Raw genomic sequence first — 115343 nt, 5'->3', positions numbered from 1 at the left:
GCGCGCGCGTGCGTGAGTTGTCGCCGGCCGCCGATCCGCAAAGCCGCACATGGCGCGCGCGTCTGACGCTCGTCGATGCCGGCGCCGACGTGCGCCTCGGCATGACCGCCGACGTCACGCCGGCCGTGCCGCTCACCGCGGCGGCCGCGCAGCACGGCGTGTTCACGCTGCCGGTCACCGCGCTGTTTCACGAGGGGCGTGAACCGGCCGTGTGGGTCGTGCGCGCCGCGGACAACACGCTCGAGCTGCGTCGCGTGACCGTCACGCGCTACTACGAGCGCACGTTTGTCGTCAGCGAGGGCCTGAAAGATGGCGAAAGCGTCGTACTGCAAGGGGTGCACACCGTGAGCGCCGGCGAGAAAGTCCGCGCGATCGCGCCGCTGCATCCCGAGGACTTCGCTTCATGAGCACGGCGCAAGAAGAAGGCCGCTTCAATCTTTCCGCGTGGGCGCTGCGTCATCAGGCGCTGGTCGTGTTCCTGATCGCGCTCGCCACCGCGTTCGGCATCCTCGCCTACACGCGGCTCGCGCAATCGGAAGACCCGCCCTTCACGTTCCGCGTGATGGTGATCCGCACGTTCTGGCCCGGCGCCACCGCGCGCCAGGTGCAGGAGCAGCTGACCGATCGCATCGGCCGCAAGCTGCAGGAAACGCCGTACATCGATTTCGTGCGCAGCTACTCGCGCCCCGGCGAATCGCTGATCTTCTTCACGATGAAAGACTCGGCGCCGGTGAGCCAGGTGCCCGAGACGTGGTACCAGGTGCGCAAGAAAGTCGGCGACATCTCGGCGACCTTGCCGCCGGGCATCCAGGGCCCGTTCTTTAACGATGAATTCGGCGACGTCTACACCAACATCTACACGCTCGAAGGCGACGGCTTTTCCGCCGCGCAACTGCATGATTACGCGGACCAGTTGCGCTCGGTGCTGCTGCGCGTGCCGGGCGTCGGCAAGGTCGACTATTTCGGCGACCCCGATCAGCACATCTACATCGAGATCGCGAACACGCAGTTGACGCGTCTGGGCATCTCGCCGCAACAGCTCGGCCAGGCGATCAACGCGCAGAACGCGATCGCGCCCGCGGGCACGCTCACCACCACCGACGACCGCGTGTTCGTGCGCCCGAGCGGCCAGTTCAACGACGTCAACGCGCTGGCCGACACGCTGATCCGCATCAACAACCGCACGTTCCGTCTCGGCGACATCGCGACGATCAGGCGCGGCTACGACGACCCGATCGTCACGCAGATGCGCTTCGGCGGCAAACCCGTGCTGGGTATCGGCGTGACGATGCAGCCTGGCGGCGACGTGATTCGCCTCGGCCGCGCGCTCGATCAGCAGATGAACCAACTGCGCGCCGCGCTGCCCGCCGGATTGAACCTGGTCGAAGTATCGAGCATGCCGCACGCGGTCGCGCGCTCTGTGAACGACTTCCTCGAAGCGGTCGCCGAAGCGGTCGCGATCGTGCTGATCGTGAGTCTGGTGTCACTTGGCGTGCGCACCGGCATGGTCGTCGTGATCTCGATTCCGGTGGTGCTCGCGGTCACCGCGCTGTGCATGTACCTGTTCGATATCGGCCTGCACAAGGTATCGCTCGGCACCCTTGTGCTCGCGCTCGGCCTGCTCGTCGACGATGCGATCATCGCGGTCGAAATGATGTCGGTGAAGCTCGAGCAAGGCTGGAACCGCACGCGCGCCGCGGCCTTCGCGTACACCAGCACCGCGTTTCCGATGCTGACCGGCACGCTCGTGACCGTGTCCGGCTTCCTGCCGATCGCGCTCGCGAAATCGAGCACCGGCGAGTACACGCGTTCGATCTTCGAGGTGTCGGCGATCGCGCTGATCGCGTCTTGGCTCGCGGCGGTCGTGCTGATTCCGCTGCTCGGCTATCACATGCTGCCCGAGCGTAAGCGCCATGCGCACGAGCCCGACGATCACGAACACGACATCTACGACACACGCTTCTACACGCGTTTGCGCGGCTGGATCGGCTGGTGCATCGAACGGCGCTTCGTGGTGCTCGCGATCACCGTGCTGCTGTTCGTGCTCGCGATGGCCGGCTTCTCGCTGGTGCCGCAGCAGTTCTTCCCGAGCTCGGACCGGCCGGAGCTGCTGGTCGATGTGCGGCTGCCCGAAGGCGCGTCGTTCGATGCCACGCTGCGTCAGGCGCAGCGGCTCGAACAGGTTCTCAAGGGGCGGCCGGAAATCGATCACTCGGTCAGCTTCGTCGGCACCGGCGCGCCGCGCTTCTATCTGCCGCTCGATCAGCAATTGCAGCAGCCGAATTTCGCGCAATTCGTGATCACCGCGAAGTCGGTCAAGGATCGCGAGAATCTCGCGCAGTGGCTCGAACCGGAGCTGCGCAACAACTTCCCGGCGATCCGCACGCGCCTGTCGCGCCTCGAGAACGGCCCGCCGGTCGGCTATCCGGTGCAGTTCCGCGTGAGCGGGGACGACATCGCGACTGTGCGCTCGATCGCCGAACGCGTCGCCGCGACGATGCGCGCCAATCGCGGCACGCGCAACGTGCAGTTCGACTGGGACGAACCCGCCGAGCGCTCGGTGCGCTTCGAGATCGACCAGAAACGAGCGCGCGAGCTCGGCGTGACATCCGAAGACATCTCCAGCTTCCTCGCGCTGACGATGTCCGGCTACACGGTCACGCAGTATCGCGAGCGCGACAAGCTGATCAGCGTCGATCTGCGCGCGCCGCGCGCCGAACGCGTCGACCCGTCGCAGCTGACCGCGCTTGCGATGCCGACGCCGAACGGCCCGGTGCCGCTCGGCACCCTCGGACATCTGCGCAACGACCTCGAATACGGTGTGATCTGGGAACGCGACCGCCAGCCGACCATCACCGTGCAGTCCGACGTGTCGGCCGGCGCGCAAGGCATCGACGTGACCCACGCGGTGGACCGCGCGCTCGCGCCGATCCGCGCGACGCTGCCGGTCGGCTACCGGATCGAGATCGGCGGCTCCGTCGAGGAAAGCGCCAAGGGTCAAACCTCGATCAACGCGCAGATTCCGATCATGGTGATCGCGGTGCTGACGCTGCTGATGATCCAGCTGCAAAGCTTCGCGCGCGTGCTGATGGTCGTGCTGACCGCGCCGCTCGGCCTGATCGGCGTCGTGCTGACGTTGCTGCTGTTCGGCCAGCCGTTCGGCTTCGTCGCGATGCTCGGCGTGATCGCGATGTTCGGCATCATCATGCGCAACTCGGTGATTCTCGTCGATCAGATCGAGCAGGACATCGCGTCGGGGCACAAGCGTTTCGATGCGATCGTCGGCGCGACCGTGCGGCGGTTCCGGCCGATCACGCTGACCGCCGCCGCCGCCGTGCTCGCGCTGATCCCGCTCTTGCGCTCGAACTTCTTCGGGCCGATGGCGACCGCGCTGATGGGCGGCATCACGAGCGCGACGATCCTGACGCTGTTCTATCTGCCCGCGTTGTACGCCGCGTCGTTCCGCGTGCGTACCGACGAGCGCGAGGCGCAGACGCCGTCCGGTTCCGGCGCCACGCATACGGGTAACTGAGGGCAACTGAGCATGAGCACGAGCATGACTATTCCCGCCCTATCCCGCCGCCGCACGCGCTTCGACGCGCTGGCCCGCACCACGCTGGCCACCGGCATCGCGAGCATCACCTGCATGCTCGGCGCCTGCTCGTTCGGACCGAACGGCGACGCGCCCGCGATGCCGCAGCCCGCGCACTACGGTGCCGAGCCGCTGCCGACGCAAACCGTGCCCGCGCAGGGCATCACGCAGCAGTTCGTGACCGGCGCGCAGCCGGTGCCCGAATGGTGGAAGCTGTATCGCTCGGAGGCGCTGAACGCGCTCGTCGACGAAGGCTTGCACAATAGTCCGACGCTCGACGCGACCGACCGCAGTCTCGCCGCCGCGCGCGAGCAGTTGCGCGCGCAGGTCGGCAGTTCGCTGCTGCCGACCATCGACGCCGGCGGCCAGGCCACCCGCAATCGCGCGCTCGCGATCCCCGAGATCGGACCGAACACGTTTCTGTACAACGTGTTCGTCGGCCAGCTGCAGGCGCACTACACGTTCGACCTGTTCGGCTCCGCGCGGCTCGCGAACGCGGCGCTCGCCGCGCGCGTGAACGTGCAGGTCTACCAGCTCGAGGCGGCGCGGCGTGCGCTCGCGGCGAACATCGTGACCGCGACGATCACGAGCGCCGCGCTGCATGCACAGATCGATACGACCGAGCGGCTCGTGGTCCTCGCCAACGATCAGGCGCGCGATACCGAACGGCGCTTCGCGCTCGGCGCGGTCTCGCATGCCGATCTGCTGAACGCGCAGCAGAGCGCGGCGAGCGTGTCGGCGAATCTGCCGGCGCTGAAGCAACAGTGGCTCACCACGCGTCACGCGCTCGCGGTGCTGCTCGGCCGCACGCCCGATGCCGCGCCGGACGACATCGATCTCGCGCAATTGCATCTGCCCGAGCAGGTGCCGGTCGTGGTGCCGTCGGAGCTGCTGCGCACGCGGCCTGACATCGAGGCCGCCGACGCCGCGCTGAAGGCCGCTGCGACCGATGTCGGCGTCGCCACCGCGCAGATGTTCCCGAGTCTGTCGCTGTCGGCATCGATGGGACAAGGCGGGTTTAGCTGGCCGGTCGCGATGTCCGGTGCGGGGGCGATCTGGAGCATCGGCGCGTCGCTATCGCAACCGCTGTTTCATGGCGGCGCGCTGCTCGCGCAGCGCCGCGCGGCGCAGCACACTTACGAAGCGAGCGTGTCGCAGTACAAACAGACCGTGCTGGCCGCGTTCCAGAACGTCGCCGATACGCTCGCCTCGCTCGAGCACGACGCGCAGTCGCTCGATGCCGCGAACATCGCCGCGCGTTCGGCACAGGGCGTGTTCAACGAGACGTCGGCGCGCTATCGGCTCGGCTCGCTGCCCGTCGCGGCGACCCGTTCGAGCGAGCAGCAATGGCGCAACGCGCAGCTCGACGAGATCCGCTATACGAGTGCGCGGCTGACTGACACGGCTGCGCTGTTGCAAGCGATGGGGAATCCGCCGCTCGATCAGGGCCGGACGTCGTCCGCACCGGCGGCGGCCGCTTCTACTGCTGCGTCTGCGTCGGCGCCCGTCGGTACACCGAACACAACCGCATCCAACTAAACCTGGGATTCCCTACCGAACGCCGAGCACTTGTCCCCAGTTCGTGTTATCCCCAGTTTGTGTTGACAGACTTGTTGATAAGCCAGGGGCGAAGCGTCTAATTGCTTGAGGCGAATCGCTTTGTCCCGCGTGTTATCGGGCGCGGCAATTTCGAAGCAACGACGCGATCACGCGGAGTCACGACGGGAAGGAAACAGCCTGCGCCGTTATCCACAGAATGTGTTGAAAGACCTGTTGATAAGGCCTGGAGATCGCGTCCAAGTGCTTGAGCGCGCGATGGATTCAGCCGTCGATGCATTCGCGCACGCATCGCGCAAAGAAGGAAGGATAGGTCAGGAATCCGACCCGAAGGGGTGAACGCGTGCGCGTGCGCGACCCGCCGAAGCCGACCGCGTACGCGCTGTCAAAAACATCAAGGCTTGTTCGACTCGAACAGATCCATGATCTGCTTCTTCTCGGTCGTCGACACGCTCGGCGGCGGCACCACCGGCGGCGTCATGCCCGCCGGCCCCACACCGCCCACCGCATCGGTCGCGCCGGCCATCGGATTGCTCGAATCGAGACCGATGCTCGCGACGAAACCTTGCCCCGGCAACTTGTCGCTGAAGAACAACTCACCGTCCATCGCCGTCACGCCGTCGGGTTGCGGCGGCTCGGCCTGTGGCACACCGCGCAGCGCGCGCTGCATGTACTCGACCCAGATCGGCAGCGCGAGTTGCGCGCCGAATTCACGGCTGCCGAGACTCTTCGGCTGGTCATAGCCCATCCAGGCGACCGCCACCAGCGACTGCTGATAGCCGGCGAACCAGCCGTCCTTAGCATCGTTGGTCGTACCGGTTTTGCCCTGCAGGTCCGAGCGCTTCAGCACGTTGGTGCCCGCGCCCGTACCCGCGGTCGCGACCGAGTGCAACAGGCTATTCATGATGTACGCGTTGCGCGGCTCGAGCGTGCGCGGCGCATCGTGCCCAGCGACGAGCGGCTGCGCCCGCGAGATCGCCACGCCACGCGCGTCGGTCACTTCGTTGATCAGATACGGATTGATCCGGTAGCCGCCGTTCGCGAACACCGAGTACGCGCCCGCCGACTGCAGCGGCGTGACGAGGCCCGCGCCGAGCGCCATCGGCAGATACGGCGGAGTCTTGTCGGCGTCGAAACCGAAGCGCTGCGTGACGAAATCCTGCGCATACCTGGTGCCGATGAACGACAGGATGCGGATCGACACGAGGTTCTTCGACTTCTGCAGCGCGAGGCGCATCGACATCGGACCATCAGGCTGGTCGTCGTCCTTCGGCTCCCACGCATCGCCGCCCGGTGTGCTCGGCGGGAAGTACAGCGGCGCGTCGTTGATGATCGTCGCCGGGGCGAGACCCTTGTCGAGCGCGGCCGAATAGATGAACGGCTTGAAGCTCGAACCCGGCTGGCGCCACGCTTGCGTCACATGGTTGAACTTGTTCTTGTTGAAGTCGAAACCGCCGATCAGCGCGCGGATCGCACCGTCCTGCGGCGTCAGCGACACCAGCGCGCCCTCGACCTGCGGCAGCTGCGTGATCTGCCAGTTGCCCTTGTCGTCGGCGATGAGGCGCACGATCGAACCCGGCCTGATGTGCAGCGTCTGGTTCGCGCGTGGGCTCAGCGCGGCGGCGACGAAGCGCAGGCCGTCGCCCGACACCGTCACCTGCGTACCGTCGACCAGTTGCGCGACGACCTGCTTCGCGTTCGCGGCCGTCACCACGCCGGCGATGATCTCGCCGTTGTCCGGATGATCGGTCAGCGCGTCGTCGATGGTCTGGTCGCGGTCGTCGCCGGCCTCCGGCAACTGCACGAAGCCCTCGGGTCCGCGATAGCCGTGGCGCCGCTCGTAGTCCATCACGCCCTTGCGTACCGCGCGGTACGCGGCGTCCTGATCGGCGGAATCGATCGTCGTCGTGACGTTCAGGCCGCGCGTGTAGGTTTCATCCTTGTACTGCGCGTACATCATCTGCCGCACCATTTCGGCGACGTACTCGGCATGCACGCTGTACTCGTTGCCCGGATTCTTCGTGTGAATCTCTTCCTTCACGGCCTGGTCATACTGCTGCTGCGTGATGTAGCGCAGTTCGAGCATGCGTCGCAGGATGTACTCCTGACGGATCTTCGCGCGCTTCGGATTGACGACAGGGTTATACGCGGACGGCGCCTTCGGCAGGCCCGCGAGCATCGCGGCCTGGGCCAGCGAGATGTCCTTCAGATCCTTGCCGAAGTACACGCGCGCGGCCGCGGCGAAGCCGTATGCGCGCTCGCCCAGGTAGATCTGGTTCATGTACAGCTCGAGGATCTGGTCTTTCGTCAGCGCTCGCTCGATCTTGTACGCGAGCAGCATTTCGTAGACCTTGCGGGTGTAGGTCTTCTCGCTGGAGAGGAAGAAGTTGCGCGCGACCTGCATCGTGATCGTGCTCGCGCCCTGCGATGCGCCGCCATGCGCAAGGTCGGCGAAACCGGCGCGCAGAATGCCGACGAAGTCGACGCCGCCGTGTTCGTAGAAGCGGTAGTCCTCAATCGCGAGCACCGCTTTCTTCATCTGGTCGGGGATGTCCTGGAAGCGCACGAGGCTGCGGCGCTCCTCGCCGAATTCGCCGATCAGCACGTGATCTGCGGTGTAGACGCGCAGCGGCACCTTCGGGCGATAGTCGGTGAGCGCGTCGAGCGACGGCAACTGCGGCCCCATCACGACGAGCGCATAGCCGACGATCAGCGCGCCGATCACGGCGACGGTCGCGATCAGGCCGATGAACCACAGCACGAGCGACGCACCGATCGAACGACGGCCGTACTCGGCGTCGCGCGAAGCAGCATTGCGTCCTGGGGTGCGTTGCTGGGAGTCCCGGTCTTCACCGGCCGGAGAATTCGAGGAATGCGGTCGTTTGATGATTGGCATGACTGGAGTAATGGGCCCGCAACTGCGCGCCTGTCTGCACGCGCACACGGCGCGCGCATGGGTCGTGATCGACATCCTGGCCGGGGACGTACGCCGCCCTGCGGACCTTGCCCCCGGCCGGCCGCACGGCACGCCTCGGACCATGTCCGGCGCAACGTAACAGCGCATTTTAAAGAAATCAGCAGCGTTCCAACGCGGTTTTTTTGTAAGAATTCCCTTCGACGGCCGCCTTTTCCTGGTAAGGGGCTGTAATTTCGCGCAGTGCGGATCGCAGCGGGCGTGCGAAGCGCGGCTTATGCGGGGTTATCAACATTTTCTGTTGAAAGGGCTGTGGACAAACCGGCCGCAATCACTACAACTCGTTGATGTCACGGGATTTTCGCATCGCGCTTATTCCGTGGCGGCGCAACTCGTCATATGATGAACCCCGCGCACGTCGTTCGATGCGCGCGACGGGGACCCAGCGGCGGGTTTCACCGGCAGCTCCGTTGACGGGTTCCGACACCGTATCCGGGGGCACGCGCCGACCCGCCCATGCCAACAAGACTGCGAGTCGATCATGTCCAAGCCCAGCGAGCGCATCGTCGTATTCGTCACGACTGCGCAGAAACGTGCGATTACCGCGACCGCGGAGGAACTGGGCATCAGCGTAAGCGAACTGATGCGGCGCGCGGTGCTGAGCTTCGGTGCGACCAGCGAGCAGGTCAAGGCCGCGAGCATCGTCGACCGGCTGCGCGCGCCGCGCGCGCCCGATGCGCTGAACGCGGCGCTGCAACGCGTCGCGCGCGGTACGCGCTATGCGCGCGCCGCCCTGCCGGCGTCGCTGCAAGCGCCTGACAAAGACGCGGCAAGCGCGGCTGCCGGCGCAGCCGATGCCGCGGACCCGCCCGCAATGCCGCAAGCCGGTCGCCCCGCCGTCGCCACGGACGCTGCCGGTTCGCCCGCCCCGCTGCTTCCCGCGGGTGTCGCCGCCGCGCTCGCCGCCGAGCAGGACGAACAGGCGGCGGCCACCGCCGAAGCCGTCGCACGTCTGACCGCGGCACGAGCCGCCGACAACGCCGAAAACACGGAGACGGACGCAATCGAACATGCCGCGTCGCAACGGCTGTCCGGCACCTCGGCGCGTCTGCGCAACTCTCTGAAGCGCCGCCCCAACGAGCCGGCCCCCGACGACGACGAACCGCACAGCGACCCGAGCGCCGAAGGCGGCCGCTTCGCGTGACCGAAAGCGTGACGGAAAATTACCGCGCATCGAGCCGCGATCACTGCATCCGAACGAACAGGCGGAGGTGTGCAACGAGTCCGCGTTGCATATCGTTACATCAGTGACACCTGTATGAACCGCTGCTCGATAATGCCCGCACACGCTTGCAAATAGTGGCTTTCCAGCATCGCTTCAGCCTCCGGAAGGCCGCATCGTTCAAGCCATCTTTAAGACAGCCGATGGTGTAATATCCGCCGTCAAGTCCATGCCCGTCGCGGCTTTCCATCATCCAGGCAAGCCTCGAGCCGGCATTGCGCCCCAACAAAAACGGACCGCGCTATTGCAATTGGCAAGTACGCCCCGAACTCCGGTCCGAACGTTGCGCAGCATCGCGCGCGGCGGCGTAAAGTAGCAGTAGTTCAAAGCGGTCAGGCGCGCACGCATCGTCGGCGCCGCTCACATTCTCTGGAGGTTTTCATGTCGCTTTTTGACAGCATTTCGCGCACGCTCAAGGGTCTTCTGAACGATGCGGCCGACTCGGTGCAGGATCCGTCGCGTGACTCGCGCCAGATCGTGCGCGAACTCGACGACAGCATCGGCAAGGCCGAGAACTCGCTGATCGAGATTCAGGCGCAGGTCGCCACCCAGCAAAGCAAGCGCGATGTTGCCGCGGACAAGGCGAAGAAGTATGAAGACGGTGCTCGTCGTGCGCTGCAGTCCGGCGACGAAGCGCTCGCGCGTGAAGCGCTCGGCGCGCAGGCCACCGCCGAAGCCGAACGCGATGCACTGACGAAAGAGCTGACCTCGCTGGAGCCGTCGGTCGCGCAACTGAAGAGCCAGATCGAGGACATGCGCACGCGCCGCAACGACCTGAACGCACGCTCGAACATCCTGCAAGCCAAGCAGCAGATCGCGCAGGCGAAAGATACGGCGGCCACGGCACTCGGCGGCATCGGCGGCAAGAACCTGTCCGAAGATTTCCAGAAGCTCGAAGACAAAGTCGCGCTGTCGAACGCGCGTTCCGACGCGCGTCTGAACTCCGCCGACGAGAAAAGCGGCAAGGCGCTCGACGACAAGCTCGCGGACCTGAACCGCGGCCCGTCCGTCGACGACCGGCTCGAAGCGCTGAAGAAGCAGCTCAATACGCCGGCGCAGTAAATGCTGGATGCGTGTGTACCACCTCATGGCAAGTACGCGAAGCAGGTACACGCGGCAGTGACAACAGCAGTAGCAGTACATGCCGGTGCGCTCGCCCCTGAACGCACCGGCATATCGGCAGCCACAGGCAGCCACCGCAATCGACTCATGGAGACGGGCGCGCCCCGCCCGGTCCGCAAATGAAAAAACTTTTCGCAACCGCCTTCGCTTCGCTGCTGCTCGTGTCGGCCGCGGCGTTCGCGGTGCCGACCGCTCAGCAAATCGAATCGGCGATGGCGCAGGGCAACTGGCAGCAGGCCGACGCCGGCCTCACCGAAGTGTTGCAAGCGCATCCGAACAACGCACACGCGCATTATCTGTACGCCCAGGTGCTCGATCGCGAAGGCCGTTCCGCCGAGGCGCTCGCGCAACTCCAACAGGCGAAGACGCTCGATCCGCAGATCCGCTTCACCGACCCGAGCCGCTTCGCGCAAACCGAAGCGCGCCTGCGCCGCGACGCGGAGCGCGCGGGCAACAACGTCACCCGTCATGCCGCGAATCCGTTCGCACAGCAGAATGCGCCTGCTGTGCAGCAACAGTCGGCAATGGCGTCGCAAGCGCAATTACGGCATGGTCCGGGGGTAGGTATGTGGATCGGTATCGTTGTTCTGATCGTGGCGATCGCGTTTGTGCTGCGCTGGACCTTGCGCCGCGCGCGCGGCCAGGAAGACACTCGCGCTGACGAGGACCGTCGCGCGCAATTGAAGCGTGCAACCGACATGCTCAACACGGTGCGTTCGATCAAGCTCGACGTGAAGCTGTCCACCGCGCCGGGTCACGAGTTGCTCGAGAAAGACGTCGAAGCGACCGAAGAGCAGTTGCGCAGCACTGTCGAAACGCTGTCGAACGGCAAGAATCCGCTGCCGCCTTATGCACTCGACGAGTTCGAGCAACGCATCGCGAGCCTGCGTGCGCGCGCCGACGGCCGGCCCGATCCGACCGCCGCGTCGGTGGGCACCGGCCAGCAATCGGCGTATGCGCAGGAGGCCGAGCGCTTCGGCAATCCGCAGCCGCCCTATCCGCAACAGGGTCCGGTTCAGCAGCAGCCGCAGGTCATCGTCCAGCAAGGCGGTGGCATGGGTGGCGGCATGGGCGGTCTGCTGACCGGCGTGCTGCTTGGCGAGGCGCTCAGTCATGGACGTGACCGCGTGATCGAGCGCGACGTGATCGTCGACCCCGACGAACTGCGCCGGCGCGGCAACGACGGCGGAAACGGCAGCGGCCTCGACTTCGGTCAGGGTTCGAACGACTGGAACGATGACGGCAGCGGCGGCGGCATCGACATGGGGAGCAACGACGATTCCGGCGGTTGGACCGATACCTGATCTCACCCGATCGATCCGCGTCGAATGAAACACAGGCTCCTTCGCGGAGCCTGTTTTTTGCCTGCCGGTTTTGTGTAGCGCTTTCGCTTATTTCAGGCCCGCGCCGATTCCACCTGGCTACCCTCGTGCTGCGCGAGCACGACCGCCCCTGCGAACAGCCGCACGATGAAACGCTCGGCGTAATCGATCAATGCGTCGCGGCGCGCGTCGTTCGCGTCGATGTATTCAGCGGATAGATGAAACAGTTGCAGCACGATCTGCGTGCAGACTTCGTCGACGGTTTCGCGCGCAAGTCGCGGCATCAGTTCGAGTTGCACGACGTCGTCCGCCATTTCCGCCGACACCTCGTGCAGGTTCGCGCGCACCGCTTCGCGCAAGGCCGGCGACGGGCCGTGGTACTCCGCCAGCGCGCTCATGAACGCCTCGCGGTTCGCGAGCGCAAACGCGAAAAAAGCGACGCACGCGCGCCGCGGCACGCTGTGCGGCTCGTCATGCGCGGCGAGCCAGCGCTCGCGCCGCAGCATCGGCCGAAGCCGGCGGCTCACGGCGGCGACGGCTTCGCGCGCCAGTTCGTCGAGCGCGCTGAAATGACGGTAGAACGTGTTCGGATTGAGGCCTGCCTCGCGCGCGAGCTCGCGCAAGCCGAGGCTCGCGAAACTGCGGCCGCCGGCGGTCAACCGCAGCGCGGCTTCGATCAGCTTGCGCTTGCCGGGCGGCAACTCCGGGCCGGCGACGGACGATGCTTCGGGGACAGTGGTCATCGTGCGTTCAATCATCGCGCGGTATACGCGTTCAATAGCTGCACTCTAAACGATCTTGACGCGATGTGTACGGTTGTCTACCCTGCGCGGTAAGCCATGTATAGACAGGTGTTGACGCGCGATTTCGGCTTCGGCCGTACGCGCCGCGCGAGCCCGCCGCTCGGTAGCCGCTGTCGTTTCACCCCCGCTTTCGCCCGTGCCGGAGACCGCCGTGACGCCTGCCCCCTCCCCCTCATCCACCGCGCCGCGCATTGCGATCGTCGGCAGTGGCTTTGCCGGCATCGGCATGGCGATCCGTCTGCAGCAGATGGGCATCACATCGTTTACCGTCTACGAGGCCGCGAGCGGCATCGGCGGCACGTGGCGCGACAATACCTACCCCGGCGCGGCCTGCGACGTCCCCTCGCATCTGTATTCGTTTTCGTTCGAGGCGAATCCGGCGTGGTCGCGCTCGTTCAGCAGCCAGGCCGAAATTCTCGCGTATCTGCAGCACTGCGCGCGCAAGTACGGCGTCGATCGCTATGTGCGCTGCAATGCGAGAGTGAGCGCCGCGCGCTTCGACGAAGCGCGGCAGATCTGGCTCGTCGAGCTCGACACGAACGGTGTGCGCGAAATTATCGAGGCCGACGTGCTGATCGCCGCGAACGGTCCGCTGTCGCGTCCCGCGCTGCCGCGCATCGCCGGCATCGAACGTTTCGAGGGCAAGCTGTTTCACTCGGCGCGCTGGGATCACGCGTATCCGCTCGACGGCAAACGCGTCGCGGTGATCGGCACCGGCGCGAGCGCGATCCAGTTCGTGCCGAAAATCCAGCCGCGCGTCGCGCATCTGGACCTGTTCCAGCGCACCGCGCCGTGGGTGATGCCGAAGCGCGACAAGCCGATCGGCCCGCGCGCGCAATGGCTGTTCCGTACGCTGCCGTTCACGCAACGCTTCGTTCGCAGCGCGATCTATTGGCAGCTCGAATCGCGTGGGATCGCGTTCGTCGTCAATCCGAAGCTGATGGAGATGCCGATGAAGTTCGGCCTCAGCTATCTGGAGCGACGCGTCAAGGACCCGGCGCTGCGCGCGAAGCTCACGCCGAACTATCGGCTCGGCTGCAAGCGCGTGCTGCTGTCGAGCGACTATTACCCGGCCGTGTGCCAGCCGAACGTCGATGTCGTGACGAGCGGCATTCGCGAGATCGTCGCGGATGGCATCGTCACCGACGACGGCGTGCATCACCACGCGGACGCGATCATCTGCGGCACCGGCTTCCAGGTCAACGACGTGCCCGCGCCGTTCGAAGTGACCGGCCTCGACGGCACCGACCTCAGCACGCTGTGGCTGCGCGATGGCCCGGAGGCCTATCTCGGCACGAGCATCGCGAACTTCCCGAACTTCTTCATGATCGTCGGCCCGAACACGGGGCTCGGCCATAACTCGATGATCTACATGATCGAGTCGCAACTGCGCTATATCGGCGATTGCCTGCGCGTGCTGCGCAAACGCAATGCGCGCACGATGACCCTACGCGCCGACGTGCAGCGCGATTTCAATGCGCGTTTGCAGCAGGAGATGCGGCACGCGGTATGGACGAGCGGCTGCCATAGCTGGTATCAGACCCAGAGCGGCAAGGTCACCGCGATCTGGCCCGGCTTCACGTTCAGCTTTCGCAAGCGTACGCGGCGCGTGCGGCCGCAGGATTACCGCTTCGCGCGTTGAATCGGCCTCGCGCGGCGGCAGGCGCAATCACTGCCCTCCGCCACCGCTCAGCAATCGCAACAGCTCCCATAGAAACTTCACGATGATCACGATCAGTTCCCACAGCCGATAAAGCGGCTGCCAGTCCAGCGCGCGCAGAAGGGACTCGAACATCGCTATCGCCAGAAGAAATGAAGGCGCCCAACGCGTCGCGCGACCTCAAACCGCCATCACGGCCCGCTTGCGCTCCGCGCGCTGCATGAAGAAGTTCGCCGCGACCACGCCGACCGTGACGACCGCGATGAACAGCGTCGCGAGCGCATTCATCTCCGGATTCAGGCCGAGACGCACGCGCGAGAACACAACGAGCGGCAAGGTCGTCGAGCCGGGACCCGACAGGAACGCGGACAGCACGAGGTCGTCGATCGACAGCGTGAACGACAGCAGCCAACCCGACACCAGCGCCTGTGAAATCAGCGGCAGCGTCACGGAGAAGAACACCCGCAACGGAGTCGCGCCGAGGTCGAGCGCGGCTTCCTCGAGCGACGGATGCAGCTCCCGCACGCGCGACTGCACGATGATCGCGACGTACGAAATACACAGCATCACGTGGCCGATCCAGATCGTGAAGATGCCGCGTTCGGCCGGCCAGCCGATCCAGCGCGCCATTTCGATGAACAGCAGCAGCAGCGAAATGCCCTGAATCACTTCGGGGATCACCAGCGGCGCGTTGATCATGCCCGTGTACAGCGTGAAGCCGCGAAAGCGGCCCATCCGCGCGAGAACGAAGCCGGCCCACGTACCGATGATCACCGACGCGAACGCCGTCAGCAAGCCGATCCGCAGCGACAGCCACGCCGACGTGATGAGCTCGTCGTCCCGCAACAGCGCCGCGTACCAGCGTGTCGAAAAGCGTGTCCACACCGTGACCAGTTGCGATTCGTTGAACGAATACACGACGAGGCTAACGATCGGGATATACAGAAACAGAAAGCCGATGCCGAGAGCAATCAGCTGCAGCATGCGATTCGGTTTCATTGGCGGCCCTCCTCCAATGCCTTCGCCTGCGCATGCTGGAACAGCGCCATCGGCACCAGCAGCAGCAACACCATCGCGCAGGTGACGGCGGACGCCATCGGCCAGTCCGCATTGTCGAAAAACTCGTTCCACATCACGCGGCCGATCATCAGCGTGTTCGCGCCGCCGAGAAGTTCCGGAATCACGTACTCGCCGACCGCCGGAATGAACACCAGCAGGCAGCCCGCGACGATGCCGTTCTTCGACAGCGGCAGCGTGATCTGCCAGAACGCCTTCCACGGCTTCGCGCCGAGGTCGTAGGCGGCTTCGAGCAAGGTCAGGTCCATTTTCACGAGGTGAGCGTAAAGCGGCATCACGAGAAACGGCAGGTACGAATAGACCATGCCGATGTAGACCGCCGTGTTCGTGTGATACAGCTCGATCGGCGAATGGATCAGGCCGACCGACATCAGGAAGTTATTCAGCAGCCCGTTGTTCTTCAGAATGCCGATCCATGCGTACACGCGGATCAGGAACGAAGTCCAGAACGGCAGCATCACGGCCATCATCAGCAGATTGCGGGTGGCTGCATTGGAGCTCGCGATGTAGTACGCCATCGGATAGCCGATCAGCAGACACAGCAGGGTCGAAATCGCCGCGACCACGACCGAATTCACATAGGTCGCGAAGTACAGGCTGTCGGTCAGCAGAAACGCGTAGTGCGACAGATCGAGCGTGATGTGCAGCGCGCCTTCCGCGAAGGTGACGAGCTGCGTGTACGGCGGAATGCCGAGCTGCGAATCGGCGAAGCTGATCTTCACGACCAGCAGGAACGGCACGAGGAAAAACAGCAGCAGCCAGATGAACGGTCCCGCTACCACCGCGGTGCGTCCCGTGAGCTTCAGACGACGCACGGGCCACGTGAAAAACGAGCGAAGCGCTTCTTTCATGACGTCAGCACCACGCCGGCCGATGCGCTCCAGCGCACGTAGACTTCGTCGCCCCAGGACGGCGGATCGATTTCGGTGAGCGCGAGGCTCGTCACGTTCGCGATGACGGTCTTGCCGCCCTCGAGCTTCACGTGATACAGCGAATAGCCGCCCATGTACGCGATATTCGTGACGACGCCCTTGCCCCAGTTGTAGGCGCCCTCGGGTGGCTTGCGCGTGAGCGCGATGCGTTCGGGCCGCACCGAAATCGTCACCGGCATGCCGAGCGGACCCGTGATGCCGTGATTGACGTGCAAACGGCAGGTCAGATCCGGCGTTTCGATAAACACGTGATCGGGTTCGTCCTCGACCGTGCGGCCTTCGAACAGATTGGTCGAGCCGATGAATTCCGCCGAGAAACGGCTGTTCGGATACTCGTAGACTTCATGCGGCGTGCCGAGCTGCACGATCTGGCCTTCGCTCATCACGGCGAGGCGGTTGGCCATCGTCATCGCTTCTTCCTGATCGTGCGTGACCATCATGCAGGTGACACCGACCTGGTCGAGAATGTTGACGAGCTCGATCTGCGTGCGCTGGCGGATCTGCTTGTCGAGCGCCGACATCGGCTCGTCGAGCAGCAGCAGCTTCGGCCGCTTGACGAGCGAGCGCGCGAGCGCGACGCGCTGCTGCTGGCCGCCCGACAGCTGATGCGGCTTGCGCTTCGCGAAGCGGCCCATCTGCACGAGTTCGAGCGCGTTGTGCACGCGGTCTTTCAGCTCGCCCTTCGGCACGCCTTCCTGCTTCAGGCCGAACGCGACGTTCGCCTCGACCGTCATGTGCGGGAACAGCGCGTACGACTGGAACATCATGTTGACCGGCCGGCGATACGGCGGCAGTTGCGCGAGGTCTTCGCCATCGATCAGGATCTTGCCCGACGTCACGGTTTCGAGCCCGGCCATCATGCGCAGCAGGGTCGACTTGCCGCAGCCCGAACTGCCGAGCAGCGCGAACAGCTCGCCCTTCTTTACCGTCAGGTTGACCCCTTTGACCGCGACGGTCTCGCCGAACTTCTTCACGACGTCGACGATCTGGATGAACTGCTCCGCTGCGTCTCCCGTAACGGCGCTCGGGCCCGTCGACGGCACGGCCGTCCCGGCCAGCGCGCCCGGCTGGTCACTACTCATCATAATGCTGCTTCACTCCGGCGTTTGACGAACAAAGCCCCCGGTGAACACCGAGGGCTTCATAGGCTTCTTATCTGTTTGTTGCCGCGCTTAGCGGCCGGACTTGAACTCGGTCCACAGTCGCGTTTGCAGCCGCTGGATTTCCTGCGGCAGCGGTTTCAACAGGAACAGCGTCTTGATGGTTTCCGGCGACGGGTACACGGCCGGATCGTTCGCGACGTCCTTGTCCACGTACTTGCGCGCTTCCATATTGACGCTCGGGTAGTACACGGCGTTGGTGATCGCGGCGTGCACCTGCGGCGTCTCGATGTAGTTGATCCACTCGAGTGCGGCTTCCTTGTGCTTCGCGTCCTTCGGAATCGCCATCACGTCGAACCACACCGGCGCGCCGCCCTTCGGCACCAAGTACTCGATCTTGTACGGCTTCTTCGCTTCGAGCGCGCGATGCTTGGCGATCACGACGTCGCCCGACCAGCCGTACGCGAAGCACACGTCGCCGCCGACGAGGTCGTTGATGTAGCCCGACGAGTTGAACTGCGTGATGTACGGACGGATTTTCTTCAGCATTTCGAGCGCGGCGCGGTAGTCGGCCGGGTTCGTGCTCATCGGGTCCTTGCCCATGTAGTGCAGCGCGGCCGCGAACATCTGGTCCGGCGCGTCGAGCACCGACACGCCGCAGGCCTTCAGCTTCGAGATATTTTCCGGCTTGAACAGAATGTCCCAGTTATCGAGCGGCACGTCCTTGCCGAGGATCTGCTGGACCTTCGTCACGTTGTAGCCGAGGCCGGTCGTGCCGTACGCCCAGGGCACCACGTACTTGTTGCCCGGATCGGCGCCGGCGACGAGCGCCATCAGCGACGGGTCGAGGTACTTCAGGTTCGGCAGCTTCGATTTGTCGAGCGGCTCGAAGATGCCCGCGGCGATCTGCTTGCCCGCATAGTTGCTGGTCGGCACGACGATGTCGTAACCCGAGTTGCCGGTGAGCAGCTTCGCCTGCAGCGTGTCGTCGCTGTCGTAGTTGTCGTACTTGACCTGAACGCCGGTCTGTTTCGTGAAGTTCGGGATCGTATCCTTCGCGATATAGTCGGACCAGTTATACACGTTCAGCTGCGTATCTTTCGCAGCGGCCGTCAACCACGGCGCCGCGCACAAGATCAGCGCCGCCACCTGCCCCACTATCCGTTTGTTCATCCCGTTCTCCGCTCCCGTCGTCACTCAAGCCGCGCCCTCGCGCGCACGGCCCCCTGAAAACCCCGAAAACTACCACCAATTATTGCCCACTCCAAAAAAAACCCGGAGCTGTCGCGCAAACGGTACAGGCTCTGGCCGCACCCTTGCAAAATGGCCGCAATTTTAACGGGTTATCGGCGCGTGTCTACCGGAAAATACGCGCGCCGGGGTCGCGCTTTCCCCACGCTGGCGCAGGTTGCGGGGGTTTCGTCGCGTCGCTGTTATCTGCTTGTCAGGTCGGCGTCGGCTCGCACCTGGCCGGGGCGCCGCTCGCGCCCGCGCGGGTGCCGGACGCTGCATGCCGGTGCAGAGCCGCGTCGGCGCGGCAGCGCACCTTTCATGCGCACCGGCTTCGCCACGACGGCTCGAATGCTCCTATCATGATCCATTGATGCGGATTGCGCGACGTCGCCGCGCGACGGCCGGCCAGCCGCTGCGCGCCTGCGGTGGGCACATGACTTGCAACAGGCTGCGTTTCCGGGAAGCTCTGGCACGATGAACACCAATCCTTTCGCGATGCGTCCCAACCGCCGCCGGCGTCTGCCGGGCGAGCCGACGCGTCCGGCGCACTGGTTCTCGTTCCTCGGCGCCGGCGCGCTGATTGCGGTCGGCTATATCGACCCCGGCAACTGGGCGACCGCGCTCGGCGCCGGCGCGGGCTACGGCTACCGCCTGCTCGGCATCGTCCTGCTGGCGAGTCTGATGGGGATGCTGATGCAGTGGCTGTCGTCGCGCCTCGGCGTCGTGACCGGGCGCGATCTCGCGCAACTGTGCCGCGAGCGCAATGGCCGGCGCGCGACGCTGTTCTTATGGCTGACTAGCGAAGTCGCGATCATCGCCGTCGACGTCGCCGAGGTGGTCGGCAGCGCGGTCGCGCTGCAACTGCTGCTCGGCGTGTCGCTGACGGTCGGCGTGCTGATGTCGGCGGTCTGCACGTTCGCGCTGCTCGCGCTCCGGCAGAAAGGCGGCCGCAGGCTGGAAGCGGTGATCGCCGCGCTGATCGGCTTCGTCGGCCTGTGCTTCGTCGTGCAGCTCGCGCTCGCGCGGCCCGACTGGCACGCGGCGCTGGCCGGCACCGCGCCGAGCGTCGAGCTGATCAGAAGCGCGGGCATGCTGTGGCTCGCGGCGGGCATCGTCGGCGCGACGGTGATGCCGCACAACCTGTATCTGCATTCGGCGCTCGTCAAGCACCACGCGCCCGAGAGCAGCGACGTGCAGATCAAGGCCGCGCTGCACGCCGTCAATATCGACACTTTCGGCTCGCTTGCGTTCGCGTTCGTGATCAACGCCGCGCTGCTGATCGTCGCGGCCGCCGTGTTCTACACCAGCGGCCATCGCGACGTCACCGATCTGGCCGATGCGCATCGGCTGATCGCGCCGCTCGTCGGCAACCGCTGGGCCGGCATCCTGTTCGCGGCGGCGCTGCTCGCGTGCGGACTCAGCGCGACCGTCACTGGCACGCTGGCCGGTCAGGCTGTGATGGAGGGCTTCCTGCGGCTGCGCTTGCCGCGCTGGAAACGCGCACTGCTCACGCGTGCGCTAGCGATCGGGCCGGCCCTGCTCGCGGTGGGCATGTTCGGCCAGCATGGCTCGAATCAGTTGCTGGTCGCGAGCCAGGTCGTGCTGAGCCTGCAATTGCCGCTCGCGGTCGTGCCGCTGATCCGCTGTGCGTCCGATCCGACGCTGATGCGCGGCTGGCGCGTGCACGGCCTGCCGCTCGTGCTGGCTTGGCTGTCGGCGTGGTTCATCATTGCGCTCAACGGCGCGTTGTTGTGGCAGCTGGCGGTCGGGGCATGACGGCGGCCGCGGACGTCGGCGCGCGGTCGTCGTGAACTTCGCATCGCGCTGACGCCGCTTGCAAGGCACGCTCCGCGCATCGGTTAACATAGCGGAACTTTGCCTCCCCGCCCCAAGGTTTTCGATGACTTCGAATCTCCACGATCTTCCCGACAGCCCGTGCATCGGCGTCTGCTCCACGCTCTTCGACGAGGTCTGCAAAGGCTGCGGCCGCACCGCGACCGAAGTGTCGAACTGGGTGTTCCTCAGCGACGAGGAAAAGCGCGCGATCTGGACCCGGATCGAACGGGAAGGCACGGCGATGCGCTTTCAGAACGACAAGGTGTGAGCCGGTCGTCTGCACGCAGTTCGAGGTTGCTTGCGCCCCTGAAGAATGCCGGGATGTCCCGGCATTTTTTTTGGTTTGTGTTTTCCTCTATGCGCGTTGGAAGCGCATGCATCCAAACCCGAGAACGCTTCGGAAAACTTCGGCTCCATGACCACCACCAGGGACTTCGTTCAGTGCCTCGCGCAATGGCGCCGAATGGCCCACGTGTTCAATCCGTGGTCCGAGACCGATGAACGCGATCAGCCCGGCATCAACGCGCCCCTGATTCGCCAGCAACAGCTCGCCGCCTACCTGCAAGCCCGCCGGACGAGCGCCAAGGTGATCCTGATTGCGGAAGCGCTGAGCTGCCGCGGCGGACGTTTCACCGGCATCGCGATGACCTCCGAGCGGATTCTGCTTGGCAACGATGCGAAGCTCAACGGCTTAGCCAGGAGAACGGAGCGCGGCCCGCTACCGGCCTATCTGCCGGGTTCGGCAACCCGCACCAGTTGCCGCGATGCGCTGCCTCGAATGACGGACCGCGAATATGGTGTCTATGAGAGAACGGCCTCGGTCGTCTGGCAGACGATGCTTTGCAATGGCTTCGATCCAACCGAGTTTGCGCTATGGAATGCATTCCCGTTTCATCCGTTCGCGGACGAAGACACCGAAAGCAACCGCCGCCCAACGAATCCAGAGCTACATGCGACAGTCCAGATTCTGACTGATTTCATCGGCCTGTTCCCTCCAAACGTGCGGTTCGTTGCGCTTGGACGGGAAGCGGAAAGCGCGCTGCTCAGTCACCCGATGCGGCCGCTGCACGAACTCGTGAGGCACCCTACAGCTAGAGCGGCGAAACCTGCAAATAGCGCGGTTCAAGCGAAGAATCGCCCCATGGGTACGCTGGATGAAGTCATTCGACGGCTCGCGCTGAGCCGGCATTAGTCCAGCGCCTGGGGCACCGGCTAGCCACCAATACAAAAGGCCCACGCCGGCAAACTGCCAGCATGGGCCTCTGGGGATCGCTGAAAACCAGCGACCCAGCGCTTATTGAACGCCCTGACTCGTCAGGAAGTCCTCGTAGTTGCCGCCGAAGTCGTTCAGCGTGCCGTCCGTGCGCACTTCGATGATCCGGTTCGCGAGGCCGCTGACGAACTCACGGTCGTGCGAAACAAAAATCAGCGTGCCTTCGAACTTGTCCAGCGCGATCTGCAGCGACTCGATCGACTCCATGTCCATGTGGTTGGTCGGCTCGTCCATCAGCAGCACGTTGTGGCGGCCGAGCATCAGCTTGCCCCAGATCATGCGGCCTTTCTCGCCGCCCGACAGCACCTTGACCGACTTGCGGATGTCGTCGGCATTGAACAGGAGGCGGCCTAGCGTGCCGCGCACCATCTGCTCGTCGTCGCCTTCCTTGCGGTACTGGTCGATCCAGTCCATCAGCGTGACGTCGTTCGGAAACTCTTCGTAGGTGTCCTGCGGCATGTAGCCGACGTTCGCGTTTTCCGCCCACTTCACCGTGCCGTGATCGAGTTGCAGATTGCCGAGCAGCGAGCGCAGCAGCGTGGTCTTGCCCGCGCCGTTCTCGCCGATGATCGCGATACGCTCGCCCGGCTGCACGCTGATGCTGAAGTTATTGAAGATCGAGCGCTCGTACTTCTTCGAAATGCTCTCGGCGACCACCGCGATGTTGTGCAGCTTCTTCTCGAACTCGAAGCGGATGAACGGATTCTGCCGCGACGACGGCTTGAATTCCTCGATCTTGATCTTGTCGATCATCTTCAGACGGCTGGTCGCCTGGCGTGCCTTCGACTTGTTCGCCGAGAAGCGGCGCACGAAGTCCTGCAGATCGGCCACACGCTCCTTCGCCTTCGCGTTGGCGGCCTGCTGACGCTCGCGCGCCTGGGTGCTCGCGAGCATGTAGTCGTCGTAGTTGCCCGGATAGACCTTCAGCGTGCCGTAGTCCATGTCGGCCATGTGCGTGCAGACCTGGTTCAGGAAGTGCCGGTCATGCGAGATGATGATCATCGTCGAGTTGTACTGGTTCAGAATATCTTCCAGCCAACGGATCGAATTGATGTCCAGGTTGTTGGTCGGCTCGTCCAGCAGCAGCACGTCCGGCTTCGAGAACAGCGCCTGCGCGAGCAGCACGCGCAGCTTCCAGCCCGGTGCGACGTTGCTCATCGGGCCGTTGTGGTCTTCGATCGCGATGCCGATGCCGAGCAGCAGTTCGCCCGCGCGCGCTTCGGCCGTGTAGCCGTCGTACTCGGCGAACTTCGCTTCGAGTTCGGCCGCGTGCATGTAGTCGTCGTCGGTCGCGTCGGGGTTCGCGTAGATCGCGTCGCGCTCGGTCATCGCGGCCCACATTTCGGTGTGGCCCATCATCACGACGTCGAGCACGCGCACGTCTTCGTATGCGAACTGGTCCTGACGCAGCTTGCCCAGACGCACGTTCGGCTCGAGCATCACGTTGCCCGAGCTCGGCTCCAGATCCGAACCGAGAATCTTCATGAAGGTGGATTTACCGCAGCCGTTCGCACCGATCAGGCCATAGCGGTTACCTTCCCCGAATTTGACCGAAATGTTCTCGAAGAGGGGCTTCGGCCCGAATTGCATGGTGATATTGGCAGTAGACAGCACGGCGCGTCCCTTTGAATGTGATATCGGCGAAAAACCCAATATTTTAGCAGGTTTAGAGATTTCAACCCGACAGTTCGCCCGCCCCGGCGCGCGTCACCCGTTCGAGCCGTCGCGCGGCGTCTGCAGAATGTCGATGAAGGCCGAAAAATCCGCGCCGGCGAGCCCCATCGCGGCACCGAGTCGCAGCAATTGCTGGACCGTCGACGCGACCGGCATCGGCGTGCCGGTCTCGTAGGCGGTCGCCGCAACCGTATCGACGTCCTTCTGAAACGTGCGCAACGCGCCGATCGGCGCGAGATCGCTTTGCGTCATCCGCGGCACGAAGGTCCGCAGCAGCACCGAATCGGCCCAGCCGCCGGCGAGCGCCTCGGGCAGTTTCGCGGCGTCGATGCCGCTGCGCTGCGCGAGGCTCACCGCCTCGGCGATCGCGGCGACGGTCGCGGTGACGATCGCCTGATTGCACAGCTTCGCGGTTTGCCCGGCGCCGACCTCGCCCATGTGCGTGACGCGGGCGGCATAGGCATCTAGCAAGGGGCGCACCGCGGCGAGATCGCTGGCCTCACCGCCTGCCATGATCGCCAGCGTGCCCGCCGTGGCGCCGGCGACGCCGCCCGACACCGGCGCGTCGATCCAGCCGATCGAAGCGCCATCCGGGGAAGCTGCGGTGCCCGCAGCCCCGCCCTGCCCGGCGAAATCCGCCACCCGTCGCGCCAGCGCGCGCGTCGCGGCAGGCGCAATGCTCGAATGATCGACGATCCAGTGCACACGGCGCGGAGTCGAAGGATCGCCATCGAGCAGCCCCGCCGGGCCGAACACGGTCTGTTCGACCGCCGCCGCGTCCGCGACGCACAGCAGCACCGCGTCGCAGCGCGCGGCCAGCTCCCGCGGCGCATCGACGACATGCGCGCCCTCGGCCCGCAACGCCTCGGCCTTCGCTCGCGTGCGGTTCCAGACATGCACGGTATGGCCCGCGCGCAGCAGGTGCCGGACCATCGGCGCGCCCATCAGACCGGGGCCGCAAAAACCAATTTCCACGTTCGAACCTCGTTGCTATCAGATTGAATGGGTTATGTTGCGTAAACATGATAACGACCATGCGATACCGGGCACGCGACGTGCGGCATCGATGGCCCGGGCAAAGACGTTTGATCCGCCGCGCAGGCGATGACGCACGCGAGCGCGCATATGTCTGTCGGACTGCGCGAACCGTTGCCTATACTTTCTCCATGCGCGTTTCCGAGCAGCGTTTTACCGACCAGCGGCGCACACCAAGGAGGAATTCATGTCAGAACACGTTTACAAGAAGATCGAACTGACCGGTTCGTCGAAGACATCGATCGACGACGCGATCACCACCGCGATTGCCAAAGCGTCGGAAACGCTGCGCAATCTGCACTGGTTCGAGGTCACGGAAACGCGCGGCCAGATCGAGAACGGCAAGGTCGCGTACTGGCAGGTGACGCTGAAGGTCGGCCTGCGCATCGAGGACTGAGCGGCGACCGCACGACACGCTTGCGCGCTGCCACGCGCAGGCCGCAAACAGAAAAGCTGCATCCAGCCCAGGCTGGACGCAGCTTTTTTTCAACAGCGGACCGCCCGCTTTACTTCGGCAGCGACCCGTCGACACCCTCGACGTACCAGTTCAGGCGCTGCAATTCCGCATCGGTCAGGGTCTTGCCTTCCGGCACCTTCACCGTGCCCGACTGATCCTTGATCGGGCCAGTGAACACGTCGCGCTTGCCGCTCGCGAGTTCTTCGCGCCTGGAGGCGACCTGCTTCTGCCCATCGGCCGGAATCGCCGACGTGTTCAGGTTTTCGAGGTTGACGGCCTTCTGCGGAATGCCCCACCACACCGGATCGTTCTTCCACTTGCCGTCGAGCACCTGCTGGATCACCGCGCTGTAGTACACGCCCCAGTGCGCGACCACCGAGCCGAGATGCGCATCAGGACCGAACTTCTTCATGTCCGAATCCCAGCCGAACGCGTGCACGTGCTTCTCCGAAGCTGTGGCGAGCGTCGCGCTCGAATCGGTGTTTTGCAGCAGCACGTCGGCGCCCTGGCCGATCAGCGTTTCGGCGGCCTGCTTTTCCTTGCCCGGATCGAACCAGCTGTTGATCCAGATCACCTTCGTATGCACCTTCGGGTTCACCGAGCGAGCACCCAGCGTGAACGCGTTGATGTTACGCACCACTTCCGGAATCGGCACCGACGCGACGAAGCCGAGCGTGTTGCTCTTCGTCACGTAGCCCGCGGCGACGCCGGCCAGATATGCGCCCTGGTACATGCGCACGTCGTAGGTGCCGAAGTTCGGCGCCTTCTTGTAGCCGGTCGCGTGCAGGAAGACGGTGTCCGGGAAGTCCTTCGCGACCTTCAGCTGGAAGTCCTGGAAGCCGAAGCTCGTGCCGAAGATGATCTTGTTGCCCTTGTTGGCGAGATCGCGGAACACGCGCTCGGAGTCGGCCGATTCCGGCACGTTCTCGACGCGCGTAACCTTGATCCGGTTACCGAACTTCGCTTCGGCTTCGCGTGAGCCTTGATCGTGCGCGAAGGTCCAGCCGGCATCGCCCGGATTGCCGAGATAGACGAACGCGACGCCCGGCACATCGGCGGCCTGCGCGGTTTGCGCGAGCGGCGCGGCGAGTGCCAGTGACGCCGCACCCCATGCGAAAGCGGTCAGCAGATTTCTTCTCTTCATGTTTTTCCCCTGTCGTGATGAGCGAATAGTAGTGGGCGAATCAACAAAAAACTGTGTCGCCGTCAGCCCGCCGAAAAAAACGGCTTGCCGAGCGACGCGGGCGCATTCAGGCGAATCGTGTTCGGATTGCGTGAGATCAGCGCCAGCACGACGATCGTCGCGACGTAGGGCAGCATCGCGAGGAACTGCGTCGGCACCGGCACGCCGATCGCCTGCGCGTAGAACTGCAGCCCCGTCACCGCGCCGAACAGCAGCGAGCCGATCAGCAGACGGCCCGGGCGCCACGTCGCGAACACGACGAGTGCGAGCGCGATCCAGCCGCGGCCCGAGGTCAGGTTCTCCTGCCACAGGTGCAGATTGACGATCGAATAGTAGCCGCCCGCGAGCCCCGCCATGCCGCCGCCGAACGCGACCGCGCCATAGCGCACGCCGACCACCGGAAAGCCGACCGAGTGCGCGACCTGCGGCGATTCGCCGACCGAGCGCAGCACGAGCCCCGCGCGCGTGCGATACAGAAACCAGCCGATCGCCACGAACATCAGGAACGCGAGGTAATCGAGCGGCGTGAGCGTAAACAGCGCGGGGCCTAGCACCGGGATTTTCGACAGGCCGGGGATCGTCCACGTATCGATCGTCGCGCGCACCGCGGCCGACGTGTACGGCTTGCCGACGTACGCGGACAATCCGATGCCGAAAATCGTCAGCGACAGGCCGGTCGCGACCTGGTTGGCGAGCATCGTCAGCGTCAGGAACGCGAACAGCAGCGACATCGCGAGACCGGCGCCGATCGCGGCGAGCACGCCGAGCCACGGGCTGCCCGTAATCGACGTGACCGCGTAGCCGCTGACGGCGCCCATCAGCATCATCCCTTCCACGCCGAGGTTGAGCACGCCCGATTTTTCGGCGACGAGTTCGCCGGCGCCCGCGAACATCAGCGGGATCGACGCGGTGATCGCGCTCGACGTGAGCGCGCTGGCTTGCTGGATATCCATATCGAGTTCTGAAAGCGGTTTAGCGAGCTGATTGGCAAGCTCAATGACCCACTGCCACGGCCGAGCGGCGCCGCACGCGGTAGTTCACGAACAGGTCGGCGCCGAGCAGGCAGAACAGCAGCAACCCCTGAAATACGCCCGACAGCGCCTGCGGCAATTGCATCGAGGTCTGCACCGCTTCGCCGCCGAGATACAGCAGCGCCATCAGCAGACTGGCGAGCACGATGCCGAGCGGATGCAACCGGCCGACGAACACGACGATGATCGCGGTGAAGCCGTAGCCCGGCGACCACGTCGCCTGCAACTGGCCGATCGGACCGGCGATCTCGCCCATGCCGGCGAGGCCCGCGAGGCCGCCGCTAATCAGCAGCGAGGTCCAGATCGTCTTCTTGTCGGAGAAGCCGGCGTAGCGCGCGGCGAGCGGCGCGAGTCCGCCGACGTTCATCCGGTAGCCCGCGAAGCTTTTGCGCATGAACAGCCAGACGAGCGGAATCGCGATCAGCGTGAGGAACACGGACGCGTTCAGGCGCGTGCCGCGCAGCAATTTCCAGTGCCAGTCGCCATACAGCGTCGGAAACAGCGCGTCGCCGCTGAACATCTCCGACAGCGGAAAGTTCATGCCTTGGGGATCGCGCCACGGGCCGCTCACCAGGTAGATCAGCAGTTGCGTCGCGACATACGTGAGCATCAGGCTCACGAGAATCTCGTTGGTATTGAAACGGCTCTTCAGGAACGCGGGAATCGCAGCCCACGCCATGCCGCCGAGGATGCCCGCTAGCATCATCGTCGGCAGGATCCACCAGCCGCTCGCCTGATCGAAATAGATCGCGACGCCGCTCGCCGCGATGCCGCCGAGCAGCATCTGCCCTTCGGCGCCGATGTTCCACACGTTCGCGCGATAACCGATCGCGAGACCGAGGCCGATCAGGCACAACGGCGACGCCTTCAGCAATAGCTCCGACCAGCCGTTGATGCTCGACAGCGGTTCGATGAAGAACGCGTGCATCGCCTGCAACGGGTCGCGGCCGACGAGGCCGAAAATCAGAAAGCCGATCGCGAGCGTCAGCACTGCGGCGATCAGTGGCACGGCGAGCTGCATCGTGCGCGAGGGCGTGGTGCGGGCTTCGAGTCGATAAGGAAGCATCATGGGTGGCGTGGGTTTGTTCGGGTTCTGTTCTTCGGGGTCCGCATTCGAGTGCGTGCTTAGCGTTTTGGCGTGGCCGGCGGGCAACGCCTCGCCTCACGCATGCGCCGGTTGGTCTGCCGCAGGCGCCGCGCCCTCGCGGTCGCCGAATAGCCCCGCCATCCAGCGGCCGATTTCCTCGGCGTTGGTCGCACCGGTCGCGCGCACCGGCGAGAGCCGCCCGCCCGCGAGCACCGCGATGCGATCGCAGATATCGAACAGCTCCTCCAGTTCCTCCGAGATCACCAGAATCGCGACACCGCGCGCCGACAGATCGAGCAGTTGCTGACGGATGAATGCGGACGCGCCGACATCGACGCCCCACGTCGGCTGCGCGACCACGAGCACCTTCGGCGCCTGCAAAATCTCGCGGCCCATGATGTATTTCTGCAGATTGCCGCCCGACAGACTTTGCGCGAGCGCGTCGGGGCCGCCGCAGCGCACGTCGAACGCGTCGATGCAGCGCTTCGCGAACGCGCGCATCGCGCCCGCCCTGATCCAGCCCGATTTGACCATGCTCTGCCGATGCGCGGTCAGCAACGCGTTGTCGGCAAGGCTCATCGCCGGCACCGCGCCGCGGCCGAGCCGCTCCTCGGGCACGAAGCCAAAGCCGAGCGCGCGCCGGCGGCCCGCGCCGAGGCGCGCGGCCGGTCTGCCGCAGATCGTGATCGCGTCGGCCGGCAGGCTACGTTTTTCAGCACGCTTTTCTCCGGACAACGCCGCGAGCAGTTCCGCCTGGCCGTTGCCCGACACACCGGCAATGCCGAAGATCTCGCCCGCATGCACGCTGAACGACACGTCGCGCAACGACGTGCCGAACGGATCGTCGCTCGCGACCGACAACTGCCTGACGTCGAGCAGCACCGCGCCCGGCTTGTGCTCGCGCCGCGTGTAGTCGGGCAGCGAGTGGCCGACCATCAACTGCGCGAGCGACGCATGCGTCTCGTTCTTCGGCGTCACATTGCCGGTCACGCGGCCGCCTCGCATCACGGTCGCGGTGTCGCACAACTCCTGGATTTCGTCGAGCTTGTGGCTGATGTAGAGAATGCTGCAGCCTTCGGCCGCGAGCCGACGCAGCGTCGTGAACAGCTTGCGGACCGCCTGCGGCGTCAGCACCGAGGTCGGTTCGTCCATGATCAGCAGACGCGGATTCTGCAGCAGGCAGCGCACGATTTCGACGCGCTGGCGCTCGCCGACGGTGAGGCTGTGCACGTGCCGTTGCGGATCGATGTCGAGCCCGTAGTCGGCCGACACCTCGCGAATGCGTTTCGCAAGGGCCTTCAGATCGAACGGTTCGTCGAGCGCGAGTGCGATGTTTTCGCCGACCGTCAGCGTTTCGAACAGCGAGAAGTGCTGGAACACCATGCCGACGCCGAGCTTGCGCGCGGCCGCCGGGCTCGCGATGTCGACCGTCTCGCCTTCCCAGCGGATCTCGCCGGCGTCGGGCCGCACCGCGCCGTAGATGATCTTCATCAGCGTGCTCTTGCCCGCGCCGTTCTCGCCGAGCACCGCGTGGATTTCGCCGGGCGCGACGACGAGCGTGACGTCGTCGTTGGCGCGCACGGCCGGGTACTGCTTCGTGATGCCCGTCAGCGCGAGCCGGGGCACCGCCTGGCCGGTGAGTCGTGCGCCGTCGCTAAGTGGAGTGTCGCTCATGAGATTCCGTAGTGCGTTGAGACGCCGCTTGCTGCCTGAATACCGCCGGGTCGACGTCGATGACGTCCACCGTGCCGACGGGCGATCCGTCACCACAACCGAATGACGATACCTAATTCGACCCACTCAGTCGAGTTGACAAAATTCCCGCAAACCCGCGCCGCTACAAGCTCTGCGGGTATGTCACCCTTGACGTCGTTTTTCGTCCATATTAAAACGCATATACCCCTACGTCCGTTCGATCAGCCAGCACATATATTTCGGAGAATCCATGAGCCAGCAACGCGAGGCGATCGACACGTACCTGCTGCGCGTGTTGCACACGCTACTGATGGAGCGCAGCGTCACGCGCGCCGCCGTCAAACTGAATCAGTCCCAACCCGCGATCAGCGCGGCGCTGCGCCGTCTGCGCGACATCACTGGCGACCCGCTGCTGGTGCGCGGCAAGTCCGGCATGGTGCCGACCGAATACGGTTTGCGCCTGCTCGAACCGGTGCAGAACGCGCTGCGCGAAATCGAGCGCATCAAGTTCCAGCAGCACAACTTCGATCCGGCCACATCCATCCGCTGCTACCGGATCGGCTGTCCCGACTACCTGAACGTGCTGTTCGTGCCGACGGTCGTCGAACGTTTTCGCCAGGCCGCGCCGAACGCGACGCTCGAATTCCATTCGCTCGGCCCCGCGTTCGACTACGAACTCGCGCTTGAGGACGGCAAGCTCGACATCGTGGTCGGCAACTGGCCGGAGCCGCCCGAGCAATTGCATCTGTCGAACCTGTTCGTCGATCAGATCGTCTGCCTGATGAGCAACTCGCATCCGTTTGCCAAACGTGGCGGGCTCACGCTCGACCAGTACCTGAACGCACCGCATCTCGCGCCGACGCCGTACTCGGTCGGCCAGCGCGGCGCGATCGACGTGCATCTCGCGCGCGAGCGGCTCAAGCGCCATGTGGTCGTCACGCTGCCCTACTTCAATCTCGCGCCGTACGTGCTGATCAAATCCGATCTGATCTTCACGACGACGCGCCTCTTTGCCGACTACTACGCGAAGTTCCTGCCGCTGACCGTGGTGCCCGCGCCGCTCGACTTCCCGCCGATGCAGTACTACCAGCTGTGGCACGAGCGCGTGCACTACTCCGACGAAGTGCGCTGGCTGCGCGGGCTGGTTGGCGAGGCGACCCGGACGTTGATCGACAAGCCCTGAGCCCGCATGCGGCGCCGCTCAGATATCAACGACTCGCGGCATCCGCGCATCAGAGCGTGAGTGCCGCCCCTTCCACTCGAGCTCAAGCCGCCGCCTCGTAAAGCTGCCGCGCGAGCGCGTTATGCCGCTCGATCACCGGCCCGAGTTCGAGCGTCGCCAAGCGCCCCTCCTTCACCACCATCTTGCCGTTGATCACGCTATAGCTGACCTGCGACGGCGCGCAGAATACCAGCGCCGCCACCGGATCGTGCAGTGCGCCGGCAAAGTGCGGCGCACGCAAATCGAACGCGACGAAATCCGCGGCCATGCCAGGCGCGAGCGCGCCGATGTCGTCGCGATTGAGCACGCGCGCGCCGCTCAGGGTCGCGATTTCGAGCGCCTCGCGGGCGGTCATCGCATCGGGCCCGAAACCGACGCGCTGCAGCAGCAGCGCCTGGCGCACTTCGGCGATCATCTGCGCAGCGTCGTTCGACGCCGAGCCGTCGACGCCGAGTCCAACCGGCACGCCCGCGAGCCGCATGCGCTTGACCGGCGCGATGCCCGACGCGAGCCGCATATTCGAGCACGGACAGTGCGCGACGCCGGTGCCGGTGTGAGCGAACAGCGCGATGCCCGAGTCGTCGAGTTGCACGCAGTGCGCATGCCATACGTCGCGGCCGACCCAGCCGAGATCGTGCGCATACTCGGCCGGCGTCATGCCGAACTTCTCGCGGCTGTACTCGACGTCGTTGACGTTCTCCGCCAGATGCGTGTGCAGCGACACGCCGTAGTGGCGCGCGAGCAGCGCCGATTCGCGCATCAGGTCGCGGCTCACCGAAAACGGCGAGCACGGCGCCACGACGACGCGCAGCATCGCGTAGCGGCCGTCGTCGTGATACGTCTCGATCAGACGCTGCGTGTCCTTCAGGATGTCCGCTTCGCGCTCGACCACCGAATCGGGCGGCAAGCCGCCGTCTTTCCGTCCCACGCTCATGCTGCCGCGCGCCGCATGAAAGCGCATGCCGATGCGGCGCGCCGCGGCGATGCTGTCGTCGAGACGGCTGCCGTTCGGATAGATATACAGATGGTCGCTCGACGTCGTGCAGCCCGACAGCAGCAGCTCGGCCATCGCGGTCAGCGTCGATACTTCGATCATGTCGGGCGTGAGGTTCGCCCACACCTTGTACAGATTCGTCAGCCAGCCGAACAACTCGGCGTTCTGCGCGGCGGGAATCGCGCGCGTGAGGCTCTGGTACATGTGGTGATGCGTATTGACGAGGCCGGGAATCACCAGGTGGCCGCGCAGGTCGAGTACCTGATCGGCCGTTTGAGGCAGTTGCGCGGTCGGCCCGACCGCGACGATCCGGTTGTCCTCGATAAAGAGCCCGGCGTCGCGCAATTCGCGCCGCTCGCCATCCATCGTGACGAGCACGTCCGCGTGCTTCACGAGCATCGTTTTGCCGGCTTGTTTCAGTGCTTCATTCATCGTCATTCGTCTGTCCGCCTGATTGCCTGCATGCAAAGCCCTTCGAACGCGATGCGGCGGCACGCCACCGTGCCGCCGCGTTCGGTTGAACGCCGTAGGCCCGGTTACCCAGCGTGAATCGCCGTCTTCGGGGTTTGCCGTGCAAAGGCCTGCCTTTGCACGGGTGTGTCGCACAGCGCTTACCTTCGGTAGCCAAAATCCCGCTGGCAACTCGCGCGGTTGCGATACCCACCTTCACACCGCCAATATAGTGGTGCATTTTTGGCGCCGGTACGATCGGCCGATGAGCCGGCGCGGCTTTCGACTGGCTGTCCATCATGCGCGAACTATTATCTTTCCTATCGCTCGCGCGCTGAACGGGGCATCCTTTTTACAATGGCTGCCACGGCGCTCGCTTCAATTCGCCGACGGGTATGTAGCCACTGACGTGGAGCCTCGATCCGCCGCAAAACGTAATGGATCGGGCCGCCGCCGACACCTCGCATTCACACAAGGACAATTGCGAATGGGCAAGCTCACTACCCACGTGCTCGACACCGCGAACGGCCGTCCCGGCGCAGGCATCAAGGTCGAACTCTTCGCGCTCGCCGGAGACACGCGCCGCGCGCTCAAAACCACTGTCACCAATCACGACGGCCGCTGCGACGAGCCGCTGCTCGAGGGCGACGCGCTCGTCGCTGGCGAGTACGAACTCGTGTTCGGCGCGGGCGACTACTTCGCGTCGCTCGGCACCAGCTTGCCGGAACCGCGCTTCGTCGATCGCGTCGTGTTGCGCTTCGGCGTCGCCGATGCCAGCGCGCACTATCACGTGCCGCTGCTGGTGTCGCCGTTTTCGTACAGCACGTATCGGGGCAGCTAGCCCTGCCGGATGCAAGCCGCGTCCGCTTCGGCACGAACAGACACAAATACGCACGAGCGCCCCGCGATACCCGTAACAAGCCGCGCTGCGTCTTCTATCCGCAGTCGGCGCGATGACCGGCGACGTCGAACGTCATCGCGCGCACAACGAATCAGAAGTGGAGGAGTTTCATGGAAGGCTTTATCACCGACTGGTTGAACCTCGCGATTCGCTGGTTCCACGTCATCGCCGCCATCGCGTGGATCGGCGAATCGTTCTATTTCGTCGCGCTCGACAACAGCCTGAAACCGCCGACCGATCCGAACCAGCGCCGTCGCGGCGTGTTCGGCGAGCTGTGGCACGTGCACGGCGGGGGCTTCTACAACATGCAGAAGTACACGGTCGCGCCGCCGGAAATGCCCGAAGACCTGCACTGGTCGAAATGGCCGTCGTACACGACGTGGCTGTCGGGCTTCGGCCTCTTTACCGTGCTGTATCTGTTCTCGCCGAGCACCTACCTGATCGATAAGAACGTGCTCGACATGGGACCGGTGGTCGCGGTCTCCTCGGCGATCGGTTTCCTCGCGGCCGGCTGGATCGTCTATGACTCGCTGTGCCGCATTCTCGGCACGCGCGACAAACTGCTCGGCATCTGTGTCGGCGTATATGTGCTGATCGCGGCGTATCTCGCCTGTCATATCTTCGCGGGCCGCGCGGCGTATCTGATCATGGGCGCAATGCTCGCGACGATCATGTCGGCCAACGTGTTCTTCGTGATCATTCCGGGCCAGCGCAAGATGGTCGACGCGATGCTCAAGGGCGACACGCCGAACCCGATCTATGGCAAGCGCGGCAAGCAGCGCTCGGTGCACAACACCTACTTCACGCTGCCGGTCGTGTTCGCGATGCTGTCGAACCACTACGCGATGACCTATACGCATCCGTACAACTGGGCGGTGCTCGTCGTCATCATGCTGGCCGGCGCGCTGATCCGTCAGTTCTTCGTGATGCGCCATCGCGGCCAGGTGTTGTGGTATCTGCCGCTCGTCGGCGTCGCGCTGATGTGCACGGCGCTCGTGTGGACCATGCCGCGTCCGGTGGTGCCGCAGGCGCAGGCCGCCAACGCGCCGACGCTGAAGGTCGCCGACATCGCACCGGTGCTGCAGCAGCGCTGTGTGGCTTGCCACTCCGCGCATCCGACGATGATGGGCAGCGCGCCCGCCGGCGTGCTGATGGATACCCCCGAGGAAATCTCGCAGAACGCACAGCGCATTTACCAGCAGGCGGTCAGGTTGAAAGCGATGCCGCTCGGCAACGTCACTCACATGACCGACGACGAGCGGATGAAGATCGCCGCGTGGTTCGAAGGCGGCGCGGCGAAGTAAAGACGTCTGTCCGGATCACGGATCCGGTTCCGAGGTAGAGGCTGGTGTGTGTACGGGCTTGTCGCGAGAGCGGCAAGCCCGTTGTCGTTTGGGGAGGATGGCGGGTGCAAGCAGTGGCATCGATACACTAAATTTGTAGCCCCTGGGCTACAAAACGGGTCCTAAGATATATAAAACGTAGCCCTAAAGGCACAAAAACAAACAACCTTATTGTGCCTCGTGGGCTACAATAAATAGCAAATACGCTTGATTTGACGCCCTGAGGCCACAAATGACCAACCTCGCCGATGTCTCGGACATGCTGAGAGCCGTACGCCGCGACAGCAAGCTATCGCAGGAAGAGCTTGCGCGCCGCGCGGGCGTGGCCCGCACGACCGTCGCGCGGATGGAGACGCTCGCCAAAAACGATATGAGCGTGTCCGTGCTCGTGCGCCTGCTCGAAGCCGCCGGTTACGACCTCAAGTTCGTCGCGCATGGACATGGCCGCACGCTCGAAGACATCCTCGCTGAACAGCGCGGTCCGGACGCGCAGCCATGAAGCTCGACGTTCAGGTACTAGGCAAGAACGTTGCCACGCTGTTTCGCGAGCGCGACGACTATGTCCTCAAATACAACCGCGATGCGAGCGCGGCCGACTTCGTCAGTCTGACGATGCCGGTGCGCGAAGAGGCCTGGCGCTGGCCGCGCGACCTGCATCCGTTTTTCCGGCAGAATCTGCCCGAGGGCTATCTGCTGAATCTGATCCGCGAGCAATTCGGGCCCTTGCTCGACGGAACCGATCTGTCGCTGCTCGCCGTCGTGGGCTCGATGGGGATCGGCCGGGTCACCGTCACGCCAGAAGGCGTGGCGCCGGGCACCGAACTGGAGGCGCTCGACGTCCAGCACATTCTGCACGGCGACAACACCGCCGAACATTTCGCGCAACTGGTGCGTGAATACGCGCGAGCGGCCATTTCAGGTGTCGTGCCGAAGTTCATCGCGCCGGAAGCGCAGCCTGCCGCATCGACACCGTTGCAGCTCGGAAAGCCGACGATTCGAACGAGCCGTCACATCGTCAAAGGTTCGGACGACAACACGCCCTTTCTCGGTTTCAACGAGTTCCATTCGATGCGGGTGCTGGAGCGGCTGGGGGTGGCGCCCGTTGCGCGCACGCAGATGTCGGACGATGGCCGGGCACTCGTCGTCGAGCGCTTCGATGTCGACGCACAAGGACTGCCGGCGTACGGCGTCGAAGACCTGTGCGGCCTGCTCGGTTTGCCGCCGCACGAAAAATACAATTCGACCAGCGAGAAAATGCTCAACGCGGCAAGAGCGTATCTGCTCGATCGCGACACCATGCGGGTGCAGCTCCAGCAGCTCGGCTGGCATCTGCTGACCAACTATGTCGTGCGCAATGCGGACTGCCACACCAAGAACGTCGCGCTGTTCTATACGTCGGTCGACGATGTCGCGTTCACGCCCGTCTACGATGTCGTGACGACCCAGGCTTATCCGCGCTTCGCCGCCAATCCGCCGGGCCTCGCCATCGACGGCCGCAAGACCTGGGCAGCCGGTAAAACGCTGGAACGCTTTTTCAACACGCGCATGGGCATCGCTCCGCGGCAATATGCGCAAATGGTCGAGGCGCTGTGCGACTCGGCTGTCGACGTCGGTCACGAGTTGATCGAGGCAGCGCGCAACGAACCGCAGTGGCGCACGGTCGCCAAGCAGATGCTGCATGCGTGGGACGACGGCATGACATCGCTGCGTTCGCCAAAGAAGAGCCTGCAATTCAGCGGGCTCAAGCCGGCCATCGAAGCAGCGGGATTTTCGGCGCCGGAGCCGCCCGAGCGGTCAAGAGAAGTCATCGGGCATTCGCCGCTGCTCGGCAGGCGCAAGTCATCGTGATCCATGCAAGAAAGCCCGCGACGTAACGCACGTCGCGGGCTTTTCTTTTCAACCGCAACGCTACCGGCTACCCGGCAGCTGCATTGCCATCAAACCGCCACCGCGCTCAACGCATCTTCCGTGAGCCAGAGCGACTCCGTCAGATCCTGCTCGTTCAGATTGAGCCCCTCGCCGCCACGATCGACGACGATAAAGTCGCTCACCTCGCCCAACGCGATCAGCGGATGGTGCCATACGCCCTTCGCGTAGTTGACGCCCTGCCAACCACTCGTGACGAACGCGCGAATCTTCGCCGCGTCCAGTTCGCCCGCGGGCGCTACGACGACCAGATACGGCTTGTCGTTCAGCGGCACGAATGCCTGGCTGCCGAGCGGATGACGCTCGAGCATCTTCACTTCGAACGGCAGCGCGCGCGGCTGGCCACGAAACAGATTGACGAGCGTGCGGCCGTGCTCGTCTGTCACGTCGACTTTCGCGAGGTCGTGATAGCGGATCGTCGTGCCGCGGTTGATCGGAATCTGCTTCGCGCCTTCGAGTTCGATCACGTCGCCGAATGCGGCGAACGCCTTTTTCGTCAGCGGTTCGATGGCGAGCGTTTTCATTCGAGCGTACCCCACAGCCGCAGACGCGACACACCGCCGTCCGGATAGATGTTGAAGCGCACATGCGTGACCGGTCCGAGCGCCGCGATCTCGCTTTCGAAGAAATGCTGCTTGTCCATCTGCAGTTTCTGCTCGCCGAGCAGCACCGGCCAGAACATCGCCTGCGTGACGAGCGAACTATCGGTGCCTCCCTTCACGTACGCGGCCTGGATCGAGCAGCGATCCGGATAGTTGCCCTTGAAGTGCGCGGTGTCGACTTCGATCTTGCGGATCACGCCCCGCTGCGCGAGCGCGATGATCGCCCAGTCGTTGCCCGGCTCGCGACGACGACGCGTTTCCCAGCCATCCCCCATATTCACGCCGCGGCCCGGCATCAGCAGCGTCGAGGCCGCGCCGAAATGCTGGTTGTTCGCGCCGACCAGATACGCGCCGTTTTCCATCGCGGCGAGATCGAACTGCTCGGTGCGGCTCGCGCCCGCCCAGTCCACCTGCGGCTGACCGTACACACGCAGACGCGCGATGCCGCCGTCCGGATAGATGTTCACGCGCAGATGCGTGTACGCGTTTGCGTCGGCGACTTCGAGATAGTGGTGGCTATTGCCCTGCAACGTGGTGGACGGCACGATCTCGGTCCATTGCGTCGACTGGTTCGGCTCGCCATCGACGACCCGCGCCGCTTCCACCGACGCCGCCGGCGGGTAGTTGCCGGTGAAGTGGCTGGTGTCGAGGTCGAGTCCCTTGATCACGCCAGGCCGAGCGAGTTTGACGACGCACCAGTCGTAGCCGGTCGTGCGCTTGCGACGCGTTTCCCAGCCGTCCATCCACTTGCCGTTGTCGTCGTACTTGGCCGGAATGAAGACGGCCGGTTCCGGATTCAGCATGCGGTCCTTCGGCGCGAAGAATTCGTCGCTAGCCTCGAGCGCCTGCGCGCCCAGACGCGGGTCCGCCAGATTCACGTAACGGCGCGTGAATTCCGGTGCGTTGGGGTCGAGAATCGGAAGTGCCATCTTTGTCGTCCTTGATATCGATTGGTGCGGGAAAAACGTTGCGGCTCGCTGCGCGACGCGGTGCGCGTCACACGCCGATCAGGTCGTCGAGCCGCAAACGTGCAATGCGATAGATCTGATCGAGGCTCGCGCGCATCTCGTCGGCGCGGCTATTGTTCATGCGCGATTCGAAGTTCGCGATGATGCCGTGGCGGTCGTAGCCGCGCACCGCGAGAATGAACGGAAAGCCGAACTTCTCGCGATACAGGTGATTGAGCGCATGCAGCTTGTCGAACTCTTCCTGCGTGCATTGCGCGAGCCCGGCGCCGCTTTGCTCGCGAGTCGATTCGGCGGTCAGCTCGCCACGCACCGCGGCCTTGCCGGCCAGCTCCGGGTGCGCGTTGATCAGCGCGAGCTGCTTGTCCTCGCCCGAGGTTTCGACGATCTGCGACATGCTCTGATGCAGCTCGTCGATGCTCGCGAACGGCCGCTGCCGCGCCGCAATCTCCGCGACCCACGGCGAGTGCTCGAAGATGCCCGACAGCGTCGCAACGAACGCGTCGGTCGAGAGGCTGTTGAGTTGGTCCAGGGTGTATTGCATCGCCTTCATGCCGCAGCCTCGCGGTTGTCCTGTTCGTAAGGATGAGTCTCGTGCCAGTGCCGCGCGATATCGACGCGCCGCGATACCCATACGCGATCGTGCTGTTCGATGTGATCGAGAAAGCGCTGCAGCGCGCGGAAACGCCCCGGCCGTCCGAGCAGCCGGCAGTGCATACCGATCGACAGCATCTTCGGCACTTCGTCGCCCTCTTCGTACAGCACGTCGAACGCGTCGCGCAGGTAGGTGAAGAAGTGGTCCGCGGTGTTGAAGCCTTGCGGCGTCGCGAAGCGCATGTCGTTGGTGTCGAGCGTGTACGGCACGATCAGTTGCGGCACGCTCTTGCCACCCGCCACCTCGACGTCCATCCAGAACGGCAGGTCGTCGCCGTAGTAATCGGAGTCGTACAGGAAGCCGCCGTATTCGGCGACCAGCCGATGGGTGTTCGGACTGTCGCGGCCGGTGTACCAGCCGAGCGGCCGCACGCCGGTCACGCGCGCGATCGCCTCCATGCCGAGGCGCATGTGCTCTGCTTCCTTCTCCGGCGACATGTCCTGATAGTGAATCCAGCGATAGCCGTGGCACGCGATCTCATGCCCGAGTTCGACGAACGCCCGCGCGACTTCCGGATTCCGCTCGATCGCCATGCCGACGCCGAACACCGTCAGCGCGAGGTCACGTCTTTCGAATTCGCGCAGGATGCGCCACACGCCCGCGCGCGAGCCGTATTCGTAGATCGACTCCATGCTCATGTGCCGCGCCGGATACGCCGCCGCGCCAACGATCTCCGACAGGAACTGCTCGGAACCGGGGTCGCCGTGCAGCACGCAGTTTTCGCCGCCCTCTTCGTAGTTGAGGACGAATTGCACCGCGACGCGCGCTCGACCCGGCCAGTTCGCGTGCACCGGGTGGCGGCCGTAGCCGATCAGATCGCGTGGGTAGTTCGGGTCGAGTGGCATGTTTGACGGATGCGTAGTGGCGGGACCAGGAATTCGCGTGAAGCTCGCGCGTGGAGCTCGAGCTCGAAACCGCTCGGCAACGGCGCCGGAACTGACCTTTGCAAGCGCTCGTTCGGCGGCTTCAGCGGCGGCCGAAGCCGCCGCACCGAGTTGACCCAGTGTAGCGAAAACGCCCCAGTGAGCCCATACGGCCGGGCAGATAGTGCGTGTTACAGCGAGTGTATGTGCGCGTCCGCCTGGGTCTCCGCCGAGTCGGCGTTTACCCGCAGCGGGCCGGGGCTGAACGAGGCGAGCGCGCCGTCGTAGCGCTTCGTGAGCGGCCGTGCATAGTCGCCGCGCTTGGCCGTCGCGAGACGCAGCGCCACCAGTGCCTCGGTCCATTTGACGGCCGCCGTCACGCCTTCGATCACCGGCGCGCCGAGCGCGTCCTCGATCTCCGCGCATAGCTCGGCCATGCCCGCGCAACCCAGCACGATCGCGTCCGACCCATCCTCGTCGAGCGCGCGCCGGCATTCGTCGAGGATGATGCGGCGCGCCGCCGAGCCGGGCTTGTCGAGATCGAGCACGGCGACGTCGGTCGCACGCACGTTGCGGCAGAAGCGCTTCATGCCGTAGCGCTCGGCCAGATGCCAGGCCATGCCGCAGGTGCGAGCGAGCGTCGTCACGACCGAAAAGCCCGGCGCGAGCACGCTCGCCGCGTGCATCGCCGCCTCGGCGATGCCGATCACCGGCCCGCGCGCCAACTCGCGGGCTGCGTAGAGACCCGGGTCGCCGAAGCACGCGATCACGTAGCCGTCGCAGCCTTCCCGCTCGCCGGCCGCGACTTCGGCGAGCAGACCGGGCGTGGCGAGCGCTTCGTCGTAATAGCCTTCGATCGACGGCGGGCCCATCGTCGGATTGACGGCGATCACTTCGGTGCCGGGCGCGGCGACCTCGCGCGCGCAGCGCCCCATCGCCTCGGTCATGCGGCGTGTCGTGTTCGGATTGATCAGTTTGATACGCATGGCGACTCCTGTTCGACTCATATTGCAGCGGCGAAAACGTGGCGCTCCATGAAGCTCAGCGGGCGAGCATCCGGTAAAACAGCGCGCCGAGTCCCGCGCCGATGAACCACGAGAAATTCGCGAGGCCGTCGAGGCCCGGCACCATCACGCAGATCACCGCGATCACCGCGGCCGGCAGCAACGCGGCCACCGCACGATAGTTGACGCCGTTGCGATACCAATACGAGCCGTTCGGCGCAACCGTGTACAGATCGTCGAGCACGATCTTCTGACGCTTGACCAGATAGAAATCGACGATCAGGACGCCGTACAAAGGTCCGATGAAGCTGCCGAGCACGTCGAGCGTGTAGTGAATCACGGCCGGATTGTTGAACAGGTTCCACGGCGTGATGAACACCGACGCGACCGCCGCGAGCATGCCGCCCGCACGCCAGCTGATGAGGCGCGGTGCGACGTTCGAGAAGTCGAAGGCCGGCGATACGAAGTTCGCGACGATGTTGATGCCGATCGTCGCGATCGTGAAGGTCAGCGCGCCGAGAATCACCGCCATCGGATAGTCGATGCGGCCCACCGTTTCGACCGGGTCCGTGATCAGCTCGCCGAACACCGGCAGCGTGGCCGCGGTCGTGATCACCGTCACCAGCGAGAACGCGAGGAAGTTGACCGGCAGGCCCCAGAAGTTGCCGTGCTTGACGCTGCGAAAGCTCTTGCCGTAGCGCGAGAAGTCGCCGAAATTCAGCATCGGTCCGGAGAAGTACGACACCACCAGCGAGATCGCCGTGATCATCACCGGCAGCACTTCCATGCCGTGATATTTGACGCCGCCGAGGTTGATGCCGATGTTGCGCCAGCCCGCGCGATACACCATGTAGCCGGCGAGAATGAACATCACGACGTAGACGGCCGGTCCGGCGAAATCGATGAACTTCTTGATGGTCTCCATGCCATGCCAGAACACCAGCGCCTGCAGTACCCACAGCAGCATGAAGCCGGCCCAGCCGAGCGTCGACAGACCGAACAGGCCATGCCGATGCACGTCCGCGTATGGCAGCAGTTGCGGCACGAACTTCAGCACGACGATCACGAGCGCGCTCGACGCGAGATACGTCTGGATGCCGTACCACGCGACCGCAATCAGGCCGCGGATGACCGCGGGAACGTTCGCGCCGAGCACGCCGAAGGTCGCGCGGCACGCGACCGGATACGGCACGCCGTTCAGCTGGCTCGGCTTCGCGATCAGGTTGCACAGCACGTTCACGAGCGTGATGCCGACGAGCAACGCAACCAGCACCTGCCAGCTCGTCAGGCCGAGCGCGAAGAGACTCCCCGCGAAGACATAGCCACCCACGCTGTGCACGTCCGACATCCAGAACGCGAAGATGTTGTACGCGGTCCAGTTCTGCGCGCGCAGCGGCGCGAGGTCCGCGTTGTAGAGTCGCTCGCTGTAGCCGGCCGGCATCGACGGATCGGTAGGGGCCGTGCCGTCCGGGTAGTTGGAGATGGGGTGACTGCCTGGCGCTGCACTGAACTGAGCCATGATTCCTCCTTTGGATAGGGACCGTCGAAAACGCATCGACGGACATTGCATCGGCCATGCCAGTTGCTCGCTTCTTGCCCTGTATGGGTCGCAGAAGTCGGCGTCGTGGTCCCGGACCGTGCCGCGCGTGTCTCCGTACTGACGTACTTGTGGTTGTCGCATCGCCGGCCGCCGCGGATTTCCGGCGATGCGTCGCTACCCTGAGGTCCGTCGTCTCGCGACGGACGTGCGTGTTCAGGCCGGCGGCGCTCACGCGAGGCCGCCCTGCCGTGCATCTATCGGTTCAGTTCAATTCAGTGCGGCGCGCACCAGCAACGGGCGCTCGCCTGCTACTTGCCTCAGCCTGGGGTGGAGTCGGCTTCGGCTCTTTACGTTGATGTTTCTTTCGGCGCGAGCGCACCGAATACTTCGTGCAGATCCGCTGCACCGCGCGCGGGGCGCTCCAGCATCTTCAACTCGACGCTTTGCAGATGGCGCGACATAAGCACGGCCGCCTGCTTCGCATCGCCGGCGTCGAGCGCGGCGAGAATCGCTTCGTGGTCCTCGAACGAGCATGGGCTGCGTCCGAGCGACTCGTACAGCGCGGAAATCAGCGTGGAACGCGCGACCAGCCCGTTCAGGCAATCGCACAGCACTGAGTTGCCGGTCAGGTTCGCGAGCTCCGTATGAAACTCGCCCGACAAGCGGATCCATGCCGGAAAATCCCGCGTTTCGAATGCCTTGCGTTCCCGGCCGATCATGCCGCCGATGTTCTTCAGACGCCGCATGCCGTGTCCGCTACAGATCTTTTCGACGACGGCCAGCTCGATGATGCGGCGCATTTCGAACACCTCGTGCACCTCCTGCAACGACGGACTCGCGACGAACGCGCCACGGTTCGGCTCGAGATCGACGAGCCGCTCACCCGCCAGCTGCGACAGCGCCTGACGGATCGGACCGCGCTTCACGCCGAATACTTCGCATAGCTGAGCTTCGGTGAGCTTCGCGCCGGGTGCCAGCCGATGCTCGAGGATCGCCGCGCGGATGCGCTCGGCGATTGCTTCGGGCTTCGAACTGTTCGCGACTGATTCGGTTTCGGACATGATTGGCGTCTCGGTATGTTGGTCATCATAGGACGGACACAAATATTGTCAACAATTTTTGCGTCCATTTTCGACAGTTCTCGTGCTGCGTTGCGTCAGGAAAGGCCTGAAAGTCAAAGCTGCGCGGCTGTCTGGCGGAAATATTACCCGTTTTCACCGCGCGAAGACGACTGTTGGCGGCCGGGTTTTGTCAACAAAAACTCAAAACATTGGTGACGGGCTTGAGTGGTGGTGAGCTGCATAATGCAGACAGTTAGTTGCGTTAATAACGCGAAAAAACGGGCGATCCGCCCACCTCTGCCCCACGCACGCGGGCTTCAGCCAAGGCTCGGATAGCCCGATGCCGTCAGCCTGAAGCCATGCGCATTCGCGACCAGATGCGCATTGGCGCCGACCGGCAGCGTCACCATGTTGTGGACATGCCCGAACTGCAGGCCCGTCACGACTGGAATGCCGATCAGCGAGCGCACTTGCTCGACCATCGCCTGCAGGTCGTAGCCATTGTCGTAGTCGTAGGGCTTGCCGCCCGTGAAGTCGCCGAGCACGAGCGCCTGCTGCTGCGCGAGGATGCCGGCCAGATGCAGCTGATAGATCATCCGCTCGATGCGGAACGGCTGCTCGTTGACGTCTTCGACGAACAGGATGCCGCCCTGCACCGGCGGCATGTACGGCGTGCCGACCAGCGACGCCACCACCGCCAGATTGCCGCCCCACAGCGTGCCCGTCACATCGACGTTCTGCGCTTGCGGCGTGTTGCTCGCGATCGTGAGGGTCGGCTGCGTCAATGCCGACCAGAAATGCCGCATCGTGAATTCGCTGAGCTCCTCGGCGCCGAAATCGCTCATCAGCATCGGGCCGCCAAAGGTCTTTAAGCCGGCGCGCGCGAGCAGCGCCAGTTGGATCGCGGTGAAGTCGCTGTGACCGACGAGCGCGATCGGCTGATCGGTGAGCCGCCGCTGCAGGCCTTCGTAGTCGAGACCGTGCAGAATCCGCACCGCGCCGTAGCCGCCGCGCACGGCCAGCACAACATCGGGCAAGTCGCGCGATGGATCGGCGAGCCGGTTCAGATCGGCCGCGCGCTCACCGTCGGTGCCGGCGAAGCGCTGGTACCGCCGCTTTGCGGCCGCCTCGCCGTCGACACGATGCCCCTGCGCCCGCAGCCGATGTAACGCGCGATGCAACACCTCCGGATCATGCGGATAGCCGGATGGCGCAATCAATTCGATGGTGCGATGAGCGGTCATGGCGAGACCCGTTGGGCGTTGTTGTTTTAGAGCGGCGTGGTCGGGAGCGGTTCGTTGCTCGGGGGTGTTGCGGGGTCAGTGGCGGTGCCAACGGACCCTTCAGCCACTTCACCACGAGCCGCCGCCGCGCGCGCTGCGCGGCTCGCGCGACGCCGCTCGGCAAAAAACGACTTGAGCGCGGCACCGCATTCGGCTTCGAGGACACCGCCGCTGACCGTCGTGTGATGGTTCAGCTGGGGATTCGCGAACGCATCGACCACGCTGCCGCACGCGCCGGTTTTCGGATCGCGCGCACCGAACACGACACGCGCGATGCGCGCGTGCATGATCGCGCCGGCGCACATCAGGCAAGGCTCGAGCGTCACATAGAGCTCGCAACCCGGCAGACGATAGTTTTCGAGCGACTGCGCGGCGGCGCGCAGCGCAACCATTTCGGCGTGCGCGGACGGATCGTGCGCGCCGATCGGATGATTGAAGCCCGTGGCGATGACTTCGTCACCGCGCACCAGCACCGCGCCGACCGGTACTTCGCCGGCCGCGCGCGCTTCTTCGGCGGCGGCCTGAGCGAGCGCCATGAAGCGCAAGTCGCGTTCCGAGACGATGGGAGCTTCGGAATTTCCGGGAGGGATGGCAGGACCGGCCACAGGGTGATCAGCCGCCGGCGCGGACACTGCGCCGATGCTAGCGTCAACGGATTTCTCGCCGTCCTCGGTTTGCGCCGAAGAGCCGATCGAGGCGGGACACGCGAGCGGCTCGTTCACTGTGAACCTGCTCCCGCCACATCGACATTGCCCACGCGTTCCGACAGCCGTTCGGCGATGCGGCGGCAATATTCGCGCGGCAGGACCATCGGGCCGCCGCGCAGCGATTCGAGCGCCATATCGAGCGCGAGCATGTGGGCCTGGAGACGGCAACGGGTCGCCTGATCGCTCACGGCATTCAGCTCCGTTTGCAGGTCGCGCAACGCGCGAAGCTGCTCGACGGCGGGCGGCACGAAGCCCGCGTTTTTCAGAATCCGGTTGGCGACGCGCACCTCTTCCGGCACCAACGCATCATCATCGAGGGCCAGCGGCGCGCCCGCGCCCGGCAAGTCGTCGAACTCTCCGCGCGCGGCGGCGGCGGCAATACGCTGTTCGACAAGCGCATCAAGCAATTTCATCTGCAATCCACTACGTTGCGGCCCGAGCATTCTATCAGGGAGTGCACGCGCGTTCAGTGCTCCCCCGACGGCATAAAAGCGCCGATTTGCCGGCTATTCGGCGTTTGACGGTGCTTCAGCGTCGACTTAGAGTAGGTCATCGAGCCGTACGACGCGCGCAGCGCTTGACTGGCGCGGCAAACCTTGATTTTTCCTCTCGTCGAAGCCGATGCCGCGATGTCATTCAAACCGATCAGCCGTCCCAGTACTTTTCCCGTTGCGCATCCGCGTCCTGTCGGCGCCGTGCAGCCGGTGCGAGGGAGCCCGCACACGTGTCGGCGCATCGGCGTGGGTCCCGCGCTGACGGCGATTGCCGCGGCCTTGCTGCTTTCCGGCTGCGGCGTCTTTTGCGCCGGCGCCGCGGCAAGCGGTGGCGCCTATGCCGGAGGCTGCGGAACAAGCGTGCGGTTCTAACGGATGACAGGCGATACACCCGCGCATTCGACGCCGCGGTGTCCGGCGCGCCCCCCGCTCCTCAGCTTCGCCCCACCAACGGCCAGCGCGCGAGAACGATATGTTTGGATCGTCCCAGCAGGCTGTGCATCAGCACAAACTCGCGCACGTTCCAGCATGCCGGCTCGGCCGGACGGCGCTCGATCCACGGCATCCCGTACGCCAGCGTCACGTGCGGCGTAAAACGTGCATCGGGCTCGATGCCGTCGTCCCGCAAGCTCGCTTCGAGCGCATCGTGAAGCGCCTGCAGTCCACGCACACCGTGCTCGCCGACGAGCACCGCCGGCCCGAGCCGCGGCTTTTTCGCGAAGCTGGCGATCGCGTCGAATTCGACCGTAAACGGCGCCATGCTGACCGCGGCGGCCGCCCGTTTCGCCGCCTCGACCACATCCGCCGGCAAGCCGCCCGCGAAATTGCCGAGATGCCTCAGCGTCACGTGCAAACGGTTCGGCGCGAGCGCTTTGCCGCGCACGCCACTGCGCCCGCGTACCTCCGCGCAAAGCTGTTGCGCGAACTTCGCCATGCCGGCCGCGGTATTGGCATCAGGATAAACCGCGAAAAAGAGCCCGTCGGTGGGCGGGGGCGGCGCCTCTAGCCCGGGCAACCACAGTTGTTCAGGCATCGCGCCTCGTTCCCTAGCTGAATTTTTCTGCCGATTCGCATAGCGCCGCACAAGCGGCCCATTGCAGCCATGTTACTGTATATTCATACAGTATGACAGGCCATGCGCAATCACAGCGCGCCACTGGCCGGCCGGCTTGCCGATGCGCTCGTACCAAAGCTCGATGAAGGACTCAGCAGCCGGCGACAACGAATGCTCGGCGCGTCTTGATCAGATTCACGTCGCGCGTAACGAGCGGCGCTTCGAGCCGGTGCGCGACCACATCGCGGTGGGGAAACGACGCCAGCGGAATACCCGGAAAAATCGCGATGCCAAGACCGCCCTCCTGGGGTTACTGCCGAATCGTGTCGTCGAGATGGGGGCGCGGCTCGACCTGGTCTCACATGCCGGCGTCAATCGCGGCGCCGTTCAAAACTTGCGAATCCAGCGGCCCAAAACAAAAAAACCCGCGAAAACGCGGGCTTTGATGTGTTGTGTTGCCAAGTCGTGCCGGTACGGTCGGGACGGCTGATCACTCCCACTCAATTGACAACAACCCGCCGCAAACCCAATGCTGGGCCTAATTCGGGTCCCGCCGGTCGAGCGACAGCATTAAGCGTAAAACGGTATGTGGAGTCGGACGCCGTCGCGCTGCTTCTCTTGGCGAAGCCGGAGAGCGCCTCGGCAGCATGAAGACGAAGAACCGTTCAGAGGGATGCAGGCTAACCGAAACTTCGAATGCGATGCCGGACGAGTCGATATATCTCCGCACAATCTCCTAGGAGCGCTGCCTGTCACCCTCCGAAAAAGATCGGCATGTCCGCCACGCCCCGGCCATAACGTGCTTCGACGAGTCTCGCGTGCTGCCTCGGGCACATCAACCTCCGCGATACATGGGATCGATGGAGTCGCCCCCCGGGGCGCGCTTGGCGGACTGCGACGGGACCGACACGCTGACGCTGACGCCGCCATGGTTCTTGTGAACCATGCTGCCGTGGGGCCGCGGCATCGTTTGACCGCCGTGCGTTGCTGTCGCTCCGCTGTCGGAGCGACAGTCGGATGCAGGTACGTAGGCGCCTGCGAAAGCAGGCGCAGCCAGCGATGCTGAGCATGCAACCAAAAGGGCGGCGATAGTTTTCGCGTTCATGGGGACTCCAATGATTGAGTTGAGCATTCAAATGCACCCGAATCGGGTCTATTGCGGCGCGCCATGTTCAACTTGATCGGACGACATCAAGGCAGTGCTGCGCGCTAACTGATGCCCGCAAGTCGCGACCGCACTATCCCGCGGCGGTGGTCGCATAGCGACGGCGCGACATGCGAACGTCTTGGTGCGAGAACTGTGCCAAAGCCCCGACGGAGGCCCCACTGGATGCCAAGTGCCTGAAAATTCGACGCTTTTGCGCTGGCGACGTGTGAGCCAGGGCGCTGCGTACGCGACACCCATGCGTATGCGCTCACGATCTGTCGGGAGTGTCCCGACAGATCGTGAGATCGAGTCGAACCTGAGCAAATCTTGAAGCCTTACGGGCAGGGCTGTGCGGGCTAAACCGTGTTGAAAACACCTCAAGAAGACGTGCTGCATGCGACCGGCCGTCGAACGGCTAGCTCGTGACGCGTAGCAATCACCCAAATGTCCGACTTGTCGTACGAGCAAAAGGCTCTTCGTGGCCGATCCCGGTCGCACGTGTTCGGCTCAGTTCGACCCGGAGCGGTCTCCGCATTTAGCGTCGAGTGACTGGCCTGCATCGATGGTGAAACGGTCTCCCTTGCGCACTCGCCCATAGCTTTCGAGCGATACCAGTCGCGACATGAGCAGCAGCACGACTTACCAAGAGACGGTGTTAATCGCGCCCCGATTCGAGGATGTCTCCTTCGCCACAAGCGCGCATCGCACTCAGTATTGCATCATGCGTTTAAAGAAACGCTTCGCTACTGCGCCGTTTGCCGTTTCGTGGCCAACTTGCTTGACGGTGGCACGGTGGGCTGGACCATCGTCCTGTCCAGGACAACACGGACGGTGTACAGTAAAACAATTGAAAGTCCGCGAAAGCCGCTTTGACGGACCGGCAACACACAAATGAACGAATAGCCCCCGTTTCGAACCGGCCTCTGTGAAGCCTTTCTGCAGAGTCTGAGGAGTAGCCAAAGTGACGACGTCGGAGCGACCATTCGCACCGCCGGGCCGACGCGAACGATTACTCGAGCAGCAAACGGCGCTGGCGGCACTGACCCGGATGGATGGGCATCAGGGCGGCAGTCTCAAGGAGAGGCTGCAGTTCGTCACGGAGACCGCAGCCCGGTTGATGGGTGTCGAACGTGTAGGCCTGTGGCGCTATACGGAGACACGTTCGGCCATTCGTTGTCTTGATCTCTACGAGAGCCGTCACAACCGCCACACCGACGGCGTCGAGATCCGGGTTGAAGACTATCCAGCCTATTTTCAGGCACTTGTGACGAGTGAAGTTATCGTCGTGGATGACTCTCATGCGGATCCTCGGATTCAGGAATTTTTCAAGACCTACCTGATGCCGCTTGGCGTCACGGCGATGCTGGACGTTCCGATTCACCTGCACGGCCGTGTGGACGGTGTGCTGCGTCTCGCACAGCTCGGGCCCCGGACGCCGTGGACGCCCGAAGATCGCCTGTTTGGCATCGCGCTCGCGAATCTGATCGCGCTCGCCGTCGAGCGCGATGAACGCATACGTGCTGAAGAAGCGCTGCGTGAGAGCGAGCAGCGTCTCGCCACACTGGTCGCGTACGCGCCTGACGCCATTCTCGTGTTTGACGTGGACGCCGACCGCTACATTCAGGTGAACAAGCAGGCCGCGTTGCTGTTCGGCTACGACTGTGAATCGCTGCTGCAGATCGATCCGACCAGACTCAGTCCCGAACGGCAGCCGGACGGCCGTCTATCGAGCGTGGCCCGGCGCGAATACCTTGACGTAGCGCTCCAGGGGGGCACGCCGGTGTTCGAGTGGACGCATCAGAATGTAAGGGGCGAACTGATTCCCTGCGAAATCCGGCTGGTTCGCCTGCCGCACACCAGTTGCAGGCTCGTCCGCGGCAGCATCATCGACATTGGGGAGCGCAAGCGCACGGAGCAGGCGTTGCGGTCGAGTGAGCAACGCTTGTCCACGATGCTGGCCTATTCGCCCGATGCGATCACGCTACTGGACGTCGATACACTGCGCTTCGTCCAGGCGAACGAGCAGGCGGCGCGTCTTTACGGATACGATCGCACGACGCTGCTTCGCCTGGGACCCGTCGAGCTGAGCCCCAAGTGTCAGCCCGATGGCCGGCCCTCGGCCGTCGCGGCGCGGGAGAAGGTTCTGGAAGCGCTCGACGGCGGTGTGCCTGTATTCGAGTGGACGCATTTGAACGCCGCGGGCGCGCTCTTTCCTTGCGAGGTCCGCCTGGTGCGATTACCTGATGCGTCACGCAGGCTGGTGCGCGGCAGCATCATCGATATCAGCGAACGCAAACGTGCCGAGGCAGCTCTGCGAGAGAGCGAGGCACGCATGCGCGGCATTCTGGATGCGTCGATGGACTGCATCATCAGCATCGACCACGCCGGACGGATCATCGAGTTCAATCCCGCATCCGAGCGAACGTTCGGCTACCAGCGCGAGGGTGTAATCGGACGCGAACTGGCTGAACTGATCATCCCGCCATCCCTTCGCGACGCGCACCGTCGGGGGCTGGCGAAATATCTCGCGACAGGAGAGGGTCCGTTATTGGGCAGACGAATCGAGGTTCAGGCGCTGCGTTCCGACGGCACGGAGTTTCCGGTCGAAATTTCCTTGACACCGATCCTCGGCGACCCGAAGCTCGTCACCGCCACGGTCCGCGACATCACGGCGCGCGAGCGCACGCAAGCAGAGTTGCACGAGGCGAAGGAGGCGGCGGAAAAGGCCAGCCGCGCCAAGTCCGAATTTCTCGCGAGCATGAGCCACGAATTGCGCACGCCGCTGAACAGCGTTCTCGGCTACGCGCAACTATTGCGGTGCGAGGAAGAACTCTCGCAGCGACAACGCAAGGCACTCAATGTCATCCAGCAAGCCGGGGAACATCTGCAGCGCCTGATCGAAGAGATCCTCGACATGGCCAAGATCGAAGCCGGCACGCTGGACATCGTTACCGAAAACGTCGATCTGCACCGGATGCTTGACGGCATCGTCGAGATCACGCGCAGCCGCGCCCAGTCGAAGGGCCTTGCATTCACGTTCGCGCCGGGCGCCGACGTTCCGGCAGTGGTTTGCGCCGATGAGCGCCGCCTGTGTCAGGTGCTGACGAATCTTCTCGATAACGCGATCAAATACACGCGGCACGGCGAGGTCGTCTTACGTACGAGCATGCATGAGCGCTCCGTGTGTTTTGCCGTCGAGGATACGGGCCTTGGGATCCGGGCGGAACACCTGTCCGAAATCTTCGATGTGTTTCATCAGGTTCGCGATCCGTCGATGATCGTGGAGGGTACGGGACTTGGACTCGCGATCAGCAAACGGCTCGTGCACTTGATGGGGGGCGAACTGCAGGTCGCCAGCAAGCCGCACGAAGGCAGCCGCTTCTGGTTCGAGCTGGAACTGCGCCCGGTTTCCGCGCCGGCGCCGGTAGCCACGAACTGGCCCGCAACGGGGGTGGCGGGCGCGAGGCGCCGCGTATTGGTGGTCGACGATGACAAAGACGGACGCGGCCTGCTGAGCGACTTGCTGGTTCCGCTCGGCTTCGAAGTGCATGAGGCCGCCGACGGCCTCGCGGCGGTCCACGAAGCCGCGCGCCTGAAGCCCGACGCCATCCTGATGGATATGCGGATGCCGCGCCTCGATGGTCTTGCCGCAACGGCACAGATTCGCACGATGCCGGATCTCGCCGGCACGGTCATCTTTGCGATCTCCGCAAGCGCCTTCGAACACAACCGTGCACGCTGCATCGAATCGGGGGCAAACGAGTTCATCCCCAAGCCATTCCGGCAACAAAAGCTGCTTGAACTGCTATGTGTGCATCTCGGACTCACGCTGCTTCGCGCGCCGCCCAAAGACCCGAACAGCGAACGTGAACGGCTGGCACCGTTGATCGCACCGCCTCGCGGACGACTGCTGACGTTCATTGACTTCGCCTCGCGGGGTGACGTGAGGCAACTCTTGATCGAGGCGAACGCACTGGCGAACGAAGACCCCATCTACGCACCCTTCACCGAGCGCATCATAGCGATGGGCGACGCGTATCAGATGAAGGAACTGCGTCGATGGCTCAAGAGTTTCGCAGGCACCCCATGAGCTCGGCCGATGTACAGAGCGCGCCGATTCTCGTCGTGGAGGACGTCCCGGCCAATCTCTCCGTCTTGCTCGATTTGCTGAGCGGCGCGGGCTTCAACGTTTCGGTCGCCGAGGACGGTGAGAGCGCGCTCGAGCAGATCGCCTATGCCCAACCGGCACTTATTCTTCTTGATGTGATGATGCCGGGGCTCGACGGATTTGCGACCTGCCGGCAGCTGAAGGCGAATCCCGCGACCCGCGAAATTCCCGTGATCTTCATGACGGGCCTCACCGACACGATAGACAAGGTCAAGGGCCTTGAGCTCGGCGCTGTCGACTACATCACCAAACCGTTCCAGCACGAGGAAGTGCTCGCGCGTGTCAATACGCATCTGGAATTGCAGCAGCTCAAACTGCGCCTCCAGGAAAGCGAGGAGCGGCTGTCGCGGATCATCGAATCGGCGATGGACGCAATCGTCGCGTTTGACAGCGACGGCCGCATTACGCTTTTCAATCGTGCTGCCGAGCGGATGTTCCGCTGTCCCGCGAACTCCGCCGTCGGGCGGGCTTGCAAGTCGTTCTTCTCGCCCTCGGCGTATGAGCTGGTTGGCGACTTCATGGGAGGCAATCAACGGCGCGCACCGATCTGGCTGCCGGATGGGCATAGCGCCGTGCGTGCCGACGGCGAGTCCTTTCGGATCGAAGCGAGCCTGTCATCTGCGGAGGCGTGCGATCAGCCGATCTACATCCTGTTCGTACGCGATATCGAGGAGCGCAGGAAGGCGGAGGTGGAGGTCGGACAGTTGCGCGGCCTGAACCGCTACCTTCAGGACGAATTGCTCGAAGCCGAGGCGGGCGCAAATCTCGTCGGCACGGCCGGGCTGCAAGGCGTCCTGCAGCATGTGCGTCAGGTAGCCCGGACCGACGCCTCGGTGCTCGTGACCGGCGAGACTGGCACAGGCAAGGAACTGATCGCCCAGGCTGTCCATCGTATGAGCGCGCGTGGCGGCAAACCGCTCGTCAAGCTCAACTGCGCGGTGCTTCCTGCCAACCTTGTCGAAAGCGAATTGTTCGGGCATGAGAAGGGCGCGTTCACCGGCGCGCTGGCGCGCAAGGCTGGCCGCTTCGAACTGGCTGACGAAGGCACGCTGTTCCTCGACGAGGTGGGCGAGCTGGCGTTGGACCTGCAGGCTAAGCTGCTGCGCGTGCTTCAGAATGGCGAGTTCGAACGGCTCGGTAGCAACCGTACGCAAAGGACGGATGTGCGAATCATTGCCGCCACGAACCGGAATCTTGCCGAAGAGGCGGCGACGGGCCGGTTTCGCGCAGACCTGTACTACCGCCTCAACGTTTTTCCGATTGAACTGCCTCCGCTTCGCGCGCGGCCCGAGGACATCGAGCAGCTCGTAGAGCATTTCGTGCGTCACTATGCGTCGAAGTATGGGAGACACATCGACCCTGTCGGCGACGCGCAGTTAAACGTGCTTCGAGCCTATCGATGGCCGGGCAATGTGCGGGAGCTGCAGCACGTCATCGAACGCGCGGTCATCCTGACGCAGGGCAGCCAGCTTGCGCTCGGCGACTGGTTCAGGGACGCCACGCCCGCGGCCTGCGAGACGCTTACCCTCGAGCAGGCCGAGCGCGCTCATATCCTGAAGGTCCTCGAGCAGAGCGACTGGCGCGTCAGCGGCAAGGCTGGTGCGGCTGAACGCCTCGGGCTGCCGCCCACGACGCTGGAGTCGCGCATGAAGCGGCTCGCGATCATCCGGAAGGTCTGAGAGTCACGATATATCGAGAAGGTCACGAAATATCGTGACGGCATGCGCTTGCGCACGCTGGATGCGTGCGCCTCCACTGACATTGTTCCGCCCGAAAAAATTCGAATTATCAAACACTTGGCACCGGATTTCACCCACGGGGCGGCGACTGGCACGGCTTTCGCCTAAAGACGGCCGCAAGACGCGCCGCGGCGTTCGGGCAGCAGCCGCTGCAGGATTCGGGTGCGGTCGCGACTTGTGTTTCCTCACGGACCGTTAAAGGAAATCTGTAATGAGCACAACCTTACGCGTTTGCATTGCGATCGCCGGCGTTGCATTTCTGCTCGCCGTCGCTATCCGGACCGATTCCGCCGTCATTTCGCTAGAGCCAACGGCCACCGAGGCCATCATTGCCGCCGCCACCGACACGACGACGCCCACAGACGCGAGGAGCACGTGCGGCGGCTCGGGCGCGATGGCGTCTGCCGCCTCGCCGGCGGTTCCGAGCGCGCGCGAGCGCACGACGCTGACGGGTTCCGGCGCATTGTGCCCACCCGCCGGGATCGACGAAGTTCAAGGTGCCGACTAGGACGAGGGATGGCCATGCAAACGAAGGAAAGCTATGTGGTGGGCGCGACGGACGTACCACTGACGGACGACACGCTGGGCGCATATATCGACAGGGTCGCCGCACGGCATGCCGACAACGAAGCTCTGGTGGTCGTTCACCAGAATGTGCGCTGGACGTGGCGCGAATTCTCGCGCCGGGTCGATAACCTCGCCGTCGGGCTGATGCATCTCGGTCTCGCACCGGGAGATCGCATCGGTATCTGGTCGCAGAATTGCTCGGAGTGGGTGTTGACACAGTTTGCTGCGGCAAAGGCGGGGCTGATTCTCGTCAATATCAACCCGGCCTATCGTCAAGAAGAACTTGAGCACGCACTCAACAAGGTGGGCTGCAAGGCGCTGATCATGTCGGCTCGCTTCCGAGGTACCGACTATGTCGAGATGCTGCGCGACGTGGCAAGCGAAGTTGCGCACTGCGCACACGGTCAATTGAAATCCGCTCGCTTGCCAGACCTCAGGCTCGTGATCATTCTGGGTGGGCAGGCGAGCGCGGGCATGCTGAACTTCGAGGCGCTCCTCGCGCCTGCGAACGAGTGTGATCTGTGCGAGCTTGCGGCTCTCGGCGCGACGCTGCGCTGCGACGATCCGGTGAACATCCAGTTCACGTCGGGCACGACAGGTTCGCCGAAGGGCGCAACGCTGACTCACCGCAATCTCCTGAACAACAGCTTCTTTGTCGGCGAGGCAATGAAGCTGACCAGTCAGGACCGGCTGTGCATTCCAGTGCCGCTGTATCACTGCTTCGGCATGGTGCTTGGCAATCTGGTCTGTGCGACGCACGGCGCGACGATGGTCCTTCCCGGCGAGGCGTTTGACGCGAAGGCAGTTCTTGAGACAGTTGAGGCAGAAAAGTGCACGGCTCTGCATGGTGTGCCGACGATGTTCATTGCGCTCCTCGCACACCCGGAATTCGGACGCTACGGTTTCGACACGTTGCGAACCGGGATCATGGCCGGATCGCCATGCCCGGAAGAAGTCATGAAGCGCGTGATGGAGCGCATGAACATGCAGCAGGTGACCATCGCCTATGGAATGACTGAAACGTCGCCGATTTCCTTTCAGAGCGCCCTCGACGATCCGCCGGGGAACCGCGTATCAACGGTGGGGCGGGTGCAGCCTCACCTCGAAGTGAAGATCGTCGACGAGCGGGGACGCACCGTGTTACGCGGCGCAATGGGCGAACTGCTCACTCGCGGCTACTCGGTTATGCGCGGCTACTGGAACGATCCCGAGAAAACGTCGGAGGCCATTGACGAGGAAGGGTGGATGCATACCGGCGATCTGGCGACCATCGACAATGAAGGATATTGCAGGATCGTCGGCCGGTCGAAAGACCTCATCATTCGCGGTGGCGAAAACATTTGCCCGCGCGACGTCGAGGAATTCCTCTATCGCTATTCGAAGGTCCAGGACGTGCAGTGCGTTGGCGTGCCGGATCCCAAATACGGAGAAGAGCTGTGTGCGTGCATCATCCTGCGTCCAGGTGCCGCGGCGGATGCCGAAGAGATCCGCTCGTTCTGTCGCGGGCGGATTGCCCACTACAAGATCCCCCGGTACGTGGCGTTCCTGGACCGGTTTCCGATGACCGTGACCGGCAAGATCCAGAAGTTTGTTCTGCGAAAGCAGATGGCCGAAGCTTTCAAGCTCAACGAGGAAGAGGCAGCATCGTGAAGTGGCTCGATATCGATGAAATGGCGGCCGGAGTTTCGCTGCCAAAAGGGTACCGCTTTGAACTACTGAAGCGAGGTGACATTTCCGAGGTCGTTGACTCGATCAGGGAATGGTTTCCGGACATTAGCGTTGGCAGCGCGAGCGTTTATTTGCGAGGCGATTTTTTCGGTGAAAAGGTCAGTCTTGTCGATGAAGCCGACAAAGATGTGCTCGTCGTGCTGCTCAGGGCAGGCCACGACCTGGCAGGGCTTTTCTCCTGCGAACGTGATCTGGACACGTTGAGTCTTTACGGCCGCCTGGTAGTGGTCGCCCCGCAGCATCGGGGCGTAGGACTATGCCGCAAATGCATCATGCTCGCCGAGTTCATCGGGCAACGGATCGGGATGGGAATGATCTACGGAATGGCTACGTTGAAGGTCCCGAATGTGCAACTGGCGTTTGAAGCGTTGGGATGGCGGCTTATCGGCATCGCTCCGGGCTACGACCGGGAGATGGTTGCGCCCGGTGTGGTGAAGCGCGTCTACGAAGCGGTGTATGCGAAGGTCCTGGTGTCCGAGTGCGAAATGTTGCGCCCGCAGATACGGAATCTCACGCGAGGCACCCGCAGGATTTTTTGCCAGATGTTTCCAGACCAGCTGCTTGCACAAGGGGGTGACTGAGAGACCAGACACCCAATTCGCAAGAGTTCAGGTCCGTCGGAACTGCACAATTCCGCACCTTTTCCTTGATGTATACCGGTGCCAAGCGTCATGGCAATCATATTGCATTCGTCCGTATGAAGATCGTTTTTGCATTGTGCCGCCGTTGATGAGCTAGAAGCGATTGAACTGGAGACGGTGCTCTTTCACGTAGATACCTGATTGATGAGTTATTGAATGTCGCCGATCAACGTTCCAGCACGTGCATACTGAATCGAGATGAGCTCCCTTTCCCTGTCGTCGTATGGAGAAGCGACTATCGCATTTCTTCTATCCATACTTGGTATTTCGGCTGTCACGAGCGGACTATCGGGTTTCGGTTTCTCAGCGATTGGCGCGGCCAGCCTGTGGATTCTGCCACCTCAGGTTGGCGTTCCTCTGCTGATGGCCTTGTCCACAGCAAACCAGACAATGTCGCTCAGACAGCTTCGCACGGAACTCAAGCCAATACGCGAATGGTGGCCCGACGGTCCCGCGCCTTTTATATTGGGCGGCATCGTTGGCATCCCGATCGGACTGCATATCCTGCGTGCGTTGCCAACATCGGGTTTGATGGTTGCCTTTGGGACTTTCCTTGTGGTGTATGCGCTGTATTCCACTTTTGCCTCGCCTACTCATCGTCAGCCTATTGCTGGATGGTGGTTGCCTGTTTTCATCGGTGTGCTGGGCGGGATCGTCGGCGGATTCACCGCTTTTCCCGGCGCAGTCGTTGTTTTGTGGATCGGTCGTCAGCGCCTGCCCAAACAGGAATCGCGTGCAATCGTGCAACCCTATATTTTTGCGATGCAGTTGCTCGCGTTAGCCATGCTAGCGATCCATCGCCCGTCAACGTTCGATGCGCAATTCTGGAGTTTGTTCGCCGCGGCGGTCGTAGTCGTTTTGCCGGGTACCTTCCTCGGTGTACGTATCTATCGATCGCTCTCCGACATTAACTTTCGTCGCGTGTGCTTTGCTCTTCTCGGGATATCGGGTCTTGCAATCCTGTGCAAGGGCGTGGTCTCGTCAGGCATCGGCGCGGTCCTGTCTCGCCTGTTGATTGACCGCGGTCTGTAGCCTTTCTCTCATCTACGAGTTCCAGTCACGCGCCCGTAATGACAGCGGGTCGCCACACGGTGACTGCTCACAAAGATGGGGTGCGCCGGTAACTGAGGTTTGCCAGTGCGCCTTGCGCGCATGCTGCATGAGGTGCTTGCCGTTTCGCGTGCTGCACGGATAGGGGCGCCGCCCGAATGCTCGTCGCACTCGACCAGGATGAGGATCAAACGGCCATGCGCATCGGACAAAATCAGATCCGGGTTAATAGGGAGTTGTCCACGGTCATTCGGAGTAACCGGTGGTCTGACGACCGCAGAGCAACCCATAGCGGCCCTCGGCCGGCGATCGGCCCAATGACCGCAATGGCCGAAGACCTGCCTCCCGTCGCGATGTCGGCAAGCTCCCGATCCCTTCTCTAAGAGAGGCTGGCGGCCGCGCGGCCGTGGAAGCGGAAGGCTACATGACTGCCGTCAGTTCGAGGACTACGGGGGCATCTTGGCCTGCACTCGCGCACGATTGTTAATCGCCTGACGGCGCCGCTTGTCGCCCATCAACTCCTGGCACAACAGTCAACCGCGTCGCTTCCTATCAAGGGGTGGCCTATACCCCGATGCCCTTAGGACCGCACCTTCATGCCCGGTCAACCCGGGGCATGGCATGCGCCGGCTCCCAGCTTCCCGCCCTTGACCCTCGACCGTAGCCGATAGCGGGCGCGCATCAAGGGGCGAGAGACCGTGTTGCCCGCCCCCCTCCCTCGCCTTTTTCCTTGACGCCCGCCCGCTATCGGCTCCTCAAGTCGCACGGGCGGGAATCCGGGAGCCTGGCGGCCGCAACGCCAACCCCGAGTTCCACCGGGAAGTGTCCGGTCGCACTGGCAAGGCACCTCTCCTCGCCCGGTTCAGGTCATCAAACTTGACTGTGGAGATTGCCATGCAACTCGCTTCCTCTTTTCATTACGGCTCCCCGATGCGGCGCGCTGACTCGCCCCTCTCAGACGACCAGATCCGCAGCGTTGCCCCTTCCATCTTCGCGGACGGCAAGCACGAAAGCCGTTCCGAACGCTACACCTACATTCCCACCGTCGACGTCCTGCGCGGTCTGCGCAACGAAGGGTTTCAGCCGTTCATGATCTGCCAGGCCCGCGTACGCGATCAGGGCAAGCGCGAATTCACCAAACACATGCTCCGGCTTCGCCATGCCGACCAGATTACCGGCGAGGAAGCCAACGAAATCATGTTGCTGAACTCGCACGACGGCACCAGCAGTTACCAGATGCTGGCGGGCACATTCCGGTTTGTCTGCCAGAACGGCATGGTCGCGGGCGAGAACATCGCCGATATCCGCGTGCCACACAAAGGCATCGTCATCCAGAACGTCATCAATGGCGCTTTCGACGTGCTCGAGGGCTTCGACTTGATCCGCGAGCAGAAGGACGGCATGCGCGCCGTCGAGCTGAACCGCAACGAGCAGCATGCATTCGCCCGCTCCGCCCTTGCGCTGCGTTACGACCCGACCGACGCCGAGGCACCGGCCCCCGTCACTGAAAGCGAGCTACTGGTGCCGCGCCGTTTCGAGGATCACCGCGACGACCTCTGGACCGTATTCAACCGCGTGCAGGAAAACCTCATGAATGGCGGGCTGCATGGACGCTCGCGCAGTGGACGCGCCATCTCGACTCGCCCCATCACCGGCATCGACCAGAACGTGAAGCTCAACCGCGCGCTGTGGATGCTCGCTGACGCCATGCGCCAGATGAAAGCATAAGCGCCGCAGGGGCGGCAACGTCCCTCCGCCCGCCCTACCTCGTTCCATCAGGACTCCCATCTGGGTCATGTCCTGATGGAATCCGGTAGCACCCAACCCGGACCCTTCTTTTTAGTTTTCTGGAGTCAGTCACGCAATCTCAACCCGAAACCCCTGCGGCAACCACAGACGAAACCGTTTCGCCGCTCGAAACCAATTTTGGCAACGAACAGCCGGTCGCTACCGTGCCATATTCCAGCCTGGGGCCCTCGCCGCTGAAGGTCAGCACTACGACATAGCCCTTGCCCGCGCCGAAGATAAAGGCTGCCGGCCACCGGTGATTGCCTTCGACCAGAACGACGCGGCAGCAGACGTGCTAGCCGCCGAATTCATGAAAGGCGATACCGATGAGGTGTAACTCATGCGGGTAGACGGCAAGCCGTCTGCCCGCCCCCAATGGACGCCTGCCCACCATCCCACCAGCGCGCCCGCACCCGCCGCCGCCAGCATCACAACCAGCCCGCCGACGACCAGCCCATAGCATGCCCGCACGAGTCGCCGCATGGCGACGTGCCCGAATAGCGTGAGCGCCGCATCGATCCGTTTCTGCTGGTCACGTACGGCGACAGCTGTCGCCCCCACGAGCCGGTTACCAGCAACGCGGGCAATGCGGTTCGCTGCCCGCTGCGTGAGTGTAGCCAGCGCCTCGTCGTTCAGCGCCGCAAGCGCGGCCCGGTAGCGCGCTTCGTGCTCGGCGGTCATTTGCTCAGCCAGTTCGATCGTGGCCTTGCAGCGCGCGAGCGCGTCTCGATGCTGCATCATCAACGCATCCGTCGCTGCGCGCGCCTCCGTCCGCACGGCATCCATACTGCCCGCGCCCACCTGCCGGATACGCTCCGGCATGGCTTCGTAGAGTTGCCCGTAATATTCGAACATGACCAGCACAGACCACAACGCATCGTTGTCGCGGAGGTTGAGCGCACTCGATACCCGCCGCATTCGCAGCACACTGGCGTTGTCAGGCAATTCACCCGTGACGTCGAGAAACAGACAGGCAAGCGCATCCACCGGTCCGCCCTGCCTGTTATCCATCGACCGTTACCTTCGCGAACATGGCATCGCACAACGAACGCCAACGCAATAGCTCGACGCGTTCACCGATATGCATCGTCGCCGCCGCCTTGCGGATCGACATGCGCTGACTGCGAAGCTCGTCCGCAACCCGATCCGCAAGGTCGGGAAAGTCCAGTGAGTGACCGCGCGATTCGACGGAACGGCGAAGCTGCGATCCCTGATACAGTGCGAACTTGTGCGCCGGACCGAAGTAGCCATTACGCACGACATTCGTTACCGCGTCCGGGAACGTCTCGCTGAAAGCGCTCAGCAGTTCGAGGCTGTCGCGTTGCCGGTTAATCACCCACAGGACAACAAGCCGGCGCCGAAGCTCGCCAAGCGCTCCGGCCAGTGTCGCGCCGAACTGCTCAACACCGGTCTGGCTCCGCGCCGCCGTGTTGACAACGATCGCCGCGTCTCGTTGCTCGTCGCAGAAATTGACGAGGCCGATCCAGCCGTCTGCATCGTCCAGGTTATAGGCGATGCAACGCATCTCATCCTGAACCGCTTTCATTACGTCCGGATTGCCGGTATCGGTCTCCACCAGCGCCGCATGAATATCGCGCCGTAGCAGATAATCGGCCAGCGCGAGCGCAACGAAGCTCTTGCCCACGCCGCCCTTGCTGCCACCAACGAGATAAATGGGGTAAGTCGTCATGTCCATTTGAATCCTCTAAAGGCTCTCGGTATCTGGCCGGATCTCGAATGAGAACGCGTCACGCATAACCATGGTTCCCGGCCTGCTACCCATCTTTCCCCCATCCTGCTTTTGATTCTCTCTGGAAGCCTCCGCGCGCGGTACATCGTCCTTGCTTGCCCTCTTCGCACGGGGCGATGGCGCGGCATTGCCTCGTCCCGATTCCTTTGCAGCCTGTCGAACTGGCCTGTCTTTCTTCAACGGGTATAGCGCGTACTTGACGGAGCCAACACTAAAATCGACGCCCTTCTTCCTTGCATGTTCAACGATTTCTTCCAGCGTATATCCCTTCTTCCTCACCGCACCGATCACGAGACGCATCTCTTTCATCGCATCGGTAATAGAGAGGCGCTGCTCGGCCTCTGGCTTGACCGGCAGTGATTCCAGAGAGCGGACAAGCTCATCCCATTGCGCCCGGGTATAGATTTTCGCAACTGGCATGGCTCGCTCCTTCGTGCTCTCTTCATCCCATCTTGTTCACTCACGAAGACGCCGTCAACACCTGTTTTTAGCCGGACTTTCGCTATCGGGACGTCGTGGAATCAGCCGGATCGCGCTGGAATATAAGAAATATTTTGGACGCGTCTGCCACAAGCAACGGACCGCGCCGATGTTCAGAAAACGTAGCGAAGGGATTCTGGGCAGACCTTACGACGGCGGAGGAGCAGAACGATTACAGGCAAGGGGCTGAATCGCTCTGGCCATCAGGATTCACACATTGGAACTGCGAGCCGACAGAGACACGATAGTTTCGCGGACCATATCTCTTGCTTTGCAAACTGCCGATAGCCGTGACTGCATGCCTCCGGGAAAGACTCAGCAGATTTTGGAAAGCAACAGCCGCCCGAAGCGGATTGACGTTGCCGATTCAGCGCATGCGATTACCGACTCCAGCCGTCACCCGCGCAGACATCTGTCTTTCAGGTAGCCGCAGTGGACCGGATCACTAAAGAGAAATCACCCTGCCAAGTATGCCGCCCCGATCGATCGACATCCCGCAACACGAGATACGGTTCGCGGTCGAGCAAAAGAAGACGTGCGGACTTGATAGGTGCATCCCGCAGACGCATCTAGCCACCTTACAGATAGTTCCCGGCCGACCTCGCTGAAAGCGCTTAGCCGTCAGACAAAAAAACGATATTAAAACGAAGGATGGCAGGATAGGCTATCGCCGGTTTTAGGCGCCCAAGCGGCCAATGCTCACTGAAGAACTCGAATAGCTGCTAATGCATACCTTCTTTCGAATGCAACTTTGCCAGACACGTCATGGCCGTATAGTGAAGTGAGCGCTTGGCGATGAAACGCAGACAGTATTCGATCGGGCAGATCATGGCAGCGCTCAAGCCGGCCGACCTGATCGCGCCAGACCTGCTGCCGGGTGCGGTCGTTTATATCGACATAACAGTTTTAATCATTTTTTAGCTATTTTATTAACTCGTGTTGGCAATTTCTTTTATGTAAATCCGCCGGTCATCTTGCGGCCTGGCATGGATGCTGACTGGATGAAACCGGAGCCACGAATGTATGCACTGACGTCGACCCCGGTAATCGCCGCACCTTCATTTCCGCGTCCGTCGAGAAGAAGAGCAGTGCGAATGCATAAGCAGAGTCATCCACGAAGTGCGTTGACCTCTTACGTGCGCATTTATCGGTCCATCGATGCCTTCAAAGGCCACAGTGACTTCTACCCGCACATCGGTTCGTAACCCAATCTAATCTTCCGGCTCACGATCGCCAGCCCACGACGTGACGACAGTGGCCTGCAAGCTGAGGACTCACGTCGGCACCCGACGCAGCTTCAGAGCGATATCGAGCTTCTCAATCCAGCCGACGTCGTCCAGCCTCGCACCAAGCAGCGCTTCAATGCGCTCAATCCTGTAGTTCAACGTATTTGGATGAATGCCAAGTTCGGCCGCGGATTGTCCGCGCCGCTGTCCCTGTTCAAAATAGGTCTGCAGCGTCGCAACCAGTTCAGGCTCGTTGGCTAGCTGTTCGAGCAGAGAAACGAGATAGCGCCGCGCATTCGCTGCATGACGCGCGCTTTCTTCAATGAGGATGCTCGAATACATTGCGACCTGCGGCCGGCCCTGGATTTTCGGCGCGAAGTCCAATGCCCTGATCGCTTCGTCGACCGTTGCCGCCCAGCCCGACGCGCCTTCGTTCATCAGGCCAACGCCGATACGACGAAGCTCCGGGACTGCACCCGCCAGAGCACTGGCCCGTTCTGCCGTCAAACGATCGATACGATTGATCGAATCGCCTCGCAGGCACGGAGCCCACAGAATCAGCCGGCCACGATGCCACGCCCGTACCAGATCGCTCGGCGCGGCAGCAAGATGACGCGCTGACGCAAGCGCGATGCGGTCCAGTTCCCGTTCACGCTCGTAGGACGTGTGATCGGGCAGTTCGAGATCGATGGCGAGCGCCACCCGTGGCGCGGTGGAATCGAGACCCAGCGCTTCCACGGTTTCCCGAAAACCGTCGTGATCTTCCGGTGTGTAAAAGACGATGTTGTAAAGCTGATGACGCAGCGCCTCGCGCCAGCGCGCTTGCTGATACTGCTCCTCGAGATAGCTTTGCGCGATGCTCTGCGCCATGACGTCAAAAAAGTCGAAAAGGTACGGCGAGATGGCGAACAGCAATTCGTCGACGAGAGTTCCGTCGTCCTCTGCCTGTGCAATGTATGTGCGCCAGATTTCGCGCGATCCGAGCCGGAAGGCACGCAGCACGGATTGCAGCGGTACGCGCTGGTGAACGCGTCGGCGGCCGAATTCCCCGAAGCGATCCATGTCGTCCGCCGATGGTGGGCGACCCGTCAGAAGCGACTGGAACCACAAACCGGCCGTCAAGTCGATCGACGCTGCAATGTCCTGTCTGACTGATGGCATCAGGTTCTCGTAACCTTCGACGCTCATCAGCGTCTCATACATGCGCTCATTCACGGCCGTCGGGTTCGCTGCAAGCAAAGCCGTGCGTTCACGCAAGCTCGCGCTGATCGTCGGGATGCTGACTATCATGAGTAGACTCTTCCCTGTAGAAGGACCTGCAACTGGCAACAGCACGGATTTCGGCTATTGTGCGATATTCGCCTCAATCGGCAGTGTGAACCGGAACACCGTGCCATTCGGCTCACGAGGCGTGACCCACAGTCGCCCACCATGGGCTTCGACAATCGATCGGCTAATGGAGAGTCCCATGCCCATTCCACTGGGTTTGGTGGTGTAGAACGAGCGGAATAATTGTTCTGTACTCCCAGGTGGAAGTCCTGAACCGGTGTCCCACACCTCGACTATCACAGCGTTCGAGTCACTCCGCTCAGAGACGATCGTCAACTCGCGCTGTCCGTCACTCACTGCGCTCATCGCCTCCGAAGCATTCATGACAAGATTGACGATCACCTGCTGCATCTTGACCCGGTCCCCGAGCACAGGCGGCAGGTTTGCGGAAAGGCATGTCTGCAACCGCACGCTGTTTCTCTGCAACTCGGCGTTGATCAGGGCCAGCACTTCGACAATGGCCTCGTTGATATCGACCGGGTCCTCGCGCGGCGGCACTTGCTTGACGAGCGATCGCACGTGGCCGACGACCTCCACCACCCGGTTGCCTTGCTTGAGAATGTGATTCAGCGATTGCCGTGCCTCCTCCAGTTCCGGAGGTTGTGCATCCAGCCAGCGCAATCCCGCCGTAGCATGCATGACAACGGCAGACACAGGTTGCTTGACCTCGTGCGCAATCGAGGCCGCCATTTCGCCGAGCATCAAGACGCGGTTCAGGCGCGCCATATCGGCCTGGGTTTGCTGCAATGCCTCCGCCGCCCGTTCACGTGAATCGCGCTGTGCCTCTTCGGCGAGTTTTCGCTCCGTCACGTCGATGATCCAGCCAACCATCCGATAGGGCTGACCAGAGATGTTCCACAGTGCCTGTCCGCGAGACTGAACCCATCGGTATTCTCCCGACATTGTGCGGATGCGATATTCGACGTCGTAGGCGTTCTTGTGCTCTAGATGCGCCGTGAGGCACGCGGTCACCCTATCGATGTCCTCTGGATGAATGGCCTCCTGATGCACGCTCGCTTCATTGGGCAGATTGTTTTGCGCATTGCCCATGATTGCCTTGAAATGCGGCGAAAAGTACATTGCTCCCGTCTGTGGATTCCAATCCCACAAGCCCGCCGTCGCGCCCCTCACCGCGAGCTGAAAGCGTTCCTCGCTCGCCCTTAGCTCGACCGCAACGCGGTGACGTTCGATCGCATAACGGATCGCGCGGCTCAGCTCCGAAGCACGGATATCCTTCTTGAGGAGATAGTCCTGTGCACCGTGCTGGATGGACTGCAGTCCGACCGAATTATCGTCCAGTCCGGTGAGAACCAGCACCGGCATGTCGGGGACCATCTGCTGGAATTTCCTGAAGGTGTCGAGCCCCCCTTTTGCGTCCGGCAGCCCGAGGTCGAGGATCACCAAGTCGAAATGCGCGGTCCGCGCGCGCGCGACGCCCTCCGCCATGGATTCGGTGCGCGCCACGTGGTATTTGAACTCCACCACGTCCTCGAGCACCCTGTCGATCAACAGTGCGTCAGTCGCGCTGTCCTCGATCAGCAGGATATGTATTTCATGATCGATGTTCACGATTTAACCGGGGGTAGCGTCACGACGCCAAGCCAGAAGTCGTTGATGCTGCGCACGACGTGAACGAACTTCTCGAAGTCCACGGGCTTGGTGATGTAGCAGTTGGCGTGCAGGCCATATGACTTCGCCACGTCCTCCTCGGCTTTGGAGGTGGTCAGCACGACGACCGGAATGTTCATCAATGCCGGATCGCTTTTCAGCTCTTGAAGGACTTCCTGGCCGCTCTTTCGTGGCAAGTTGAGATCCAGGATGATCAGGCCGGGACGGGGTGCGTTTGCATGTTTCCCTTCGCGCTTGAGGAACTCGATTGCCTCCACGCCGTCCTCCGCAATGTGTAGCGGATTGAGCACCTTGTAGTATTCCAGCGCCTCGCGCGTCATCATCACGTCCGTGGGGCTATCTTCCACCATCAGGATATGAAACATCTGCTCGCTATTTTCGGAAAGCATCGTAGTTGTCTCCTCTCTTTCGTGTTCGGCTTCAGATTGTGTTCTTGACGCCCAGCGTGAAAAAGAACGTCGCGCCCTCTTCCGGAACAGACTCGACCCAGATCTGGCCGCCGTGCTGTTCGACTATCCGCTTGCAAAGCGCCAGGCCAATCCCGGTGCCTGGATACTCTGAGCGCGTGTGCAGGCGTTGAAAGACCAGAAAAATGCGTTCGAAGTATTGCGGATCGATGCCGATCCCGTTGTCCTTGACCCAGAATAGCCACCCCTCGCCCTGGCGCTTCGCACCCACGTCGATCCGTACAGGGCGTGACTTGTCGCGGAACTTGACGGCGTTGCCGATGAGATTCTGGAACAGGAGCGTAAGGTGCGTCGGAATCGCCACCAAGGCAGGCAAAGTTTCCTTCCTCACCTCGGCGCCGCTCTCCTCCATCATGACGCTCAGGCTCTTGAGCGCCTGAGCGAGTATCTGCGCGCAGTCAGTCAACTGGCGCGCGTCGTCGGAGCGGCCAACCCGAGAATAGGCGAGCAGATCGTTAATGAGCGCCTGCATCCGCGTGGCGCCGTCGACCGCGTGTGTAATGAATTCATCGGCACGGTTGTCCAGTTGCCCCTTGTATCGCATCTGCAGCATCTGCAAGGGGCCGGCGACTGCTCGAAGCGGTTCCTGCAAGTCGTGGGAAGCAAGGTAGGCAAATTGTTCGAGGTCCTTGTTAGAGCGGGCTAATTCATCTGTTTTCCTAAGCAACTCCTCTTCCGCTTGCTTGCGCGCGGTGATGTCGACCACTGCTGCGAGGACAAATTTCCCTTCGTCGGTCGAGAGCGGATTCAGGCCGATCTCGACTGGAAATTCCGAACCGTCCTTGCGCAGCCCGTAGAGGTCACGGCCAGCTCCCATCGGGCGGCTCGTCAGATTGCTGTAGAACGACGCACGATACGCCGGGTGATGCACACGGAAACGCTCCGGGACGAGCGCTTCGATGCTTTGACCGATCAATTCGTTGCGCGGATAGCCAAAGAGCTTCTCCGTTTGTGCGTTAACGAGAACGATCCGGCCACCGTGGTCCACCATCACCATTGCGTTAGGCGCCGCTTCCACAACCTGCCGGAAGCGCTCCTCCAGACGCCTGCGCTCAGTAATGTCGACGACGGCGGCCAGCACGAACATGCCTTCGTCGGTCGAGACCGGATTGAGGCCGATTTCGACAGGAAACTCCGAACCGTCCTTGCGCCGCGCGTAAAGATCCCTGCCCGCACCCATCGGACGTGTCTTCAGGTCGCTATAGAACGCGTCACGGTAGTCCGGGTGGCGCGAGCGGAAACGTTCGGGAACGAGTACCTCGATGCTCTGGCCAACCAGTTCATTGCGCGGATAGCCGAATAGTTTTTCAGTCTGCGCATTCACGAGGACGATCCGGCCGTCGCGATCGAGCATCACCATTGCATTAGGCGCCGCTTCCACGACCTGCCGGAAACGTTCCTCCTGCCTCCTGCGCTCGGTGATGTCGACGACGGCCGCGAGGACGAACGTACCTTCGTCGGTTGAGACCGGGTTGAGTCCTATTTCAACGGGAAATTCGGAGCCGTCTTTACGCATTGCGTAGAGGTCGCGGCCCGTCCCCATCGGCCGGCTCCTCATGTCGGTGTAGTATGCGCTCCGGAAATCCGGATGACCTACCCGGAAACGCTCGGGCACGAGCGCTTCGATTCCTCTCGTCATCAATTCTTCACGCGCATAACCGAACAGCTTCTCCGCCTGCGCATTCACGAGAACGATCTTGCCAGCACGGTCCACCATCACCATGGCGTTGGGAGCCGCCTCCACGACTTGCCGAAAGAGCTCGTTAGTCAGGCCGCTCAGTTCTTTGCGTTGCTCCATCTGACCTCCTAACAAAAATTCTCGTTTTCAAGTTTGGAGCGTAAAGCCGGCGGTCCACTGCCTGGACCGTTCCACCAGATCGTCAGTCCGATTTCGCGAGTCGAGGCGTTGCGGGTTCCGTGTAGTTCTAGCTGCGCGACTGGGTATGGTTTTTATACTAGCAAACGCGTCGCGCGCAGCAAGGATGCTACCTTCCCGATGTGCCTTACGGCTCACTTCCGCTACGCGTCACCGCCGTTACAAGCGGCAAGGCTCGCAGCACGAACATCCTAATAAGAGAAGTATTCGGCAAATTCCTGGCACTCCATCACGTGCGCTACATACATCCGTATTATTTCTGTTCCGGTATCAACGTACTATTCTTCGCAATGCACTGCCGATATCATCCGCACATCTTCCTTTTTCTCGACGATCGGGGTCCTTCTTGTGGATACGTCTGAGGTAGTTACGATCGTTGACGACGATGAGGCAGTCCGTATCGCGACTGCGAACCTTGTTCGTTCGTTGGGCTGGAACGTCCGCACCTTTGCCTCTGCCGAGGAGTTCCTCGAATCTGGACAAGTGGAAGACACCTCCTGCCTGATTTCCGACGTACGAATGCCTGGCATGTCCGGTGTCGCGCTGCACGCCCGGCTTCGCAGCCAGGGTAATGCACCACCCACCATTTTTATCACCGCGTTTCCAACTCCCGACCTGCACGCCGAAGTCATTGAAAATGGCGCACTGGTCTTGCTCGAGAAACCCGTTGCCGCCGACGACGTGGTGCGCTGGCTCAGCCTCGCGTTGCGGGAGCCGCCTCCGCAAGGCAATCTGTAAGCGCTCTGGTGCACCCGGCCCCACACGGTGGCGCCGGGACGTCCCCAACACGGCGACGCTATCAAGAAGGTCCGTTCACTTGCGGCTTAAGGCCAAGTGCTTCCGCCTTTCTGACAAGATCCGGAACCGAGTGCGCAGCCAGTTTTCTCATTGCGTGTCCTCGATGAATTTTGACGGTGACTTCGCTCAGTTTCATCTGCGCCGCGATCTGCTTGTTCATCAGGCCCGAGATGACATAACGGACGACCTCCTGTTCGCGAATGGTCAACGAAGCATAGGCAGCGCGCAGCGCGACAAGCGCCTGTTCGGCCTGGACACGTTCGCCGTCGCGCGCCAATGCGTCGGTAACGGCGTCGAGAATCTCCTGGTCCCGAAACGGCTTGGCGAGAAAATCGAAGGCACCGGCTTTCATGGCTCTGACCGACATCGCAACGTCGGCGTATCCGGTCATGAAAACAATGGGCATCCGGATTTCGCTTTTTGCAAACTCCTTCTGAAATGCCAGCCCGGTTTCACCTTGCAGCCTCACATCGAGAATCAGGCAGCTCGGCACAGCCTTCTTCGGGAACGCCAGAAACTCGCGGCAGGCTGAGAAAGTCTCCACATGCAATCCGGCCGAGCGCAGGAGAGCGTTAAGTGCGATTCGCACAGCTTCATCATCGTCGATTACGTACACCATCGACGGCGGACCATCAGACGCGCCCTTCGTCGAAGTCAAGCCAGATCCTGAACTCAACGGCTTCTCCCAATTCCAGGTCTTTCGTTCGGCCCTCTCGGCCGATTGTTGCCGCCCTATTCTGATTGCGGCCAAATGGGGCATCGGAGATTTAGAAGCATTTTGAAAGCTTGCGCGGGCGAGTCGAACGACGCCCGACAAATAGCGACGAGTGAAAAATACCGCAGCGGCTGCGTATCGGCAAACGTGCATGTGGTTGCCCGATTAAGGCGTTGGTCCAGGACGACTATATCTTCGTATAGCCAACGCGAGTGGCGCGTATTTACTCGCCCTCAGCGAACGACTTCGCGCTTCCTGACGACCTCCTTCGCACCGCTCCCGCCGTTTCCCTTGCGGTGCCAGCATCCAGATAACCCGAGCATACCCCTGTATGAACCGCTCACGCGAATGAAGAACCACGCCACCCGTTCGTACGATGGTTTTTCTCGCCTTGCACGCGTACCTTTGGTGTCATCGACGGAAAGAACTTGAGCTTCCACCACCGCACAGTCGATGACCTCATGATATCCAGTAACTGTTAGGAGTCCACCATGTTCACTACGCTACATACATGGATTTTTGTGGGCAGTAACGCGTATGTCGAGTACACGTTCGTCCCGTGGCTCAACAAGAGCGTCTATCGCAGAACCATCGATCTCAACGTGATCTGTGTTCAGTAGGTCAGCCATGCGCACCATCCACTTTTTGAGCGATCAGGAAATCTTTGACCGCTCCGTCAATCACCTCCTTTCGCAACGCCGCACGGGCATTCTCGCAAACGGAGGCGCTGCGTACCGCGGCCCATGCGGCGGGTGTCCGGTTGGCAGCTTCATACGGCCGTCCGATTACCGATCCACGATGGAGGGCGTTCCGGTACGCTACCTTCCCGGGTCCGGGACCGGCTGGCCCCGTTACATGGACGCCGGCGTTGCCGCATTGTCCAAAGCCTTGTTGAACGCCGGGATCGATATTTACGATAAACGCACTGTCGCACTGCTGGTCTGTCTGCAAAACGTTCACGATATATACGGCGTCTGGGATTGGGCGGACAGGCTGCTATCGATCGCGCGTGAATACGGCCTGAGCAGTGGATGCATCCTTTCGGTGCCGGAGGACTGTCCGACTCCTGATTACAACGCGCGCAATCCGGCAAAGCATCCACCTCGTACGCAGACAACGCACGCTCGCGATTCCCGACGAAAGCGCTCGACCTCCCCGCCACCTCCCGCTGTGCAAATGTTGCCGCGAGGCGCCCACGATCCGCACGTGGCATCTGACGCCGGGCAGCGGCTTGTATGGCCCCTTGGCATGTGACGCAGAAGTCGGCGGAGAACGTGATCACCGCCGCCGCAATCGAAGTGAGGCACAAATGTTTTCGATATTTTACTTAGGAATGCAACATTGCTTTCTTTTCATTGACTTCTTGAAGCACATGCTACGGAGGATCACAAAATGAACTGGCTGGTATTAACGCTGCGCAGCCATCCTGAGATAGCGATCTTTATGTCGCTAGGGATCGGATATTGGGTGGGGGGAAAGAGTTATCGGGGCTTCAGTCTCGGCGCCGTCACCTCGACGTTGCTTGCGGCGATTGCCATCGGACAACTGGGCATTCCCATCTCCGCTAATGTCAAGTCGATATTCTTTTTGATGTTCCTCTTTGCCGTAGGCTACGGAGTGGGACCGCAGTTCGTCAGAGGCATCGCCAAGGATGGCATTCCTCAGGCGCTTTTCTCGGTTGTCCAGTGCGTCCTGTGTCTTGCCGCCCCCCTTGCCGCCGCCAAAATCGCCGGTTACGGCGTCGGTTCAGCCGCCGGCCTTCGAGCTGGCTCACAGACCATTTCGGCGTCGATGGGGCTGGCGACGGACGCCATCGGCCGACTCGGACTGCCCGCCTCGCAAACGAAGGCGTTGCTCGATGCCATGCCGACCGCCTATGCCGTGAGCTACATATTCGGCACGGTCGGCTCCGCGATCATCCTGGCCCAACTCGGCCCGAAGCTCCTGCGAATCGATCTCGTCAAGGCGTGCAAAGAATACGAAGCCAGCCTCGGCGGCACACAGCAGATCATCAGCGCGGGTAGCGCGTGGCACCAGTATGAACTGCGCGCGTTTCGCATTGCGAGCGAGAGCCCTTTCGTCGGTCTGACCGTTCGCCAGGTCGAAGCCCTGGAGGCCGAGGGCATGCGTCTGTTTATCGAACGTATCCGACGCGGTACCGCAATCGAGGAAGCAAGGCTCGACTATGTCCTGGCAACGGGTGACGTCGTGGCTGTCGCCGGGCGCCGCGACCAGCTCGTGTCCACGCTGGGCACAAACGGAGCCGAGATCGACGACGCCGAACTCCTCGCGGTTCCTGCCGAGGGAGTCGATGTCTATGTCTCCGCAAAGGATGTTGACGGCCAGACACTTCAGCAGTTGTCCACGCTTCCCGCAGCGCGCGGCGTATTCATCCGCAAGATTAAGCGCGGCCCGACCGAGACGCCAATTCCGGTGCTTCCGAGCACGCAGCTTCACCGCGGCGACACGATCACGCTCGTTGGCCGGACCCAGGACACGACTGCAGCAGCCAAAGCACTGGGCACGCTCGACCGGGCGACCAATGCGGCAGACGTTGCCTTCGTCGGGCTGGCGATCACGATCGGTGCGCTCGTTGGCGCGATTACCATCAATATCGGGGCCGTTCCGCTGACACTCTCGACGGCGGGCGGAGCGTTGATCGCCGGCATCGTGTTCGGTTGGTTGCGCGCCATCCACCCGACGTTCGGACGTGTCCCCGAGCCCACGATCTGGTTCATGAACTCGGTAGGACTGAATGTATTCATCGCCGTGGTGGGGATTACGGCGGGACCCGGTTTCGTGCTCGGCCTGAAGCAACTCGGCGTCAGCCTCTTTCTGTGGGGCATCTTCGCGACCGCAGTCCCGCTGATTCTAGGCATGTTCATCGCGAAGTATGTGTTCAGGTTCCATCCCGCAATCGTGCTGGGTTGTTGCGCCGGCGCCCGCACGACAACAGCAGCCCTGGGAATGATTTGCGACGCCGCGAGAAGCCAGGTTCCAGGGCTCGGCTACACCGTCACATACGCGGTCGGAAACACGCTGCTGACGATCTGGGGGATGGTCGTCGTCATGATAATCAAATAGCCCCACCACGCCCTACGCATTAAATGAAGCGCGCTCGGCGTGTCCTGTCACGCCGCTTCAGCAGTTGCATTTCCCGGCAATGCACATCTTGCCGATGGCATGTTCAACCCCAGGAGATAGTCAATGGCTACGCCAATTGCAGCAGTGTCGTCGTATGAAGAGTTCAATCTCAACGTGCCGGAAAACGGGTTTCCTCAACACGGCATCGCTGCACGGGCAGCAGAAGCACTCGTCCTCAGTCAGGAATGGACCGACACGAACCCGATGCTGAACATGTCGTCGTTCGTCACGACCTTTGCTGAGCCTGAAGCGGTCGAGATCGCCAAGCGAAACATGTTCAAGAACTATATCGACCACGACATGTATCCGCAGCTTTTCGCCATGGAAACGCGCATGGTGAGATGGCTGCACCAGCTCTGGAACGGACCGGAGGGCGTCGAACCGTACGGCACCGCAACGGTCGGCTCATCGGAAGCGTGCATGCTCGCCGGTCTCGCCCACAAATGGAACTGGCGTCAGAAGCGGGAACGGGACGGCAAGGACGCCACACGCCCCAATATGGTAACGGGCGGCAACGTCCAGATCGTCTGGAAGAAGTTCCTGCGCTATTTCGACGTGGAACCGCGGATCGTTCCGCTCAAGCCCGGTAACTATCGGCTAACGGCGGACGAACTGGAAAAGTTCGTAGACGAAAATACGATCGCTGTCGTTGCCATCGCCGGGCAGACCTTCACCGGCGAGGACGACGACATCCAGGGGATTCACGACTGGCTCGACGCTTATGAAGCGAGGACAGGCATTTCGATTCCGATGCATATCGACGGCGCGTCGGGCGGCTTCGTCAATCCGTTCCTGTATCCCGACTACCGCTGGGACTTCCGGCTGCCGCGCGTCCAGTCCATTAACGCATCGGGGCACAAGTACGGGCTCACGCCGCCGGGACTGGGCTGGGTGATCTTCCGTGAACGCAGCGTATTCAACGAGGATCTCGTGTTCTACGTGAACTACCTCGGCGGCGAAATGCCGACGGCCACGCTGAACTTCAGCCGCAACGCCTTCCAGATCGCCGTTCAGTACTATCAGTTCCTGCGCCTGGGTTTCGACGGGTATCAGCGGATCATGCGCCAGACGTTGGACAACGCCATCGCCTTGCGTCAGACACTCGTCGACAGCGGCTATTTCACTATCATGAACGAGGAGCAGCGCATTCCGGTGGTGGCCGTCACGCTCGACAAGAGCGTCACGAAGTTCAACGAATTCGATGTGTCCAACAAGGTCCGTGAAAAGGGCTGGGTGCTTTCCGCGTATTCGATGCCGGCCAACGCCGAGGAAGTCAAGAGCCTGCGCGTGGTGGTCCGCCCGCACATCAATCACAATGTGGCGCAGATGCTGGCGCGTGACATCGTCAATGCGTGCAAGTACCTCGAGACTCACGGCGGTAGCGCGACCGCGCCGAAGCTGCACCAGCACTTGCCGGAGAACAGGTCGCCAGCCAAGTGCTGAAGGGTCGCGCCGGAAATCTGCCTTCCACTGATTGCTCTTCCTGGCGCCCCGGGCTCGGTTTCCTCGGGGCGCACTGCACTGACACCAGGCCTCAGCGAGGCTTCAGTTCGACGGGCGCATCGGCGCGATAGCCACCGCCCAGCGCCTTCGTCAACGCGACCTCCTGACTGAGCATCTGCCCGTTCAGGGCGAGCAGTGCGACCTGCTCGGCAATCACCGGCTGGCGCGCTTCGAGCGCCGCGAGCTGGCTGGTCAGTCCGCGCTGCCAGGACGCTTCGACACTGTCTCTTGTGAACGTCACCGATTCGATGCGCTGTTTTTGCAATTCGGTTTCGGCGTCGAGCGCCTGCAAACGGCTACCGGTCTGCGCGACATCGCGAACCGCATTGAGTACGGCCTGGTTGTACTGCTCGATCAACAGGTTGCTCCCCTGGCGCGCGCCGCTCAAGTTCGCATTAAGCATGCCGCCATCGAAGATCGGCAGGTACAGGCCCGGAATCAGGTTGATCTGGCGGCTTGCGTGCGTGAACAGATCGGCGAGATGCAAGGCGTTGTAGCCGAAAAACGCCTTGATGTCGAAACTCGGATAGAAAGCGGCCTTGGCCGAGTCGATCCGGTCGAAGGACGACTGCACATACCAGCGCATAGCCTGCAAGTCGGGGCGCCGCGCGAGAAGCTCATAGGAGAGCATCGCCGGCAAGGCAGCCTGCGAGGCCGGCAGCGCAACGGGCCTGATCTCCGGCAAGCCGTCGGGCCCCGCGCCCGCCAGCGCCCGCAACGATTCCCGAAACTGCTTGATCTGCGCCTGCGTGGATACGATCTGCCGTTCGATGGCCAACTGCTGCGCACGGGCCTCTTCGAACTGCGTACGGGGCTCGAGGCCACGCGCCGCGCGCGCCTCGTGCGCCTGCACCGCAAACTGCGCGATCTCGTGTGATTCGTTCAATAGATCGATAAGCTGGTAATTCGTCTGGATACCAAAATAGATCTGCGCGACATCGGTCGATATTTCGAGTTCGACCGCCGATGTCTCTGCAAGCCTCGCGTTCGTCACGCCAATCGAAGCCGCAATCTGCGCGCGCTGCTTGCCCCAAATGTCGATGTTCAGGCTCGCGCCCAGTCCGACCACGCCCTCCGTGTACCACGGGCCCGTGAGACCCAACGCCGGTTCGTTCTGCGCGAACGGCCCAAGAAACCCGTTCGCCGAGACATGCTCGCGATTGAGCAAGGCAATCGCACTGACTTGCAGGCTCGACCCCGTCCTGACAAGGTCCACGTCCGACTTGGCCTGCGCCACGCGAGTGCGCGCGATCACCATCGTCGGGGCATTGGCGAGCGCCTGGTCGATTAGCGCGTCGAGCTGCGCGTCGTTGTAGCGCGTCCACCAGCGGGCGGCGGGCCACCCGTCGCGCGCGAGATGAATATCGTTCGCGAGATTGATCTGCGTGGGCGGGATCTCGGTATACGGCGGGCTGTCATGGCGAATTAGCGCGCAGCCCGGCAGCATAGACGCCATCCACGCGATGCACAGGCAGCGTCGGTGCCACGACACGCCTCGCCGATGGGCCCGCGCGTTCATGATCGCAAGGCCTGTGACGATGGCGCTGCGGCGGGCTCCGGGAGGCCGGCGTCAGCAGCCCATTCCGGCAACCCCGCGACCTGGCGCGTCAGGTCGTCCGCGGCCTCGATGAGTGGTCCGCCGGTCGCGAGCGCCGGTTCGCCGGCTTGCGCGACGATCGCGATGCGTCGTGGTGCGCGGGCTACCGGTGGATTCGCCGCCAGTTCCTCCGCATATCGCGCAAGCTCGGCTGATGCCTGGTCCTGGGCCGAACGCACGGCTTCGGCGGTTCCTGGGTCGGACAATTCGGCCTGCGCCGCCAGCGTACGCAGCGCATCGCCCGCCAGCATGATCTCGCGCCCCTGTGCGAGAACGGTTTGCGCGCGCAGCGTCAGTTGCGGCTGGTCGGTTTCCCGCCAGTCGGGCTCGAGTGCGACACGGGAGAGCGTCGCCTCACAATCGGCCAGCACGGCCCACGCCTGCAATTGGCGCTGCGCATAGGGCAATTCGTCGTGCCCGGTCACACCGGTTTGCGGTGGGCGCAATTGAGCGGCGATCGCCCGCAGCATGGTGGCGAGCTTCTGCCGCAGCACGTCGCCCTCGCCTTCCCGCCAGAACGCCATCTGCACGAAGGTCGCGACGCCAACGCCCAGCAGGATGCCCACCATGCGGTCGCGGATTTCCGTGAGATTGATGACTGGGCCGAATCGCGCGAGCAATGCCAGCGAAAAGGTGAACACCAGCTGGATGCCGGCGTAGCCGATTCGCTCCGAGCCGGCCGCAATCCACGCCCCGAACGCGATGACGGGCAGCGTCATCAGCAGCAGACCCGTTATTTCGTCGAGGCGCGGTACGACGAACACGACCATGAAAAGCGCGAGCGCGCTGCCGATCGCGGCCCCGGCGAGCCGCAGCAACGCACGCTGTGCCGATGCGCCGAGGCTTGGCAGCGCCACGATCAGGCAGGTCAGCATGATCGTATGGGCGCCTTGCCAGTCTGCGGCGTTGTAGAACACGTAACAGATCAACACCGCGAGCAGCGTCTTCAGTGAGAAGCGCGCATAGGCCGGGTTGGTCCAGGCGTCGGGCGCGACCATCGGTTCGCTCGGAGCGGAAGCGCCTGGCGTCGTGCCGCTCGCGAAGAGTTCGGCGTAGGCGTGCAGCGCCCGCTGCAATTCCGTGGCTGCGGGCATCGTGTCGGCGGCATTGCGTTCAACGACGCTGGCGGTGCTCACATAACGATACGGCTCGCCCAGCGCCACCGATTCGTCGAGCGCGCGCACGTTCGCTTGCAGTTCGCGAAGCATCTTCAGTTGTGCCGCCGACGCGCCTCGCCACTCTTGCGGCAGCTCGCTCGCCGCGCGATAAAGACGCGATACCGTCGCGATACATGCAAGCTGCGTCGCCTGATGCTTGCGATAGTGGGCGTCGCGCATCGTCGCGAACCGCAGCAGTTTTTGCAGCGTCAGCGCGCCTTGCTGGACGTCCGCCGGCGTGAGGAGCGTAAGCGGCGCAACGCTCGCGCCGCCCTTGATCAGTTCCACGAGCCGGACATCGAGCGCCTCGAGTTGCCGATGAATCTCCGCCTTGAGTTGCAGTTGCGGTTCCGCGGGCAACAGCAGCGTATTGACCAGTAGCGTCAGCGCGATCGGATAGTTGACGGCCACCCACACCCACAATACTGCGCGGATCAGCAGGTCGGCCTGGTCGGTCCGGTCGACGAAGCTCTGCACGTAGATGACGACAATGGCGACAATGAAAAACACCACGCCGATCTTCAGCACGCGAATGAGGTACGCGCTGCAAAAGAACATCAGACTCGCAATGACGATGCGCACCAAAGGATAGTCGTACGTGAACTTCAGCAGCAGGATCGACAGGCCGATGCCGAGCGTCGATCCGAGAATGAACATGATGCCGACGAGCCGCGTGAACACCACGTTCGACTGCGTGACGTAAAACACCACCAGCAGCGACAACGCAAGCTCAGGCACTTCGAGCGCCATCGACACGACGATCACGATCGCGCTCGTCAGCATGCAGCGCAGCGTCACGTTCATCCGCCCGGGGAACGACCCTAGCTCCTGCTTCAAGAATGCGCCGGCATCGCGCAGCGTGTCGAGCAGGTAGTCGGCAGCGGCCATCTGTGCTCCTCAATGGTCTTCGCCGTGAATGCCGCGCCCAGGCCGCAACACGGCCACAGCTGACGTGCCGACGCGAAACAGCTCCGGGTTCGGATTGCCCACGAGGATCTTCACCGGAAAGCGTTGCGACACGTGCACCCAGTTCAGCGTGCGCTCGATGCGCGGCAGACCGCCAGGCAGGGCAAGGCCGGCCTCATCCGAAGCGATGCCGTAGCCGATCGAGTCGACTACGCCGTCAAAGCGCTGCCCGGTGTCGCTCATCAGGTAGACGGTGGCGGGGGTGCCTGCGCGCACACCCTTGAGTTCGGTCTCGCGAAAGTTCGCGACTACATACCAGTGGCGCGTGTCGATCAACGTAAAGACCGGTTTGAGTGTGGAAGCGAACTGCCCCGTCGATGTCTTCAGCGAGACAACGCGTCCGTCGAATGGTGCGCGTACCGTTGCATATTCGAGGTGCAGTTCGGCAATCGCGATCTCGGCCATGATGACGGCACGCTGCGCGACCAGCGCGTCCACCCCGCTCACCGCCGCTGCCGCCTGCTGGGCCTGTAGCTGCGCGGCGCTGAGTTCGGCCTCGGTTGCGCGCTGCGCCGTGCGTGCGCGGTCGACATCTTCTGCCGACACATAGCCGTGCGAGAGCAGCGGCTCCATCCTGCGCAAGGTGTCCGACGCCTGATTCGCCGCGGCACGGGAGCGTTCGACAGCCGCGCGCACCGACTGTGCGTTGTACTGCTGCGCGTTGACCGTGCGTTGAGTCAGCTCGATCTGACGATCGAGCGCGACGAGCGATGCCTTGCCTCTCGCCAGCGCATCCTCGTACGGGCGTGGATCGATGCGAAACAGCAGATCTCCCTGCTTTACCGCCTGATTGTCGCGCACCGCCAGTTCGACGATGCGGCCGTTGACCTCGGGCACGACGTCGATAGTATCCGCATAAGCATAGGCATCGTCGGTGCGAGGTGAGCGGTCCAGCAGCCGGATCACGAGAAAGAGCAGCAACAGCGTCGCCACGACCAGGAGGACCGCCGGCCATGCCTTCTTCCCGGTCTTGCTCGCACCTGTCGCCATTAGCTCACCTGAAGCGGATTCAATATTGGAACAACGCCAGCCAGAGGGCGAGTGACAGGAATGCGACCAGCGTGGGATACACCACGGCGGAGGGCGCCAGCAGGTGGTCCACCCCGAAGCGCTTCCGAACCAGATAGACGACGACCGTCAGCACGACGCCCGCGACAATGCAAAACAGCCAGTCGGGAAAGTACGCGCCGAGCACGTTGAGCGACGGCGAGTAGTTTGCGCACCCTGAAACGGAAATCGTTGCTATCACGGCGGCGCCAATTGGACGCTTTGGATCTCCGCCCGTGGTGAGTGGCATATGTCACTCCGCCTGCCAACCGGATTTCGCGCCCGGCAGTTGCGCTCCAACGTGTGAAAAGGCATCCCCTGTTCGCAAGGCTGCATAGGTCGCCACGAAACGGTGCGCGTCATGTCTTAGCAGCGCAGCCTCGACGGCACCAAAAGCGCGCTCCATTTCTGAACGTCCTGCAGGCGTGGAATAGCCGCTCTCGATGATGTGAGTCGCCTCTCCCTTCAATCGGCAGATGAGGCTGGCGGCGCACCGGCTGTCGAGCGTCCCGTCGAGAACGGATACTTCGATCGCGGTGACCAGTGCCGCCACCGCAACGTCGGATGACCCATCGGCACTGCTGTTATCCACCGAACCTTGCGACTCATTCATACGATTCTCCTCATGGCCAATCACGCGCAAGCGGCGATATGCAATGTCTTCATTGCGCAGCTTTTGTTATGGACGATTCAGCGCCGTCCTGCAGTGGATCGCACGCGTTATCGTCGTTCGCGCGCGCGAGGGGCAGCCGTGGTGACACGTCTTCGTCGCCCGCTGCTTTCGTGTCCTTTGGTGTCCATGCAGTGCGATATATCTCGACGACGTAGTCGCGGGCGTCGCACTGCTCGTGGAACAATTGTTCATCAAATGCTCGGTGTCGTTCGTGCGTCGACATTTCCAGAATCCAGCACACCGCCAGGACAAGCAACGCCCATACGAATCGCTCGGTACGTCTCATTCCAAACGCCCCTGACCTGTCACAACGACAGGGCCCGCCTGCCATTCTCATGGGGCGGCGCACAGGCAAAAACCAGAAAAACGAGCTTGCCTCCGCAGTCGACCAGCGAGATCAGCGGAATCCACAGCGAATCGCCGAACGCAAGCGGAAGGCCGGAGCCGAGTGCCAGAATGCCGACGCCGCAGATAAACGCAAAAAATTCGCGAGCAAAGCGGACATTCATGACCACGGCGAGTCCGGCGATCCCCACGATAAGGTTGGCGGCAATGGCGGAAGCAAAGTCCCAGTTGCCATTTCCCGTGAAGAAGTCCAGCGCCGTCTCCACCAGCGTCCACCAGCAGATCAGCAGCGTCGCGATCGTGAGGGCGTGACCCGCAGGCGGCTGGGCTCCAACGTGCACGACGTGCCCCGAAGTCGCCTGAATCAGGGATCCAAAATCATTTTCGGCTTGCCTGAACATTTCCCGCCTCTTCGCGTCGCACCTTCGTTCTCGAACCGGCGCCAGTGATTGGGGCATCGAACGCGAGCCGCGAAACTGTACCGTCCATGCTTGCAAGGTAGCCCGGCAACGCGAAGAAATCTATTGTACGAACGGTCTGTGGCCCTGACTCGCTGTTTGTCCGACTCATCCTTTGGTATAACCCAGGGGCTGGCGCAGGACACGAACGAACGGGGGAAACAGCGCTTATCAGGCACGCGCATTTTTCATGAGGTACTTGCCTCCGAGCCCGCACTCTGCCGCAGCTTCAGCAGGTCAAGCAGCATGCGCTCGCATTGCGCCGTAAGGTCGCCAACAGACTGGCCCGCTGCCTCGCGCCGCGCACCGTCGATGATCGCCTGCTGCATGTTCGGCGTCAGTTCGGGCGACCCCAGCGCTTTCCACCATGCGGTCATCGGTCCGGTGAACTGATCGAGAAAGTTCTCGATGCCGCCTTTCCCGCCGCCGAGATGAAACAGCATGGTCGGTCCCATCAATCCCCATCGCAGTCCGGGGCCATGACACACCGCGGTATCGGCATCCGCCACACTCACGACGCCCTCTGCCACGAGATGCACCATCTCCCGCCACAATGCTGCCTGTAGCCGGTTCGCCACAAGACCAGGCACCTCCTTGCGAACGCGGATCGTGCGCTTGCCGAGCGACGTATAGAAGGCCGTGACCTTGTTGACGGTCTCCTCTGACGTCTGTTCGCCTGCAACGATCTCGACGAGCGGAATGAGATGCGGCAGATTGAACGGATGCCCGATCACGCAGCGTTGTGGATACGACTTGCAACCCACCTGGATGTTACTCATCGTGAGGCCGGAGGAACTCGAAGCGATGGGTACGTCCGGTGGAAGGAGAACGTCAAGCCCTTCATATATCGCGCGCTTCAAGTCGATCCGTTCGGGACCATTTTCCTGGACGAAGCCAACGTCCGCCACGGCGCCCAGCAAGTCGCGCGTGAAGGTGAGACGGGAGCGCGAGGCTCGGGGCGCGAGGCCAAGCGCTTCGAGCGCCGGCCACGCCGCGTCGACATAGTGCTGCAAGCGCTGCTCGGCGTCCGGCCCCTGATCCACTGCGACGACGTCGAGTCCTTTCGCGAGAAATAATGCGGTCCAACTCGCGCCGACCACGCCCGTGCCAATCACCGCAACACGGTTGATTTGCTTCGCCACTGAGACGTTCCTTATAGTCAGATGTGCAATGCACGGCGTCACGAACGCGAGGGACCCCGCTGTCGCTCGAACGCCATGCTGGCGGCCAGCCTGGGTATTCAGGCAGAAGTTAATTCAATCTACCAATGTCAAGACCGCAAAACATTGGAGAATCCAACGAGAGTCTTTGTGCATTTCGACAATCGCATCCCGGCGAAGCTGAACGGCTGCGAATTGACATGCAGGAAGGGAAAATTGAACGGTCGTACGGCACATCGCTACGATCGGAGAGCACCGGCACCAGCCCATTATTAATGTGAACGGACTCTAGGGGGCGCAGTTCGGCAGCACGAACTGAAAGATTGCGCCATGCGGCGCATTCTGCCTCGCCCACAGATGGCCGCCGTGGGCTTCGACGATCGACTTGCAAATCGATAGTCCCATGCCCATACCGACGAGCTTCGTCGTAAAGAACGGCTCGAACAGCCGGTCGGACGTCGCCGGGTCGAGCCCTGCGCCGGTGTCTTGCACGGCAACGCGGATACCGCCCATTTCCGCGGCCTGTGACGTGATAGTGAGCGCTTTCGGGTCGGGAGTCGCGGCGGCCATCGCTTCGATCCCATTCATGATCAGGTTGAGCAGCACCTGCTGCAGTTGCACCGAGTCGCCAAATACGAAACCGACGTCCGGCGCCAGGTCGGTGCGAAGCGCCACGCCCTGCTCTTGCAATTCGACCCGGGTCAGCGCCAGCACGTCCGCGATGGCGTCGTTGATGTCGACCTTCGTCAATTGCGGCCCCGACTTCGATACGAGCGCGCGCAAACCACGGATCACGTCGCCCGCGCGGTGCGCGTCGTGAACGATGCGGGCCATCGCGCCGCGCATGCTAGCGAGATCGGGATTCTCGCGGTTGAGCCAGTTCATGCATGCGGTGCCGTTGGCGGAGATCGCACCCAGCGGCTGATTGATTTCGTGGGCAATCGAAGCGACCAGCTGGCCCATGGTCGTCAGGCGGGCGATGCGCGAGAGTTCCGTTTGCGCATCTCTTAGCGCCTCCTCCGCACGCTTGCGCTCCGTGATGTCCATTACGGTGCCGATGAATTCCAGTGCCCCAGATGCCGTGATATCGGGCTGCCCCACCACCTGCAGATATCTGACGGCTCCGCCCGGGAGTTCGATGTGATGCTCGTGCCGGAACCGCCGTCTTTCGCGTACGGCGCCTTCAAGCACCCGCTCGAACGACGTTCGTTCTTCAGGACGGATGCGCCCCAGGAACGACTCATATGACGCCTGCGCCTTCGTTTCGAACCCGAAGATGCGCCGCAGCTCTTCCGAAGACGAAACATCGCCGGTTTCGGGCCGCCACCGCCAGCTGCCGGTGTGGCTTATCTTCTGTGCCTCGTTGAGCGATGCCTCGCTCGCTCTGAGCGCCTCTTCGGCATCGCGCCGATCCGCGTTTTCGTGAACCAGCTCGGCGTAGAGACGCGCGTTTTCCAGCGAGATCGCCGCCTGCGACGAAAGGAGTTCCAGCACCGCGATCCGGGCGGCCGGAAAAGCATGCGAGGCGAGACTGTTCTCGAGGTACAGCATGCCGATCAGCTCGGCCTGCTTGATCAGCGGCAGGCACAGGATGGAGCGCACGGGTTTGTGACTGAAGTACGCGTCGGCGGCCTGGGCGCCGAGTGTTCGCACGTCGTCGAGAATCGCGGGCTGCTTGCTGCGCGCGACCTGATCGAGGATGGATACCGGCGCCTGCGCCGACCTGACCGGCGCCCGCACGATGTGCACCCGCACGGCCCCGCGATCGACACTCGCTTCGGCTTCGACGCGAAGTTTCCCCTCCTGGGGGAAAACCAGCAGCCCGTAGTCTGCTCTAGCGTGCTCGACGGCCAGCACCATCAGTGTTTCGATCAGCTTGTCGCTAACGATCTCGCTGGCTATGGCTTGAGACATCCTGACGACGGTACCAAGATCGATCTGCTCGGTCGAAGCTTCGATTGTCGGCAGCAATGCAGCGGGCGCACGCTCGCGCGATTCAGGGTGCCGCTCTTCGAACTGGGCAGCGAGCGCGAGACCGGGGCCGCGCTGACCAGAATCGAGCGTTTCGAGCTGGCCGGCGGCCTCCCATGCTGCGAGGCACTTTCTAAGGTCTGCCTCCACCCCAGCGGCAGTTTGATAGCGCTCCTCGGCAGTCTTTGCCAGAAGCTTCATCAACACGCTCGAAATCTGCAGGGGTACCCCGGTCGGAACGTCGCTGGGCGACATGAGCTGGCGCGCGACGTGGCAATCGATCAATTCGATCGGATCTTTCGTGGCCAACGGCAGCGCACCGGTCAGGATTTCATAAAGCGTGACGCCCAACGCGTAGAGATCGCTGCGCGAATCGACGCAGCGGTTCATCCGGTCCGTCTGCTCAGGCGCCATATAGGCAGGCGTTCCAGCAATGGTTTCTGGCCAGTCAGGAAGCCGATTCTCAGGCGGATGCCGCAAAGCGATGCTGAACCCGGTCAGCCATGCGTGGCCACGGACCATGTCCACGACGACGTTCGCGGGCCTGATGTCGAGGTGCATCAGCCCTCGCTCATGCATGCGGTCAAGCGCCTGCGCGAGCGCGATCCCAACACGCAGAAAGCTTGGAATGTCCAACGAATGACCGACGAGACAATCAAGCGGCTCCCCGCCCGGGTCCTCGAGCACAAGCGTCGTACTGCCTTCGAAGTGCAACAGCGCGATAGGCCGCGCCGCCCAGTCGGAGCAGAGCTCGGATTCGAGGGAATATTCATGCTCTAGCCGTTTGACCAGTTCCGCACGCTCTGATGCGGCCGGCGTGACGAGCAAAATAGGATTCAGCCCGTCGCGAGTGCCGCGGCGCAGCGTGTACTCGCCGGTCCGCAGCGTGGTCAACCGATAAGTAGAGAGATCTACCATGTAGAACGCACCCCGGGCCGAAGACATCGTCGCTCAGGCTTCTGGCTCGACCCCCAAGGCCGCCGCCATCCTGACAAGCTCCGCCACGGAGCGTGCCGCCATCTTTCTCATCACCTGCGCCCTATGGATCTTCACTGTCACTTCCCTGACGTCCATCTCGGAGGCGATCTGCTTGTTCAGCAAACCCGCTATGACGTAACCCATGACTTCTCGCTCGCGCAACGAAAGTAATTCGTAAGCGTTGCGAAGTGATGCCACCGATTGTTCCGCGACGAGCCGTTCATGGTCGCGCGCCAGTGCCTGGACAACGGCATCCAGCATGTCCTGCTCACGAAATGGCTTGGTGAAAAAGTCCAGTGCTCCGGCTTTCATTGCTCTGACCGACATCGGAACATCGCCGTACCCCGTCATGAACAGGACCGGCATGCGCAGGCCGCTCTTTGCGCCTTCCTGCTGGAAGGCAAGGCCGCTTTCGCCACGTAATCTGACGTCGAGAATAAGGCAGGAAGGTATGTCGGCCTTGGGGAACGCGAGAAATTCCCGGGGCGAGGCGAAAGTCTCGACATGCAGGCCGAAGGAATCCAGCAGGTTCGTCAGCGCGATGCGCATCGACTCATCGTCGTCGATGACATAGACCACCGATTGTGCGCCCCTGCCCGTCCCGGCGATCGAAGTCGAAACCGGTATCGCACTCATCTTCTTTCTCCGTGTGGGAACGCTGCCTGGTGAGTCTGCTACAACTACCGGATGCGATACTGCGCCACCCCAAAGCGACGAACATCGGCCGACACCGTGGTCCTACTGTGTTCGAGCTTGTGTCGTCTGGTAGAGAAATTTGCTTTAACGCCCCGGATCTTATCCAATAAACGCTCGCAACAGCAATGCTTAAGTATAGTGCCGTCCGAAAAACCGAAGGAAAGGCAGGGCCGGGCACCAAGTACCAGCGCGGCAATGAATTCCTTAGTCGCTTAACAACGCTCACTGAGCCGCGCGCAAAGTTGGGCGCCGTTAAGGGCGAGCGCTTTAACAATAAGTTATGCGATATTTAAACCTGCCTGGCGGCCGTAAAGGTCCTAAATCCGAAAGCAACGCTTTCGCCAGGAGTACGATTGCAGAATGATTGACGTCACTGACGACGGCGATCCGGTGGTATAGATCATCCGCAGCCCAATAGTCATACGATCCCAGGACGGGGGCGCATCGGCTTGGGTAGCCACTTCCGACTCAAGCGAGGCCAGACCACCTGATACGGGAGGGAGCGAGTTGAGTGTCTCATTCGGTTCGGTTGATATCGATACGAGCGATCCGCTTCAGTTCGTGTGGGAAGACGGCGACTGCGCGTTCTACCGGGGATCGCGAGTCCGCGCGGATGGCATCCGCGAGTCCGTGCTGATAGTGCGGCCTGCGGACCCTCATCCCAGTCAGGCTGTCGTCGATCGCCTTGCGCATGAGTACGCGCTCGCGGACGAACTCGACGAAGCGGCGGCGGTGCGGCCGCTCATGCTGCTGCGCGAACATGGCCACGCTGCGCTCGTGCTCGAGGATCCTGGCGGCGAACCGCTCGAGCGGTTCACCTCGCCAATGGACACGAAAGACTTTCTTCGGATCGCCACCGGCATTGTTATTGCCTTGGGCAAGCTTCACGCGCGGGGGCTCGTCCACAAGGACGTGAAGCCCGCCCACATCGTCGTGAATCACGCGACCGGCGCGGCAAGGTTGACGGGCTTCGGCATCGCCATGCAACTACCGCGCGAGCATCAAACGCCGAAGCCGCCCGAATTCATCGAGGGGACCCTCGCCTACATGGCGCCTGAGCAGACCGGCCGAATGAACCGGTCGGTCGATTCGCGTAGCGACCTTTACTCGTTGGGTGTGACCTACTACAGGATGTTGACGGGCGTCTTGCCGTTCAGCGCGTCCGACCCGATGGAATGGGTGCACTGCCATATCGCGCGGCAGCCGGTGCCTCCAGCGGAGCTCGACAGGTCGATACCGGGGCCAGTTTCGGCGATCGTCATGAAGCTGCTCGCCAAGTCAGCAGAAGACAGGTACCAGACTGCGTTCGGCGTCGAGCACGATTTGCGCTGTTGTCTGGTCCAGTGGGAAACCGCGAAACTCATCGACGACTTCCTGCTCGGCGTGTGCGATACACCCGACCGGCTTTTGATCCCCGAGAAGCTGTACGGCCGGGAGCGCGAACTCGATACGTTGCTGCGCACTTTCGATCGCGTGAGCGACGGCAAAGTGGAGCTGGTGCTTATCACCGGCCACTCAGGCATCGGCAAGTCGGCTCTCGTACACGAATTGCAGAAGAAGCTCGGCTCCTCGCGAGGCATCTTCGCCGCTGGGAAGTGCGATCGATACAAGAGTGATATCCCCTACGCGACGTTGGCGCAGGCGTTGCAACGCCTGATTCGGCCGCTCCTCGGTAGCCGGGAAGCCGAGCTGGGCCGCTGGCGTGCCGCGCTTTGCGCAGCACTCGATCCGGGCGGGGCCTTGATCCTAAACCTGGTGCCGGCCCTCGCTACCGTGATCGGCGAACAGAAACCGGTCCCCGAGCTTCCGCCTGAAGATGCACAACGCCGCTTTCAGCTCGTGTTCCGGCGCTTCATTGAGGTCTTCGCCACGCCTGAACATCCGCTCGCGCTATTTCTCGACGATCTCCAGTGGCTCGATGCGGCGACGCTCGATCTGCTCGATTTCCTTTTGACACGATCGGGCTTGCAGCACTTTCTGTTGATCGGTGCCTACCGCGATAACGAAGTGGATGCGACTGATGAGCTCACCGGCAAGCTCGCTGCAATCCATGGGATGGGCGCGGCCGTGCATGAAATCAGGCTCAAGCCGCTGATGCCCGACACGCTTGGGCAATTGATCGCCGATTCAATGCGCTGCGCACCGGAGCGCGCAGCACCGCTTGCGCGTTTGCTACAACAGAAGACCGGCGGCAATCCTTTCTTCACGCTCCAGTTTCTCGTGGCGCTCGTCGACGAGGGCTTGCTCAGCTTCGATCATGCGCTCGAGTGCTGGTCGTGGGATCTGCGCCAGATCGCCGCCATGGACCATACGGAAAACGTCGTCGAGCTCATGGTCGGGAAGCTCAGCCGTCTGCCCGCCAGAACCCTGAAAACCCTTCAGTTACTCGCATGCCTCGGCAACATCGCCGAAGCGGCCACACTTGCAACCGTGTGCGAGAGCTCGGAGCGAATGGTCAGCGCCAATCTGTGGGAGGCGGTCCGCCAACAGTTGATAATCCGTCAGGAGGGCGCCTACCGGTTTGCTCATGACCGGATACTGGAGGCAGCGTATTCGCTGATTCCAGTCGCAAGCCGGGCAGACATGCACCTGCGCATTGGACGGCTGCTCGCGGCTCGACTTGCACCGGCGAAAAGGGAGCAGTCGGTCTTCGATATCGTCAGCCAGTTCGATCGTGCGAATGCACTGATCGTGACACCTGAGGAGCGTCAACTGGTCGCCGAGCTGAACCTGCTCGCCGGCAAGTACGCCATGATGTCGGCGGCCTACGCGTCAGCGCTCAATTACTTCAAGGCAGGCGCGGAGCTGCTGACGGAAGACGGTTGGGCGCGCCAGCATCGACTCGCCTTCTCCCTCGCCATTCACCGCGCCGAATGCGAAATGTTGACGGGCCATCTGAAGTCAGCCGAAAACCGTCTGGCGATGTTGTCGACACGCGCCGCCGATAACGTCGAACGGGCGATGGTCACAAGCCAGCAAGCCGATGTCTACGTCATGCTCGGCCAGAGTGATCGCACCGTCGCCGCCGCACTCGATTATCTGCGTCATGAGGGCGTCGACTGCTCAGCGCATCCAACGGAAGCGCAGGTGCAAGTCGAATACGCGCGGATCTGGACATTGCTGGGCAAGCGCACGATCGAGGAGCTCGTCGATTTGCCCGTGATGAGCGACGCCGCGAGCGTTGCCTCCTTTGACGTGCTGACCAGGCTCTTTCCAGCCGCGCTGTTTACAGACATCCACCTCTATGCCCTGTTGATCTGTCGAGCGGTCAATCTCAGCCTCGAGCGCGGCATTTGCGATGCGTCGTGCGCCGCCTACGTACGGCTCGGTCTGATAGCCGGCGTCTATTTCGGCGACTATGCGGCCGGATTCCGATTTGCGCGGCTCGGCTATGAACTGGTCGAACGACGCGCGATGAAACACTTTCAGGCGCGGACCTATGAGACGTTCGGTCTCGTCGCGCAATGGACGAATCCTGTCCGAATGGCCCGTGAACCTCTGCATCGCGCCATGGATGTTGCCAGCCAGATCGGCGATTGCACTTATGCGGCATACAGCTGCGCCCACCTGAACACCAATCTTCTGCTAGCTGGCGATCCACTCGTCGAGGTGCAACGTGGCGCCGAACATGGCCTCGATTTCGCGCGAGCGGTTCGATTCGGATTTGGCGCCGATCTCATCACGCCGCAGCTTCAACTTGTCAGGACGCTTCGGGGACTCACGCAAAAGTTCGGATCGTTCGATGATAACCAGTTCAATGAACACCAGTTCGAGCTGAATTTTTCCAGCAAGCCGGCTTTAGGGGCGGTGGCATGCTGGTATTGGATTCGAAAGCTCCAGGCCCGCTTCTTTGCGGGCGACTATCGGATAGCCCTCGAGGCATCATCGAAGGCTGAATCTGTTCTGACGAAGCATTCCGGATCACTCGAGATAGTGGAATATCACTTTTTCGACGCCCTTTCGCGCGCTGCGATCTGCGAGATGGAGTCACCGCTTCAGCGCAGGCAGCACCTGGACGCGATGGCTGCCGATCACAGAAAACTACAGGCATGGGCCGCGAATTGTCCGGAAAATTTCGAGAGCCGAAGAGCGCTGGTGGCGGCCGAAATAGCGCGTCTCGACGGCATGGAACTCGAAGAAACGATGCGCCTTTACGAGTTGGCGATCCGCTCGGCACGCGAGAGCGGGTTCGTCCATAACGAAGCGCTCGCCTGCGAAACGGCAGCACAATTCTACGCGGCACGTGGGTTCGAAGCCGTCGCGCGTCTGCATATGCGCGAGGCCCGTTCAGGTTATCTTCGCTGGGGTGCCGATGCAAAAGTGCGGCAACTCGATGAGCGATTCCCGCAGTTTCTCGAGGAGGAATCGGGCGTGCGCCCGGCGATCACGATCGGCGCACCTGCGGAGCACCTCGATCTGTCCGCCGTCATCAAGGTCTCGCAGGCCGTTTTCGGCGAGGTCGTTCCAGCGCGTCTGATCGATACGTTGTTGCGCCATGCGATCGAATATGCGGGCGCCGCGCGCGGCCTCCTGATCACACCGCAAGACGGTGAATTACACGCCGAGGCAGAAGCTTTCGCTGGCAGCGACATGGTCGTCGCGCAGCCGCGATCCGGCGCTGCGCTGCCGGAATCGATCGTCCATTACGTCGCGCGAACCCGTGAAACCGTGATCCTTGCCGATGCATCGGCCCGGAACCCGTTTTCCTCCGACCCGTATATCGCCCGGTTTCGCGCAAGGTCGATACTTTGCCTTCCGCTGATCAACGGCGCCAAACTGCTCGGCGTGCTGTACCTCGAAAACAATCTCGCGTCCCACGTGTTTACCGCAGCGCGGATCGCCATGCTGAAACTGCTGGCGTCTCAAGCGGCCATTTCGCTCGAAAATTCCCGCCTGTATCTCGACCTGGCGGAACGCGAAGCAAAGATCCGGCGCCTCGTCGATGCCAACATCATCGGGATCTTCATTTGGCGGTTCGATGGCCAGATCGTCGAGGCCAACGATGCGTTTCTTCAGATGGTAGGCTATGACCGGACCGATATCGTCGCGGGCCGGGTCAAACGGGAAGACCTCAGCCCACCCGAATGGCGCGAGCGCGATTTGCGCACGCTCGTCGAGCTGAAGACGGTCGGCATCGTCCAACCGTTCGAAAAGGAATACACCCGTAAGGATGGCCTACGGGTGCCGATCCTGATCGGCTTTGCCGCCTTTTGCGAGCAGTCCGACGAGGGGGTAGCCTTCGTCATCGATCTGACTGAGCGCAAGCGAGCCGAGACCGAAACACGCGAAGCCGAACAGCGCTATCGCGAGATGCAATCTTCGCTCGCGCGTGCGAACCGCCTGGCGACGGTCGGTCAGCTCACCGCCTCGATCGCCCACGAAATCAAGCAGCCGATCGCTGCGTCGGCCATTAACGCGCAGGCGGCCATGCGGTGGCTGCGCTCCGAGCCGCCGAGGCTGAGAGAGGCACAGCAGGCGCTCGATCGAGTCGTCGCCGATGCCATACGGGCGGGGGACGTACTCTCCCGTATCCGCGAACTCGTCACGAAGGCCCCCCAGCACAAAGATACCCTGCGAATCAGCGAAGCCATCGTCGAGGTCGTCGAACTGAGCCGTGGCGATCTGACGGAGAACGACGTATCGGTGCAACTGGCATTTTCGGAAAACTTGCCGATGGTCCGTGGAGACCGCGTTCAATTGCAACAGGTGATGCTCAATCTGATACTCAACGCTCTCGAAGCGATGACGAGCGAGACCGGCGCGCCGCGCGAACTTTTGATCGAAACCGCGCAGAACGGGTCAGGCGGCGTACGCGTCACGGTGCGGGATTCGGGGCCCGGCATCGCACCGGAGAATATCGAGCGAATCTTCGACCCGTTCTACACCACCAAGTCAGGCGGCATGGGCATGGGGCTGTCGATCTGCCGATCGATCGTCGAGGCACACGGGGGACGCATGTGGGCAGACGCGAACACGTCTAGCGGCAGCGTCTTTCAAATCCTACTTCCGACCAACGACGCTGAAGATATCGCGGACTGAGCTTCGAAACCGCGACCTCCCGGGGGCCGCCCCACTAAATCACGTCAGAACCTGAACACGACCGGCCTTGACTGCGGCCTTCAAGACCGACCAGTCCTTCTCATTCTGATCGGCATACGCGAGGGCGAACCGCTCGATGGCTTCGTCGAATTGCTCCGACTTGCCGAGATATCCGGTGAGTAGCGCCGGATCGCCCGCTTTCGCCATCGAATGCGCCAGTGCATGAGCACAGGAGGCCGCGTATTCGCTGAGGTCTTCGGCATCGAATGTCGTGAAGTCGAAGGCGCCCTTCATGTCACGCAGTTGCCGCACGTAGAAGTCATTGCCCGTATGCTGCATCTTCGACCAGCCGAGAAAAATATCGCTGGCCGACTGCAGCAGGCGCTGCCCGTTCACGACGCGCTGGCCGTGATTAGGGAAGCGACTCGGCGGCAAATAGTCCTCCAGAACCGAAGCCCTCGCCTCCTTCAATTGCAGAAACAGCGGACACTCGCCATCGGCCATGAAAAGCGCCTCATAACAGCGCGTGCCCACCGACCCAATTCCCACGACGCGTATTGCTACATCCACCAGTTCATAGCGGTCGAACAGGGCGCGCCTGTCGTCCGGAAGCGTCAGCCGATAGTCGGCGAAGAAGTGCCGTACCAGCGCATCGTAGTGCTTCTGGTCGTGCGGGCTTTCCAGAGGAACGTGATACACGAGCGGCGGCACATCCTTGATGCGCAGCTTGCCGTTAACCAACTCGGTCGAATGATTCATCACGGAGCGCGACGACTGCAGCCGGGCCATTTCGATGACGGCCCGTTCCTTTTTTCGTTCCCGTTCCGAATCGGCCATGGCCAGCATGCTGCCGGTCCCGAACTGGCCGTACCAGACGTCGAGCGTGTCCATGCGGCTGAACCCGGCCATCCGGTGCCGGAACGTCTCGCACAACCGGCGCACGACGCTGCGCTGGTCGCGAGTGGCGAATCCGCGCTCACGCGCTGCGATCACGAACGAGGCCGCTAGCCGGCGCACATCCCAGTCGAAGGGGCCCGGCAACGTTTCGTCGAAGTCATTTGGCCCAAACAGAATGCGACGCTCCGGGCTCGCGAACAGTCCGAAATTGGCCAGATGTGCATCGCCGCCGAGCTGCACGTTCACGTTGGAGTGCGGCAGCCTCGACAGGTCGAACGCCATCAGCGGCGCCGCGCCGCGATAGAACGCGAATGGACTCTGGACCATACGCCCGTAGCGGATCGGAATCAGCTCCGTCACCCGGCCTGCGTTGGACGCTTCGAGTAGCGCGAGCGGATCCCGATCTTCGATCCTGCAGTCGGCGAGCCTGTCACGCGAGACCGCCTTGCGCGCCGCCTTGCCACGCTCCATTCTCATGGCCAGCGTGCCGCGGCCCGCAAACATCGTGGAAGGATCGCCTGGTACCGCCATGGTCTTCCGATCGATGCGTTCCGTAGCGGGCCCAGGATGATTCGCAGCAACGGTATTGAGCATGTGCCACCTTCCTTTCAATTCAGCGTCAAGGCCGCCTCGTCAGATTGCCTGCCTCATGCCGGTTTGGTGCCCGAAGCAGGCGCGGATCCCGCTTCGGATGTCGATGGCGTGGGCGCCAGATCGCGCAGCGTGTCGACTGCAGCGTCGACCGTCGCAAAGATCTCGCGATGCGCGCCGCGCGCACGCAGTGCCTGATACCGTTCGATCTGGTGTCGCACGCCCGTCGCAAGCGCGACGGCGGCAATACCGACACCGCGCTTGTCGAGTTCCGAGCCCAGCTGGACCAAGGTCTTGCCCGCCGTGTAGTCGATGTTGTAGATCTCGGTCGCGTCGACCACGATCCAGCGCAAGGGTGGGCTCGCTTCGGTCACGACTTTGAGCACTTCCTCAGTGAAGCGGCCGGCGTTCGCGTAGAACAGATCGGCCTCGAACCGGTAAACAACGATGCCGGGTGCCGCGAGCAGATTGGGTGCCACATGATGCGCGAGCCACCGGTCCGCGGGGCCGCGCGTCAGCACACGCGTGCGCAGCCGGTAGCTATGCCGCGCATGCGCGATCAGCGAAAGTACGACGGCAGCCAGAATGCCGTGCATCACATCGACGAACACCACGACGCCCGCCGTCAGCAACGCCACGACGAACTCGTCCTTCTGCATGCGGTACAGCTCGGCCATCCCCTTAACGTCGATCAGTTTCACACCGATCATGAAGACGATGGCCGACAGTACCGCGGCAGGCAGAAAACCAAGCGGCTTCGTGAGAAACAGCAACACCAGAAGGACGATTGCTGCCGTCGTAAGATGAGCGACCTGCGTGCGGCCGCCCGCTTCGTCCACCATCTCCGTCTTGGTCGGGCTCCCATTGACGACGAACGTGCCCGTGAACGCCGCCGCAGCATTCGCAGCCGCGAGGCCGATGATGTCGGCATTGTCGTCGCCCTTCTCGTTGTAGCGGTTGGCATACGCGCGCGCGGTTGCGGCGCTCTGCGCGATGATGACGATGAAACACGATGCGGCCGTGGCGAGCACCCGATTGAACGCGTTCGTATGCATCGGCGGCAGGAACAACGAAGGCAAGCCGCCCGGCACATCACCCGTAACCGCAATGCCGTGCGAGGAGAAACCGAACATCGCGCTCGCCACGATAGAGCCGATCACGGCGACCAGCGCGCCTGGAGCGCGCGGCGCGAAGCGTTTGCACCCGACGATCACGGCGAGCACTGCAATGGCCAACGCCGCCGTCGGTGTGTTCGTCTCGGCGATGCGCTGAAACACGGACACGGCTTGCATGATCGGCCCATGCCCCGCTTTCGGGAGCCCGAGCAGTCCGGCGAACTCGCCCGCCGCGACCTGCACGCCGACGCCTGTCAGAAAGCCGATCAGCGCACTTCGGGCAAGGAAGTCGGCGAGAAATCCCAGCCGGAACACGCGCGCAATCACGAGCATTACCGCTACCATCAGCGCAACGGTGCTGGTCAGGCCGACATATTCCTTGCTGCCCACCGCGGCGACGGCGGTCAACATACCGGCAAGAATGGCCGCCGTGGCGGAGTCCGCAGCCACCACCAGTTGGCGCGATGCCCCGAAGAAGGCGAATGCGACCAGAGGCAGCAGGATCGTGTAGAGGCCGGTGACCGTAGGCGTGCCGGCAATCTTCGTGTACCCCATCACTTCGGGAATGCCGAGCGCCGCCAGCGTGATTCCGGCAACGACGTCGTGCGGCAGCTGTGCCGCGTTGATCGGTAAAAGGCCCTGCAAAAAAGGCATGCGATGCGGGAGAGGTTCCATCGAAGCAGCAGGTTTCATGTTGTCGCCTCCACTCGGTTTGTGAGCTTGCCGACCAGTGCATCCGCGATGATCACATCGCCGATGATCACGTTGGATGCCCCCGCGTTCTCGAACAGCCCTTTTCTCAATGGATTTTCACCGGGGACGGCAATCGGGAGCGAGGGATTCAGCGTATGCGCGAGCAAGGTGATTGCCAGGTTGTTGTTGCTGTCGGGTGTCGTGACGACGAGCGCGCTGGCGCTATCGAGCCGTGCATCCTTGAGCACGTCGTCGAACGCGTCGGGCAAGCCGAGCACGACCATATGGTCATGATCTGCCGCACGTTCGGCCTGCCCCTCATCACCGACGAGGACGAGGACCAACTGCCCCGCATCACGCAATCGATCGGCGACCAGCATGCCGAGGGAATGGAATCCAACCACGACGACGTGATTGGCGAGCTGTTCGAGCTTGCGTTCCATGATCCTGTTCTCCCGATAGGCCATCACATCGTCGCCAGACAACATGCCGGTCAGCTTCGACACCGCGAATCCGCCGACCACCAGCGTCGCGAACATGGCCAGCAGCATGAAAACCTTTTGACGTTCGTTCAACTCGGCGAAGTCGCCGATCGTCGTGACGAGATTGACCCCATCCCAAAGCGCGGTGAACAGCCTGTTGAGAAAAGAGTCATTCGAACGGTCGAGCACGATCAGCCCGGTGGTGGCGCCGCCCAGAAGCAGCAGGAGCAGCCCGAGGGTATGTCGCGCACGGCGGCGCCATTCCCGAACGCGGATACGCCCAAGACGCGGCTCATCGACACGGTAAATCCACATGGTTACCTCGTACGGTCAAACACCGGTTGTCGCCACTCGGCGAGCAGCGCGCCATTGCGCTCATAACTGCGACTCGATCGGCAGCAGGCCCATGAACCAGACGCTCGTACGCCGCCCAAGAGAGACGTCCGGCTCCGAGTCCAATTCCGTTACAGCGCCGTTTTCGGTGGTATCGATCCAGACGATCCGGTTCGAGCCGTTCGCGTCGGCACGGAGCTCCACTCGCCAGGCAATCCGGTCCAGGTGCGGCTCGACGTCGTCGACCACCTGGCCGGCAATTGTCGGGCTATTGCAAAGCACCCCGATTTCCGTGTTGAGATGGCTCGAGCGAGGATCGAGATTCATCGAGCCGATGAAAACGCTTTGCCGGTCGAACACATACGTTTTTGCATGCAACGAGGCCCTTGAGGAACCGAAGAACTTCCGTTGTGATTTGACGTCGGCCGAGCCGACCGGCTTCAGCTCATAGAGGTGCACCCCGGCCTCGAGGAGCGCTTCGCGGTAGTGCTCATATCCGGCATTGACGGCGACGACGTCGGTTGCCGCCAGCGAATTGGTCAACACCGTGACGCGTACCCCGTGCGCGGTCAGATCGCTTATCCAGGCGACTCCTTCCTTGCCCGGCACGAAGTAAGGCGAGATGATGAGCATCTGCTGTGCGGGTTTCAGGTTCAGGGCCTTGAACCGCGTCATCAAGTGGCCTTGCGTGTCAGTCGGGTCGCGGGTGATCTTGGCTGGATCGTCGTACAGAAGCGTGGCTTCTCCCCAGGCAAATTCGGTGTCGCCCGGTTCGAAGACCGTGGCCAGCCGTTCTCTCGCCTGCGCGACATACGCAGAGTCATGCTCCGATTTGATGTAGTCATCCAGTTTCGCGCGGTAGGCGGGCAGCGCAGACGATTCCGCCGGATGCCCTGCCAGTTGCTCGATCGAATAACTCTCTTCGGAATTCCAGAACTGGTCGAAGGCCTCCGAGACTTTCCGGACGACGGGACCGTGCACCAGCACATCCAGATCCCCGAAGGCCACCACGTTCGAGGCACCGAAGTATTCGTCGCCGATATTGCGCCCGCCAAGAATCGCGGCTTCGTTGTCCGCGACCATTGCCTTGTTGTGCATGCGCCGGTCCACCCGCGATAATTCGAGAGCGGTAGCAAGCGACTTGAAGCTCCGGCTCGCGACCGGATTGAACAGCCTGATCTTCACATTTGGATGCGAGTTGAGCGCGAGCAGGACCTGGTCGTCCGGGTTGGTGCCCAGGTCGTCGAGGAGGACACGAACGCGGACGCCCCGGTCCGCTGCCTCGAGTAACGCCGCCGCGAGTTCTCGGCCGACCAGATCGTCGTGCCAGATGTAATACTGCAGATCGAGCGAACGGTCGGCTTTTTCGGCGAGCGCGATGCGGGCCACGATCGCATCGGTAGGGTCCGGCAGCAGATGAAACGCCGTCTCGCCCGGATGCTTCTGCTCTTCGGGCGCGACTAGCGCGCCGAGCCGCGTAGTTTGCGTGTCTTGAAGCGCAAAAGTCTGCGGCCGGTTCGTCTGTGGAGGCAAACCGGCGCACGCGGCCAGCATGAAGACGAGCACGCTTGCAATGAGACGCTGCAGATTTTTCATGTTCGCACCTCGCTCGAACATCGAAGCGGGATCACATCTGGCTCTCGGGCGCGAAAAGGCATTACTCCTTATTCCGCAGCCGAAGCAGACCCATTAGTACCTCGTCGCGATACGTTGCGAGCTCCTGCAGCGAGCGCGACTGGACTTCCTCGCGGACACCCTTGATGATGCTCGCCCGCACATCCGGCGTGAGTTCCGGGGTTCCGAGCACGTGCCACCAGGCAGTCAGTGGACCGGTGAACTGATCGAAGAAGTGCTCGATGCCGCCCGGTCCGCCGCCGAGATGATAGAGAAGACTCGGTCCCATGATCCCCCAACGCAGACCTGGGCCCCACGAAACCGCGGCGTCCGCATCGCCGACACTGACGACCCCCTCCGCGATCAGGTAAACCACTTCGCGAAACAGGGCGGCCTGAAGCCGATTGGCGACGTGGCCCGGAACCTCCTTGCGCAAGCGGATCGTCCGCTTACCGAGGCCGCGATAGAACCCGCTGACGCGTTCGATGGTCTCTTCCGAGGTCTTCGCGCCGCCCACGATCTCGACCAGCGGTATCAGGTGCGGCGGGTTGAACGGGTGACCGATCACGCACCGTTCAGGATGATTGGGGCAGGCGGATTGAATCTCGCTCATCGTCAGGCCCGACGAGCTCGATGCGATGATCGCCTCGGGCGCCAGTGCTTGGTCGAGACGACGGTAGAGGTCCTTCTTGAAGGCGATACGCTCGGGTCCGTTTTCCTGGACCAGATCGCTCCCAGCTATGGCTTCTTCGAAGTTGTCCGTGAACTGAAGCTTCGAAGGCGATGCGCCGGGCGCGAGCCCCAGTTGCTCCAGCGCCGGCCACGCAGTCGCGATGAATTCTTCGAGCTTCTGCTTTGCATCGGGGGCGATGTCGGTCGCGACCACATCCAGACCTTTGGCGAGAAATAGCGCCGCCCAGCTCGCGCCGATGACCCCGGTTCCGATGATCGTCACGCGCTCGATTGTCTTGCTCATGGTACGGACTCCGTGACGTTAGACGAACGCGCTGAACCCACTGACCGCCTTGCCGACGATCAGTGAATTCATCTCGCGCGTCCCCTCATAGGAATAGAGCGCTTCCGAGTCGGCCATGAAGCGCGCGACGCTATAGTCGAGCACGATGCCGTTGCCGCCCAGTACCTCGCGCGCCCAGCCGACCGTCTCGCGCATGCGGACCGTGCAGAACGCCTTGGCGAGCGAGGCGTGCTCGTCCTTGAGCTTGCCCTGGTCCTGGAGTTGCGCGAGGCGTACGACCATGCACTGCGAGGCGGTGATATTGCCGAGCATCTTTGCGAGCAGATCCTGGACCAACTGAAACGACGCGATCGGTTTGCCGAACTGCTCGCGCGTCTGCGCATACTTGAGCGCGTGCTCATAGGCGCCCATGCTGCAGCCCACCGCCTCCCAGGCCACATACTGGCGCGTCAGGCGCAGCACGCGCGCCGTGTCGCGGAAGGTCGAACCGCCCTGCAAGCGGTTTTCCTCAGGCACGCGGCAGTTCTCCATCGTGATGACGCCGTTCTGCACGACCCGCAACGCGACCTTGCGCTCGATCTTCGCGACCGAAAATCCCGGCGTCGTTCTGTTTTCGACGATGAATCCCTTCACCTGATCGTCATCGACGTCGCGGGCCCAGATGATGGAGAGATCGCACCACGGCGCATTGCCGATCCAGCGTTTCTGGCCGTTGAGTACCCAGGTATCACCTTCACGCTTCGCGGTGGTGAGGAGCCCGCCACCGGCGCCCGAGCCGACGAGCGGTTCGGTCAGCCCGAAGCAGCCGACCTTTTCGAGGCGAACCATAGGCGGCAGCCACTTCTGCTTCTGCTGTTCCGAACCGCCGAGGTAGATCGAGCCCATCGCGAGGCCGCTTTGCACACCGAAGAACGTCGCGATCGAGGCGTCGACGCGCGCAAGCTCCATGGCGATGAAGCCGCCGAGCAGAACGCTGCCGCCGGGGCAACCATACCCGTTGAAGCCGATGCCGACGATGTTCAGATCGCGAAGGCCCGGTATCAGATCGAACGGAAACTTGTCTTCCGCCCAGTACTGGTTGATGACGGGCGCCACGGTCCGTTCCATAAAACTCCGCACTCTTGCGAGGAGTGCCTGCTCGTCTTCGCTCAAGACCTGGTGGATCATGTAGAAGTCGCTATCGGGGGCCGGCAGCGCGCGGGGAGGCTTTGTCTCTGGCATGGTGTGTCTCGCACAGGTGAATCAGGACGGTGTATGGGCAAGGTAGTCGTAGACCACTTCTGCCCTGCCTAGCGACAGGTCGGTCAGCAGATGCACCGCTGAGAGGATTTCTAGCACCGGGAGCTTCGCGACCGGTGCGAAGCAGTGCGGATGCAGTTCCAGCGACGCCGGACCTGTCCACGCCCCTTTGACGGTCAGGTCCTCGATGTAGTACCTGACGATTTCGCACACGCGCGCCGTGCAGTCCACGTGCGGCAGGATCTTCAGCAGATAGCCCGGCGCCTCGAGGGTTTTCCTGACCGAAGCGAGATCGAGCGGCTTGTACTTATAGGCCATCGTCGCCGTGGCCACGCGCACGCCGTTGTAGTCGAGCGTGCCGACCAGAGCGTCGTTGCGGACCTCCAGCTTCGGTTGCGCCAGCACCTTCGGAAAGCCCAGCAGTTCTCGACCGGAGGCGATGCCGGCCTCGCTGTCGAGAAACATCGCATGCGTGAAGCCGCCGGCAACGCCATCGAGCGTAACGGGTATCACCTGGCCGGATTCGGTGTAGGAGCCAAGCCCGCTCGAATCGGGCATGTTGATGAACTCGTACTTGACGATCGGCTCGACAGGCCTGAGCGGAGCCGGGACCACTCGCGCAAGGGCCTCCGGATCGGTGCGATACGTGATGATCACGAACTCGCGATCGACGAACCGGTACGGCACCTTAGGATAGGCGGGGCTCGTCAGTGGCATCGCGTAGGCCGATGCGCGCACTTCGTCTTCAGTCATGGAACGCTCCTAGTCGCCGTGCGGGGTGGAAGGCGTGCCTCGCTCACGACGCGCCCTTGAATCGTGCGACCGCGCCCGCATCGTTCAGCCGTGTGATATCGGCTTCGCCGAACCCCAGTTCCTGCAGGATCTGCGCACCGTGTTCACCGAGTTGCGGGGCCGCCGTGGGCTTCACTTTCGGCGAGCCGAACACCTGAAACGGGCTGCTGACGGTGCGGGCTTCCTTCCCGCCGGGCTGCGCGAGCGGTACGACGATCCCGTTGGCCGGCAATTGCGGGTCGTCGATGATTTCTCTCGCGACCTGAACGACACCGAAGATCACGCGGCCGGCATCGAGCACCTGCTTCCAGTACGCGAGCGGCCGGCTCGCGAACATCGGGTCGAGAATCTCGACCAGATGTGCGGAGTTGGCGATGCGGTTTTCGTCGACGAAGCGCGGATCCTCCAGCAGGTCGGGCTTGCCGATCGCCTTGCAGAAGCCTGGCCAGTCCTTGCGCTGTGCCGCAACGAGCAGAATCCAGCGCTTGTCGGCGGTCTGGTAAGGATTGAGCAGCGCATTGGGCGGCGACTTGCGGTCGTGCTGTGCGAAGAAGTGGCCGCCGTTCAGCCCGCCTTCGACCCACGCGCCCGCGGCCCAGATGCCGTTGGCGATCAGCGAGGTCGAGACATGGCTGCCCTTGCCGGTCGTCGCGCGCACGTAGAGCGCGGTTACGATCGCCGCATAGAGCGTCGTGGCCGTCGCGTGGTCGCCAATGCCCGGGATCGGTAGCGTCGGCGGACTGCCGGCGTCATGCGTGACTTCCATCAGGCCGGAGCGCGCCCAGTATGCGGTGACATCGAATCCGGGCGTGTCGGCCTCCGGGCCTTCGGAGCCATACCCCGTGACGTCGGCGTAGATGAGCTTGTCGTTGAGCGGCGCGAAGTCCTCGTAGGTGCAACCGAGCGACGCCTTGACGCGCGGCGGGAAGTTCACGACGACCACGTCGGCCCAGCGCACGAGGCGATGCAGCACTTCTTTGGCGTCGGACTTCTTCAGGTCGATCGCAATGCCGCGCTTGTTGCGGTTCGTCAGTTGCCATGCATAGTTGACGTCACTCGTCGGGTTCGGCGGCATCGCCGAAAAGTAGCGGTAGACGTCCCCGGTGCCCGGTGGCTCGACCTTGATCACGTCGGCGCCGAAGTCGGCAAGGATCGTCGTCGCGGCAGGGCCCGCAATGTAGCTCGCAAGGTCGAGCACCTTCAAACCGGAGAAGATGTGATTGCCGACGTTCATCGAGTCACCTCCATGATTTTGATCTGCCCGCTTCCCATAGCTTGCGCGCGCGGCGCAGCCGATCGCGAACGGAGTGGCGAGAGCCGCGTTTTATCGACCTGTGAACTTCGGAGGCCGTTTTTCCAGGAAGGCTTTCGTGCCTTCCGTCTTGTCGTCGGTGGAGGCACATACCCCAAACAAGGCCGCTTCGAGCGCAAGTCCCTCGGAGAGCGAGCCATCGAGACCGCGATTGACAGCCGCGATCGCATGGCGCACCGAAAGCGGCGCATTCGCGTTGATCCTCGCGAGGATCTCTTGCGCGCGGTCGATCAATTTCGATGGCTCGACGATTTCGCTCACGAGCCCGATGCGCAGTGCTTCTTCTGCCGGAATCATTTCGCCAGTGAGGATGAGTTGCAGGGCAACGCTTTTGCCCACCACGCGAGGAAGGCGCTGCGTTCCGCCGAAGCCGGGAATGAGACCGAGCCTGATCTCGGGCTGCCCGAATCTCGCGTTAGGGGTTGCCAGACGGATCGTGCACGCCAACGCCGTTTCACATCCGCCACCGAGCGCGAGACCATTGACTGCCGCGATGACAGGCTTACCCAGGTTATCGACGAGATCGAGCAAAGCCTGTCCGGCGCGTGCTGCATGCACGGCCTCGACAGGCGTTGCGGTGGCCAGTTCGCCGATGTCCGCTCCCGCAATGAATGCACGATCGCCTGCACCGGTCACGATGACGCCGCCAATGCGCGCATCGTCCCGCGCGCATTCGAATGCCGCTTTCAATTCACGGATGGCTTTCTGGTTCAGCGCATTGAGGACCTCGGGGCGATTCAGCGTGATGACAGCGGCAGCGTTGCGCTGTTCATAGACAATCGTTTCGAACGATTGTTGTGCAAGTGTCTGTTCCATGAGTCTGTGGATTCCACACGAATTGTTCAACTCGTGGACAATTTCACCACCACCGCGATTGCCGGTCACTCACTATCTACGCACTAATCCGCCCGATTTTCCCGTACCGTAATCAAGTCGACGATGGGAGAATCGAACGGAATGCAGTTCAGCGGGCGAAGTCTCGATGGCATGCACCAGCGCTGCCCATACGAAGCGCCAAGCGAGTCATACTTTGGTGTAAGCCGATCACACCAACGAACAATCTTCATTGCTTGGCTCGCACCCTGGTACTGATGCACGATTGCGTAGCGCTCACTGAGCAAAGCTAGTTGAGGGATCGCTGCATGCGTGCGCCCCAGGTCGTTTCCATCGTCGATGACAATGAGCCTTTCCGCTCGGCGACTGCGCGCCTCGTGCAAGCATTCGGGTGGATCGTGCGGGCATTCGATTCCGCGGAGCAATTCCTGGATTCAGAGGACGTTCACAACACGGCATTCCTCATCTCGGACATCAAGATGCCGGGTATGTCCGGGTTGGCGATGTATAGCCGCCTTCTCGAACTGGGACTCGCGCCTCCCGTCGTTTTCATCACCGCGGGTCCAACTGCCTCTCTGCGCGCCGAAGTTCTCGCGACCGGCGCGTTTGCCTTGCTCGAAAAGCCGATGGACCCCGACGAGCTGGAGCGGTGGCTGAACCATGCTTTACGTCAGCCTTAGCCTTTCCTCGCGATCCTGTAGTAAGGATTTCGCTACAACGCCGCAATCCGCTACGCAACCTCGTCGAGGCTAGCGCCTATACTTCTTGTGGCGGCGTGGCAGCCATTTTCCCACCCAACCCAGGGGATTCGCTCATGAACGGCAGTGGAATTGCAGAGGTCGCGCGGTGGTCGACCCGTGACCTGCCTGCCCCCCAACGCCTTGACGTCTGGGCGGATGTGCTGACCTCGGCAATGATCCCCCTGTATGTCCGGGCAAGCAATCCACGCGAGTTCGAAGCGAACATGACTGTGGTGGCCTGTGGTCCGCTGACGGTCGTGCGGCAGTCGGGCACTCCGCACACCTGCGGCCGCGGACGCAGCGAACTGGCGCGCAGCGGCAAGCGCCAGTATCACTTGATGATGAGCCTGAATAACACCTATCACGTCTCGCATCGCAACGATCTGTGCCTCGCGCCCGGCGACCTCGTACTCGTCGATTCGGACCTCAATTGCGGCATTGATCTCGTGCGTTGGTACGAATTTCTCAACATCGGCGTTCCCGTTGAGTGGCTCAAACGTTGGATTCCCGACGTTGGCTCTCTTGTTGGTCGGCGCATTCCGGGTAATTCCAACTGGGGCGCCGCCCTTGCCGCCTACCTGGTCCAGCTGTTGCCTGATGCGGTTGCGAACGCGCCTATCCCGCACAGCGTGCTCGCCGATCAGGTGGGCGCCCTGCTCGCGCTCATCGCCCATGAGATGAGCGGTCAAGAGCCCCACAGCAAGCCTGCCGAGCGATCGTTGCGGGATCGCGTGAGCGACTGCCTCGCCCAGCGCTGCCACGAGCATGGTCTGACCGCCGAAGCTGTTGCCGACTCGCTCGGCATCTCCGTGCGCACACTACATCGAGCGCTGGCGGGATGCCAGCAGACCTTCGCCGATCAGTTGCTCGACGCGAGGATGATTTGTGCGCTGCGGATGCTCGAATCGAAGATTTTCTCGCGGATGACGGTGGGTGAAATTGGGCGCCGCGCTGGCTTCGCGGATGCGTCGCACTTCACCCGCGTGATGCGCAGAAGAATGGGTGTTACGCCGCAACAATTGCGTATGCACAGAGGCACCGATTCGAACGACACAGCGGCCCGAAATGCCGCCAAAAAGCGATGAAGATCAATAGCTTTCCTGCGCGTCCCACGCCACCCATCCAGGCTTGCCTTTTGGCGTCTCTATGCCAAGCGCTGCACTCATTCTGACGAGATCCGCGACCGAGCGCGCGGCCATTTTTCTCATGACCTGAGATCGATGAATTTTGACGGTGATTTCGCTGAGCTTCAACTGGCTGGCGATTTCCTTGTTCATCAGTCCATCCACGACGAACAGCATCACCTGCTGCTCCCGAGGCTTCAATGAATCGTAGCAAGCGCGTAGCGCGGCTAGCGCCCGTTGGGACGCGAGCCGTTCGTTATCGCAAGCCAACGCATCGGTGACCGCGTCCAGCATGTCCTGGTCGCGGAAAGGCTTAGGGAGAAAGTCCACTGCGCCGGCTTTCATCGCCTTCACCGACATGGCGACGTCGCCATACCCGGTCATGAAGATGATTGGCATCCGAATACCGCTCTTCACGAGTTCATCCTGGAATGCGAGCCCAGTCTCACCGTGCAACCTGACGTCCAGAATCAGGCAACTCGGTACGTCCTCCTTATGACATGCCGAAAATTCGCGGCAGGACGGGAACGCCTGAGCGGGCAGCCCGATTGAATGGAACAGGTCAACGAGCGCAATGCGCATCGCCTCGTCGTCGTCGATCACGTATACCATCGAGACCAGACCGTCGGCAGGGTTCATGTTCGTAACAGCCGAAACCGGCTCAGCACGCATCTCGTTCTCCCGCACCGGCAGCAACTGTGATACGGCCCAACGCAGACCCGGCGCGGTCTCGGGACAGTCACGCCGTTCGCTTACCGAACTTGATCGCTCATCCCCTGACTTGCGAACCGCTACGCTCGGCATCCCCACTCACAGGCAAACCGATTCCACGTTACCGGGCGCAGCCGCGCCCCGTATTGGCGAATGCGGTCCCGTATCGTGAGAATATCCTTGCCCCCACGGTCTGGATGGTCTGAGCATGCCATTCATGGTCGAAAGTCCGGTCTACACGCGCCATAGCAAGGTGTCTCGTTTCGCTTGGCGGGAAATCGCTGCATAGCAGCGAGCCTTCATTCCGCACGTTTATACGAACGTATGATTCACCTGGCCTATCACGTGATCTCCACAACCGATCCCACATTTGTAACCAGAACGCCTCTACGTTACCTTTTATCCGGTACGAATCGACATGGATGGCTCGAACCTTCGAAAGGGTTTTCATCGAGGTTTGGACTGAAGTCCGGAGCGGAGAGACGATTATGGATTTGTTGAAGAGCATGCGGATTTTTGAGCGTGTGGCCGACGGCGCAAGCTATACGTTGGCGGCTCGGGAGCTGAACATGAGTACGGGTTCAGTCTCGCGGCTCATTTTCGACCTCGAGCAGCATCTTGCCACGCGACTCCTGCATCGCACGACGCGGCGGATTGCCTTGACGCCCGCGGGCAAGCGCTATCTGGCGCGTTGCCACTCGATTCTCGAAGCCCTGGACGAAGCAGAAGCTGAAGCCAAATCGATTCACATCAGTCCCACAGGCTGCCTTAGGGTTCACGCCTCCCAATCGCTTGCGCAACACTATTTGGTGCCCGCAGTGAGATCCTATCGGGAGCGGCATCCGTGCGTGCAGGTTGGGCTGACGCTATCGGACTCTCCGGTCAACCTTCTCGCCGGTGAATTCGACATGGCCGTCGTGGCGACCGAGGTGCTGCGCGACTCTTCGCTTATCGGTACGCGTCTTGGCAGTTCCTACAGCGTGATGTGCGCGTCTCCAAACTATCTCGACGTGCATCCGATGATCAACAGGCTCGGGGACCTTTCGAACCATAGTCTCGTTTGTCTCGCCCCCTCCTGGTCGGACAACGTCGAATTGACGTCGCAAGGGTCAAACGGCTGCGAAACGGTTTCCGTTCAACCCGGGCTGTGCATCAGTTCGCAATCTTCGCTTGCCAATGCCCTCGAACTTGGGATGGGAGTGGGCTTACTGCCGCTGCATGCAGCCGTTGATGCGTTCCGCGATGGACGCCTCGTGCACATACTGCCTGCCTGCCAGTTTGAACACGTTGACATCTACGCACTCTTTGCGTCGAAGATGTTTCTCGACGCAAAGGTGAGAACGTGGGTTGAACATCTGAAAGGCAGTTTTGCTGAATCCAGCAAGAACGATCAACTGGTTCTCTACAACACGAGTGATTTGCAGGTGGCGTGAGCCTGCCGCAGACAGGCGGTCCGGCGCGGCGATAGCGCCTACCGCGGCTTGCGCTTCAGCGAGAGACCGCGTGTGGTATGGCCGTCTCGCCCCCTGCCAGAGACCCAGTTGTCGATGATCGCGTCGACGGTCAGTTCGACCATCATGCAGGTGTCGGACCAACGCTTCGTCGGAGTCGTGCGAGGCACGAGCACCACACCGTAGATTGCTGCGATCAGGGTGTCCCCGGCAAGCCGATTGGGTAACGGCGGCTCCGGCAGCGCGTCGAATAACGCGTCAACGTCACACGACGCCACCTCCTCGAAGTATTCCGCCGCAGCCGTGAGATCGTCTTCGCGAACCGCGACGAACAGCGCCCGTTGATCATCGAAGTACTGGTAAATGGACGCTGGCGAATAGCCCGCCTCGGATGCTATGCGGCGAAGCGAGACCTGGGACGCGTCTTCTCGCGCCAGCAGCAGGCGGCCGGCGTCGACAAATGCCTGCCTGACCTTCGCCTTGTCTTCGGGTGTCTTCGCGCGGCTCAGACTGCCGCTTCCAGGGGTACGTTTGCTCAAGTTGTACGTTCATTGAGAGTTGTCGGGCCGGCATGGCGCAAGAACACCGCCGGCAGGGTCTTTCTTGACATCATGGAACTGCGGGCGCTATTGCAACTGAACGCGTTCAGTTACGTGCGTCCATGCCGGATCCGCATTCAACCGAGGATGAAGGTAGTGCCGCACAGCGAAAATGCCCTTGCCCCTCCCGACGACACCCCCGCTCCCGTGTATCGGGACTTCTGTCAAGCGAAGACAAAAATGAACGCCAATGTCCAATTGAACATGCGCAATAAGGACGAGCGCAAGCGTGCCGATCCATTCGTTCTGCTCGGCCAGCTGAGCGCGTACATCGGCCACGAAGTCAATCAACCGCTCGGCGCGATCGTCGCACACGGTGAAGCATGCCTGCGATGGCTCAATCGCGAGACACCGGCATACGAGGAGGCGACGGCCAGCGTGCAAAACATCATTGGCCTCGGGCAGCGTGCGAGCGAAATCGTCCAGTCCATTTGCAGCCTCGCGACTCCGTCTGCCCTGCAAGCGACACGACTGGAGCCAAACGACCTAGTTCATGACGTGATACCCCTCGTTGGTCACGACGTATCGAACCACCGCGTCTCGCTGCGAAGGTTTTCATCAACCTCATCCTGAACGGTATTCAGGCCATAGCAGACATCGATGAAAGGCCGCGCGAGCTCCTGATCGAATCGTGCATGGAAACCGGCGGATTTCTGATCGTCAGCGTGCGCGATACCGGCATCGGAATCGCGCCGGAGCATGCCTATCGGTTGTTCGACGCTTTTTTCACGACGAAACGCGGTGGCAAGGGGATAGGTCTCGCGATGTGCCGTTCGATCATCGACGCACATGGCGGAATCATATTGGCATTCAACAACGCCGGGCACGGTGCAACGTTTCAATGTCGATTGCCCGTGATTGAAGCAAGCGCCAACGCTGAGTGAATTGTGGTGGCTCGGCGCGCCGCCACGCAATGACAACTCCCCCGCAATGAATTCATAGCCATCCGAATCGTACCGGCGCAACCGGGCTGAAACGTGCAACGCGTTTTTCTAACCCGGAACGACTCCAAACATACACATGTATGATCCCACTACCCTTCTGGGGGACTGCGCGAGCCGTTGGTACGATTTTCTTGTTTTCGCAATTGCGACATGATGATATCCGCTCCGGGTGCTGCACGGTTCTCGTGGCGCCGGAGGTCAATTGCTATCACCTGCATTTGGACTCCTTATCACTTGTTGAAATTGAAACCAATCACACTCCAGATCTATCCAATCCGCCACGTGGCAGCCGCAAAGGATTGATTACTCGGAATCGCAAACGAGTATTCGATCGCCGAAGACTGCGCTCGGGCATTTCGCGAAGGAATGGAACCATGAATGCAAAGCCGCTCACCGCGGGCAATCGTTGTCCGCAAGATCGCACGAGCCGGGTCCTGATCTGGGTTTTCATCGTGGTCACCGCGCTCTGCTGGGTGGGAATGATCCTGGCAACGCGCGCCACCTATCAGCAGGCAGCGCCACTGCCACAGCAGATGGTCGCGCCCAACCGCGCACCGGTGATGAGCTACGCCGACATCGTCGCGGGCAAGTCGGGATTTCAGCAAGCCGATCTGATGGATTTCGGCAGCCTGTATGGCATGGGGTCCTACTTTGGCGAAGATTTCACCGCCAGGTACCTCGTCGAGCTGGCGAAGGAGGTGCGAAACAATCTGGCGTTATCTCGCTACGGCAAGTCGTTTGACGCCGCGACGGCCGATCAGCAGGCAAGCGTCACGCGTACCATGCAGGCACAACTTCAGGGCATCGATCTGAGTCAGCAGCAGGTTGTGCTTCCGGACAGCGTGGCTCAGGCGATTCAGGCGCTGCGACCACGCATCAGCGCAGCGCTGCTCAACGACAACTTTGCACAAGGCTATACAGGGGCACGTTCGCTCGACGCATCCACCGCCACGCAAACCGCGAGCTTCATCCTGTATTCGTCGCTCACGACCGTCGCACGCCGGCCCGGCAAGGACTACTCATGGACCATCAACTGGCCGCCCGAGCCCCTGGTCGGTAACTCGCCCACCGCTGCCACGTTCCAGTGGACGTGGATTTCGTTCACGATGATATTCTTCGCGATCGGCGCCATCCTGATGATCTTTCGCCTCTGGATCGAGCCCAAGGCCGGGACCGAAACCTTCGAACCGGTGCTGCGAGGCTTCAGGGAACGCACCCCCAGCCAGCGTGCGCTCTGGAAGTATTTCCTGGTGGTGGCCGGTGTCCTGCTGGTACAGATCCTCGCGGGTTCGATCATGGCGCACTACTACACCGATCGCACCAGCTTTTACGGCATCGAAGTGGACAAGTGGCTGCCGTTTGCCGCCTTGCGCAGCGTGCACCTGCAGGCTCCGATCGTGTGGATCGGTGTGAGCTGGATCGCCGGGGGCCTCTTCCTCGCGCCCTTGATCGGCAAGCGTGAACCTGCCGGGCAGCGTGCGTTGGTGAACCTCATTTTCTGGGTACTGGTAGTCATCGTGGCTGGGGCGCTGATCGGCGACTACCTCGGTGTGATGGGCGTCATCCGTGCACACTGGTTCTGGTTCGGCAATCAGGGACTGTCGTATCTCGAACTGGGCCGCTTCTGGCAAGTTCTCTTCTTTGCTGGTCTCGCCGTCTGGTGTCTGGTGTTGCTGCGTGCATTCGGGCCCACCCTCAAGGCCCTGTTCAGGCAAAGCGGCGGAACGCTCTACGGCCTGTTCCGCATCGAGCATCTTCTCTGGGCCGCCACGCTGAGCGTCACGGTGCTCTATGTATTCGGCATGATTCCGTTCGGCTCGCCCAACCCGTCTTTCTCGATCACCGACTTCTGGCGCTGGTGGGTCGTGCACCTCTGGGTCGAGCTTGCCTTCGAGTTGTTCGCAGCAGCGGTGACCGGCTACTTCCTCATGGCGCTGGAACTGGTGTCGCGGCAGATGGTTGAGCGCGCAGTGCTATTCGAATGGATCCTCATTATGGTTGGCGGGGTGCTCGGCACTGGCCATCATATGTACTGGGCAGGCGAACCAAGCCTCTGGGTGAGTTTCGGCAGCATGTTCTCGTTCCTCGAGGTCTTGCCGCTGTTCCTGCTGGTGCTGGAAGCCATCGAGCAGCAGCGTCACATCCAGCATGAAAAGGATTTCCCGTATCGACTTGCCTATCTCTACATTCTCGGCTCTGCATTCTGGAACTTCGTGGGCGCCGGGGTGTTCGGCGGCGGCACGCTCAATGCGCCGCTGGTCAACTATTACGAGCATGGCACCTTCCTCACGCTGAACCACGCGCATACGTCGATGTTCGGCGCCTTCGGATTGCTCGCCATTGGTCTGATCTACATGGTCCTGCGCTATTTGAACGGCCATCGCGCATGGAGCGACCGCTGCGGCGTGTGGGCATTCTGGCTCTATAACGCCGGCCTCGTAATGTGGATCGCGATGAACTTCTACCCGGTTGGCTGGCCGCAACTGCTGGCGGTTTACACGCACGGCTATGCGTATGCGCGAAGCCTCGAGTTCTACAGCACCACCACCTTCTGGCAGTGGATGCGCATGCCGGGTGACATCGTGTTCGCCGTGGGTGCCCTGTTGATGGCCTGGGACTTTATTGTCAAGATTCTTGCGCAGCGCGCAGCGGCCATTGCCGAGGCACCGTCTGCGACCGTCGCATCCGAGCAGTCGCTGTGAGCAGCCTTGACCTGTTGGGTATCGCCCGGAGCGGATTGCAAAATCCGCTCATCTGCTCGTCGCTCGCCGCCTGTGTCCTATCACTGGCGGCCTGCACGAGCACTTCGGATGTCGCCGCTACCGACAAACCGAATACGTTTACCGTCACCGCCAGTACGCGGGGCGCTCGACTGTCGTGGGTCAGCGCATATCGAAAGGCCGTCAGCAGCGCCAGTGACTACTGCACCAAACGCGGCATGCAGATCGGCACCCGGTTGGATTTCATACGCAGCGGGCGCGAACTGGAACAACAAGGAACGGAGTTGACCTTCGAGTGTCACCCGCCATTCTGACCGGCCGGCGGGAATGATTCACGGGTATGATGTGTTCGGAGCAAGGCTATTTGTCACAAATGACCGCCGTCATGACGAGCGGCATGACTTCCCTTACCGTCGCCGGGCCACCCGTTTCGCGAATGCGTTCGCTGACCGCCTCTTTCCCTGCCATGACGACGACACCATAGACGCGATGGGGCGTTTCACCTTCGCTGATCTTCTGGGTGAACATGTCGTCGTTCGGGGAAAAGCCGAAGACGGTCCGCACCTTGAATCCGAGTGCCGTCAAGTTCTGATTCGGCCTGAGCCGGTACGCGTTGACCGAGTTGGCCGACACTTTCATGGGTACAGGATCGATCTCGTTTTCATCGACCAATTGCTCGATGAACGTGTGGGGACCGAGATGGCAATCGAGGCTGGCGCCGATCTCCTGTGCATAAATCGCATTCGAGACGAACGCTGCGCCGAGGGCGACGCATCGAGGCAAATGAGAGACTTTCACGAGCATCTTCTCCTTGAACAATCGGCTCGCCGGCTCGACCAGCAATAGAAGCTTAAGCGCAAAGCGGTCCGCAACTCAATTGCACAATGGTGTTAGCCGCTTATCCATGTCGATGGAAGGGGCGCGAGCGCCGGGCCGAACGAGTCGCGCATCCAGTCTGATCAAAATCGGTATCCAACTCCCACGAACGTAATCCATGGATTCGCAGTGATTCGCGTCTTGTTCGTGAGCGCAGGCTGTCCATTGGCAGCATAGGCCGTCACTGTCGCATTCGTCTTGAGCGGCAAATAGGTGACCGACGCCGTGGCGTACCAGTTCTTGCTGAAATTGTACGAGGCGCCCGCATTGAACGCTGGATTCCATGACGGACTCAAGGAACTCTCGACATGGCTGCCCGGCCCGGCGAACTGCTGCAATGCGCCGCTAAAAGTCGAGTTGAGTTCGGTATGGGAATACCATGTGTAATTCACGCCCACGCCCGCGAACGGCCGGAATTTCGACTGCGCATCCCCAAGGTAATACTTCACGAAGAGGATCGGCGGCCATGATCGCGTGGTGGCGAGCGGCTGCAGGTTGCCCAGGTCGAGCCCCGGACCGCTCGGCCCGACTGGCGTCACCCTGCCCTGCGCATAGAGCTTGAGCTTGGGCGGTATGCCGCTCGCCAGATCGAGCGCGATGTGGTCCGTGACGAAATACGTCATCGAGAGTTCGGCGGTGAACGTATTGTGGATCTGCCCGCCCGTGCCCGGCGAAGTATAGGTGCCGAACGCCGTGGTGCTTGTCATGGGCGTCGCCGACGATTGCCCGAAGTCGAGCCACGCCCCGCCCACGCTGGTGATGAGGCTGCCCGCACTCTGGGCCATCGCGCTACTGCATATCGCCCCGGGTATCAGGGCGAGACATACGAATTTCTTCACTTTCATTTTGATATGGATTCCGAATTGAGTTCAACGAATGTTTCTGAAAATTCAGTGCAACTGCTTTACAGCTGTTCGATGACGACCGCGCCAGATGTGCCGGCCTTGATCGCCTCCAGCAACGCAGACGCTTTGGGCAGGATCTTTTCCGCGTAGAACCGTGCGGTGGCGAGCTTGGCTTGATAGAACTCCGGATCTTCCTGCGCCGCCAGCTTCTGCGACGCCACCGCCGCCGCGCGCGCCATCTGCCAGCCGCCGCACACATAGCCCACGAGCATCAGGTAATCCGCCGAACTGCCGAGTGCTTCGTCGGCGTCTTTGGCGAACGCGCCCAGCATCCAGGCGGTAGCGTCTTCGAGTACCTGCACGGCCGCGGCAAAACGCGTGCCGATCGATACGACTTGCGCATCGGCGTTGCGCTCCAGTGCGGGCAGGACTTCGCTCAGCTGTGCAATCAGCGCTGCCATTGCCGCGCCGCCATCGGCCGCCAGCTTGCGGCCGGCCAGATCTGCCGCCTGAATGCCGGTCGTGCCTTCGTAGATCGTCGCGATCCGCGCATCGCGCAGGAACTGGCAAGCGCCCGTTTCTTCGATGTAGCCCATGCCGCCATGCACCTGCACTCCCATCGACGCGATCTCGACACCCAGTTCGGTACACCAGCCCTTGAGCACCGGAATCAGCAGATCGATGCGAGCCTGGTGACCCGCACGCTCGTCGCCGTCGGGATGCCGGTGCGCACGATCCATGTCGCTTGCCATCACGTAGGCAAAGGCCCGCATCGCTTCGACCTGCGCCTTCATCGTCATCAGCATGCGGCGCACGTCCGGGTGATGCACGATCGCCACCGCGTTGGGCGACTTGCCGCTCGCGAGGCGCCCCTGCACGCGTTCCTTCGCGTATTCGCGGGCCTGCTGCCAGGCGCGCTCCGCCATCGCGAGGCCCTGGATACCCACCTTCTGGCGCGCTTCGTTCATCATCGTGAACATGTGCGCCAGGCCCTTGTTCTCCTGGCCGACCCGGTAACCGATCGCGCCGCCGTTTTCGCCGAAGCTCATCACGCAAGTCGGGCTCGCATGAATGCCGAGCTTGTGCTCAAGAGAGATGCAGCGCACGTCGTTGTTGGCGCCGGGCGTGCCGTCGTCGTTCAGCAGGAACTTTGGTACGAGGAAGAGCGAGATGCCGCGCACGCCTTCGGGCGCGTCAGGCAGGCGCGCGAGCACGAGGTGGATCACGTTGCCGGTCATGTCGTGATCGCCCCACGTGATGAAGATCTTCTGGCCGTGGATACGATAGTGCTCCCCCTCAGGCACGGCTTTCGTTCGCACCGCCGCGAGGTCCGAGCCGGCTTGTGGCTCGGTCAGGTTCATCGTGCCGGTCCATTCGCCGCTCACGAGATTCGGCAAATAGCGCTCCTTCAGCGTCTGCGAACCGTGCAGGCGGATCGCCTCCGTTGCGCCCGCCGTGAGCATCGGGCACAGCGCGAATGCCATGTTCGATGAATTCCACATCTCCACCGCGGCTGCATGCATCAGTTCAGGCAAGCCCTGTCCGCCGAATTCCGGGTCTCCGGCGAGGCCGCACCAGCCGCCCGAAACATACTGCTCATAGGCACGCGCGAATCCGTCGGCAGCAGCCACACCATGCCCGGTCAGGCGCGCACCCTGCGCGTCCCCGGGCTTGTTGAGGGGATCAAGCACTTCGGTCGCAAACTTCGCCGCCTCGTCGAGCACGGCATCGGCGAGCTCCGGCGAGACGTCATCGAAACCGGGCAATGCCGCGATCGCCTCGAGGCCAGCCAGTTCGTTCATCACAAAGCGCATGTCGCGCAGGGGGGCAATATAGGTCGTCATGGTCGGCTCCTTCGTCAGCCTTGCTGCAGTTTGTCCAGTTCGTGCGAGAGTTCGGGCAGCACCTTGAAAAGGTCGCCGACGATCCAGTAATCGCAGACCTGGAAAATCGGCGCTTCCTCATCCTTGTTGATCGCAACGATTACCTTCGAGTCCTTCATGCCGGCCAGATGCTGGATCGCCCCCGAAATGCCCACCGCGACGTAGAGTTGCGGCGCGATCACCTTGCCGGTCTGCCCCACCTGATAGTCGTTGGGCACGAACCCCGCGTCGACCGCCGCGCGCGAAGCGCCCACCGCTGCGCCAAGCTTGCCGGCGATATCTTCGAGCAGCGCAAAGTTCTCTCCGGACGCCATCCCGCGTCCGCCTGAAACCACGCGTCGCGCAGCGGTCAGCTCCGGCCGCTCGGAGCGTGTCAGTTGCTGGCTCACGAAACGGGCACCGGGCATTTCAGGCGCCGGCTCCAGCGGTTCGACGGCAGCGCCGCCGCCTTGCGTGCTCGCGGCGTCGAAGGCCGTCGTACGCACGGTAATGACCTTGATGCGGTCGGCGCTGCGCACGGTCGCGAGAATGTTGCCCGCGTAGATGGGGCGCACGAACGTATCGACGGATTCGACGGCGATGATGTCCGAGACTTGCACGACATCGAGCAGCGCGGCGACGCGGGGCATCACGTTCTTTGCGGTCGTGGTGGCTGGCGCGAGCACGTGGCTATATTCAGGCGCGACCTTCACGACGAGCGCCGCGAGATTTTCGGCCAGCGCGTGGCCGTAATGGGCAGCATCGGCCACGCGTACGCGGGTCACGCCGGCAACGCGCGCCGCCTGTTCGGCCACGTTCGCGCATTGCGAAC

The 115343-nt window shown here is 62.4% G+C and carries 95 protein-coding genes and 2 pseudogenes (2 of these 97 only partly in view); 38 read left to right on the top strand and 59 right to left on the bottom strand.

Going from position 1 to position 115343, the window contains the following annotated elements; genetic code table 11:
* The 3 genes in view from QFZ91_RS22715 to QFZ91_RS22705 are tightly spaced (at most 24 nt apart) and all read left to right on the top strand, a layout consistent with a single transcriptional unit that may run on beyond the window.
* Positions 1-407: the 3' portion of an efflux RND transporter periplasmic adaptor subunit gene (locus tag QFZ91_RS22715; protein ID WP_429568495.1), read on the top strand. 742 nt of this gene lie to the left of the window's left edge; only the last 407 of its 1149 coding nucleotides appear in the window; its start codon lies beyond the left edge, outside the window; the stop codon is at positions 405-407.
* A complete protein-coding gene (locus QFZ91_RS22710) occupies positions 404-3532 on the top strand; it encodes an efflux RND transporter permease subunit (RefSeq protein ID WP_429568494.1) in 3129 nt (1042 codons plus the stop codon). The genes QFZ91_RS22715 and QFZ91_RS22710 overlap by 4 nt, the downstream gene beginning before the upstream one ends.
* Positions 3533-3556: 24 nt before the next feature.
* Entirely contained in the window at positions 3557-5131 is a 1575-nt protein-coding gene (locus QFZ91_RS22705) for an efflux transporter outer membrane subunit (RefSeq protein WP_429568493.1), read from the top strand.
* 412 nt (positions 5132-5543) lie between these two features.
* Here QFZ91_RS22705 and QFZ91_RS22700 read toward each other — a convergent pair whose 3' ends face one another.
* Positions 5544-8045 (bottom strand): penicillin-binding protein 1A, encoded by a 2502-nt coding sequence (locus QFZ91_RS22700; protein WP_176379257.1) that lies wholly within the window; start codon positions 8043-8045, stop codon positions 5544-5546.
* A 559-nt stretch (positions 8046-8604) separates the two neighbouring features.
* On the opposite strand from QFZ91_RS22700, the gene QFZ91_RS22695 reads away from it, so the two are divergent.
* The 3 genes from QFZ91_RS22695 (at position 8605) to QFZ91_RS22685 (ending at position 11771) form a co-directional block, all read left to right on the top strand.
* Positions 8605-9267: a hypothetical protein gene (locus QFZ91_RS22695; protein WP_429568492.1), complete on the top strand. Its 663-nt coding sequence runs from the start codon at positions 8605-8607 to the stop codon at positions 9265-9267.
* A 459-nt stretch (positions 9268-9726) separates the two neighbouring features.
* Positions 9727-10407: a PspA/IM30 family protein gene (locus tag QFZ91_RS22690; RefSeq protein WP_018417715.1), complete on the top strand. Its 681-nt coding sequence runs from the start codon at positions 9727-9729 to the stop codon at positions 10405-10407.
* Between the two features lie 179 nt (positions 10408-10586).
* Positions 10587-11771 (top strand): tetratricopeptide repeat protein, encoded by a 1185-nt coding sequence (locus QFZ91_RS22685; RefSeq protein ID WP_429568491.1) that lies wholly within the window; start codon positions 10587-10589, stop codon positions 11769-11771.
* A gap of 92 nt (positions 11772-11863) precedes the next feature.
* Here QFZ91_RS22685 and QFZ91_RS22680 read toward each other — a convergent pair whose 3' ends face one another.
* Positions 11864-12532, bottom strand: coding sequence for a TetR family transcriptional regulator (locus tag QFZ91_RS22680; RefSeq protein WP_429568490.1), 669 nt, complete (start codon positions 12530-12532; stop codon positions 11864-11866).
* 211 nt (positions 12533-12743) lie between these two features.
* On the opposite strand from QFZ91_RS22680, the gene QFZ91_RS22675 reads away from it, so the two are divergent.
* On the top strand, positions 12744-14234 hold the full coding sequence (locus QFZ91_RS22675; protein WP_429568489.1) for a flavin-containing monooxygenase: 1491 nt from the start codon (positions 12744-12746) through the stop codon (positions 14232-14234).
* A 27-nt stretch (positions 14235-14261) separates the two neighbouring features.
* Here the strand turns inward: QFZ91_RS22675 and QFZ91_RS22670 are convergent, their stop codons facing one another.
* The 5 genes from QFZ91_RS22670 to QFZ91_RS22650 form a co-directional block, all read right to left on the bottom strand.
* Positions 14262-14387: a hypothetical protein gene (locus tag QFZ91_RS22670; RefSeq protein ID WP_429568488.1), complete on the bottom strand. Its 126-nt coding sequence runs from the start codon at positions 14385-14387 to the stop codon at positions 14262-14264.
* Positions 14388-14432: 45 nt separating this feature from the next.
* Complete coding sequence (locus QFZ91_RS22665; protein WP_176108333.1) at positions 14433-15251, bottom strand: ABC transporter permease subunit; 819 nt, start codon at positions 15249-15251, stop codon at positions 14433-14435.
* Positions 15248-16180: an ABC transporter permease subunit gene (locus QFZ91_RS22660; protein WP_429568487.1), complete on the bottom strand. Its 933-nt coding sequence runs from the start codon at positions 16178-16180 to the stop codon at positions 15248-15250. Before QFZ91_RS22660 ends, QFZ91_RS22665 begins: the two co-directional genes overlap by 4 nt.
* Entirely contained in the window at positions 16177-17343 is a 1167-nt protein-coding gene (locus QFZ91_RS22655; RefSeq protein WP_429568486.1) for an ABC transporter ATP-binding protein, read from the bottom strand. Before QFZ91_RS22655 ends, QFZ91_RS22660 begins: the two co-directional genes overlap by 4 nt.
* Before the next feature lie 90 nt (positions 17344-17433).
* Positions 17434-18534 (bottom strand): polyamine ABC transporter substrate-binding protein, encoded by a 1101-nt coding sequence (locus tag QFZ91_RS22650; protein WP_176379250.1) that lies wholly within the window; start codon positions 18532-18534, stop codon positions 17434-17436.
* Positions 18535-19068: 534 nt separating this feature from the next.
* Between QFZ91_RS22650 and QFZ91_RS22645 the strand changes: the two genes are divergently transcribed.
* The 3 genes from QFZ91_RS22645 to QFZ91_RS22635 all read left to right on the top strand — a co-directional run bounded on the left by QFZ91_RS22645 (position 19069) and on the right by QFZ91_RS22635 (position 21622).
* Positions 19069-20370, top strand: a complete 1302-nt coding sequence (locus QFZ91_RS22645) for an Nramp family divalent metal transporter (protein ID WP_429568485.1) — start codon at positions 19069-19071, stop codon at positions 20368-20370.
* A gap of 124 nt (positions 20371-20494) precedes the next feature.
* Positions 20495-20698 carry a DUF1289 domain-containing protein gene (locus QFZ91_RS22640; RefSeq protein ID WP_090800501.1) on the top strand — a complete coding sequence of 68 codons (204 nt, stop codon included), beginning with the start codon at positions 20495-20497 and terminating at the stop codon, positions 20696-20698.
* 195 nt (positions 20699-20893) lie between these two features.
* Positions 20894-21622: a uracil-DNA glycosylase gene (locus QFZ91_RS22635; protein ID WP_429568484.1), complete on the top strand. Its 729-nt coding sequence runs from the start codon at positions 20894-20896 to the stop codon at positions 21620-21622.
* A gap of 102 nt (positions 21623-21724) precedes the next feature.
* Here the strand turns inward: QFZ91_RS22635 and QFZ91_RS22630 are convergent, their stop codons facing one another.
* Both QFZ91_RS22630 and QFZ91_RS22625 read right to left on the bottom strand, forming a co-directional pair.
* Entirely contained in the window at positions 21725-23317 is a 1593-nt protein-coding gene (locus tag QFZ91_RS22630) for an ABC-F family ATPase (protein WP_176108328.1), read from the bottom strand.
* 93 nt (positions 23318-23410) lie between these two features.
* On the bottom strand, positions 23411-24352 hold the full coding sequence (locus tag QFZ91_RS22625; RefSeq protein ID WP_429568483.1) for an NAD(P)-dependent oxidoreductase: 942 nt from the start codon (positions 24350-24352) through the stop codon (positions 23411-23413).
* 247 nt (positions 24353-24599) lie between these two features.
* On the opposite strand from QFZ91_RS22625, the gene QFZ91_RS22620 reads away from it, so the two are divergent.
* Positions 24600-24809: a dodecin gene (locus QFZ91_RS22620; protein ID WP_176125571.1), complete on the top strand. Its 210-nt coding sequence runs from the start codon at positions 24600-24602 to the stop codon at positions 24807-24809.
* A gap of 109 nt (positions 24810-24918) precedes the next feature.
* Here the strand turns inward: QFZ91_RS22620 and QFZ91_RS22615 are convergent, their stop codons facing one another.
* The 4 genes from QFZ91_RS22615 to QFZ91_RS22600 form a co-directional block, all read right to left on the bottom strand.
* Positions 24919-26013, bottom strand: a complete 1095-nt coding sequence (locus tag QFZ91_RS22615; protein ID WP_429568482.1) for a BMP family ABC transporter substrate-binding protein — start codon at positions 26011-26013, stop codon at positions 24919-24921.
* Between the two features lie 62 nt (positions 26014-26075).
* On the bottom strand, positions 26076-27005 hold the full coding sequence (locus tag QFZ91_RS22610; RefSeq protein ID WP_429568481.1) for an ABC transporter permease: 930 nt from the start codon (positions 27003-27005) through the stop codon (positions 26076-26078).
* Positions 27006-27045: 40 nt separating this feature from the next.
* Positions 27046-28152: an ABC transporter permease gene (locus QFZ91_RS22605; protein ID WP_429568480.1), complete on the bottom strand. Its 1107-nt coding sequence runs from the start codon at positions 28150-28152 to the stop codon at positions 27046-27048.
* Positions 28153-28245: 93 nt separating this feature from the next.
* Positions 28246-29844 carry an ABC transporter ATP-binding protein gene (locus QFZ91_RS22600; RefSeq protein WP_429568479.1) on the bottom strand — a complete coding sequence of 533 codons (1599 nt, stop codon included), beginning with the start codon at positions 29842-29844 and terminating at the stop codon, positions 28246-28248.
* 271 nt (positions 29845-30115) lie between these two features.
* On the opposite strand from QFZ91_RS22600, the gene QFZ91_RS22595 reads away from it, so the two are divergent.
* Positions 30116-31048: a LysR substrate-binding domain-containing protein gene (locus QFZ91_RS22595; protein WP_018435555.1), complete on the top strand. Its 933-nt coding sequence runs from the start codon at positions 30116-30118 to the stop codon at positions 31046-31048.
* An 82-nt stretch (positions 31049-31130) separates the two neighbouring features.
* Here QFZ91_RS22595 and QFZ91_RS22590 read toward each other — a convergent pair whose 3' ends face one another.
* Positions 31131-32480 carry an 8-oxoguanine deaminase gene (locus tag QFZ91_RS22590; RefSeq protein ID WP_429568679.1) on the bottom strand — a complete coding sequence of 450 codons (1350 nt, stop codon included), beginning with the start codon at positions 32478-32480 and terminating at the stop codon, positions 31131-31133.
* 538 nt (positions 32481-33018) lie between these two features.
* On the opposite strand from QFZ91_RS22590, the gene uraH reads away from it, so the two are divergent.
* The 4 genes from uraH to QFZ91_RS22570 all read left to right on the top strand — a co-directional run bounded on the left by uraH (position 33019) and on the right by QFZ91_RS22570 (position 36623).
* Entirely contained in the window at positions 33019-33372 is a 354-nt protein-coding gene (gene uraH / locus QFZ91_RS22585) for a hydroxyisourate hydrolase (protein WP_184227198.1), read from the top strand.
* Between the two features lie 170 nt (positions 33373-33542).
* A complete protein-coding gene (locus QFZ91_RS22580; protein WP_429568478.1) occupies positions 33543-34736 on the top strand; it encodes a urate hydroxylase PuuD in 1194 nt (397 codons plus the stop codon).
* A 271-nt stretch (positions 34737-35007) separates the two neighbouring features.
* Complete coding sequence (locus QFZ91_RS22575) at positions 35008-35274, top strand: helix-turn-helix domain-containing protein (protein WP_429568477.1); 267 nt, start codon at positions 35008-35010, stop codon at positions 35272-35274.
* Complete coding sequence (locus QFZ91_RS22570; protein ID WP_429568476.1) at positions 35271-36623, top strand: type II toxin-antitoxin system HipA family toxin; 1353 nt, start codon at positions 35271-35273, stop codon at positions 36621-36623. Before QFZ91_RS22575 ends, QFZ91_RS22570 begins: the two co-directional genes overlap by 4 nt.
* An 89-nt stretch (positions 36624-36712) precedes the next feature.
* Here QFZ91_RS22570 and QFZ91_RS22565 read toward each other — a convergent pair whose 3' ends face one another.
* The 11 genes from QFZ91_RS22565 to QFZ91_RS22515 all read right to left on the bottom strand — a co-directional run bounded on the left by QFZ91_RS22565 (position 36713) and on the right by QFZ91_RS22515 (position 46908).
* The gene (locus tag QFZ91_RS22565) at positions 36713-37225 is read right to left on the bottom strand and encodes an ureidoglycolate lyase (RefSeq protein WP_429568475.1); all 513 of its coding nucleotides are present in this window, start codon (positions 37223-37225) and stop codon (positions 36713-36715) included.
* On the bottom strand, positions 37222-38232 hold the full coding sequence (gene alc / locus QFZ91_RS22560) for an allantoicase (RefSeq protein WP_429568474.1): 1011 nt from the start codon (positions 38230-38232) through the stop codon (positions 37222-37224). The genes QFZ91_RS22565 and alc overlap by 4 nt, the downstream gene beginning before the upstream one ends.
* 67 nt (positions 38233-38299) lie before the next feature.
* Entirely contained in the window at positions 38300-38821 is a 522-nt protein-coding gene (uraD, locus tag QFZ91_RS22555; RefSeq protein WP_176379236.1) for a 2-oxo-4-hydroxy-4-carboxy-5-ureidoimidazoline decarboxylase, read from the bottom strand.
* On the bottom strand, positions 38818-39768 hold the full coding sequence (puuE, locus tag QFZ91_RS22550; protein WP_429568473.1) for an allantoinase PuuE: 951 nt from the start codon (positions 39766-39768) through the stop codon (positions 38818-38820). The genes uraD and puuE overlap by 4 nt, the downstream gene beginning before the upstream one ends.
* Positions 39769-39977: 209 nt before the next feature.
* Positions 39978-40772, bottom strand: a complete 795-nt coding sequence (locus QFZ91_RS22545; protein ID WP_429568472.1) for an aspartate/glutamate racemase family protein — start codon at positions 40770-40772, stop codon at positions 39978-39980.
* Between the two features lie 55 nt (positions 40773-40827).
* Complete coding sequence (locus tag QFZ91_RS22540) at positions 40828-42309, bottom strand: NCS1 family nucleobase:cation symporter-1 (RefSeq protein WP_429568471.1); 1482 nt, start codon at positions 42307-42309, stop codon at positions 40828-40830.
* Between the two features lie 368 nt (positions 42310-42677).
* Positions 42678-43391 carry a GntR family transcriptional regulator gene (locus QFZ91_RS22535; protein WP_429568470.1) on the bottom strand — a complete coding sequence of 238 codons (714 nt, stop codon included), beginning with the start codon at positions 43389-43391 and terminating at the stop codon, positions 42678-42680.
* A 317-nt stretch (positions 43392-43708) separates the two neighbouring features.
* Positions 43709-44635 (bottom strand): muramoyltetrapeptide carboxypeptidase, encoded by a 927-nt coding sequence (gene ldcA, locus QFZ91_RS22530; RefSeq protein ID WP_429568469.1) that lies wholly within the window; start codon positions 44633-44635, stop codon positions 43709-43711.
* A gap of 26 nt (positions 44636-44661) precedes the next feature.
* Positions 44662-45396 (bottom strand): tRNA adenosine(34) deaminase TadA, encoded by a 735-nt coding sequence (tadA, locus tag QFZ91_RS22525; protein WP_429568468.1) that lies wholly within the window; start codon positions 45394-45396, stop codon positions 44662-44664.
* Entirely contained in the window at positions 45393-45794 is a 402-nt protein-coding gene (locus tag QFZ91_RS22520) for a DnaJ family domain-containing protein (RefSeq protein WP_429568678.1), read from the bottom strand. The genes tadA and QFZ91_RS22520 overlap by 4 nt, the downstream gene beginning before the upstream one ends.
* Positions 45795-46308: 514 nt before the next feature.
* Positions 46309-46908, bottom strand: a complete 600-nt coding sequence (locus QFZ91_RS22515; protein WP_429568467.1) for a 2'-5' RNA ligase family protein — start codon at positions 46906-46908, stop codon at positions 46309-46311.
* A gap of 163 nt (positions 46909-47071) precedes the next feature.
* On the opposite strand from QFZ91_RS22515, the gene QFZ91_RS22510 reads away from it, so the two are divergent.
* The 8 genes from QFZ91_RS22510 (at position 47072) to QFZ91_RS22475 (ending at position 59697) form a co-directional block, all read left to right on the top strand.
* Positions 47072-47419, top strand: coding sequence for a hypothetical protein (locus QFZ91_RS22510; protein WP_429568466.1), 348 nt, complete (start codon positions 47072-47074; stop codon positions 47417-47419).
* Between the two features lie 1618 nt (positions 47420-49037).
* Positions 49038-52166, top strand: a complete 3129-nt coding sequence (locus QFZ91_RS22505; protein WP_429568465.1) for a PAS domain S-box protein — start codon at positions 49038-49040, stop codon at positions 52164-52166.
* The gene (locus tag QFZ91_RS22500) at positions 52163-53923 is read left to right on the top strand and encodes a sigma 54-interacting transcriptional regulator (RefSeq protein WP_429568464.1); all 1761 of its coding nucleotides are present in this window, start codon (positions 52163-52165) and stop codon (positions 53921-53923) included. The genes QFZ91_RS22505 and QFZ91_RS22500 overlap by 4 nt, the downstream gene beginning before the upstream one ends.
* Before the next feature lie 271 nt (positions 53924-54194).
* Positions 54195-54491, top strand: a complete 297-nt coding sequence (locus QFZ91_RS22495) for a hypothetical protein (protein WP_429568463.1) — start codon at positions 54195-54197, stop codon at positions 54489-54491.
* A 14-nt stretch (positions 54492-54505) separates the two neighbouring features.
* A complete protein-coding gene (locus QFZ91_RS22490) occupies positions 54506-56200 on the top strand; it encodes an AMP-binding protein (RefSeq protein WP_429568462.1) in 1695 nt (564 codons plus the stop codon).
* A complete protein-coding gene (locus QFZ91_RS22485) occupies positions 56197-56859 on the top strand; it encodes a hypothetical protein (RefSeq protein ID WP_429568461.1) in 663 nt (220 codons plus the stop codon). Before QFZ91_RS22490 ends, QFZ91_RS22485 begins: the two co-directional genes overlap by 4 nt.
* Positions 56860-57117: 258 nt before the next feature.
* The gene (locus QFZ91_RS22480) at positions 57118-57951 is read left to right on the top strand and encodes a sulfite exporter TauE/SafE family protein (protein ID WP_429568460.1); all 834 of its coding nucleotides are present in this window, start codon (positions 57118-57120) and stop codon (positions 57949-57951) included.
* 912 nt (positions 57952-58863) lie between these two features.
* Complete coding sequence (locus QFZ91_RS22475; RefSeq protein WP_429568459.1) at positions 58864-59697, top strand: DUF932 domain-containing protein; 834 nt, start codon at positions 58864-58866, stop codon at positions 59695-59697.
* Between the two features lie 267 nt (positions 59698-59964).
* Here the strand turns inward: QFZ91_RS22475 and QFZ91_RS22470 are convergent, their stop codons facing one another.
* Genes QFZ91_RS22470 through QFZ91_RS22460 form a run of 3 tightly spaced genes read right to left on the bottom strand, consistent with a single transcriptional unit; the run spans position 59965 to position 61927 of the window.
* Complete coding sequence (locus QFZ91_RS22470; RefSeq protein ID WP_429568458.1) at positions 59965-60768, bottom strand: hypothetical protein; 804 nt, start codon at positions 60766-60768, stop codon at positions 59965-59967.
* Positions 60761-61453, bottom strand: coding sequence for a protein mobD (locus tag QFZ91_RS22465; RefSeq protein ID WP_368716162.1), 693 nt, complete (start codon positions 61451-61453; stop codon positions 60761-60763). Before QFZ91_RS22465 ends, QFZ91_RS22470 begins: the two co-directional genes overlap by 8 nt.
* A 9-nt stretch (positions 61454-61462) precedes the next feature.
* Positions 61463-61927, bottom strand: coding sequence for a hypothetical protein (locus tag QFZ91_RS22460; protein ID WP_368716161.1), 465 nt, complete (start codon positions 61925-61927; stop codon positions 61463-61465).
* Between the two features lie 855 nt (positions 61928-62782).
* Between QFZ91_RS22460 and QFZ91_RS22455 the strand changes: the two genes are divergently transcribed.
* A complete protein-coding gene (locus tag QFZ91_RS22455) occupies positions 62783-62908 on the top strand; it encodes a hypothetical protein (RefSeq protein WP_368716160.1) in 126 nt (41 codons plus the stop codon).
* A gap of 353 nt (positions 62909-63261) precedes the next feature.
* On the opposite strand, the gene QFZ91_RS22450 is transcribed toward QFZ91_RS22455, so the two are convergent.
* From QFZ91_RS22450 to QFZ91_RS22430, 5 genes and pseudogenes are all read right to left on the bottom strand, one after another.
* Positions 63262-64503, bottom strand: a complete 1242-nt coding sequence (locus QFZ91_RS22450) for a PucR family transcriptional regulator (RefSeq protein WP_429568457.1) — start codon at positions 64501-64503, stop codon at positions 63262-63264.
* Between the two features lie 54 nt (positions 64504-64557).
* Positions 64558-66114, bottom strand: a complete 1557-nt coding sequence (locus tag QFZ91_RS22445) for an ATP-binding protein (protein WP_429568677.1) — start codon at positions 66112-66114, stop codon at positions 64558-64560.
* Positions 66108-66560 (bottom strand): response regulator, encoded by a 453-nt coding sequence (locus tag QFZ91_RS22440; RefSeq protein WP_368716157.1) that lies wholly within the window; start codon positions 66558-66560, stop codon positions 66108-66110. The genes QFZ91_RS22445 and QFZ91_RS22440 overlap by 7 nt, the downstream gene beginning before the upstream one ends.
* 31 nt (positions 66561-66591) lie before the next feature.
* Positions 66592-68061, bottom strand: coding sequence for a sensor histidine kinase (locus tag QFZ91_RS22435; RefSeq protein ID WP_429568676.1), 1470 nt, complete (start codon positions 68059-68061; stop codon positions 66592-66594).
* A pseudogene (locus tag QFZ91_RS22430) lies at positions 68044-68436 on the bottom strand (PAS domain S-box protein); the annotation flags it as partial. The gene QFZ91_RS22435 and the pseudogene QFZ91_RS22430, both read right to left, overlap by 18 nt.
* Before the next feature lie 426 nt (positions 68437-68862).
* Between QFZ91_RS22430 and QFZ91_RS22425 the strand changes: the two are divergent.
* On the top strand, positions 68863-69252 hold the full coding sequence (locus tag QFZ91_RS22425) for a response regulator transcription factor (protein ID WP_368716156.1): 390 nt from the start codon (positions 68863-68865) through the stop codon (positions 69250-69252).
* Between the two features lie 61 nt (positions 69253-69313).
* Here the strand turns inward: QFZ91_RS22425 and QFZ91_RS22420 are convergent, their stop codons facing one another.
* Entirely contained in the window at positions 69314-69931 is a 618-nt protein-coding gene (locus QFZ91_RS22420; protein WP_368716204.1) for a response regulator transcription factor, read from the bottom strand.
* A 587-nt stretch (positions 69932-70518) separates the two neighbouring features.
* Here QFZ91_RS22420 and QFZ91_RS22415 point away from each other — a divergent pair.
* The 4 genes and pseudogenes from QFZ91_RS22415 to QFZ91_RS22400 all read left to right on the top strand — a co-directional run bounded on the left by QFZ91_RS22415 (position 70519) and on the right by QFZ91_RS22400 (position 74614).
* A complete protein-coding gene (locus tag QFZ91_RS22415) occupies positions 70519-70647 on the top strand; it encodes a hypothetical protein (protein WP_255214966.1) in 129 nt (42 codons plus the stop codon).
* A 7-nt stretch (positions 70648-70654) separates the two neighbouring features.
* A pseudogene (locus QFZ91_RS22410) lies at positions 70655-71056 on the top strand (hypothetical protein); the annotation flags it as partial.
* Between the two features lie 363 nt (positions 71057-71419).
* Positions 71420-73111, top strand: coding sequence for an aspartate-alanine antiporter (aspT, locus tag QFZ91_RS22405; RefSeq protein WP_429568456.1), 1692 nt, complete (start codon positions 71420-71422; stop codon positions 73109-73111).
* A gap of 123 nt (positions 73112-73234) precedes the next feature.
* Complete coding sequence (locus QFZ91_RS22400) at positions 73235-74614, top strand: glutamate decarboxylase (RefSeq protein ID WP_429568455.1); 1380 nt, start codon at positions 73235-73237, stop codon at positions 74612-74614.
* 91 nt (positions 74615-74705) lie between these two features.
* Here QFZ91_RS22400 and QFZ91_RS22395 read toward each other — a convergent pair whose 3' ends face one another.
* The 10 genes from QFZ91_RS22395 to QFZ91_RS22350 form a co-directional block, all read right to left on the bottom strand.
* Positions 74706-76193, bottom strand: coding sequence for an MdtP family multidrug efflux transporter outer membrane subunit (locus tag QFZ91_RS22395; RefSeq protein ID WP_429568454.1), 1488 nt, complete (start codon positions 76191-76193; stop codon positions 74706-74708).
* Positions 76190-78316: an FUSC family protein gene (locus tag QFZ91_RS22390; protein WP_429568453.1), complete on the bottom strand. Its 2127-nt coding sequence runs from the start codon at positions 78314-78316 to the stop codon at positions 76190-76192. The genes QFZ91_RS22395 and QFZ91_RS22390 overlap by 4 nt, the downstream gene beginning before the upstream one ends.
* 9 nt (positions 78317-78325) lie before the next feature.
* Entirely contained in the window at positions 78326-79384 is a 1059-nt protein-coding gene (gene mdtN, locus QFZ91_RS22385; RefSeq protein ID WP_429568452.1) for a multidrug transporter subunit MdtN, read from the bottom strand.
* A 19-nt stretch (positions 79385-79403) separates the two neighbouring features.
* Positions 79404-79691 carry a YtcA family lipoprotein gene (locus QFZ91_RS22380; RefSeq protein WP_176123046.1) on the bottom strand — a complete coding sequence of 96 codons (288 nt, stop codon included), beginning with the start codon at positions 79689-79691 and terminating at the stop codon, positions 79404-79406.
* Positions 79692-79694: 3 nt separating this feature from the next.
* Complete coding sequence (locus tag QFZ91_RS22375) at positions 79695-80054, bottom strand: hypothetical protein (RefSeq protein ID WP_429568451.1); 360 nt, start codon at positions 80052-80054, stop codon at positions 79695-79697.
* 49 nt (positions 80055-80103) lie between these two features.
* Positions 80104-80400: a hypothetical protein gene (locus tag QFZ91_RS22370; protein WP_429568450.1), complete on the bottom strand. Its 297-nt coding sequence runs from the start codon at positions 80398-80400 to the stop codon at positions 80104-80106.
* A gap of 19 nt (positions 80401-80419) precedes the next feature.
* On the bottom strand, positions 80420-80860 hold the full coding sequence (locus QFZ91_RS22365; RefSeq protein ID WP_429568449.1) for a hypothetical protein: 441 nt from the start codon (positions 80858-80860) through the stop codon (positions 80420-80422).
* 245 nt (positions 80861-81105) lie between these two features.
* Positions 81106-82059 carry a 3-hydroxyacyl-CoA dehydrogenase NAD-binding domain-containing protein gene (locus QFZ91_RS22360; protein ID WP_429568448.1) on the bottom strand — a complete coding sequence of 318 codons (954 nt, stop codon included), beginning with the start codon at positions 82057-82059 and terminating at the stop codon, positions 81106-81108.
* 306 nt (positions 82060-82365) lie between these two features.
* Entirely contained in the window at positions 82366-84966 is a 2601-nt protein-coding gene (locus tag QFZ91_RS22355) for an ATP-binding protein (RefSeq protein ID WP_429568447.1), read from the bottom strand.
* Positions 84967-84999: 33 nt separating this feature from the next.
* Positions 85000-85662, bottom strand: coding sequence for a response regulator transcription factor (locus QFZ91_RS22350; protein WP_368716146.1), 663 nt, complete (start codon positions 85660-85662; stop codon positions 85000-85002).
* Between the two features lie 621 nt (positions 85663-86283).
* On the opposite strand from QFZ91_RS22350, the gene QFZ91_RS22345 reads away from it, so the two are divergent.
* Complete coding sequence (locus tag QFZ91_RS22345; protein WP_429568446.1) at positions 86284-91761, top strand: trifunctional serine/threonine-protein kinase/ATP-binding protein/sensor histidine kinase; 5478 nt, start codon at positions 86284-86286, stop codon at positions 91759-91761.
* Between the two features lie 39 nt (positions 91762-91800).
* Here the strand turns inward: QFZ91_RS22345 and QFZ91_RS22340 are convergent, their stop codons facing one another.
* The 9 genes from QFZ91_RS22340 to QFZ91_RS22300 all read right to left on the bottom strand — a co-directional run bounded on the left by QFZ91_RS22340 (position 91801) and on the right by QFZ91_RS22300 (position 102621).
* Positions 91801-93129: a DUF2252 domain-containing protein gene (locus QFZ91_RS22340; protein ID WP_429568675.1), complete on the bottom strand. Its 1329-nt coding sequence runs from the start codon at positions 93127-93129 to the stop codon at positions 91801-91803.
* A gap of 176 nt (positions 93130-93305) precedes the next feature.
* On the bottom strand, positions 93306-95057 hold the full coding sequence (locus QFZ91_RS22335) for a SulP family inorganic anion transporter (RefSeq protein ID WP_429568445.1): 1752 nt from the start codon (positions 95055-95057) through the stop codon (positions 93306-93308).
* On the bottom strand, positions 95054-95854 hold the full coding sequence (locus tag QFZ91_RS22330; RefSeq protein WP_429568444.1) for a potassium channel family protein: 801 nt from the start codon (positions 95852-95854) through the stop codon (positions 95054-95056). The genes QFZ91_RS22335 and QFZ91_RS22330 overlap by 4 nt, the downstream gene beginning before the upstream one ends.
* A gap of 60 nt (positions 95855-95914) precedes the next feature.
* Positions 95915-97468, bottom strand: a complete 1554-nt coding sequence (locus QFZ91_RS22325; RefSeq protein ID WP_429568443.1) for a phospholipase D family protein — start codon at positions 97466-97468, stop codon at positions 95915-95917.
* Between the two features lie 61 nt (positions 97469-97529).
* Positions 97530-98462, bottom strand: a complete 933-nt coding sequence (locus QFZ91_RS22320) for a 3-hydroxyacyl-CoA dehydrogenase NAD-binding domain-containing protein (protein ID WP_429568442.1) — start codon at positions 98460-98462, stop codon at positions 97530-97532.
* Between the two features lie 18 nt (positions 98463-98480).
* A complete protein-coding gene (locus tag QFZ91_RS22315) occupies positions 98481-99629 on the bottom strand; it encodes an acyl-CoA dehydrogenase family protein (RefSeq protein ID WP_429568674.1) in 1149 nt (382 codons plus the stop codon).
* 75 nt (positions 99630-99704) lie between these two features.
* Positions 99705-100454, bottom strand: a complete 750-nt coding sequence (locus QFZ91_RS22310) for an acetoacetate decarboxylase (RefSeq protein WP_368716140.1) — start codon at positions 100452-100454, stop codon at positions 99705-99707.
* Between the two features lie 43 nt (positions 100455-100497).
* Entirely contained in the window at positions 100498-101727 is a 1230-nt protein-coding gene (locus QFZ91_RS22305) for a CaiB/BaiF CoA transferase family protein (RefSeq protein WP_429568441.1), read from the bottom strand.
* Between the two features lie 90 nt (positions 101728-101817).
* Positions 101818-102621, bottom strand: a complete 804-nt coding sequence (locus QFZ91_RS22300) for an enoyl-CoA hydratase-related protein (RefSeq protein WP_429568440.1) — start codon at positions 102619-102621, stop codon at positions 101818-101820.
* A 326-nt stretch (positions 102622-102947) separates the two neighbouring features.
* Between QFZ91_RS22300 and QFZ91_RS22295 the strand changes: the two genes are divergently transcribed.
* A complete protein-coding gene (locus QFZ91_RS22295; RefSeq protein ID WP_176365831.1) occupies positions 102948-103319 on the top strand; it encodes a response regulator transcription factor in 372 nt (123 codons plus the stop codon).
* Between the two features lie 134 nt (positions 103320-103453).
* Positions 103454-104464: an AraC family transcriptional regulator gene (locus QFZ91_RS22290; protein ID WP_429568439.1), complete on the top strand. Its 1011-nt coding sequence runs from the start codon at positions 103454-103456 to the stop codon at positions 104462-104464.
* Positions 104465-104467: 3 nt separating this feature from the next.
* On the opposite strand, the gene QFZ91_RS22285 is transcribed toward QFZ91_RS22290, so the two are convergent.
* Positions 104468-105175 (bottom strand): response regulator transcription factor, encoded by a 708-nt coding sequence (locus QFZ91_RS22285; RefSeq protein WP_429568673.1) that lies wholly within the window; start codon positions 105173-105175, stop codon positions 104468-104470.
* 527 nt (positions 105176-105702) lie between these two features.
* Here QFZ91_RS22285 and QFZ91_RS22280 point away from each other — a divergent pair.
* A complete protein-coding gene (locus tag QFZ91_RS22280; RefSeq protein WP_429568438.1) occupies positions 105703-106647 on the top strand; it encodes a LysR family transcriptional regulator in 945 nt (314 codons plus the stop codon).
* A gap of 38 nt (positions 106648-106685) precedes the next feature.
* On the opposite strand, the gene QFZ91_RS22275 is transcribed toward QFZ91_RS22280, so the two are convergent.
* The gene (locus QFZ91_RS22275; RefSeq protein WP_429568437.1) at positions 106686-107204 is read right to left on the bottom strand and encodes a TetR/AcrR family transcriptional regulator; all 519 of its coding nucleotides are present in this window, start codon (positions 107202-107204) and stop codon (positions 106686-106688) included.
* A 72-nt stretch (positions 107205-107276) separates the two neighbouring features.
* Here QFZ91_RS22275 and QFZ91_RS22270 point away from each other — a divergent pair, with 72 nt between their 5' ends.
* The 4 genes from QFZ91_RS22270 (at position 107277) to QFZ91_RS22255 (ending at position 111242) form a co-directional block, all read left to right on the top strand.
* The gene (locus tag QFZ91_RS22270) at positions 107277-107837 is read left to right on the top strand and encodes a histidine kinase dimerization/phospho-acceptor domain-containing protein (protein WP_429568436.1); all 561 of its coding nucleotides are present in this window, start codon (positions 107277-107279) and stop codon (positions 107835-107837) included.
* On the top strand, positions 107789-108148 hold the full coding sequence (locus QFZ91_RS22265) for an ATP-binding protein (RefSeq protein WP_429568672.1): 360 nt from the start codon (positions 107789-107791) through the stop codon (positions 108146-108148). The genes QFZ91_RS22270 and QFZ91_RS22265 overlap by 49 nt, the downstream gene beginning before the upstream one ends.
* Before the next feature lie 434 nt (positions 108149-108582).
* The gene (locus tag QFZ91_RS22260) at positions 108583-110910 is read left to right on the top strand and encodes a nitric-oxide reductase large subunit (protein ID WP_429568435.1); all 2328 of its coding nucleotides are present in this window, start codon (positions 108583-108585) and stop codon (positions 110908-110910) included.
* The gene (locus tag QFZ91_RS22255; RefSeq protein WP_429568434.1) at positions 110907-111242 is read left to right on the top strand and encodes a hypothetical protein; all 336 of its coding nucleotides are present in this window, start codon (positions 110907-110909) and stop codon (positions 111240-111242) included. The genes QFZ91_RS22260 and QFZ91_RS22255 overlap by 4 nt, the downstream gene beginning before the upstream one ends.
* Positions 111243-111288: 46 nt before the next feature.
* Here QFZ91_RS22255 and QFZ91_RS22250 read toward each other — a convergent pair whose 3' ends face one another.
* The 4 genes from QFZ91_RS22250 to QFZ91_RS22235 all read right to left on the bottom strand — a co-directional run.
* The gene (locus tag QFZ91_RS22250) at positions 111289-111747 is read right to left on the bottom strand and encodes a hypothetical protein (RefSeq protein WP_429568433.1); all 459 of its coding nucleotides are present in this window, start codon (positions 111745-111747) and stop codon (positions 111289-111291) included.
* Between the two features lie 140 nt (positions 111748-111887).
* Positions 111888-112649, bottom strand: coding sequence for an OmpW/AlkL family protein (locus QFZ91_RS22245; protein WP_368599509.1), 762 nt, complete (start codon positions 112647-112649; stop codon positions 111888-111890).
* 59 nt (positions 112650-112708) lie between these two features.
* Positions 112709-114493 carry an acyl-CoA dehydrogenase C-terminal domain-containing protein gene (locus tag QFZ91_RS22240; protein WP_429568432.1) on the bottom strand — a complete coding sequence of 595 codons (1785 nt, stop codon included), beginning with the start codon at positions 114491-114493 and terminating at the stop codon, positions 112709-112711.
* Positions 114494-114507: 14 nt separating this feature from the next.
* Positions 114508-115343, bottom strand: the 3' portion of a protein-coding gene (locus QFZ91_RS22235; protein WP_429568431.1) for an electron transfer flavoprotein subunit alpha/FixB family protein. It continues 112 nt past the right edge of the window; only the last 836 of its 948 coding nucleotides appear in the window; its start codon lies off the right edge, out of view; it ends in the stop codon at positions 114508-114510.

The sequence above is a fragment of the Paraburkholderia sp. JPY419 genome (assembly GCF_050435705.1).
Taxonomy (GTDB): Bacteria; Pseudomonadota; Gammaproteobacteria; order Burkholderiales; family Burkholderiaceae; genus Paraburkholderia; species Paraburkholderia youngii.
Note: the sequence above shows the minus strand (reverse complement) of the source record. Positions and strands in the feature narration are given on the sequence as shown.

What these genes read in the sequence shown, in the direction of transcription:
- QFZ91_RS22290 (WP_429568439.1), top strand. Translation starts at nt 103,454, where the DNA reads ATGAACGGCAGTGGAATTGCAGAGGTCGCGCGGTGGTCGACCCGTGAC.
- QFZ91_RS22640 (WP_090800501.1), top strand. Translation starts at nt 20,495, where the DNA reads ATGACTTCGAATCTCCACGATCTTCCCGACAGCCCGTGCATCGGCGTC.
- QFZ91_RS22355 (WP_429568447.1), bottom strand. Translation starts at nt 84,966, where the DNA reads ATGGTAGATCTCTCTACTTATCGGTTGACCACGCTGCGGACCGGCGAG.
- QFZ91_RS22710 (WP_429568494.1), top strand. Translation starts at nt 404, where the DNA reads ATGAGCACGGCGCAAGAAGAAGGCCGCTTCAATCTTTCCGCGTGGGCG.
- QFZ91_RS22395 (WP_429568454.1), bottom strand. Translation starts at nt 76,193, where the DNA reads ATGAACGCGCGGGCCCATCGGCGAGGCGTGTCGTGGCACCGACGCTGC.
- QFZ91_RS22350 (WP_368716146.1), bottom strand. Translation starts at nt 85,662, where the DNA reads ATGAGTGCGATACCGGTTTCGACTTCGATCGCCGGGACGGGCAGGGGC.
- QFZ91_RS22575 (WP_429568477.1), top strand. Translation starts at nt 35,008, where the DNA reads ATGACCAACCTCGCCGATGTCTCGGACATGCTGAGAGCCGTACGCCGC.
- QFZ91_RS22695 (WP_429568492.1), top strand. Translation starts at nt 8,605, where the DNA reads ATGTCCAAGCCCAGCGAGCGCATCGTCGTATTCGTCACGACTGCGCAG.
- QFZ91_RS22460 (WP_368716161.1), bottom strand. Translation starts at nt 61,927, where the DNA reads ATGCCAGTTGCGAAAATCTATACCCGGGCGCAATGGGATGAGCTTGTC.
- QFZ91_RS22390 (WP_429568453.1), bottom strand. Translation starts at nt 78,316, where the DNA reads ATGGCCGCTGCCGACTACCTGCTCGACACGCTGCGCGATGCCGGCGCA.
- QFZ91_RS22285 (WP_429568673.1), bottom strand. Translation starts at nt 105,175, where the DNA reads ATGCGTGCTGAGCCGGTTTCGGCTGTTACGAACATGAACCCTGCCGAC.
- QFZ91_RS22565 (WP_429568475.1), bottom strand. Translation starts at nt 37,225, where the DNA reads ATGAAAACGCTCGCCATCGAACCGCTGACGAAAAAGGCGTTCGCCGCA.
- QFZ91_RS22260 (WP_429568435.1), top strand. Translation starts at nt 108,583, where the DNA reads ATGAATGCAAAGCCGCTCACCGCGGGCAATCGTTGTCCGCAAGATCGC.
- QFZ91_RS22400 (WP_429568455.1), top strand. Translation starts at nt 73,235, where the DNA reads ATGGCTACGCCAATTGCAGCAGTGTCGTCGTATGAAGAGTTCAATCTC.
- QFZ91_RS22515 (WP_429568467.1), bottom strand. Translation starts at nt 46,908, where the DNA reads ATGCCTGAACAACTGTGGTTGCCCGGGCTAGAGGCGCCGCCCCCGCCC.
- QFZ91_RS22300 (WP_429568440.1), bottom strand. Translation starts at nt 102,621, where the DNA reads ATGGAACAGACACTTGCACAACAATCGTTCGAAACGATTGTCTATGAA.
- QFZ91_RS22320 (WP_429568442.1), bottom strand. Translation starts at nt 98,462, where the DNA reads ATGAGCAAGACAATCGAGCGCGTGACGATCATCGGAACCGGGGTCATC.
- QFZ91_RS22470 (WP_429568458.1), bottom strand. Translation starts at nt 60,768, where the DNA reads ATGGATAACAGGCAGGGCGGACCGGTGGATGCGCTTGCCTGTCTGTTT.
- QFZ91_RS22680 (WP_429568490.1), bottom strand. Translation starts at nt 12,532, where the DNA reads ATGACCACTGTCCCCGAAGCATCGTCCGTCGCCGGCCCGGAGTTGCCG.
- QFZ91_RS22620 (WP_176125571.1), top strand. Translation starts at nt 24,600, where the DNA reads ATGTCAGAACACGTTTACAAGAAGATCGAACTGACCGGTTCGTCGAAG.
- QFZ91_RS22490 (WP_429568462.1), top strand. Translation starts at nt 54,506, where the DNA reads ATGCAAACGAAGGAAAGCTATGTGGTGGGCGCGACGGACGTACCACTG.
- QFZ91_RS22310 (WP_368716140.1), bottom strand. Translation starts at nt 100,454, where the DNA reads ATGACTGAAGACGAAGTGCGCGCATCGGCCTACGCGATGCCACTGACG.
- QFZ91_RS22270 (WP_429568436.1), top strand. Translation starts at nt 107,277, where the DNA reads ATGGAACTGCGGGCGCTATTGCAACTGAACGCGTTCAGTTACGTGCGT.
- QFZ91_RS22590 (WP_429568679.1), bottom strand. Translation starts at nt 32,480, where the DNA reads ATGCTCGTGAAGCACGCGGACGTGCTCGTCACGATGGATGGCGAGCGG.
- QFZ91_RS22495 (WP_429568463.1), top strand. Translation starts at nt 54,195, where the DNA reads ATGAGCACAACCTTACGCGTTTGCATTGCGATCGCCGGCGTTGCATTT.
- ldcA (WP_429568469.1), bottom strand. Translation starts at nt 44,635, where the DNA reads ATGACCGCTCATCGCACCATCGAATTGATTGCGCCATCCGGCTATCCG.
- QFZ91_RS22370 (WP_429568450.1), bottom strand. Translation starts at nt 80,400, where the DNA reads ATGAGACGTACCGAGCGATTCGTATGGGCGTTGCTTGTCCTGGCGGTG.
- QFZ91_RS22545 (WP_429568472.1), bottom strand. Translation starts at nt 40,772, where the DNA reads ATGCGTATCAAACTGATCAATCCGAACACGACACGCCGCATGACCGAG.
- QFZ91_RS22335 (WP_429568445.1), bottom strand. Translation starts at nt 95,057, where the DNA reads ATGAAACCTGCTGCTTCGATGGAACCTCTCCCGCATCGCATGCCTTTT.
- QFZ91_RS22415 (WP_255214966.1), top strand. Translation starts at nt 70,519, where the DNA reads ATGTTCACTACGCTACATACATGGATTTTTGTGGGCAGTAACGCGTAT.
- QFZ91_RS22375 (WP_429568451.1), bottom strand. Translation starts at nt 80,054, where the DNA reads ATGAATGAGTCGCAAGGTTCGGTGGATAACAGCAGTGCCGATGGGTCA.
- QFZ91_RS22510 (WP_429568466.1), top strand. Translation starts at nt 47,072, where the DNA reads ATGAAGGACTCAGCAGCCGGCGACAACGAATGCTCGGCGCGTCTTGAT.
- QFZ91_RS22480 (WP_429568460.1), top strand. Translation starts at nt 57,118, where the DNA reads ATGAGCTCCCTTTCCCTGTCGTCGTATGGAGAAGCGACTATCGCATTT.
- QFZ91_RS22570 (WP_429568476.1), top strand. Translation starts at nt 35,271, where the DNA reads ATGAAGCTCGACGTTCAGGTACTAGGCAAGAACGTTGCCACGCTGTTT.
- QFZ91_RS22380 (WP_176123046.1), bottom strand. Translation starts at nt 79,691, where the DNA reads ATGCCACTCACCACGGGCGGAGATCCAAAGCGTCCAATTGGCGCCGCC.
- QFZ91_RS22500 (WP_429568464.1), top strand. Translation starts at nt 52,163, where the DNA reads ATGAGCTCGGCCGATGTACAGAGCGCGCCGATTCTCGTCGTGGAGGAC.
- QFZ91_RS22455 (WP_368716160.1), top strand. Translation starts at nt 62,783, where the DNA reads ATGAAACGCAGACAGTATTCGATCGGGCAGATCATGGCAGCGCTCAAG.
- QFZ91_RS22305 (WP_429568441.1), bottom strand. Translation starts at nt 101,727, where the DNA reads ATGAACGTCGGCAATCACATCTTCTCCGGTTTGAAGGTGCTCGACCTT.
- QFZ91_RS22655 (WP_429568486.1), bottom strand. Translation starts at nt 17,343, where the DNA reads ATGAGTAGTGACCAGCCGGGCGCGCTGGCCGGGACGGCCGTGCCGTCG.
- QFZ91_RS22340 (WP_429568675.1), bottom strand. Translation starts at nt 93,129, where the DNA reads ATGGAGCGTGGCAAGGCGGCGCGCAAGGCGGTCTCGCGTGACAGGCTC.
- QFZ91_RS22645 (WP_429568485.1), top strand. Translation starts at nt 19,069, where the DNA reads ATGAACACCAATCCTTTCGCGATGCGTCCCAACCGCCGCCGGCGTCTG.
- QFZ91_RS22580 (WP_429568478.1), top strand. Translation starts at nt 33,543, where the DNA reads ATGGAAGGCTTTATCACCGACTGGTTGAACCTCGCGATTCGCTGGTTC.
- QFZ91_RS22700 (WP_176379257.1), bottom strand. Translation starts at nt 8,045, where the DNA reads ATGCCAATCATCAAACGACCGCATTCCTCGAATTCTCCGGCCGGTGAA.
- QFZ91_RS22280 (WP_429568438.1), top strand. Translation starts at nt 105,703, where the DNA reads ATGGATTTGTTGAAGAGCATGCGGATTTTTGAGCGTGTGGCCGACGGC.
- QFZ91_RS22600 (WP_429568479.1), bottom strand. Translation starts at nt 29,844, where the DNA reads ATGAGCGACACTCCACTTAGCGACGGCGCACGACTCACCGGCCAGGCG.
- QFZ91_RS22665 (WP_176108333.1), bottom strand. Translation starts at nt 15,251, where the DNA reads ATGAAACCGAATCGCATGCTGCAGCTGATTGCTCTCGGCATCGGCTTT.
- uraD (WP_176379236.1), bottom strand. Translation starts at nt 38,821, where the DNA reads ATGAAGGCGATGCAATACACCCTGGACCAACTCAACAGCCTCTCGACC.
- QFZ91_RS22650 (WP_176379250.1), bottom strand. Translation starts at nt 18,534, where the DNA reads ATGAACAAACGGATAGTGGGGCAGGTGGCGGCGCTGATCTTGTGCGCG.
- QFZ91_RS22605 (WP_429568480.1), bottom strand. Translation starts at nt 28,152, where the DNA reads ATGATGCTTCCTTATCGACTCGAAGCCCGCACCACGCCCTCGCGCACG.
- QFZ91_RS22465 (WP_368716162.1), bottom strand. Translation starts at nt 61,453, where the DNA reads ATGGACATGACGACTTACCCCATTTATCTCGTTGGTGGCAGCAAGGGC.
- QFZ91_RS22325 (WP_429568443.1), bottom strand. Translation starts at nt 97,468, where the DNA reads ATGAAAAATCTGCAGCGTCTCATTGCAAGCGTGCTCGTCTTCATGCTG.
- alc (WP_429568474.1), bottom strand. Translation starts at nt 38,232, where the DNA reads ATGGCACTTCCGATTCTCGACCCCAACGCACCGGAATTCACGCGCCGT.
- QFZ91_RS22450 (WP_429568457.1), bottom strand. Translation starts at nt 64,503, where the DNA reads ATGATAGTCAGCATCCCGACGATCAGCGCGAGCTTGCGTGAACGCACG.
- QFZ91_RS22420 (WP_368716204.1), bottom strand. Translation starts at nt 69,931, where the DNA reads ATGGTGTACGTAATCGACGATGATGAAGCTGTGCGAATCGCACTTAAC.
- QFZ91_RS22245 (WP_368599509.1), bottom strand. Translation starts at nt 112,649, where the DNA reads ATGAAAGTGAAGAAATTCGTATGTCTCGCCCTGATACCCGGGGCGATA.
- QFZ91_RS22535 (WP_429568470.1), bottom strand. Translation starts at nt 43,391, where the DNA reads ATGTCCGAAACCGAATCAGTCGCGAACAGTTCGAAGCCCGAAGCAATC.
- QFZ91_RS22475 (WP_429568459.1), top strand. Translation starts at nt 58,864, where the DNA reads ATGCAACTCGCTTCCTCTTTTCATTACGGCTCCCCGATGCGGCGCGCT.
- QFZ91_RS22595 (WP_018435555.1), top strand. Translation starts at nt 30,116, where the DNA reads ATGAGCCAGCAACGCGAGGCGATCGACACGTACCTGCTGCGCGTGTTG.
- QFZ91_RS22690 (WP_018417715.1), top strand. Translation starts at nt 9,727, where the DNA reads ATGTCGCTTTTTGACAGCATTTCGCGCACGCTCAAGGGTCTTCTGAAC.
- QFZ91_RS22635 (WP_429568484.1), top strand. Translation starts at nt 20,894, where the DNA reads ATGGCCCACGTGTTCAATCCGTGGTCCGAGACCGATGAACGCGATCAG.
- QFZ91_RS22685 (WP_429568491.1), top strand. Translation starts at nt 10,587, where the DNA reads ATGAAAAAACTTTTCGCAACCGCCTTCGCTTCGCTGCTGCTCGTGTCG.
- QFZ91_RS22440 (WP_368716157.1), bottom strand. Translation starts at nt 66,560, where the DNA reads ATGCTTTCCGAAAATAGCGAGCAGATGTTTCATATCCTGATGGTGGAA.
- mdtN (WP_429568452.1), bottom strand. Translation starts at nt 79,384, where the DNA reads ATGGCGACAGGTGCGAGCAAGACCGGGAAGAAGGCATGGCCGGCGGTC.
- QFZ91_RS22540 (WP_429568471.1), bottom strand. Translation starts at nt 42,309, where the DNA reads ATGGCTCAGTTCAGTGCAGCGCCAGGCAGTCACCCCATCTCCAACTAC.
- QFZ91_RS22365 (WP_429568449.1), bottom strand. Translation starts at nt 80,860, where the DNA reads ATGTTCAGGCAAGCCGAAAATGATTTTGGATCCCTGATTCAGGCGACT.
- QFZ91_RS22610 (WP_429568481.1), bottom strand. Translation starts at nt 27,005, where the DNA reads ATGGATATCCAGCAAGCCAGCGCGCTCACGTCGAGCGCGATCACCGCG.
- aspT (WP_429568456.1), top strand. Translation starts at nt 71,420, where the DNA reads ATGAACTGGCTGGTATTAACGCTGCGCAGCCATCCTGAGATAGCGATC.
- QFZ91_RS22315 (WP_429568674.1), bottom strand. Translation starts at nt 99,629, where the DNA reads ATGATCCACCAGGTCTTGAGCGAAGACGAGCAGGCACTCCTCGCAAGA.
- QFZ91_RS22705 (WP_429568493.1), top strand. Translation starts at nt 3,557, where the DNA reads ATGACTATTCCCGCCCTATCCCGCCGCCGCACGCGCTTCGACGCGCTG.
- QFZ91_RS22330 (WP_429568444.1), bottom strand. Translation starts at nt 95,854, where the DNA reads ATGTGGATTTACCGTGTCGATGAGCCGCGTCTTGGGCGTATCCGCGTT.
- QFZ91_RS22520 (WP_429568678.1), bottom strand. Translation starts at nt 45,794, where the DNA reads ATGAAATTGCTTGATGCGCTTGTCGAACAGCGTATTGCCGCCGCCGCC.
- QFZ91_RS22660 (WP_429568487.1), bottom strand. Translation starts at nt 16,180, where the DNA reads ATGAAAGAAGCGCTTCGCTCGTTTTTCACGTGGCCCGTGCGTCGTCTG.
- QFZ91_RS22240 (WP_429568432.1), bottom strand. Translation starts at nt 114,493, where the DNA reads ATGACGACCTATATTGCCCCCCTGCGCGACATGCGCTTTGTGATGAAC.
- uraH (WP_184227198.1), top strand. Translation starts at nt 33,019, where the DNA reads ATGGGCAAGCTCACTACCCACGTGCTCGACACCGCGAACGGCCGTCCC.
- QFZ91_RS22615 (WP_429568482.1), bottom strand. Translation starts at nt 26,013, where the DNA reads ATGAAGAGAAGAAATCTGCTGACCGCTTTCGCATGGGGTGCGGCGTCA.
- puuE (WP_429568473.1), bottom strand. Translation starts at nt 39,768, where the DNA reads ATGCCACTCGACCCGAACTACCCACGCGATCTGATCGGCTACGGCCGC.
- QFZ91_RS22670 (WP_429568488.1), bottom strand. Translation starts at nt 14,387, where the DNA reads ATGTTCGAGTCCCTTCTGCGCGCGCTGGACTGGCAGCCGCTTTATCGG.
- QFZ91_RS22295 (WP_176365831.1), top strand. Translation starts at nt 102,948, where the DNA reads ATGCGTGCGCCCCAGGTCGTTTCCATCGTCGATGACAATGAGCCTTTC.